We start from the raw sequence: 115,343 nt of genomic DNA, 5'->3' as shown, positions 1-115,343 counted from the left end.
TCGTTCCCGACGGTTTGGCCTGCGGCTGTGGCGCTCACGGTTGCCTCGAGCAGTACGGCTCCGGCCGGGCACTGCTGCGCATCGCCAATGATTTTGCGGATGCCGGCGGCATCGGCCTCGGTTTGGCTGCTGCCCGCGAGCGGCGCGGCAAACTTACCGGCAAAGAGGTCGGACGGCTAATTCAGGACGGCGACGGTGGAGCCCTCGCTGCGCTGCGCCAGCTCGGCGGCGCGCTCGGGCAAGGCTGTGCGAGTCTGGGCGCTGTGCTCGACCCGCAGGTCTTCGTGTTCGGCGGGGGAGTCGCCGCCGCCGGCGAGCTGCTCCTCGAGCCGATCCGGGCGGCCTACCTCGAACACCTTCCGGCCCGCGGGTATCACCCGGAGGCCGAGTTCGCCATCGCCCAGCTCGTCAACGACGCCGGCGTCGTCGGTGCGGCAGACCTAGCCCGACTGCACGCCGTGCGCTGAGTGGGCGTCGAGCGGGCGCTCAGCAGGCCTGGCGCGCGGGTGTGGAAGACCGCGGCGGTGACCGGTCTGGTCTGGCCGCGCGCGGCATCCGCTTGGATAGCGCAGGCGGACTAAGCTTTCCCAGCAGGATGAAGGAGTGCGAATGTTCTATTGGATCATGAAGAACATCGTCATCGGCCCGCTGCTGCTCTCGCTGTTTCGCCCCTGGATCATCGGTCTGGACCACATTCCGAAGACCGGCCCGGTCATTCTGGCCAGCAACCACCTGTCGTTTATCGACTCGGTTTTTCTGCCGCTCGTCGTGCCGCGCCGCGTGGCTTTCCTGGCCAAAAGCGACTATTTCACCGGCAAGGGGCTCAAGGGCTGGGCAACGCGGCAGTTTTTGACCGCGGCCGGGCAGCTGCCGATTGACCGCTCCGGCGGCAAGGCCTCCGAAGATTCGCTCAATACCGGCTTGCGTGTCCTGCGGGATGGCCGAATTCTCGGCATCTACCCAGAGGGCACCCGCAGCCCGGACGCCCGCCTGTATCGGGGACGCACCGGTGTGGCACGCATGGTGCTCGAGTCGGGCGTCACGGTCATTCCGGTCGCCATGATCGACACCGAGAAGGCCATGCCCACCGGAACTCGTATTCCCCGGGTGCGCCGAATCGGAATCGTGATCGGCAAACCGCTCGATTTTTCCCGGTTCGAGGGCATGGAGGGCGACCGGTTCGTGCTGCGCAGCGTCACCGATGAGCTCATGTACGAGCTGCGGCAGCTGAGCACGCAGGAGTACGTGGACGTCTACGCATCCTCCGTCAAAGAGAAGCGGGCCAGTCTTTCGCGATAGGCTGCCAGAAGTGCTGTCTGCGCCGTGCGCGTTGCAGCACCTCATCCATTTCGTAGCCGGCGCGCGTTACCGGTCCAGCAGAGAAAACAGGAACTATCCCGTGGTAGACCCCACCGAGCCCATTGTTGCCGCAGAAGCCTCTGTCATCACGGGTCTCGACCACTGGCGCACCCTACCGATCAAGCAGCAGCCGACGTGGCCGGACGCCGACAAGGTGGCCGCGGCATCCGCCGAATTGGCGACCCAACCGCCGCTGGTCTTTGCCGGTGAGGTCGACATTTTGCGTGACCGGCTCGCGCAGGCCGCCGGCGGGCAGGGATTTTTGCTGCAGGGCGGCGACTGTGCCGAAACGTTCAGCGGCGCCACCGCCGACCAGATCCGGAATCGGGTGAAGACCGTGCTGCAGATGGCGGTCGTACTCACCTACGGCGCATCGATGCCCGTGATCAAGATGGGGCGGATGGCTGGCCAGTTCGCCAAGCCGCGCTCGAGCGACTTCGAAACCCGCGGTGACGTGACCCTGCCCGCCTACCGCGGTGACATCGTCAACGGCTACCCGTTCACCCCCGAATCGCGCGAAGCCGACCCCGACCGGCTCGTCAAGGCGTACCACACGGCAGCATCCACTCTCAATCTCATTCGCGCATTCACCCAGGGTGGCTTCGCCGATCTGCGGCAGGTGCACAGCTGGAACCAGGGCTTCGCCAAGAACCCGGCCAACCAGCGCTACGAGGGCCTGGCCAAGGACATCGACCGCGCAATTAAATTCATGATCGCCTGTGGCGCCGACTTCGAAGCCATGCGGCGCACCGAGTTCTACACCAGCCACGAAGGCCTGTTGATGGACTACGAGCGCCCGATGACGCGCATCGACTCCCGCACCGGCACGCCATACAACACCTCGGCCCACTTCATCTGGATCGGGGAACGCACCCGCGATCTCGACGGCGCCCACGTCGACTTCCTCTCCCGGGTGCGCAACCCGATCGGGGTCAAGCTCGGCCCGACCACGTCGGCCGACGACATGCTGCGCCTGGTCGACAAGCTCGACCCGAACCGGGAGCCTGGCCGCCTCACCTTCATCACTCGCATGGGGGCCGGCAAGGTGCGCGATGCCCTACCGCCGCTGCTTGAGGCGATCAAGGCGAGCGAGGCGACGCCGCTCTGGGTGACCGACCCGATGCACGGCAACGGTGTCACCACCCCGACCGGCTACAAGACGCGTCGGTTCGACGATGTCGTCGACGAGGTCAAGGGCTTCTTCGAGGCCCACCGCGCCGTCGGAACCCACCCCGGTGGAATCCACGTCGAACTCACCGGCGACGACGTCACCGAGTGCCTCGGCGGCTCCGAGCACATCGATGAGGCCGCTCTGGCGACCCGCTACGAGTCGCTCTGCGACCCGCGCCTGAACCACATGCAGTCGCTCGAGCTTGCCTTCCTGGTGGCCGAGGAGCTAGCCGCTCGCTAGCCTCTTCTTATCGACCGGGCCCGGGCCCGGAAAGCGGGCCCATGATCAATCGTGGGCCCGCTTTCACAAGGTGGGCCCAGGATTAGCCGAACGGGTTCGTCGGCTTGAGCGATATCGTGCTGCCCTTGGGCAATGACGTGCCAGCCGTTGGATCTGTCGACGCTACCTGAATAAGCGACGAGTAGAGCGGTGCATCCGCACCGGGGTTGTAGGCAAGTTTGAAGCCGAGGGCGGTCAGGGCACCTTTGCCGTCACTCCAGGACATACCCACGACGTTGGGCACGATGACCGGCTCGGGGCCGCGTGAGATTACGAGGGTGAGCGTGGCGCCCTCGCGAATCGTGCCCTCGGGAACCTGCGCGGTGATGACGTCGCCCTCGGCCACGGTGTCGCTGTAGGTCTGCTCGCCCGAGACGACGAGCAAGTTCTTTCCGACCAGAATATCGGTGGCCTCGGCCACGGTCTTGCCGTCGACGTTTGGAATCGCCCCGAGCGACACGACGAGGTTCACGGTCAGGCCTTCGAAATACTCGCCACCGGCCGAGACATCGGCACCGTCGGTTTCCTTGCTCGCGGCCACGACGGTGCTCTCGGGCACGTCACCGTTGAAGACCGGGTCGATGCTGCCGACCACGGCATTCAAATCGGTGATCAGAGCGGATGCCGCCTCCTGCGTAACTCCGGCCAGCGTGGGCAGCGTGATCGGTTGCAGGCCCTGGGAGACGATGACCGTGACCGGACTGTCCTGGGGCACCCGGCTGCCGGCATCCGGATCGGTGCCGATAACGATCCCCTCGGCAACCGTGGCGCTGAAGGCACCACCGAGCTGGGGCTGGAGGCCGAGTTCAATTAATTCAGCCGAGGCTGTTTCGGGGGAGGCCGACGCGAAATCGGGCAGCATCACGTCGGAGCCCGGGCCAGAGCCAAAGTACCAGCCGGTGCCGCCGAGAGCCGCAGCGAGGAGAACGACCAGGGCGAACAACCAGAATCCGCGGCGTTTGCGCTTGTCGGCCTTCTTGCCCAGCAGTTCGCCGCTGTCGGGCGGTCCCACCGGGCCGGTGCCGACCGGGTGAATGCCGAGCAGGGTCGCGGCGGGCGGTTTGGTGGGAGCGAGCTTGGGACCGAAAACCTGGGTTTCGGCATCCGCCAGAGCGTTGGCGCCGGTGCGCAGGCTCGCGGGCAGCACCATGGTCGATTGCAGGGCCAGCTCCTGGGTGCCGCCACGCACGAGTGCGCTGACATCGTGCAGTTGGTCGAGCATTACCCGGGCGTCGCGGGGACGATCTTCTGGATCGCGGGCGGTGGCCCAGAGCACGAGTTCATCGAGTTCGCGGGGAATTGAGTCGACCTTGGTGCTCGGCATCGGCACGGTGTCATTGGCGTGCTGATAGGCGATCTGCATCGGGGCTTCACCCACGTAGGGCTGCTCACCGGTCAGCATCTCGAATGTCATGATGCCGAGGGCGTAGATGTCGCTGCGGGCATCGGCGACGCCGCGGGTGACAAGTTCGGGGGAGAGGTAGGCGATGGTGCCGAGCAGGGCCTGACCGGTGGCCGTGTTGTTGTTGACGGCGCGAGCCAGGCCGAAGTCGCTGATCTTAATGCGACCGTCGTCGGCCAGCAAGACATTCTCGGGTTTGACGTCGCGGTGCACGATGCCGGCCTTGTGGGCGGCGGCGAGCCCGCTGAGCACGGCTTCGAGAATGTCGAGGGTTTGTTCGGGGGTGAGCCGGCCGTAATCCTTGAGCAGGTCGCGCAGGGTGATGCCGGGCAGGTATTCCATGACCAGGTAGGCCATATCGGCGTCCTGGCCCTGGTCGAAGACGTTCACGACGTTCGGGTGTGCGAGCCGGGCAGCCGAGCGGGCTTCCTGAATGAAGCGGATTTTGAAGGCGCTGTCGTCGGCCAGATGGCCGTGCATGATCTTGATCGCGACGCGACGTTCCAGCCGCAAATCGGTGGCCAGGTAGACCGTGGCCATGCCGCCGCGCGCGATTCGCGAGCGCACCTGATACCGGCCGTCGATAAGACGGCCAATCATCGGGTCGGTCGAGGGAACGCTCACTCCTTGATTCTAGGTAATAGGGTGGCGACCCCGGCGCGCGGCGCGCAGGGTTCGCCGGGGAAACACCCGGTCGGGGCGCTGAATTCGGTCAACCGATTTCGACGAGCCAGGCCTGCGCCGATGTTTCCCACTTCGCGTAGTAGTCGGGATAGGCTGAAATCTGCACTGCCTGGGCGGCCTGGGTGACGGTCATCGACTCCCAGCCGGGGATGTCGAGCAGACCGCGCGTGATGTCGGGGTTGGGGTTGGACGCGCCGCCGAAGAAGGCCAGGCTGGCCCGTACCGGGTCTATGACCTGTTCCGGGGTGCCCCAGCCGGCGCTCGGGCGCTGTTGGAACAGCCCGAGGGAATCCCGGTCGCCATAGTCGACATTGCGCAGCCCCGACTCCTGGGCGGCGGCGGCCAGCGCGATCACCAGACCGGCATTGTTCACGCCCGCGCCGCGCCCCGTCGCCACGATGGTTCGGGCGTTCTGGCGCATTTCGGCGGTCATCGGCGTGACGATGCCAGCGGTGGCGCGAGTGATGGAGGCCGCCGGGGCCACGGTCACGGGCAGGGTCAGAACCTGCCCGGGGTAGATGATGCTCGACCAGCCGAGTCCGTTGGCGTCGAGCACGGCCTGCACGCTCACCCCGGCCGCATCAGCGACCGCGGTGATGGTCTCGCCCGAGGCAATCGTGTGGGTGGCGGCGGCAACCGCAACCGCCGGCGCGACGTACACGACGGCCTCCACCGCGCCAGCAGCGGCCAGCAGCACGACCTGGCCGGGGTAGATCACGCTGCTGCCGTTGAGGCCGTTGGCTCCAAGCAGGTCGGCGGTCCTTAGCCCGTGTGTGGCTGCAATGCCGCTGATCGTGTCGCCGCTCTGCACGACATAATTCGTTGAGACCGGTGCAGCGGATGCGGCCGGCGCCGCCGCCTGAGTCAGGGTCAAGACCTGGCCTGGAAAGATCAGGGCCCGGGAATCGAGACCGTTCAGTGCCAGCACGGCCGCCGTCGACAGACCGAACCGGCCAGCGATACTACTGATGGTGTCGCCGTCTACGACGGAGTACTGCGCCGGTGCGATCTGCACGGTGGCAGCGACCGACGTGGGAACGGCGGCGAGAACCGGTGTGGACTGGGCGAGCTTGGCTTTCAGTGGCTTCTTGGCGAGCGCCTGGGCTTCGGCGGGGGCTGCGAGGTTGAGGCTGATGGCCAGGGTGCCGACCAGCACAATGGGCACAGTGAGCAGGGCCTGGCGGGACCGCAGGTCTGCGGCCTTCTTCACCCGACGCTTCGTTCCGCTGGCAACAGGAGTGCTGGCACGATCAACAGCGCTCACCTCAGCAGTGCTCAGTTCAATACCGGCGTGTGCAGCGCCAGTCTGCGGAACGGTGGCGCGCGGTGCGGCCGGCGCCGCGGCATCTGTCTTAGTTTGTGTTTTCACCCTAGTCGACATGGTGCTCCATTTCATTGTGTGCATCACGCTCGATGTGGACATCAAGTTCGCAGCAACGGCTGCTGTGCAGCAATCCCCACCCTGAGGTTTTCATAAATATGAGAAGGAGTCAATTGACACGGAGCCGCGAATTGGCACTGATCACGATAAAAAGCTCCACAAGGTTTTGTACCGGCCCCAAAATCATGGGAAGCTACCAACGTGAGTGATCTGTCTTCAGAGCCCGAGTGGCTTACTATTCCTGCCCTTGTCAACCTCCTCGGAATGAGCCAGAGCCGCGTGCGGCACCTCATCGACGACAAATACCTGCTGGCTATCCGTCGGGACAACGTCGTGTCGGTTCCCTCCCTGTTTCTGCGTGACGGAGCTCCCGTTCCGGAACTGCGCGGCACGCTGTTCGTGCTGGCCGATGACGGCTTCACCGACATGCAGGCCATGACTTGGCTGCTCGAGGTCGACGACAGCCTCGGCGTTGCTCCGATCGAAGCCCTCCGCGCCGGACGCAAGGCCGAGGTGCGCCGCGTCGCCCAGGCGCTCGCCTAAGCGCCTTCGGTCCGGCCCGCCAGCGACCGGCGTGCGGCGCAAAATGACCTCACGATAAAACGGATGCGCCGATCACGACGGCTGCGCCGGTCAGTATGCCCGACGCGTCACGCGATCGGTCAGATCGAGCAGGGTCTGCCGGGCCGTGGCGGTGATCGGTGCGGTTTCCAGTGAGTTCAGCGCTTCTGCGACCTGGGCAGCGATCAAAGTTTCGACCCGCTCGACCGCGCCGCTGGCCGTGATGAGCTCCTGAAGGGCGCGAATCTGCGCCTGATCGAGCGTCGGGTCGCCGAGCTGGGCATCCAGTGCCTGTCGATCCCGGTCGTTTAGCCGCTCCCGAGCCAGCGCGATCAGCACGGTGCGCTTGCCCTCGGTCAGGTCGTCCCCGCTTGGTTTTCCGGTCACCGCGGCATCGCCGAACACCCCGAGCAGGTCATCGCGCAACTGATAAGCCATTCCGAGCGGCAGGCCGAAGGCCCGCAGTGAGCTGAGCTGGTCGGCCGACGCTCCGGCAAGCGCGGCCCCGATCACGAGCGGAGCCTGCACGCTGTACTTGGCTGACTTGTAGACGATGACCCGCAGGGCACGGTCGAGCAGCTGCGATTCGGGCTGAGCCAGCCAGGCGCGTTCCTCGAGAATGTCGAGGTATTGCCCGGCCGTGACCTCGGTGCGCATGTGATTGAACTCAAGCCGAGCGCGCCGGGCCGACGGTCGGTCGGCGACCGCATCGAGTCCTTCGTCGAGCAGCTCGTCACTCCATCCGAGGAGCAGGTCGCCGAGCAGAATCGCCGATGCCCGTCCGAACGTGACCGGACCGCCGGACCAGCCCGCATTCTTGTGCAAACTTTCGAACAGTTTGTGGGCGCTCGGCGCCCCGCGTCGGGTGTCCGAGTTGTCAATAATGTCGTCGTGCACGAGCGCGGCGGCATGAAAAATTTCCAGGGCGCTGGCCGCCGAGACGACCGCCTCGAGCGGTACCGGGGCAGTGGATGCCGCGCCTCGCCGGCCGGCTGCGGCCGCCGGTGTTTTCGCCCCCGACTGGCCCGCATCTGGGCCCGTATCGGCCGCACGGACGCTCTGCGCGCCCCAGTAACAAAACTGGGCTCGAAACCGCTTTCCACCGCTGAGAAACTGCCGTGAGAAGTCTGTTAGAGGCGTCAGATCGGAGCTGATCAGAGTCACAATTGTTTCACGGGACATGAGGAACTCGTCGATGCGCGATTGAACCAAGTCGATCAGGCGTTTGCTTTCAGGCACTCGTATAGCCTAACCACCATGGCGGGGTTAGAATTGAGTAGTTCGACCTTACCCGGTTCGAATTTTGCAGTTCAAATTTTTCAACCCACCCGCTCGATCCCGTAACTGGAAGGGAATGAGATGCCGCTTTCGGAACAGGAGCAGCGACTCCTTGAAGAGATGGAGCGCAGCCTCTATCACAACGATGCCGACTTCGTCGCCAGCGTTGGTGCTTCGCGACTCCGCCCGAACTATCGTTCCATCGCCATCGGTGTACTCCTCGCCGTCGCGGGCATTGTCGCGCTCATTCTGGGCGTAGCCATTGCACAGCTCTGGCTCGGCATTCTCGGCTTCATTGTGATGTTCGGTGGCGTTCTCGTCGCCGTCTCGCCCGGCAAAGCCATCCGTGGTGTTCCCGGACCGTCCGCACCCGGTCGTCGACCGGCGCAGGCCAAGTCCAACCAGGGGCTGATGGATCGCCTGAACGACCGCTGGGACCGCCGTCAAGACGGTCAGTAGCGCGAATGGACCATAACGCGAACGGCCAATAGTCACCTGAGCTGATTCCTCCACCGGGTTTCCAGAACTCAAGAATTTGCAGCCCCAAAGGGCCGATCATCCGATCGGCCCTTTTTTTGTGCCCAAAAACCAGCAATAGACATCCATTTTCAATGAGTGTGCTCCCTTTTCCTCCACAGCAAGTTACTAATGAATTCGGGGCAGTTTGCTGATTAAGTTCGGAAACAGGTCAGAATTCTTCGACAAGTGGTTGAAGGTGGAGTAAAGTGGAGGCAGACCTGAATCTGGCCGGAAGAAAGGGGTACGCGTGTTCCTTGGCACGTACGCCCCCCGGCTCGACGAAAAAGGTCGAATCATTCTTCCCGCGAAATTTCGGGAGGAACTCTCCACCGGCGTGGTGATGACGCGCGGGCAGGAACACTGCATCTACGTGTTCAGCACCCGCGAATTCGAAACGCTCCACGACAAGATTCGCCAGGCCCCGGTCACGAGCAAGCAAGCTCGCGACTACCTCCGGGTGTTCCTGTCCGGAGCGAGTTCCGAAACGCCGGACAAACAAAACCGCGTCACCATCCCCGGCAATCTCCGCAGCTATGCGGGGCTCGACCGGGAACTGACCGTCATCGGCGCTGGCAGCCGAGTCGAGATTTGGGACAGCGAAGCGTGGGCCACATACCTCGCCGAGCAGGAAACCTCGTACGCCAACACGACGGAGGAGGTGATTCCGGGACTCTTCTAGCCCCTGGCGCCTGACTCCTCGCCGTTTTTGCCCTGACACACTTCCCCGGTGCCAGGACGAAATGGAGGGGAATCAGGCCTCACGGACTTTCCCGGCATTATGGCCAGCAACGACATTCCCAGCAACAAAATCCACACCCCGGTACTGCTCGAACGCTGCGTCGAGCTGCTTGCCCCCGCGCTCGAACAACCCGGAGCCGTGCTCGTCGACGCGACGCTGGGAATGGGCGGTCACGCCGAAGCGATCCTGTCCCGTTTTCCGGGGCTCACGCTCGTCGGCCTCGACCGCGACACCGAGGCCCTCGCCATCGCCGAGGAACGACTCAAGGGATTCGGCGACCGGGTCCACCTCGTGCACACCGTCTATGACGGCATCGGCGAAGCCCTCGACGGGCTCGGCATCACCGAGGTCGCCGGCGTCTTGTTCGACCTCGGCGTCTCCAGCCTGCAGATCGACCGGGTCGAACGCGGCTTTTCCTACTCGAAGGATGCCCCGCTCGATATGCGCATGGACGGCACCGCCGGCCTGACAGCCGCGAGCATCCTCGCCGATTACAGCGAACGCGACCTCAAGCGCATCTTTCAGGACTACGGCGAAGAGAAACTGTCCGCCCGCTACGCCAAGGCCATCGTCGAAGCTCGCGAAACGACTCCCTTCGTGCGGTCGGCACAGCTCGTCGACGTGATCACGAAGGCGACCCCGGTCGTCGTTCAGCGGCAGGGCCACCCGGCCAAACGAGTTTTCCAGGCGCTCCGCATCGAGGTCAACCAGGAGCTCGCCGTGCTCGAGCGGGCCATTCCCGCAGCGCTCGAGCGCGTGCAGGTCGGTGGGCGCATCGTCGTTATGGCGTACCAGTCGCTCGAAGACCGCATCGTCAAACGGGCCCTCGCCGCGGCATCCGGTTCAACCGCCCCCGCCGGCCTGCCGGTGGAACTCCCCGAACACAAACCGCTCTTCACCCTGCTGCTGCGCGGAGCCGAACTGGCATCCGACGAGGAGAAGGCCATCAACCCCCGCGCGACGCCGGTTCGGCTGCGCGCTGCTGAACGACTGAGAAGGGCCGCCGCATGAGCGACAACCTTGCACGCGTATCGTTTGCGGTCGAACGTGAAAAGTTCGAGACGCCGGAGCGTCGCCCCTTTCGCATCGTCTCGTCGAACCCGAGACGCCGGGCGCGCCCGCGCATCTTCTATGCCCTCACCGCGGTGGCCGGCATGGCTGCGATCATCGTCGCCCAGCTGCTCCTGAGCGTGGGCATCTCCCAGGGAGCCTACGAGATCTCCAGCCTTCAGTCGAGCCAGTCCGAACTCGGCCGCACGGCCGCGGGCGTCAGCGAAGACCTCGTGCGGGTATCCTCGCCGCAAAGCCTCGCCGCCAACGCCGAGGGACTCGGCATGGTCACCAACTCCAACCCCGTCTACCTGCGCCTGTCCGACGGCGCTGTTTTGGGCGCTCCGGCCTCGGCGTCGGGTTCGCAGGCCGGGGCGGCCAGCCTCGTTCCGAATGCCCTGCTGACCGGCAGCGCCCTGCTGTCGCAGCTGCCCGACGACGCCGCGGCGACAACGGGCGCTGTCGCGATCACGAGTGCTCCGGTAGTTCCTGCAGGACTCGCGGCGCCCACTACCCGATAGTTTCTCCGTGTCGACCATGATGGGCAGATGAGCGTGCGCAACAGCAGTGCCCGAACCAACCCGACCAACACCCGGTCCAGTCGTCGACGCACCTTTTTCACCATCGTCGTGCTGTTCGCCGTCATCGGTGTGTTCGTGGTGCGGCTCGTCGATATTCAGGTGGTGCAGGCCGATTCGCTCACCAAGGACTCCGTGGGAAACCGTTCGGTCGGCCAGGTGATCTATGGCTCGCGCGGCGAGATCGTCGACGGGAACGGTGTGGTGCTTGCCGGAACGGTCATGCGCTACAACATCACCATGTCGCCGGTCAACGCCACCCCCTTCAAACGCACGGTCGACGGAAAAAAGGTCGAGGTCTCGGTGGCCGAGGCGGCCGCCGAAATCGGTGCCGCCACCGGGCAGACCGGTGACGCCATTCTGCTGACCATTTCCACCGCCCTCGAGGCCAACGCCAAGGCGAATTTCGCCTACATCGCCCAGAAGGTCGACGTCGACGTGCTACGCGCAGTGCAGGAGCTGCACATTCCGTGGACGTACTCCGAGAACAGCCCGAGCCGGGTCTACCCGAACGGAGCCGTCGCCGGCAATCTGCTCGGCTTTCTGTCGGGGGAGGGAGTGCCGCAAGCCGGCCTCGAATCCGGGCAGGACGCCTGCCTGGCCTCCACCAACGGTTCGGAAACCTATGAAAAGGGAGCCGACGGCGTGCGCATCCCGGGTAGCAGCGTCACGAGCACCGAGGCCGTTGACGGCGGCGACGTCGTCACCACCATCGACTCTGACCTGCAATGGTTCGTGCAGCAGACCCTTGCCGCTCGGGCGCAAGAGACCGGAGCCGCCTGGGCGAACGCGGTCGTGCAGGACGCCAAGACCGGCAAACTTCTCGCCGTCGCCGACTACCCCTCGGTCGACCCGAACAATGTGGGCGGTACCGAAAACCCCGATGATCGCGGATCCCGGGCCTTTACCCAGTCTTTCGAACCGGGGTCGACCTTCAAAGCGCTCACCGCGGCATCCGTTCTCGATGCCGGCGTTGCCACACTCGATACCGGCGTCGTCTCGCCCTACCGCTACCTGCCCTCCAACGGCGCCAATATCAATGACAGCCACTCGCACCCCGACCAGAACATGACCCTCACCGGGGTGCTGATCGACTCGAGCAACACCGGCATGTCCAAGTTCGGCGAGATGCTCACCGATCAGCAGCGCTACGACTATATGAAGGCCTTCGGAGTGGGCACCGCCACGGAGACCGGATTCCCGCGCGAAGACGGCGGCATTCTGCACCCCGCCGACGAATGGGACAACCAAACCAGCTACGCGACCATGTTCGGGCAGGGCCTGACCACGAGCGCCCTCCAGATCGCCAGCATCTACCAGACCATCGCCAACGACGGCGTGCGCATGCCGGTGCAACTGGTGGAGGGCTGCCGGCAGGCCGACGGCACGCTGACCAATGTGCCCGATGCCGCCGGCACCCGGGTGCTCTCCGAAAGCGCGGCGAACGACACGAGCGACGTGCTCGAGATGGTATATCAGAAGAGCTGGGTGAACAGTAAGTGGAACATTCCGGGCTATCGCGTCGCCGCTAAGACCGGCACCGCCCAGATGCCCGACGGGCACGGTGGGTACTCTAACGGGTACCTCGTTTCGGTTTCCGGGTTCGCCCCGGCCGACGATCCACAGTACGTAGTCTCGGTCAGCCTCGCCGATCCTGTTAAACTGAACACATCTGCCGCACCGGCTCCGGTCTTCCAGGAGATCATGAGCCAGGTTTTGAAAAAGTACCGGGCGGTTCCCTCCGGCGCGAGTGCGCCCGATCTTCCGTCCACCTGGTAAGAAAGCGAGCCCTGCGTGTCTGAATTGGCGCCGTCGGCTCTCCGTCCCGAGCATCCCGTTCCGCGGTCGTTGTCGGGATTGGTTGCCGAATTTGATCTAGAACTACGTGGAGACATCGACGGTCTTGAAGTCACCGGGGTGAGTCTGAGCTCCCGCACGGTGCAGCCCGGTGACCTTTACGTCGGCGTACCCGGAGCGCACCTGCACGGAGCCACCTTCGCCGCCGCCGCGGCAGAGGCCGGTGCCGTGGCTATCCTGACCGACCAGGCCGGGGCGCTGCTGGCCGCGGGCAGCGGGCTCCCCGTGCTCGTCACCCCGGACGCCCGCGCAGCGCTCGGCGCCGTCTCCGGGTGGATCTACCGCACCGCCGACAACCCGGCGACCCTGTTCGCGGTGACCGGCACGAACGGCAAGACCAGCGTGGTCTACCTGCTCTTCGGCATCCTGAACCAGCTCGGCATCGTCTCCGGGCTGACCTCCACCGCCGAGCGCCGCATCGGTGACCTCGCCGTGACCAGTGCGCTGACCACCCCGGAGGCGAGCGAACTGCACGCCCTGCTCGCCCGCATGAACGAGGCCGAGGTGCGCGCGGTCGGCATCGAGGTGTCGGCCCAGGCGCTCAGCCGCTACCGGGTCGACGGGCTGGTCTTCGACGTCGCCGCGTTCACCAACCTCAGCCACGACCACCTCGATGACTACGCGGCGATGGACGACTACTTTCAGGCCAAGCTCGAGCTGTTCCAGCCCGACCGCTCGCACCGCGGCGTCGTCACCGTTGACACCGACTGGGGCCGGCGCATCGCCGACGAATGCCGCATCCCGGTCACGACGATCACTAACCATACGGACATTGACGCCGACTGGCGCATGACCGTGGTCGGTGAAACCGCCAGCCACACCGATTTCGTGCTCGACGGGCCGGACGGCCGGCGCCTGCGCACCCGGGTTCCCCTGCTCGGCTGGTACATGGCTGCGAACGCCGCCCTCGCCATCGTCATGCTGGTCGAATCTGGCTTCGACCTCGAGGCGATTCAGCACACCCTCGACCGCGACGGCGGCATCGTCGCTTACATTCCCGGCCGGGCCGAGCGCATCTCCGGCGACCGGGGCCCGCTCGTCTACATCGACTACGGGCACAGTCCGGACGCCTTCCTCAATACCCTCGCGGCCCTGCGCAAATTCACCCCCGGCAAGCTGATCATGCTGTTCGGCGCTGACGGTGACCGTGACACCACGAAACGCGCCGATATGGGCGCGATCGCTGCCCGGGGCAGCGATATCGTGGTCGTGACCGACTTCCACCCGCGCTACGAAGACGCCGCGAGCATCCGTGCTGTCTTGCTTGACGCAGCGCGCGCGGCCGTTCCCGACGGCGAGTTCTACGAGGTGGCCAACCCTCGTGCGGCATTCCGCACGGCGTTGTCACTGGCACACGAAGGAGACACCATTCTGTATGCCGGCCCAGGCCATGAGGACTACCACGAGGTACAAGGCAAGAAACTGCCCTACTCCGCCCGAGAGGATGCTCGCGAAGCGCTGCGTTCGGCAGGGTGGCTGTAAATGATTGCCCTCTCCCTGACCGAGATCACCGAGGCCGTCAACGGTGCGCTGCACTTGGCCGGTCCGGCCGAAGCCGCTGACCAGATCAACGGCTCGGTCCAGACCGACTCCCGCCTGATCGAGCCAGGCTCCATCTTCGTTGCCAAGCCCGGCGCGGTGACCGACGGCCACCTGTTCGCGCCGGTCGCCGCCGAGCGCGGTGCCGCCCTATTGATCGTCGAGCGAACGCTCGACCTGCCGGTCACCCAGATCGTCGTCGCTGATGCCGTGGCCGCGCTCGGCGCCCTCGCCGCGGCCGTGGTCGCCCGGGTACGCGCGGCCGGAACGCTCAAGGTTGTCGCCGTCACCGGCTCGAACGGCAAGACCACCACCAAGAACCTGCTGCGCAGCATGCTCGAACGGGTCGGCCCGACCGTCGCCCCGCGTGGATCCTTCAATAACCAGGTCGGCGCGCCGATGACCATGCTCGAGGTCACGGCCGAGACTCGTTTTCTCGTGATCGAGATGGGCGCCAGCAGCGAAGGTGCGATCGCGCACCTGGTGCGCCTGGCCCGGCCCGACGTGGGGATCGTGCTTTCCGTCGGCCTCGCCCACGCCGGCGAGTTCGGCGATCTTGATGCCACCGTTCGCGCCAAATCCGAGATGGTCACCGACCTGCTCGAAACGGATGTCGCGGTGCTGAATGCAGACGATCCGCGCGTCGCGCAGATGGCCGCGCTCACCCCGGCCCGCATCGTGCGCTTCGGCGAGTACGGTCAGGTCGACGTGCGCGCGAGCGCCCTGCACGGAAGCCGCACCGGCACAACGTTCACCCTGCACCTCGCCGGCGGGCAGAGCGCTCCGGTCGTGTTCCGGGTGCTCGGCGAACACCACGTTATGAACGCCCTCGCCGCTGCCGCTGCCGCTGAAGTACTCGGGGTCTCGCTGCCCGACATCGTCGCCGCGCTCGAGGCCACGACCCGGGCCGAACGCTGGCGCATGGAGGTTCTCGGCGGCAAGGACGATGTCACCGTCATCAACGACGCCTACAACGCAAGCCCCGACTCGATGAGCGCCGCGCTCAAGACTCTCGCCCAGATCGGTACCCCCGGAAAGCGCACCATCGCCGTGCTCGGCGAAATGGCCGAACTGGGCGAACTGGCCGGTGAGGAGCACGATCGTATCGGCCTGCTCGCCGTGCGCCTCAATATCTCGCAGGTGATCGTGGTCGGGCGAGGTGCCCGCCGCATGCATATCAGCACCATCAACGAGGGGTCCTGGGACGGTGAGTCTGCCTATGTCGACACGCCGGATGAGGCCTTCGAACTGGTGCGCAGCTCAGTGAATCCGGGCGATACCGTGCTCGTCAAGTCATCCAACTCCGCGGGTCTGCGGTTCCTCGGCGATCGACTGGGAGACTTGTTCTCGTGAGAGTCCTGCTACTTTCCGGCGCGTTTTCACTCGCCTTCACCCTGTTTCTGACGCCGCTGTTCATTCGGCTGTTCAAGAAGTTCGGCTGGGGCCAGTTCATTCGCGACGATGGGCCGAAGAGCCACCACGCCAAGCGCGGCACCGCCACCATGGGCGGAATCATCATCATCCTGGGTGTGTTGATCAGCTATTTCACCGCCATGCTGATCGAGCAACGACCGTTCACCCCCTCGCCGCTGCTCGTGCTGTTCATGATGGTCGGCCTCGGACTGGTCGGGTTTCTCGACGACTTTCTGAAGACCCGCAACCAGCGCAGTCTCGGCCTCGGCGGCTGGTCCAAGGTGCTCGGGCAGGTCATCGTCGCCGGTGCCTTCGGCGTGCTGTCGCTGCAATTCGTCGACCGCAACGGTCAGACCCCCGCCTCGACGAGCGTTTCCTTCATTCGGGACCTGCCGCTTGACTTTATGAAACTGGGCACGTTCATCGGCATCACCGTGTTCCTGCTCTGGATCTGCCTGATCGTGGCCGCGACCTCGAACGGAGTGAACGTCACCGACGGTCTCGATGGCCTCGCCACCGGAGCATCCATTTTCGCCATTGGATCCTTCGTCGTGATCGGGTTCTGGCAGTCCAACCAGAGCTGCTTCGGAGGAGCGGATGCCGCCGACCAGTACAAGTGCTACCTCGGCCCCGACTCCTTCGACCTCGCCATCGTCGCCGCAACCATCGTCGGCGGCCTGATCGGGTTTCTCTGGTGGAACACCTCACCGGCCAAGATCTTTCTCGGCGACACCGGCTCGCTCGCCCTCGGCGGGGCGCTGGCCGCCCTCGCCATTCTCAGCCGTACCGAACTGCTCCTCGTGCTCATCGGTGGCCTGTTCGTGATGGAAGCCGGCTCGGTCATCGTGCAACGCGCGTACTTCAAGATCACCCACGGTAAACGCATCTTCCTGATGAGTCCGGTCCATCATCACTTTGAGCTCAAGGACTGGGCCGAAGTCACGGTTGTCGTGCGGTTCTGGATCATCGGCGGCCTGCTCGTCGCCGCCGGTGTCGGCTCGTTCTACCTCGAATGGCTGTCGCAATAGTGAACTCTAAAACCCCCGCTGCCGGCGACCGCCTGAACGGGCTGGTCAGCTGGCACGCCGACTGGCGAGGCCTGCGCGTCGCCGTGCTCGGTCTCGGCGTGACCGGCTTTGCCGCCGCCGATACCCTCGCGGAACTGGGTGCAGACGTGCTCGTGCTCGCCTCGCCGGGCGCCGACGAACGCTTCGACCTGCTCGGGGTGCTCGGGGTGCCGTTCGTGCAGGCTGACCTGCGTCAGGTGCCGGCTGAGCTGGCGGCGCAGCTACCGGAATTGATCATCGTCTCGCCGGGATTTCACCCAGATCATCCCCTGCTGCTCTGGGCGGTGGAGCACAACGTGCCGGTCTGGGGCGACATCGAGTTGGCCTGGCGGCTTCGCGACAAGGTCGGCACTCCGGCCGAGTGGTTGCTCGTCACCGGCACCAACGGCAAGACCACCACGGTGCAGCTGACCGCCACGATGCTTGGCGCGCACGGCAGCCGGGTCGCCCCCTGCGGCAATATTGGCGTGCCCGTACTTGACGCCATTCGTGACCCGCAGGGCTGGGACGTGCTCGTCGTCGAACTGTCGAGCTACCAACTGCACCACCTGCCCGCAAACGGCCCGGGCGCCCTACGTCCCTGGGCCAGCCTCTGCCTCAACATCGCCGATGATCACCTTGACTGGCACGGCTCCGCTGCGGCCTACCGCGCGGCCAAGGCGAAGGTGTACCTGAACACGGCGGTGGCCTGCGTCTACAACACAGCGGATGCCGCGACCCTCGCGATGGTGCAGGACGCCGACGTGCAGGACGGCGCCCGCGCGATCGGTTTCGGTCTCGGCGTGCCAGGACCGAGCGAATTAGGGATCGTCGACGGCATCGTCTGCGACCGGGCCTTTCTCGAGGACCGCTTCGAACGGGCCCTGGAACTGACCACCGTGCCGCACCTCGTCGCGGCCGGGCTCGGCGCCCCGCACGTGATCATGGACGTGCTCGCCGCGAGCTCCCTGGCCCGGTCGTTCGGGGTCGAGCCGGCGACCATCCACCGCGCGCTCGAAACCTTCCACCTCGACGCACACCGCATCGAAACGGTCGCGATCGCCGACGATGTGGAGTGGATCGACGATTCCAAAGCCACCAACCCGCACGCCGCCGATGCCTCGCTGGCGGCCTATGAGTCAGTCGTGTGGGTGGTCGGCGGGCTGCTCAAGGGCGTCGACATCGCCGAGCTCGTGCAGAAGCACATCGGCCGACTCCGCGGCGCCGTCATCATCGGCGTCGACCGGGTGGCAGTCCGCGAAGCATTCGCGCGACACGCCCCCGACCTGACCGTGTTTGAGATTGACGCGAACGACACTGTATCCAACGGAGGCGAACCGGTGATGACGGCTGCGGTGCGGCTGGCAGCCTCGATCGCGCAGGCCGGCGACACCGTTCTGCTCGCACCGGCCGCCGCATCGATGGATCAGTTCGAGAGCTATGCCGAACGCGGCCGGCTTTTCAATCAGGCAGTACACGACTTCTTGGGCAGGTGACGCGGATGGTACAGGTGCCTCGCAACCCCGCCTCTCGCCCGGCCGGGCAGAACCCGGACAGCACGGGTGCCGCACCCGGAAAACGCCCCAATCCGGGGGCGCGCCCCGGGCGCCCGGCGCGGATTCCCGAACAGGCGGCGGCGGGCGGCGCACAGGTCCGAATCAATCTCGGTCGGGTGTTCAAGGCCGAGGGCGGCAACTACTTTCTGCTGCTCGGCACCACCCTGTTCCTGGTGGTTTTCGGTCTCATCATGGTGCTGTCGTCGTCGTCGGTCGATTCCTTTCTGGCCGATATGGGCTTCTTCGGCGGGATCCTGCGCCAGGGTATGTTCGCTCTGATCGGCATTCCGCTCATGCTCGTCGTGAGCCGGCTGCCGCTCGCTTTTTGGCGTCGCGTGGCCTGGCCGGCGATGCTGATCACCTGCTTCTTTCAGTTTCTGGTCGTGGCCACCGGCCTTGGCGTCGGCACCGGCGGCAACACCAACTGGCTGAACATCTTCGGCATTCAGTTTCAGCCGTCCGAGGGCATCAAGGTTGCCCTGGTCATCTGGCTCGGCGTGATCCTCTCAAAGAAGCAGCACCAGCTGCACGACTGGAAGCACGTGTTCATTCCAGTCTTCGGGGTCGGCGGCGGCGCAGCATTTCTCGTCATGCTCGGCGGTGACCTCGGAACCACGATGATCATGGCCGGCATTCTGTTCGGTGCGCTGTTCTTCGCCGGCGTCAAACTGCGCTTGCTCGCGGTACCGCTGCTGGTCGGCGTCGGCGCAGCGGTTGTGCTGGCCATCGCGAGCCCCAACCGGTTGACTCGCATCACGAGCTTTCTCAACGAGGGCTGCACGGAGCTGGTCGGGGAGATCTCCTCGAGTTGCTGGCAGCCGCTGCACGGCACCTGGGCCCTCGCTAACGGCGGAATCTTGGGCGTCGGGCTCGGAAACTCCAAGGCCAAATGGTCCTGGCTGCCGGCCGCCGACAACGACTACATCTTCGCCATCATCGGCGAAGAACTCGGCCTGATCGGCTGCATCGTCGTCCTCGGCATGTTCATTCTGCTGGCCTTCGCCTTTTTGCGCATTATGCGCGCGGCCACGACCGTGCAGGCCAAGGTCTCCACCGCCGCCGCCATGGTTTGGATCATTGGACAGGCCTTCGTCAATATCGGCGTGGTTCTCGGCGTGTTCCCCGTGTTGGGTGTACCGCTGCCGCTCATCTCGGCCGGAGGTACCGCCCTGCTCACCACCCTCGTCGCGATCGGCATCGTGCTCTCCTTCGCCCGCGGCGACCGCTCGAGCGACGCCGAGAGCGCCTTTCACGACCCCAACCTTATCGAGGCTGACCGAGCATGACTACCTACCTTCTGGCGGGCGGCGGCACCGCCGGCCACGTCAACCCCCTGCTCGCCGTCGCAGACCGCATTCGCGCCAGCGAAGCGGATGCCACGGTGTTGGTTCTCGGCACCGCCGAAGGTCTCGAGGCGCGCCTGGTTCCGGCCCGCGGCTACGAACTCATCGTCGTTCCCCGGGTGCCGTTTCCGCGCCGGCCGAACTGGGCGGCCCTGGCCTTTCTGCCACGCTTCAGCGCGGCCGTGCGCGGAGTGGCCGCGGTCATTCGCTCTCGCAAGGTCGACGTGGTCGTGGGCTTCGGCGGGTATGTCTCCACGCCGGCCTACCTCGCGGCCCGGCGTGCGGGGGTGCCGATTGTCATCCACGAGGCCAACGCCAAGCCGGGCCTGGCCAACAAACTCGGCGCCCGCCTGACCGAGTACGTCGGTGTCGCTTTCGCCGGCACCCCGATTCGGCACGCTCGCTTCGTCGGAATGCCGCTCCGGCCCGAAATCGAACAGCTCGACCGATCGGCCGTTCGCGCCGAGGCCCTCGCGTTCTTCTCGCTCGAGGCCGATCGTCCCGTGCTGCTGGTCACCGGGGGATCGCTCGGCGCGCGCAAGCTCAACGCGACCATTCTGGCCTCGGCGCCCGCGCTCGTGGCCGCCGGATGGCAGGTGCTGCACATCACCGGGTCCAATTCCGAGATCGTCGACCCCGGCGTGCCGAACTACCACCTGGTCGCCTACTGCGATCGCATGGACCTGGCCCTCGCCACAGCCGATTGCGCCGTGACCCGGGCGGGAGCGGCGACGGTCAGCGAACTCTGCGCGCTCGGCATTCCGGCCGTATACGTGCCGTATCCGGTCGGCAACGGCGAGCAGCGCTTTAATGCCGCGCCGGTGCTGGCCGTCGGCGGCGGTGTGCTGATCGATGACGCGGACTTCGTGCCGGCCTGGGTTCGCAGCGAGCTGGTGACCCTGTTGGGTGACCGGCCGCAGCTGGCGAAGATGGGGCGGGGGGCGGCATCCGTCGGTGTGCTGGACGGCACTGCCCGCATGCTCGACCTGGTGCACGGGGCGCTCACGACCTGAGTGTCGGGCGGCACGCGTAACGTAGTGCCCGCACCAACTGTTTTATTTGCTTCGATCGAGAAGAGCGCACCACCGTGATCAAACCAGACCTCACCCTGACCATTCCCGAGAACCTCGGACGTGTGCACTTCGTGGGCATCGGAGGCTCCGGAATGAGCGGAATCGCCCGCCTGTTCCTGAACCAGGGCTATACGGTCACCGGCTCCGACGCCAAGGATTCGCCCAACGTGCAGGCGCTGCGGGAACTCGGTGCGAACGTGTTCATCGGTCACGATGCGGCCAATGTCGGCGCGGCCGACACCCTCGTCGTCACCGGCGCGCTCTGGCAGGACAACCCAGAATACGTGCTCGCCAATGAGCGCGGCCTGCCGGTGCTGCACCGCGCGCAGGCCCTCGCCTGGCTCATTCGCGAGCACCGCCTCGTTTCCGTCGCGGGCGCCCATGGCAAGACCACCTCAACCGGAATGATCGTCACCGCGCTGCTCGGCCTCGGCCAGGACCCGAGCTTCGTCAACGGCGGCGTGATCGAATCCCTCGGGGTGAGTTCCGCCAGCGGAGCCGACGACCTGTTCGTGGTCGAAGCCGACGAATCCGACGGCTCCTTCCTGCTGTACCACACGGCGGTAGCCCTGATCACAAACGTCGACCCCGACCACCTCGACCACTACGGCTCGCTCGAAGCGTTCGAGGCCGCGTTCGTCCAGTTCAGCACCAAGGCCAGCGAGCTCGTCGTCATCTCCTCCGACGATGTCGGCGCCGTGCGGGTCACCGCAACGATCACCGCCGGCCGGACCGAAGCGGATGCCGCCGCGCGCGTGATCACGTTCGGCGAGCACCCCGAGTCCACCGTTCGCGTGCACTCCATCACCACGACCGGTCCGGTGAGCTTCAGCGTCGCCTGGCAGGGTCAGGATTACAGCGCCACCCTGCGCATTCCCGGCAAGCACAACGCCATCAACGCCGCCGGCGCCTTCGCCGTGCTGGTCGGGCTCGGCTTCGAACCTGCGGCGAGCCTCGACGCGATCGCCGGCTTCGGCGGCACTCAACGCCGGTTCGAACTGCACGGCACCGTCGGCGGCGTCAGCGTCTACGATGATTACGCCCACCACCCGACCGAGGTCGCCGCAGCCCTCGCGGCCGCGCGCACCGTCGTGGGGGAGGGCCGCATCATCGCGGTGCACCAACCGCACCTGTACAGTCGCACCCGCCTGTTCGCCCAGGAATTCGCCGACGTGCTCGAGAACTTTGCCGATCAGACCATCGTGCTCGCGGTGTACGGCGCCCGCGAAGACCCGGAGCCCGGCGTGACCGGAGCGCTCGTGTCCGAGCGGTTCCGCGAACCGTCGCACGTCGCTTACGTGCCGGACTGGCAGGATGCCGCTGATTACCTCGCCAGCATCGCCCGCGAGGGCGACTTCGTGGTCACCCTTGGCTGTGGTGACGTGAACCGCATCGTTCCCCAGATGCTCGCCGCACTCGTACAGGCACGCGGATGAGGTGGCGGTGAGGCGGCCGGCCGGCTTCGAGCGCCCGGCCAAGGCGACCCCGACCCCAGCGGCGAAACCGACTCGGGTTCAGTCGGACGCTCCGTCGACCGCTCAGCCCACTCCAGCGGCGAAACCGGCTCGCTCAAAGTCGTCGGCTCAGGCGACTCCAGCGGCGAAGCACTCGCGTGCCCGGCCGCAGACGGAGCCGAACCAGAAAGCCGACGGCCCGACCGGCGCCGCCGCGGGTTCGGTGACGGCCCCGAAGGCGTTCCCCCGTGGAGGCACCGGCGGGAAGAGCGGGTCGCATGACCCCTCGACGGTGTCGTCGACACCGTTCGTAAAGCCGTCCTCGAAGCCGCTGCTCCAGAAGTCCTCGACACCGTCCGCAAGGTCGTTCGATGGCTCCGACACGACGACGGAGCCGATAGCCATCCCGGGGGCCGGGGCATCCGGTTCACCGGTTTCAGCAGATCTGAGCGAGCCTGTCACCGCGGCAGACCTGGCCGCACTCACGACCCCCAGGTCAACGACGGGCGCAGCAACCTCGGCGATGCCCGTGACCCGGCGGACGTCGACGACGGCCGCGCCAGCCGGGCTGCCGAGCGGCGGAACCGCGGGGGTCCGCGCAGCACGGTCGGTCTTGCGGGCAGCTCAACGCGCCCGCAAACGCTTCGAACGCGCGGAGGTGCGTCGGTTCACCGGGCGTACCCGGCGCCGTCGTATCGCCTGGATTGTCGGGGGCGGCAGCGTCGCTCTCGCCTTTGGTCTCATCATCGGCGCCGCCTACTCGCCGCTCATGGCGCTGCGCACGATCGAGGTCGTCGGCACCAGCCGGATTCCCGCTGGCGACGTCGCGGCCGCCCTCGCCGACCAGCTCGGCACTCCGTTGCCGCTCCTCGACGCGGACGAGGTCAAGACCGAACTCTCCCAGTTCAAGCTCATTCAAAGTTATGTCACCGAAAGCCGCCCGCCGGGCACGGTAGTGGTGCGGGTCATCGAACGGGTTCCGGTGGGCGTCCTCGCTGGTGCGACCGGCTTCGACCTCGTCGATGCCGCTGGCGTCGTTGTGGAAACAACGCCGGAGCGCGCCGTCGGCTACCCGCTCATCGAAGCTCCGGATGGCGTCGACAGCGCCGGATTCACCGCCGCTGCCGCCGTGCTCGCCGTGTTGCCCGAAAGTATCCGCACGCAATTGGATTCCGTCACCGCCGTCACCACGGATGACGTTACGCTCAGCCTGCTCGGCGGCGAACGGGTGGTCTGGGGCAGCGCGGAGAAGTCGGAGTACAAGGCCGTCGTGCTCGCCGCTCTGCTGGTCGGCCACCCGGCCGGCACGGTCAACGAGTACGACGTCTCCTCGCCCGACAGCGCCGTGCTGCGCTAGTTCGCCGTGAGCCCACCGCGACAGACTTGGGTGGCCGCTACGGTAACCGCAGCAACGGCCATCGTTGGCGCATGAGGCGCAAAATAGACGGCCAAGCGGCTCGCAAGGAGCCGTGCGGAGGGTCGCGGCAACGGATTCTGCGTGTACTTCGCGACACGCGGGCGTGCCTCCCCATTCGCGCGCCTCGCCCGCATACTTTCGTAATCAGGAATTGCATACTCAGCATAACTTTAAACCTCGACTAGAGGTTTAGGGTTCCACCCGGAGGCCGGACGTGTCAAACAATCAAAATTATCTAGCCGTCATCAAGGTTGTCGGCATCGGCGGTGGTGGCGTCAACGCCGTCAACCGCATGATCGAACTGGGCCTCCGCGGTGTCGAGTTCATCGCCATCAATACGGATGCCCAGGCTCTGCTCATGAGCGACGCCGACGTCAAGCTCGACGTCGGTCGTGACCTCACCCGCGGCCTCGGTGCCGGCGCGGACCCCGAGGTGGGTCGCCGCGCCGCCGAGGATCACGCCGAAGAGATCGAGGAAGCCCTCGCCGGGGCCGACATGGTCTTCGTCACCGCTGGCGAGGGTGGTGGCACCGGAACCGGTGGCGCCCCCGTCGTCGCCCGCATCGCCAAGTCGATTGGTGCCCTCACCATCGGTGTCGTCACCAAGCCGTTCGGCTTCGAGGGCAAGCGTCGTCAGGCTCAGGCCGAGACCGGCGTTGCCTCGCTCAAGAACGAGGTCGACACCCTTATCGTCGTGCCCAACGATCGCCTGCTCGAGATCAGCGACCGCGGCATCAGCATGCTCGAGGCCTTCGCGACCGCCGACCAGGTGCTCCTCGCCGGTGTGCAGGGCATCACCGACCTGATCACCACCCCCGGCCTGATCAACCTCGACTTCGCCGACGTCAAGTCGGTCATGCAGGGCGCAGGATCCGCACTCATGGGTATCGGCTCCGCTCGCGGCGCCGACCGTGCCATCAAGGCTGCCGAACTGGCCGTGGCCTCGCCGTTGCTTGAGGCCTCGATCGATGGCGCGCATGGCGTGCTGCTGTCGATCCAGGGTGGCTCCAACCTTGGAATCTTCGAGATCAATGATGCGGCCCGCCTCGTGCAGGAAGCAGTGCACCCCGAAGCGAACATCATCTTCGGTGCCGTCATCGATGACACCCTCGGCGACGAGGTACGAGTCACTGTTATCGCCGCCGGCTTTGATGGCGGCGAGCCCGGCGCCAAGGCGGTCGAGGTGCGGCGTGCCGACCTCGTTGCTGCCGGCATCGCGGCCGGTGCCGGTACGGCAGCCGGAGCGGCATTCGCTGGAGCAGCCGGCGCGCCGGCCACCGACTCGGGCAGCTACAGCGATGGCGAGCTTGCGGCCTCAGTCTGGGGTGGTTCCGACTCCGCGAACGGCGTCACCGTGGCCGACCCGGCCTTCGAAGAAGAAGCCGACGACCTGGACATCCCGGACTTCCTCAAGTAGGACGAGATCCCTCCCGGGGCCGACTCAGTCGGCCCCGGTATCGTGCCTTAATCGCCTGAAACGAAACGAAACGAACCGAACATCATGAGCATGGTATCTCCAGGCGCGGCACCGGTCGATCTGGCCACCCGTCTCGAAACCGTGCGCGCTGGTGTGACCGACGCCGCCCGCGAGGCCGGTCGCGATGCGGCCGAGGTCACGACGATCGTCGTCACCAAGTTTCATCCGGTGTCGCTGATCGAAGCGTTGTACGCCCTCGGGGTGCGCCACGTGGGGGAGAATCGACACCAGGAGGCGCAGTCCAAGGCCGCTGAGCTCGCCGAGCTCGACCTGACCTGGCATTTTGTCGGACAGGTGCAGGGCAAGAAGGCGCGCCAGGTGCGCGCCTACGCCGACGTCATCCACTCGGTTGATCGGGACTCGCTTGTGGCCGCACTCGCCTCGGGGGAATCGACCATCGATTGCTTCATTCAGGTCAATTTAACGGATGATGCGGCTCGCGGCGGCGTGGATCCCGCGAACCTGCCGGCCCTGGTCGACACTGTTCTCGCCGCGCCCGGCGTGCACCTGCTGGGGCTCATGGCCGTTGCGCCGCTGGCGGAGGAACCACGCCGCGCGTTTGCGCGCGTGCGCGAGCTCAGTGTGCAGATTTGCAGCCAGGCCCCCGCGGCCACGGCGCTGTCGATGGGTATGAGCCAGGACTACGCCGCCGCCGTGCTCGAAGGGGCGACACACCTAAGAATTGGCACCGCAATCACCGGTAATCGTCCGGCGTTCAGTTAATCTCGAAGAAGCAAACCAACACGGAGGTCGACATGTCCAACCCGCTCAAGAAAACCATGGTCTATCTGGGTCTGGCAGACGAAGAGCTGGAGTACCAGGCGCCCGCCGGCGCCCAAGGTGCTGCCAACACGAACCATGTGAGCGCTGTGCCGGCCCGTGGGCACGACAACACGCCCCACGGTACCGCCGCGCACTCCAGCGCAGCCCAGAACACCGCCGGTCGTGCACCGGTCACCCCCCTGCGCAAGACTTCGACCCCCCAGAATGTGGTTGCGTCCGAAATGAATGAAATTCTCACCGTTCACCCGCGCGCTTACAAGGACGCCCAGGTCATCGCCGAATCCTTCCGTGACGGCATCCCGGTCATTATCAACCTGTCGCAGATGAGCGACGGCGACGCTCGCCGCCTCATTGACTTCGCCAGCGGCCTATCTCAGGGACTGTACGGCAAGATCGAGCGGGTCACCGCCAAGGTCTTCCTGCTGTCGCCGTCCCACGTCGTCGTCTCCGGCGACAGCACGACCGAAGAGGGCGCTGAGGACGGCTCCTTCTTCGCGCAAGGCTAAACTGAACTGTGACTGGTATACCGATTCTCGGGAATCTCTTCTACTTCCTGTTCTTTATGTACTTCCTCGTGCTGTGGGGTCGATTCATCATCGACCTCGTGCGCGGCGTGAATCGTTCGTGGCGGCCGCAGGGCTTCTTGCTCGTGCTGGTGGAGCTCGTCTACACGCTGACCGATCCGCCGGTGCAGTTCTTTCGAAAACTGGTACCGCCGCTTCGGATCGGTCCCATCGCGTTGGATTTCGGTTTCACACTGACGATGCTGTGCTGCATCGTGGGCATGTCTCTGTCGGGCTTACTGTAAATAGCCCCACCGGGGCATGTATCCTTGTCCGATGATGGTTCGCCGTGAGCCCATACTCGCTCGTCGGCAGCTCGGGTTGTTCCTAGGACCCAGTCATTCAACTGCTCAAGTCATTCATATGCTCGAAGCAATCAATTGCTCGAGTAAGTCAAATGTTCGCAACAAATATTAGTTTTGAGGGTGAAAAGCCATGGCGCTAACTCCGGAAGATGTAGTCAATAAAAGGTTCCAGTCGACCAAGTTCCGCGAGGGATACGACCAGGATGAGGTCGATGACTTCCTCGATGAGGTCGTCGTCGAACTGCGTCGCCTGACCAAGGAAAACGAAGAACTGCGCGGCGGGGCCGGCTCCGAAGCTGCCCCCGCAGTCGAGTCCGCTCCGGTTGCCGCAGTGGTCGCCGAACCGGTTGCCGTCGCTGCCCCCGTGGCCGCGGCTGCGCCGATCGTACCGACGCCGATCGACGAGACCGCCGGCACGACCAACCTGCTGCAGCTGGCTCGCCGCCTGCACGAGGAACACGTCAAGGAAGGCGCCGAGAAGCGCGATGCCCTGATCGCTGAAGGTCACGCCACCGCCGCTCGCGTCATCGCCGAAGCCGAGACACAGCAGCGCGTTCAGCTGCAGAAGCTCGACCTGGAGCGCACGGCGCTCGAGGGCAAGATCGATGGCCTGCGCACGTTCGAGCGTGAGTACCGCCTCAAGCTCAAGAGCTACATCGAGGGTCAGCTGAACGACCTCGACGCGAGCTCGGTCGACTCGCCGTCGTCCGACTCGAGCTCGAAGCCCAGCTTCCAGGGCTTTGGAGCCTAGGGCCCGAACGAAGAAGCGTTCGCGAGCGCTTATCGTTCTAGCCCTCGTCGCGCTCGGCGTTTACGCGCTCGATCAAATCAGTAAGTACCTCGTCGTCGCGTCGATGACGGAGGGCTCCGTCATCCGGGTTCTGAACGATGTGCTGCAACTGCACTTCGTTCGGAACCCGGGTGCCGCGTTCTCCCTCGCGAGCGGATCCACCTGGATCTTTTCGATCATCGCCGCGGCCGTCGTGGTGTTCATTATCTGGTTCGCCCGGCGCATCCGCTCGCTCGCCTGGGGACTCGTCTTCGGCCTGCTGCTGGGCGGTGTGCTCGGCAACCTGACCGATCGCCTGCTGCGCGTGCCCGGTTTCGGGCTCGGCCACGTCATCGACTTCATCTCAACGCCCTGGATGCTGCCGGCGATCTACAACGTGGCCGACATGGCCATCGTGACCAGCATGGCCATGTTCATGATCCTGACCATCCGCGGCATCGGCCTCGATGGCAACAAGGTCGTGGCCGAAAGCAAGAAGACTGCGTCAACCTTGAAACAAACGGATGCTGTGACTCCAGAAACACCCACCACCGCACCAACCGCAGCTGCACCGGCCGAGACACCGACCACCGAGCCGCGCCCATGACCGGCAGCTCGGAGAGTCGCTCCCTGCCCCTGCCCGACGGGCTGGAGGGCGTGCGCGTTGACGCCGGTTTGGCCAAGCTGTTCGGATTCTCCCGCAGCTTCGCCGCCGAGGTCTCCGAAGCCGGCGGCGTCGTGGTCGACGGCACCGTCGTCGGCAAGTCCGACCGGCTGCGAGCCGGAGCCTGGATCGAAGTCACCTGGCAGCCCAAGCAGCCGCTGCGCATCATCCCCATCGCCGTACCCGACCTGACGATCGTGCACGACGACGAGAGCATCGTCGTCATTAACAAGCCCGCCGGGGTCGCCGCGCACGCGAGCGTCGGCTGGACCGGGCCGACCGTTCCGGGCGCCCTCGCGGCGGCTGGATTCCGCATCGCGACCTCCGGCGCGGCGGAACGCGCCGGCATCGTGCACCGCCTCGACGTCGGCACCAGCGGGCTCATGGTCGTGGCCAAGTCGGAGACGGCCTACACGGCGCTCAAGAAGGCCTTCCATGACCGCGAGGTGCAGAAGATCTACCACACCGTCGTGCAGGGTCATCCCGACCCGCTGACCGGAACGATCGACGCCCCGATCGGTCGCCACCCGCGGTCGGACTGGAAGTTCGCGGTCATGGCCGATGGCAAGCCATCGATCACCCACTATGAGACCCTCGAAGCTTTCCCCTACGGTTCCCTGCTCGAGGTGCACCTGGAGACGGGGCGCACCCACCAGATTCGGGTGCACATGACGGCCCAGCGGCATCCGTGTGTCGGCGACGCCATGTACGGCGCCGATCCATCGATCACCGCCCGGCTCGGCCTGAAACGGCAATGGCTGCACGCCAAGCAGCTGGCCTTCACCCACCCGGACAGTCACGAATGGGTCACCTACAACGCCGACTACCCGGCCGACCTCTCGCACGCCCTCGGCGTGCTGCGCGGAGATTAGCCGCAGCATCCGCTCGCCCAGAATCAAGCGAGGCGATCGACCCCATCGAACACCGTTCCATCAACTGCTCGGAGCAATCGTGAGTAACCCGGCCAGCGCGACCGACTCGTTCGTGCATCTGCACGTGCACAGTGAATATTCCATGCTCGACGGAGCGGCCCGGGTGAAACCCCTGATCAAGGCTGCCGTCGACGAGGGGATGCCGGCGGTCGCGATCACCGACCACGGCAACGTGTTCGGTGCATTCGACTTCTGGAAGAGCGCGACCGATGCCGGCATTAAGCCGATCATCGGCACCGAGGCGTACATCACGCCCGGCACCGATCGGCGGGACAAGACCCGGGTGCGCTGGGGCACGAGCGGCCAAAACCGGGACGACGTCGGTGGCGCTGGTTCGTACACCCACATGACGCTGCTCTCCGAAAACACCGAGGGCATGCACAACCTGTTCCGACTCTCTTCGAAGGCGAGCCTCGAGGGTTACTACTTCAAACCGCGCATGGACCGCGAGCTGCTCAGCCAGTTCTCCAAGGGACTGATCGGCACCACCGGCTGCGTCGGTGGCGAGGTTCAGACCCGGCTGCGCCTCGGTCAGTATGAGGAGGCAAAGAAGGCCGCCGGCGACTTTCAGGACATCTTCGGCAAAGAGAATTTCTTCTGCGAGATCATGGACCACGGCATCGACATCGAACGCCGCACTATGACCGACCTGCTCAAGCTGGCCAAGGAACTTGACCTTCCGCTGCTGGCCACCAACGACTTGCACTACACCCACGCGCACGATGCGACAGCCCACGCAGCGCTGCTCTGCGTACAGTCGGCATCCACTTTGGACGACCCGAACCGGTTCAAGTTCGACTCTAACGAGTTCTACCTGAAGACCGCGGCGCAGATGCGGCATATGTTTCGGGACCACCCCGAATCCTGCGACAACACGCTGCTCATCGCCGAGCGCTGCGAGGTGGAATTCAACACCAAAGCCAACTACATGCCCCGCTTTCCCTGCCCGGAGGGCGAGAACGAGGAAAGCTGGTTCATCAAGGAGAACGAGATCGGGTTGGCCAAACGCTACCCGAAGGGCATCCCCGATGACGTGCGCAAGCGCGCGGACTACGAAATCGGCATCATCGTGCAGATGGGCTTTCCCGGCTACTTTCTCGTCGTCGCCGACTTCATCATGTGGTCCAAGCAGCAGGGCATCCGCGTCGGTCCCGGTCGCGGCTCGGGCGCCGGCTCGATGGTCGCCTACGCGATGGGCATCACCGACCTCGACCCGCTCGTGCACGGACTCATCTTCGAACGGTTCCTCAACCCCGACCGCGTCTCCATGCCCGACTTCGACGTCGACTTCGACGAGCGTCGCCGCGGTGAGGTCATCAAGTACGTCACCGAGAAGTACGGCGAGGAACGCGTCGCCCAGATCGTCACCTACGGCACGATCAAGGCCAAGCAGGCCCTGAAAGACGCCTCGCGCGTGCTCGGCTTTCCGTTCGGAATGGGCGACAAACTCACCAAGGCCATGCCGCCGGCCATCATGGGCAAAGACGTGCCGCTGACTGGCATGTTCGATAAGGACCACCCGCGCTACCGCGAAGCGGCTGATTTTCGGGCCGTGATTGAAAGCGATCCAGAGGCCCGCACCGTCTTCGACACCGCGCTCGGCCTGGAAAACCTCAAACGCCAGTGGGGTGTGCACGCGGCCGGAGTGATCATGTCGAGCGACCCCCTGATCGACATTATTCCGATCATGAAGCGTGAAGCGGATGGCCAGGTCGTCACGCAGTTCGATTACCCGGCTTCCGAAGCCCTCGGACTGATCAAGATGGACTTTTTGGGGCTGCGCAACCTCACCATTATCGACGACACCCTCGACAATATCGCCGTGAACCGCGGCCACCGGCCCGTGCTCGAAGACCTCGGCCTCGAAGACCCCGCCGCCTACGAACTGCTCGCCCGCGGCGACACGCTCGGTGTGTTCCAGCTCGACGGCGGCCCGATGCGGGCCCTGTTGCGGCTCATGAAACCCGACAACTTCGAGGACATCTCGGCCGTCATCGCGCTGTACCGCCCAGGGCCCATGGGCGCCAACTCGCACACCAACTACGCGCTGCGCAAAACCGGCGTGCAGGAGATCATCCCGATTCACAAGGAGCTCGAAGAGCCCCTCAAGGACGTCATCGGCACCACCTACGGCCTGATCGTGTACCAGGAGCAGGTTATGTCGATCGCGCAGGTGCTCGCTGGCTTCACGCTCGGTGAAGCCGATCTGTTGCGCCGGGCCATGGGTAAGAAAAAGAAGTCCGAGCTGGACAAGCAGTTCGAGGGCTTCTCCAAGGGCATGCAAGACCGCGGCTATTCCATGGATGCCGTCACCACGGTCTGGAATATTCTGCTGCCGTTCTCCGACTATGCCTTCAACAAGGCGCACTCGGCCGCGTACGGCGTGCTCTCCTATTGGACCGCCTACCTCAAGGCCGTCTACCCGGCCGAGTACATGGCGGCCCTGCTCACGAGCGTCGGCGACTCCCGGGACAAGCTCGCGCTGTACCTCAACGAGTGCCGTCGCATGGGCATCCAGGTGCTAGCGCCCGACGTGAACGAGTCGATCGGATTCTTTGCGGCGGTGGGTACGGACATCCGTTTTGGTCTGGGTGCTGTGCGTAACGTCGGTTTCAACGTGGTGGAGGCCATTCGCGGCGCCCGCGAGGAGAAGGGGCGCTTCGAATCGTTCCACGACTTTCTGCGCAAGGTGCCGCTGCCGGTGGCCAATAAGCGCACGATTGAATCATTGGTCAAGGCCGGGGCGTTCGACTCGCTCGGCGCCACCCGTCGGGGCATGGTCGAGATTCACGAGTCGGCCGTCGAGTCGGCCGTCAAGATCAAGCGTGAAGAGAGCAACGGCAATATCGGGTTTGACTTTGACAGCCTGTTCGACGAGCCGCAGGACACCGAACAGGTGCCAGACCGGCCGGAGTGGAGCAAGAAAGAGAAACTCGCCTACGAACGTGACATGCTCGGACTGTACGTGTCCGACCATCCGCTCGCCGGGCTGGAGATACCGCTCGCCAAGCACGCCAGCACCACGATCGCCGACCTGATCGCGTCGGAGTCGACAGAGGACGGCGACACGGTGACCGTGGCTGGCCTGATTACGAGCGTGCAGCATCGCATCGCGAAGAAGTCGGGCAACCAGTACGGCATGATTCAGGTCGAGGACTTCGGCGGCGAGATCACCGCGATGTTCATGGGCAAGGCCTATCTGGAGTTCGCGCCGGAGCTGATCAGCGACTCGGTCGTCGTGGTGCGCGGTCGGGTAAGCCTGCGCGACGACGGCATGAACCTGCACGCCTTCAGCGTGTTCCAGCCCGAACTCGGCCAAGGTTCGGACCAGAGCATGGTCGCGATCACGGTGGGGGAGGCGCGGGCGACGACTGACACGGTGAGCGCGCTCGGCGAGATTCTCCAGCGCCATGCCGGCGACGCCGAGGTGCGCCTCAAACTGGTCAAGGGTGATGTGGCGCGGGTGTTCGAGTTGCCGCACCGGGTGAAGGTGAGCGCGGACCTGTTCGGCGAGCTGAAGAGCATCCTCGGGCCCAACTGCCTGACCTGACCCGGTTCACTGGGCTGCAGATGACTGACAGGATGCCCGCTTAGGCTGGATACATGCACAAGCGAGAGCCGATCTACTCGACCGCTATCAGCGCCGGACGCGCCCTGTTCGGCGTGCTCCGGGTACGCCAGAACGTGACCGGGCTGGAGCAACTGCCCGCCACCGGCGGCGCCGTGCTCGCGATCACCCACTTCGGCTACCTGGACTTCGCCCTGGTCGAGTGGGTCACCTGGCTGCACAATCGCCGACACATCCGCTTCATGGCCAAGAAGGGCGCCTTCGACCAGCCGCTGGTTGGGCGGCTGCTGCGTGGTATGAAGCACATCTCCGTCGATATGGAGAGCGGCGGCGAGGCTTATGGGCAGGCCGTGACCGCGCTCCGCGAGGGCGAATTGCTCGGCGTGTTTCCCGAGGGCGGCGTCAACGCCTCGTTCACGGTGCGCCAGCTGAAGACCGGCGCGGTGCGCATGGCCCAGGCCGCGAACGTACCGATCATCCCGGTGGCCGTGTGGGGTGGTCATCGCCTGATGACCAAGAACCACCGCTCGACGCTGCGGGAACGGGTCGGCGTTCCGGTCAGCATCCGCTTCGGCACGCCGTTTCAAACGGATGCTGCCGGCCAGGACGGTGACGCAGCGGTCGCCACCCTTCGGCTCCACGCGGCCCTGCAGTCCCTGGTCGATGCCGTGCAGTCGGAGTATGCGGTGCCGGGCTCTGGCCAGTGGTGGCAGCCCGCGCACCTCGGCGGAACCGCGCCGACCCCGGCCGAGGCTGCCATTGTCGAAGCCGAACGTCGTCGTCGCAAAGCCGCCGCAAAGTTAGCCGCCCAGAAGTAGCAGCGCGGCTCGACCAGGCCCGGACCAAGGGTGCCCGCGCTGGCGGGTACGGCCGCTACCCACAGGGCACCATGGCAGCTTTAGACGGCGGCGCCCGGTACTCGGTAGGTGCGCTCGTGGTAGAGCAGGGCCTCATCGTCGGTGCCCATGCCGCCGCCCTCGATCTGCACCACCACCACGGCGTTATTGTGCACCGATACCCGTTCGACAATTCGGCCGATCATCCAGCTGGTCACCCCGGTCAACACGGGAAGCCCATAGGGCCCCGGCTCCCAGTGGTCACCGACGAAGCGTTCGGTATTTGGGCCGGCCAGTTTCTCGGCAATCGCCCGGTTCTGGGCCCCGAGCATGTGGATGACCACGCGCTCGGCCACAGCAATCGCAGCCCAGGAGCTGGCCGACCGGGCCATATTGAAGGTCGCCAGCGGCGGAACGGCCGAGAGTGAGGCGAGGGAAGTGGCGGTGAAGCCGACCGGACTACCGTCGGGCGCGAGCGTCGTGACTGCGGCGACCCCGGCGGCATGACGGCGGAACGCGTGCTTGAATGCCGCCAGGTCATCGGGAGCATTCGGGTCAGCTGCAAGCGGCGGGCCGGCGGGCAGAGTAATAGCGGCTTCACTAATGACTTGGGGTTCAACGTTGCTTTGCATACTCAACCAACAATCTGTTTCACCTTCAGCCTATTCCCGGGCACGGAGTGTCACGGCGTGTTCGGCAGTCCGAGCTGCTGCGCCGGTCGGCGCGCAGCGTTCACGGATAGGCTGGGACACGATGATCCAGACTATTGACCTTCGCGGCACAGAGCCGACCCCCGCCGACCTCCTGGCGTCCGTACCCCGCGCGCTGACCAGTGTCGCCGTCGCCGCCGATATCGCTGCCGAGCTCATTGCCGACGTGCGCGAGCGCGGCGAGGCTGCCCTGCTCGACCAGGCTGAACGTCTCGACCGGGTGCGCCCCGAGCAGGTGCGCGTTCCGGCCAGCCACATTGCCGACGCCATCGCCGGGCTCGACCCGGCCGTGCGCACCGCCATCACCGAGACCATCCGCCGGGTTCGCCTGGCCAGCGCCGCCCAGGTGCCCCCGCACGTGACCACCACGATCGAGGCCGGCGCCACCGTCACTCAACGCTGGCAGCCGGTGAACCGGGTCGGCCTCTACGTTCCCGGCGGCAAGGCGGTCTATCCGTCCAGCGTCGTGATGAACGTCGTACCGGCGCAGGTCTCCGGCGTGCGCTCGATCGCGCTCGCATCGCCGCCGCAAAGCCACTTCGACGGCCGCGTGCACCCGACCATCCTCGCCGTCGCCTCGCTCCTTGGCGTCGATGAGATCTACGCCATGGGCGGCGCGGGCGCGATCGGCGCCCTCGCCTACGGCGTCGAAGACATCGGCCTCGACCCGGTGCAGATCGTCACCGGACCGGGCAACGTCTACGTTGCCGCCGCCAAACGCCTCATTCGCGGCCAGGCTGGGATCGATTCCGAAGCGGGCCCCACCGATATTCTCGTGATAGCGGATGCCGCCGCCGACCCGCTGCTCGTCGCCGCAGACCTGGTCAGCCAGGCCGAGCACGACGAGCTCGCCGCGGCGGTGCTCGTGACCGACTCGTTTGACCTCGCCGAGGCCGTGGCTGCGCGCCTCGCCGTGCTGGCAGCATCCACTACCCACAGCGAACGGGTTCGTGCTGCGCTCGGCGGCCGCCAGTCGGCGATCGTGCTCGTCGACAACCTGCAGATCGCGGCCGCGTTCAGCAACGCCTTCGGGCCGGAACACCTCGAAATTCAGACCGGCGACCCCGATGCCGTGCTGGCCGAGATTGAAAACGCCGGAGCAATCTTTCTTGGCCCGTATTCGCCGGTCAGCCTCGGCGACTACGTCGCCGGATCCAACCACGTGCTGCCCACCGGGGGACAGGCGCGGTTCTCATCCGCACTCGGCGCCTACACGTTTCTCCGGCCGCAGCAGGTCGTTCGCTACAGCCGCGAAGCCTTGCAGGGCGTCGCCGGTCACATTGCGGCGCTCTCCAACGCCGAGGCGCTCCCCGCGCACGGCGACGCCGTGACCGCGCGGTTCGCTCCCCAGTAGGCCCCGTCGCGCGAGAGCGGCCTGCTCTCGCGGAGCAGCGGGGGAGGCCGGGACCGGTAGACTGGCAGCACAATGTTTTGCCCGTTCTGTCGTCACCCCGATTCCCGAGTCATCGACTCGCGCACGAGCGACGACGGCCTTTCGATTCGTCGTCGTCGTCAGTGCCCCGAATGCGGTCGCCGCTTCAGTACCACCGAAACAGCGAGCCTGAACATTATCAAGCGCAGTGGCGTGGTCGAGCCGTTCAGCCGCGAGAAGATCGTCACCGGCGTGCGCAAGGCCTGCCAAGGCAGACCGGTCACCGACTCCGACCTGGCCATGCTGGCCCAGAAGGTTGAAGAGACGATTCGGCAGACCGGAGCGGCACAGATCGAGGCCAACGACATCGGCCTGGCCATCCTCCCGCCGCTACGCGACCTCGACGAGGTCGCGTACTTGCGCTTCGCGAGTGTGTATCAGAGCTTTGATTCTCTCGACGACTTCGAAAGCGCCATCGCGCAGCTGCGCACGGAGCACAAGGCCGCTCAGGCCAGCAAACGAGCGCAACCAGCGGATACTGACGCGGCCGCGGCCGCGGCCGCGTCAGCGGAGTCCACGTCCACCAGTTCCACTAAACCGTAGGCGTAAGGTCCAGGGCGCGATGTATCCACTTTTCTTCAAATTCGTGCTCACCAGGATGGACCCCGAGCGCGCCCACCACCTCGCGTTCATCGTCATCCGTCACCTGCCGAGCCTCGGAATCGGCCGCCTCGTGCACCGTTTCACCCGGCCGCGCACCGACCTCGGCGTCGACACCCTCGGCTTGCACTTCGACTCACCGTTCGGCGTCGCCGCCGGGTTCGACAAAGACGGCGAGGCCGTCATCGGACTCGGCCAGCTCGGATTCGGGCACGTCGAGGTCGGCACCCTCACCGCGCTCGCCCAGCCCGGCAACCCGACCCCGCGACTCTTTCGGTTGGTGGCCGACCGCGCCGTCATTAACCGCATGGGCTTCAACAACCACGGCGCCGCGGCCGCTGTCGATCGACTCGCTCGCGTGCGTGCCGTGCCGGGGCGCCCCGTGCTCGGCATCAACATCGGCAAGAGCCGTGTCACCGCCGTCGAGAATGCGACGGCCGACTACCTACAGAGCGCTAAAACCCTCGCCGCTCTCGCCGACTATCTCGTCGTCAACGTCAGCTCGCCCAACACTCCAGGCCTGCGCGGCCTGCAAGAGCTTGACCAGCTCGCCCCGCTTCTGACCGCGGTCAAACAGTCTGCCGGCGATACCCCGCTGCTCGTGAAGATCGCCCCCGATCTGGCGGATGCCGAGGTCGCCCGCATCGCCAGCCTCGCCGTCGAACTGGGCCTCGACGGAATCATCGCCACCAACACCACGATCTCCCGCACCGGCTTGAAAACGGATGCGGCGACCGTTGACGCAGGCGGAGCCGGCGGCCTGTCTGGCGCCCCGCTGGGGGCCCGCTCCCTCGCCATCCTGCACCAGATTCGCGCTGTCGTGCCGGCCGGGTTCTGTGTCATCTCGGTTGGCGGCGTCGACACGGCAGCCCAGGTCGCCGAGCGTCTCGCCGCCGGAGCCACCCTCGTGCAGGGCTACACCGCGTTCCTCTACCGCGGTCCGCTCTGGGCTCGCCAGATCAACCGCGGCCTCGACCGCCTGCTGGCGCCGACGGGCTGAGCGGCCGGGCCGGTGCGGCGTAGAACCGGGCTGGCGGAGGCAACCCTTCTTTTTTAGACATCCGTTCGAAACAAAGTCGAACTCGAATCGATATCTGCCCCGCCTAAACTGCGATTTCTGGTGCTGTTCTGCCCAGGAAATTCATGATCCACAGCGTCTGTACCACCGCAGCGCCCTTGCACCCTCGAGAGGAATCCCGCAATGACACCATCCAGAGGCTTTTCCACCCATAATCGAGCGGTTGTCCGGGTGGTCAAGGGCGTCGTCGCCGCCGCCGTGCTGGCCTTGGCACTGACGGCCTGCGCGGGCAGCGATACCCCGGATGCCGCGGGTACGGCCGTGGAGGGTGCCTCCTTCGGTGACGCGAGCATCCAGTTCAGCTGGATCAAGAACGCCGAGTTCATGGGCGAATACCTCGCCGATCAGAACGGTTACTTCGCCGAGGCCGGTTTCGATGCCGTGGACATGATCGAGGGTCCGTCGTCCATTGAAGCTGCCGTCATCTCGGGCAACGTCGACGTCGGCATCGGCAACGCCATCTCCACCGGAACGATCATCGCCAACGAGGGCGCTCCGCTGAAGATCATCGGCGCCACGTACCAGAAGAACCCGTTCACGATTCTTTCGCTCGCCGACAAGGGCAATATCGCCGGTCTCGACGACCTGAAGGGCAAGACCATCGGCGTACAGGCGAGCAACCTGAGCCTGTGGGAAGCCTTCCTCGAAATCAACGACATCGACGAGGATTCCCTGACCACCCTTCCGGTGCAGTACGACCCGACCCCGCTGTTCAACGGTGAGGTCGACGGTTGGTTCTCCTACCTGACCAACGAGTCCATCGACGCCGAGCTCCTCGGGCTCGACCCGGTCAACCTGCCGCTGGCCGACTTCGGCCTGCCGTTCGTCGCCGAAACCCTCACCGTGACCGACGACGCGATCAAGAACGACCGGGAGAAGCTCAAGGCCCTGCTGGTCGCCGAGATCCGTGGCTGGACCGACGCTATCAACGACCCGGCCGCCGCGGCGAAACTCACCGTCGACACCTACGGGCCGACCTTCGATCTCACCATCGAGAAGGAAACCCGCCAGGCCGAGATTCAGTCCACCGACCTCGTGGTGAGCGCAGACACCCTGACCAACGGGCTGTTCACGATCAGCTCTGAGCTGCAACAGCAGAGCATCGACACGCTCGAAGCGACCGGCCTGACGATCACGGCGAGCCAGTTGTTCGATCTCACCCTGCTCGCCGAGGTCTACGCCGAGAACCCCGACCTGCTCGCGTACAGCAAGTAGCAGCCCGGTCGGCTGGCTTGCGGGGCGCGTCAGTCTTCCGCAAGCCGGTCTGACCGGAACGTAAAATGGGCACCGGACGAGAACCAATCGCTGCAGCCGCTAAGGAGTAAGAAGACGTGAGTAGTACTGATGCCGGTGTTCGTGATTCAGCGGTCCGCGCCGAGGCGGAGGCGGCCGCTTCGGGAACCGGCCTGCATATCTCCCAGTTGCACAAGGTCTTCGCCGCCGGGCGCAAAAAGGTCGTCGCCCTCGACAATGCCAACCTGCACACCGACAAGGGCAGTTTTCTCTCCCTGCTCGGGCCGTCCGGGTGTGGAAAATCCACCATTCTGCGCATCCTCGCCGGGCTCGAGCAGCCAACGAGCGGCACGACCAGGGTAGACGGCAAGAGCCCGCAGGAGCTGCGTGGCGGGCACCAGCTCGGCATCGCCTTCCAGGATTCCGCCCTCCTGCCCTGGCGCAGCGTGCGCTCGAATATCCGTCTGCCGTTCGAAGTGGCGCGCATTCCCGTCGACGATGCCTACATCGACGAACTGATTGCCCTCGTCGGACTGCAGGGCTTTGAGAAGGCCAAGCCCGCGCAGCTCTCCGGCGGCATGAAGCAGCGCGTGTCCATCGCCCGGTCGCTTGTACTCAAACCCTCGGTGCTGCTACTCGACGAACCCTTCGGGGCCCTCGACGACATGACCAGGCAGCGTCTCAACCTTGAGCTGCTGCGCATCTGGACCCAGAAGCCGGCCACCACGCTCATGGTCACCCACGGCATCGCCGAGGCGATCTTCCTCTCCGACCACGTCGCGGTAATGAGCGCACGTCCCGGTCGGGTCAAGGAAGTCATCGACATCGACCTGCCCCGGCCCCGGTTGCCGGAGATGATGCGTTCGCCCGAGTTTCACTCCCTGCACGACCGTGCCTCCGACCTGCTGTTTAGCGATGCCGCCGTGCAGGGCGACGACCAGTGATTCGAAGTTCGCTACGCGCCCTGCCCGCCTGGGCGACTGGGCTGATCGGGGTCGCCGGCGTTGTCGCACTGTGGTGGATCAGCGCCGTCACTGTCTTGGCCGAGGTCGGCTCGATGCCGGGCGGCGCGGTGCCGACCCCGCTCGATGTGCTCCACCAACTGCTCAGCGATGGGCCGGCCTTCTACCTGCCGCACGTCAGCGTCACCGTGCTCGAAGCGCTCATCGGCTTCGCCTGGGGCAACGGGCTCGCCCTGGCCCTCGCCGGCCTCGTGCTGCTGCTGCCGCGTATCGAGAAGATCGCCGTGCAGATCGCCGTGATCACCTACTGCATCCCGATCGTCGCCATCGGCCCGATCGCCTACATCGTGATCGGCGCGCCGAGCGCCGGCGACCCGGCGGGAACGGCGGTTTTTCTCGCGTCCATATCCGTGTTCTTCACGACCGTGATCGGTTCCCTGGTCGGTCTCAAGGCAGCGGATGCCGCGAGCCTCGACCTCATCACCGTGTACGGCGGCAGCAGATTCACGCAGCTGCGCAAGGTGCGCCTGATCGCGGGGCTGCCCAGTGTGCTGACGGCGCTGCAGATCGCCGCGCCGGCCGCCTTCATCGGGGCGATCCTGGGGGAGTACCTCGGCGGGGTCAGCCGCGGCCTCGGCATCGCCATGCTCGTGGCCGGTTCAACGGCCAACGTCGACCGGGTGTGGAGCCTCGCGCTCGTCGCAGGAGTCACCGCGGGGCTCGGCTACGCGATTTTCGCCGTCATAGTGCGTTTCGCCACGCCGTGGACGACCGGACGGAGCAGTCGATGAGCTTCGCACGAGTCGCAGTCACGACCGTACTGCGCGGACTGCTGACCGGGCTCGTCACCCTCATTCTCGTGCTGCTCGCCTGGCAGGCACTGCTCCTCGTGCTGGACATTTCGCCCTTCCTCGCCAAGGGACCCCTCGACGTCTGGACCTGGCTCGTTACCGTTCCCGAGGCCGCCGATAATCGGGCCCTCATTCTGGGCAACCTCGTGGTGACCCTGAGCGACGCCTTTCTCGGGTTCGTCGCCGGGCTCACCTGTGCCCTGCTGCTCGCGGTCGTGTTCACCCTGTCGCGGGGTATCGAGCATGCCCTCATGCCCATCGCCCTGCTGCTGCGGTCGGTGCCGCTAGTGGCCCTCGTGCCGATCATCAGCCTCATCACCGGGCGCGGACTCACCACCGCGGTCGTGATGGGTGCCATCGTCGTTCTGTTCCCCGCCCTCGTGAACATCGCCTTCGGTCTGCGGTCCTCCTCACCACAGATCAGCGATGTGATCAAGGTCTACGGCGGCAGCGCCGTCACGACCCTGCGCAAGGTGGCATTGCCGAGCTCCCTGCCCTCGTTCTTCGCCGCGGTGAAGATCTCGGTGCCCGGCGCTATCACCGGGGCACTCTTGGCCGAGTGGTTGACCACCGGCCAGGGCCTCGGCAACTCGATCGTCGCCGCTGTCGCCAAGGTGCAGAATTCCGAGGTGTGGGCCTCGGTCGTGGTGATCACCATCGTCTCGCTCGCCCTCTACGGCCTGGCCCAGGTCGTCGAGAACCTGGTGCTGCGCCGCATGAGCATGGAGCAGAGCACCGCGGGGTAACCCAACGCGATCACAATCGCTGGTTGTGTCAAAGCCGCTCAGATCAGGCCGGGCTCAAATCAGGCCGTGCTCGGCCAACTGGCTGGACAGGCTGGACCCATCGGGGCCGTACACCCAGGGGGCCTCAGGGCCGCCCTCGATGAGCACGGCGTCGCGGGAACGGCCGCCGGCGAGCACGGCCTCGCTCGCAGAGAGCTGGCGAATGGCCACGGCGGCGACGCTTCCGGGGTAGTCGCGTTGAAAGTCGCTGTAGATGGCTTCGTCGTGCTGGCCGTCGTCACCGATCAGAATCCAGCGGATTTGCGGAAACTGTTCGGCGAGCCGCCGCAGGTTGTCGCGTTTGTGGGCACTCCCGCTGCGGAACCAGCGGTCGTGCGTCGGGCCCCAGTCTGTCAGGAGCAGTGCCCCAGCCGGGTACAGGTTGCGGGAGAGAAAACGGGACAGGGTCGGTGCCACGTTCCAGGCTCCGGTCGAGAGATAGATGACCGGAGCACCCGGGGTGAACGACGCGAGCCGTTCCAGAAAGACCGCCATCCCTGGGGTCGGCACCCGGGCATGCTCGTCGAGCACAAACGTGTTCCAGGCTGCCAGTAGGGGGCGGGGGAGGGTTGTGACCATGACGGTGTCGTCGACATCAGAAACGACACCGTAGCCGACCGTTGGGGCAACGATGAAGATGGGGGCGTGCTGAACGTCGGAGAATTCGGTGTGCAGTCGGGCGACGTGCCATCCCGGGGGCAATGACACGGGCACCACGGTGTCGACGACCCCGCCCCGGTCGGCCTGCACGTGATGGGTCTGGCCATCGATCTCGATCGTGACCGTGACGTCATTGACCGGAACGCTTGTGAAGCTGCGCCAGCCTCGAATTCCGGCGTCGCGGCCATCCGCTCTCGGACGTTTTTGCCGTTTTTCCGGCTTGTCCGGCTTGGCCAGCAGAACGCGGCAGAGAATGCGCACCCACCCGGTGGAGCCATAGCCGGAATACGGGATGACGGTCGGTCGGTAGCCGCGGCGACGGGCGGAGTGTTCCCGGCGATCGTGCAGCCAATCCTCGATCCGGGCGGCACGGTGCATGATTCGCACGGGACTGGTCGCGTTCGGCGTGTTGTCTCGGGACTCTGGCACTCCCTCATTCTGCCATGCTTGCTGTGCATCCCCCGATCAGAGATGTATAAATGGGGTTTTACCCCGTATGATGTTGACTTATCTTCAAGGGGGATAAATGCCGCTTAATGGCCTATTGGGTGAAGACGCTGGCGCCGCACCACAGCAGGTGCGCGCTGAGCCGATTCAGCAGCGCAGCGCAGCACGGTTGTCCGGTTTGCTCGATGCCGCAGCTGCGGTCGTGGACGAGGTCGGTTTCGACCGCATCACGACGGCGATGATCGCTGAGCGTGCCGGTGCGTCGATCGGTACGGTCTACCGCTATTACCCCGACCGGGTGGCTGTTCTGCACGCCCTGCACGAGCGTGCCGTCGTGCGTTTTCGGCAGCGCGTCGTCGACGAGCTCGGTGCAAGCACCCTTACCACCTGGTGGGACGCTGTCGACTGTGTCGTCACGGCCTTCGTCGGTCTGTACCGTTCAGAGCCCGGCTTTCGCATCGTCAACTTCGATGACCGAGACGGTGCTCCGGCAGCGGATGCCGCGGCCGACGTTGATTTCTTCGCCCGCCGCCTGGCTGATGTGCTCGTGAACGAGTTCAATCTGCCCGCCGGCCCGGAGCTCATCTTTCGCCTCGAAGTCGCCGTCGAAATGGCCGACGCACTATTGGCACGTGCTTTCCACAGCGAGCCGCTCGGTGAAGAACGGTTTATCGCCGAGTGTCGGCTGGTGCTGCGCGAGTACCTCGACCGCTATTACAGCCCGCGGGCGCTCAGCCTCCTCGCCGCTGCGTCGTAGCCTCTGCTCGTCATAGCTGCTCTGCGTCGATCTGCCGATGCATTGCTCGGTAGGGTGGTCGGAATTTGAGGCAGTGGGTTGCCTGTTCGCTCCGGGATGAATTCTTTTTGCGCAATCTGTTTTGCCTGTCGCGTAGAAAAGTGGTTGGGTTAGCATCTGGTTTGTCTGACCCGACTTGATGCGAGGAGCGAGCCACCACGATGATTGAATTCCACTCGGTGACCAAACGGTTCCCCGACGGCACGGTTGCCGTCGATGGCTTCAGCCTCGTGCTGCCCTCACGCAAAACCACCGTTCTGGTCGGAACCTCGGGGTCAGGAAAGACAACGCTGCTGCGCATGATCAACCGGATGGTCGACCCGACGAGCGGGTCTATCGAGATTGACGGGGCCGATATAGGCACACTCGAACCGGTCAAACTGCGGCGTGGGATCGGCTACGTCATGCAGAACTCGGGGCTGCTTCCCCATCGCAAGGTCATCGACAACGTCGCCACCGTGCCGATGCTATCGGGGATTCCCAAGAAGAGAGCCCGCACCGAGGCTCTGCAGTTACTCGACACGGTCGGTCTTGATCGATCGCTTGCCAACCGGTACCCGAGTCAGCTCTCCGGCGGCCAGCAGCAACGAGTCGGAGTGGCGCGCGGCCTCGCGGTCAATCCCAACATTCTGCTCATGGATGAGCCCTTCGGCGCCGTTGACCCGATTGTGCGGGCGGAACTGCAGCAGGAGTTGCTGCGCCTGCAGCGGGAACTCGGAAAAACGGTCGTGTTTGTGACGCATGACATTGACGAGGCCTTTTTGCTCGGCGACCAGGTGGTGATCCTGCGTACCGGCGGGCTGATCGCCCAGGTGGGGTCCCCGGCGGAGATCCTGGCCAATCCGGCAGACGATTTTGTGGCCACCTTTGTCGGTGCAGATCGCGGCAAACGCGTGCTGCACCTCGAGTCCCACTCGGACGGCGACGTGCTTGTCGACGCCGATGGACGGCTCGCCGGCGTACTCGCGGGTGGAACGTCCCCGAGTGCCGCCGCTGGAGCAAAGGCCGCGCCCGAAGAAAAGGCCGCCCCCGAAGTAAAGGCCGGCCCGTTCGCGGGATCGGGTGCCCCGGCGCAGGGTGGGGATCCCCGGTGACCTGGATATGGTCAAACCTGGACCTCATCTGGGATCGCACTCTCGATCACGTCGTGCTGAGCGTTCCGCCCATCATCCTCAGTTTTCTCCTGGCTGTTCCCCTCGGCTGGCTGGCATACCGCTTCCGCGTTGGGCGCGGCATCATTCTCTCGGGCGTAGGCCTGCTGTACGCCGTACCCTCGCTCCCACTCTTCATTGTGCTTCCTTTCATCGTGGGAACGACCGTTCGTTCGCCGCTCAATCTCATCATCGCCCTGACGCTCTACGGTGTGGCGCTCATGGTGCGAGTGGTGGCCGATGGTCTCGCCTCCGTCGACCGGAACGTTCGACAGTCCGCGATGGCGGTGGGCTTCTCCGAGTGGACCCAGTTCTGGCGGGTGGAGTTTCCACTCGCGGGTCCGGTCCTGCTGGCCGGGTTGCGGGTCGTCGCAGTGAGTACGGTCAGTCTCGCTACGGTGGGCGCTGTCATTGGTGCCCAGAGCCTGGGCAGTCTGTTCACCGACGGTTTTCAGCGTGGCATCCAGGCGGAAATCATTGCCGGGATTATCGCCACGGTCGTACTCGCCCTGGCACTGGATGGGGCTCTCGTTCTTCTCGGTCGCCTTCTCATGCCGTGGACGAGATCTGCGCCATCGGCGGCGCGCGCGCCGATGCGCTCTGACAAGGAGGCGGTGGCATGAACTTCTTTGCAGATGCAGTCGCGTGGCTGTTCGATCCGACCAACTATGTGGGATCGAATGCCATCGGCATCCGGGTATTGGAACACCTGGGCTTTACTTTGCTCACACTTGTCTTTGCGTCCGTCATCGCCATACCGCTGGGCTTCTTCATTGGACACACCGGACGCGGGCGTGGCTTGGCTGTCGGAACTGCAGGCGCTTTCCGTTCCATTCCGACCCTGGGGTTGCTCACGCTTGTCGCTCTGTCGGTGGGAATCGGTCTGACCGCACCCTACGCGGCCCTCACGGTGCTCGCGATCCCACCCATTCTCGCGGGGGCATACACCGGCTTTGAAGCGATTGATCGCGCGACCATCGATGCCGCCAGAGCCGTGGGGATGTCGGAGGGGCAGATTGTGCGCAAAGTGGAGCTTCCGCTCAGCGTTCCCCTCTTGATGGGTGGGTTGCGCTCGGCCACGCTGCAAATCGTGGCCACCGCCACACTCGCTGCCTACGTGGCCGACATCGGACTGGGCCGCTTCCTGTTTACGGGGTTGAAAAATCTCGATTATGCGCAGATGCTGGGCGGGTCCATTCTCGTTATTCTGCTCGCGCTGCTGCTTGAGGGCATCTTTACGGTGCTTCAGAAATTGGTTGTTCCCCGCGGAGTTGCGGCCGGACGCCCCACAGACATCTGGGCCGGTTTCACCAAGCTGGCCCGGTGATGGAATTCGCCATCATGAAAGGAAAACGCATGTTCACAGCAAAAAAAGGCCGACTCACGCTCATCAGTGTGGTCGCGGTTGGGGCCGCAGTAGCCCTCGCAGGGTGCGCGTCCGGTGATCCCCTGGGCAGTGGAAGTGGCGCCACAAGCGCTGCCGACACGCTCGTTGTGGGTTCCCAGGACTACTACTCCAATGAGATCATCGCCGAGATCTACTCGCAGGCATTAGAGGCCAACGGTTTCACCGTCGACCGCACGTTCCGGATAGGCCAGCGCGAGGTGTACCTGCCCGAGCTGGAAGCAGGCGGCGTCGATGTATTCCCCGAATACACCGGTAGCCTGCTGCAGGCACTCGAACCGAACGCTGTCGGTGGCACGAGCGACGCGATCTACACCGAGCTTCAAGCGGCGCTTCCCTCTACCCTGCGCGTGCTGGACAAAGCGGCGGCCTCAGACCAGAATTCCTGGACCGTAACCCAAGCCTTCGCGGAAAAATACAACCTAACGGACATTGCGTCACTGAAGAATGTCACCGAACCGCTCATGGTTGGTGGCACCTCTGTGCTGGAGACACGTCCGTATGGGCCGGCCGCCCTCAAGGCGAAGTACGGCATCGAAACCGCCGGTTTCACCCCGATTGAGGATGGTGGTGGCCCGCTGACCGTTAAGGCTCTTGTTGACAACGCTATTCAGCTGACCAATATTTATACGGCAAGCCCCAACATCAAGTCAGACAAGCTCGTGGCGTTGAGCGACCCAGATGGTCTCTTCTTCGCGGACAACGTCGTGCCTTTGGTTTCCGAAAAGGTCACCGACAAGGCCGCGTCGGTACTGAACAAGATCAGTGCTGCCCTCAGCGCTGAGGACCTGGTGAGCCTCAACTCCGAGAGCGTCAATGACCAGAAGTCCGCTGAGGCCATCGCGGCGGCCTGGCTCGAAAAGGCAAACCTCTTCTAGCCGTATCGTTTCACCCAAAACCCTCATAACGTCCCTTCTTGGGCGGTGTGAGGGTTTTGTGCGTCTATGCCCGCAACAGCACGATGGCTGGGGCGAGGGCGAGCGCGATCGCGGTCACGAAGACGGCCATGGTGGCGAGGCGGGACAGGGGAAGAGCCTGGTTCATGAGCCGGTACACCCGCGGAGCGACGAGAGCGCGCTCCGGCGACGAGATCCATGGCTCGTCCGACTCGCCATCCGACGCTGCGGCGAGGACCTCCGGTTGTTGCCCCAGCCCCACGAGCGCGATAGCGGTAGCGAGTGTGCGGTCGTCCACGTCGCGGCGTGCGCGATCGTCCGCGATCATTTCAACCAAGAGCGCCACGGCATTTTCAGCGCGATTGGCGATGGGAAACCAGGGTAGGGCGCTGTGCCAACTCTTGAAGGCCAGTAACACCAGGTGATGCTGCTGAACCAGATGGGCTCGTTCGTGGGCGATCACCGCACGCACCTGGTCGGCGTCGAGCAGGCGGAGCAATCCCTTAGACAGCACCGTCGCGGAATGACCAGCACCGGGAAGGCAATAGGCGACCGGGGCAGGATGGTCGATGACGCGCATTCCCGGTTGGCCGTTCAGAGGATCGCTGAGCAGGGCGATGAGAGTGTAGTGGCGGCGTCGCTGTCGCTCGGCGCGCACGAAAGTGGCGAACAAATTCAACAGCAGGTGAGTGCTGAGCAGAATAGCTGCCCCGAGCGCGAGCACGTGGGTGAAACGCGTATCGGCCGGAAGAGTACCGGACCGCAGGCTGTCGCCGAGGGCGATGACGCTCTGTGGCAGAGCATTACCGAACGGAACAAGACCGTAGAGCAGCAGGGAGCCGATCATCGACATGCCACCGGACAGGGCGATGGCCTGCCAGAGCACGAGGGCGACGTCCGGGGAGCGCGCGGGCCAATCCGACCGGGCCAGCACCAACGGAAAAGGCCAAGCGAGAATCACGGCAATGACGCCAAGCAGGGCGGCGCTGATGATCACGGGTATCGCAGTTAAGGTCTGGCGGAGTTAGAGGTTGTCGGTCGTCGCAACGCCGAGGAGTTGGCGCAGTGTGTCCGCCTCCTGAGGGGTGACGCCTCCAATGAACCGCACGAGGGCCGCTTGGCGGTCCGGCACCTGCCCGAGTACCTCATGCATGAGCTCGGCCGTGTGGGTCGCACGGGTCATAACAGCGGTGTACGTGTGTGGGCGCACGCTGCGGTCGCGGGTGACGAAACCCTTTGTCTCAAGTCGAGACAACACCGTCAGAACGGTTGTGGTCGCCAGTGGCTTCGTGGGCTTGGTCGCAAGACCCGGGCGCATCAAAGAATCCTTGAGATCGTTGGCGGTCAACGGTGTGGGGGAGTCCCACAGGACATCCATCAGAAGCCGCTCAAGCACGCCCAAATTTGCCATACGCAGTATCTTACGCGGTCGAACTGTAATTTCTACGTGTCGTAGAAAATTGCTGTCATACCCAGGTTTCTACACAGCGTAGAAGTGTAGTGTTCTACACAGCGTAGAAATTATGCGTGCTGCGAATAAATGCTGGAGGGCATATGAACGAGTGGTTGGATCCGTTACTCCTCTCACGGTGGCAGTTCGGTCTTACGACCGTCTACCATTTCCTCTTCGTGCCTCTCACCATTGGCATGGCCCTCACGGTCGCCATCTTCCAGACGGCGTGGGTGCGCACCGACAAGGCCAAGTACTTGCAGCTGACGCACTTCTTCGGCAAAATCTTTCTGATCAACTTCGCCATGGGCGTCGTGACGGGAATCGTGCAGGAGTTTCAGTTCGGTATGAACTGGTCGGATTACTCGCGCTTCGTCGGTGACGTGTTCGGGGCCCCGCTCGCGTTCGAGGGCATCCTTGCCTTCTTCCTCGAGGCGACGTTCATCGGCCTGTGGATCTTTGGCTGGGACAAACTGCCGAAGAAGGTGCATCTCGCCACCATCTGGCTCACCGTGATGGGCAGCATCACGTCGGCTTACTTCATCCTCGCGGCTAACGCCTTCATGCAGAACCCGATCGCGTATACCATCAACGCGGAGAAGGGCCGGGCCGAGCTGACTAGCATCGGGGAACTGCTCACCAACCCGATCGCACTGGCGGCGTTCCCGCACACCATCTTCGCGTGTTTCATGGTGTCGGCAGGCCTGATCATTTCGGTGGCGGCCTGGCACCTGGCACGTAACCAGCATTTTGAGACCATGCGCCCAGCTCTCAAATTCGGTCTGTGGATGATGGTCCTGGCCGGCATTGGTACAACTCTCGCCGGCGACCAGCTCAGCCTCGTGATGGGTGAGGTGCAGCCGATGAAAATGGCAGCCGCCGAGGCGCTTTACCACACGGCCACCGGAGCCAACGCGTCGTTTTCCCTCTTTACACTCGGCACGCCCGACGGTGTGCACGAACTCTTCTCGATCCGCATCCCTTACCTGCTTTCGTTCCTCTCGACCCACACCTTCGACGGCACCGTGCAGGGCATTAACAACTTGCAGGCCCAGTACGTTTCGACGTACGGCCCCGGCGACTACACGCCCACCATCTGGATCACTTATTGGGCGTTCCGCTGGATGATCGCTCTCGGTCTCGTACACATGCTCGTGGCCGTCGTTGGGCTGTTTCTCACCCGCAAGGGACGGATGCCGAAGCAGAATTGGGTATGGAAGCTCGCTATTTGGAGCTTCCCCGCTTCGCTACTCGCGATGACGGTCGGCTGGGTATTCACCGAAATGGGCCGCCAGCCGTGGCTCGTGTTTGGTCTGCTGAGAACGCAGGACGGCGTTTCACCCGGCGTGACCGGCGTGGAAATTCTCATCTCCCTGATCGCCTTCACGGTGCTCTACGGCATTCTCGTGGTGGTCGAGTTCAAACTCATCCTGAAAGCCGTTCAGAAGGGGCCGGACGATGCTCCGATTCTCGACGCCGAGTCCGGCGAAGTCAAGCACACCGCCACGGTCTATTAAGACGGGTCTAGGGGAATACAAAATGGATCTCACAATTCTTTGGTTCTGGATCATCGCTGTCATGTTCGTTGGGTACTTCGTGCTCGATGGATTCGATTTTGGGGTCGGCATGTCTCTTCCATTCCTGGGCCGGGACGACACCGATCGCCGCGTTCTCATCAACACCATCGGTCCGGTTTGGGACCTTAACGAGACCTGGGTGATCGTGGCTGGGGCGTCGTTGTTCGCGGCGTTCCCCGAATGGTACGCAACGATGTTCAGCGGTTTCTACCTCCCGCTCGTGCTTATTCTGGTCGCCCTGATCGTGCGCGGGGTGTCGTTTGAATACCGGCACCAACGCCCCGAATCTTCGTGGAAGAAATGGTTTGACGGCATGATTATCTTCGGATCGGCCGTTCCGGCATTGCTCTGGGGTGTGGCTTTCGCGAACATCGTGCGCGGCGTGAACCTCGACGTCAACCACAACTACACCGGTACCTTCTTTGACCTACTCAACCCGTATGCCCTGCTCGGTGGGGTCACCACTCTGCTGCTGTTCTTTGTGCACGGTGTGGTCTTCATCTCGCTCAAGACCGAGGGCGACATTAGCCTGCGGGCACGCAAGCTCGCCACCAAAGCCGGCATCCTGATGATCGTTGTCGCGGCTACCTTCCTGGTGTGGACAATCTTTGCCTACGGCACCGTGGCATCCGCTCTTCTGGCCGCCGTGGCGGCTGGTGCACTGATCGCATCGTTCCTCGCCAACCTGCGCGGGGCCGAGCGGCTCGCATTCGGCTTGATGGCCGGCGCTATCGGGTTGGTCGTGCTGAGCCTGTTCGCTTCGCTGTTTCCCGAGGTCATGCCGGCGAGTAACGACCCAGCCAACAGCCTGACCATCGCCAACGCCTCCTCGTCGGCGTACACGCTGGGTGTGATGAGCTGGACGGCACTGATCGGAATGCCCGTCATTCTGCTCTATCAGGGTTGGACCTACTGGGTGTTTCGCAAGCGCATTGGTCGGGCCCATATTGAGGTCTCTGTTCACTAGATCGCCCCTGACGAGTACCCCGTTGACCAGCACACCCGTGACACGGGCTGTGGGAGAATAAGGCAGTGCGCCCCCTGGATCCTCGCCTTCTTCGTTATGCCTCAGCGGCGCGCCGGTTTCTTCTCATTGGCGCGCTGCTCGGGTTCGCACAAACCCTCGTTGTCGTCGCCTTCGCGTGGTTTCTCACCCGAGCAATCACCCTCCTGGTGGCGGGGGAGCCCCTCACTGAGATCGTACCCACGCTGGTCGCCCTAGCCGCGGTCATTGTGCTCCGGTCTCTGCTGATCTGGTTGCTGGAAGTCGCGGCCAACCGCGGTGCGGCGCAGGTAAAGAGTCAACTGCGCGCCAAGGTCATGGCCAAGCTCGCCGAGCGCGGCCCAGACTGGGTCGCCTCGCAGCAGAGTGCACGCCTGGCGACCGTTGTCACGACCGGCCTCGACGCACTCGACAACTACTTCGCGCGGTATCTGCCGCAGCTGTTGCTGACCGCGATCGCTACGCCGATTCTGATCGCGGTAATGCTCTGGCAAGACCTGCCCAGCGGCCTCACCGTCATCATCGTGATTCCGCTCATCCCCGTGTTCATGATTCTCATCGGCCGGGTCACCCAGTCGGTACAGCAGGACCAGTGGCAGGCACTGCAACGCCTCTCCACCGGGTTTCTCGACGTGGTCGGCGGCCTCGGCACCCTCAAGATCTACGGCCGGGAACGCCGTCAGTTTGATCGCATCCGTTCCATCACCGAGCAGTACCGCACCCGAACAATTAAGGTACTGCGGGTATCCTTTCTGAGCGGCTTCGTGCTCGAACTGGCCGCAAGTCTCTCGGTCGCTCTCATCGCCGTGTCGATTGGCCTGCGGCTCATCGACGGCGAGCTGCTGCTCGGCGTCGGGCTGTTCGTCCTGCTGCTGGCCCCCGAGGCGTTTCTCCCGGTGCGCCAGGTCGGAGCGCAATTTCACGCCGCGGCCGACGGCCTGGCCGCTGCCGAAGAGCTGTTCGCGATTCTCGACGACGACTTCAATAAAGCGGATGCCCCGGCGCCGGTCGATCCTGCGGCTGCGCCGGTCGCGCTGGGAGGCCTCGGTGCCGGCGCGCTGCGCCTGGTCGACGTGTCTATTCGGCGCGGCGACACCGTCGTGATCGACCGGCTGGACGCCGAATTCGCCTCCGGGCAAATTAGCGTGCTGCGCGGCGTGAGCGGAGTCGGCAAGTCCACCCTCGTCGCCGCCCTGCTCGGCTTCGTACCCCTGACCGGCGCAGTGACGCTCGGCGGCGTTGCCGTGGCAGCCGGGCCGAGTCGGCCGTGGTTGGCCTGGGCCGGCCAGCGACCCGGCCTGGTCCGGGGAACGGTGGCCGAGAATGTGGCGCTGGGAGCGGCATCCGCTGGCCAGGGCACGCCCATCGGGACTCTGGTCGCTCAGGCCCTCGACTGGGCGGGGGCCGCTGAGGTTTCACCGGCCACGGTGCTCGGGGTCAACGGCGACGGGCTTTCGGGCGGGCAGGCGCAGCGCGTCGCCGCCGCGCGGGCGATCTACCGGGCCCTCGCGACCGAGTGCCAGGTCGTGATTCTGGACGAACCCAGCTCGGCGCTCGACGTCGACGCCGAGGCCGGCCTGCTCGCCGGGCTGCGCCGACTGGCCGATCAGGGCCGCGTCGTGATCGTGGTCAGCCACCGGCCGGGCGTCCTGGCCGCAGCTGACCATATGATTGAGCTGCAGGAGCTGATTCATGTCTGACCGGACGCCGACCCCGGCCGCGCGCGACGTACTGCGGCTCGCCCAGCCGCGCCCGCGCTGGTTCGCTCCAGGCCTGCTGGCCGGCGTGACGAGCGCCGTCATGGCGGTGGCGCTGCTGGCCTGCTCGGCCTGGCTCATTACCCGCGCCGCCGAAATGCCGTCCCTGGCCTATCTGGGCATGGCCGTCGTCGGCGTGCGTGCCTTCGCCATCTTTCGGTCCGTGTTTCGCTACCTGGAGCGCCTGACCAGCCACGATGCCGCATTCCGGCAACTCGCCGAACTACGCCTGGGCATCTTTCGTCGTATCGTTCCGGTCGCCCCGGCCGGCCTGGCCCAGACCGGGCGCGGCGATCTGCTCACCCGCCTCGTGCGCGACGTCGATGACCTGCAGGACCTGCCGCTGCGGGTTGTGCAACCGCTGCTGGTCGCGGGAATCACCGCCCTGCTCAGCGTGATCGGCATCTGGCTGATCGTGCCGGCCGCCGGCCTCACCCTGCTCGTCTGTCTGCTGTTGGCCGGAGTGCTCGGTACCCTCTTCTCCGGCAGCCTGGCCGCCCGGGCGGAGCGGGAGCTCGCACCGCTCCGCGGCACCCTCGCCGATGAGGTGCTCGAAATCGTGGAGAACCTCGACGTGCTCACCGCCTTCGACGCCCTCAGGCCGCGTCTTGCCGCGCTTGCCCGCACCGATGAGCGCCTGCGCCGGGCCACCCTGCGCCGCTCGGTCGGAGTGGGTGTGCAATCGGCCGTCGTTGCGCTGTTTGCCGGTGCGGCAACGCTGGGCGCGCTCTACTTCGGCATTCCCGCGCTCGATGGCGGCGGCGGACTCCTCAGCCCGGACCTGCTCGGCCCGACCCTCATCGTCGCCGTGCTCGTGCCGCTGGCCGTATTCGAGGTGTTTGGAATGATTCCGCTCGCCGCCTCGGCCTGGCGCCAGGTGCGGGTGAGCGCGCGGCGCGTCGCCGAGGTTGTTCCGGCTTCGCCACCGGCTGAGATTCCCGTCGATGTTCCGAACCCCCGGCCGTTGCGGGCAACCCCGGTCGTGCTCGAACTGACCGACCTGGGTGCCAGCTGGCCCGGCCAGACCGAACCGGGCGTCGCCGGTGTGACCCTTCGGCTCGCGCCGGGGGACCGGGTGCATCTGGCCGGACCGAGTGGTGCCGGCAAGACCACCCTCGCGCAGGCCCTGGTGCGGTTTCTTGACTACACCGGTTCGTACCGTCTGAACGGGGTCGAAGCCCGCCTGCTCGCTCAGACCGACGTGCGGCGGGTGGTCGGACTGTGCGAGCAGCGCCCGTGGTTATTTGACGACAGCATCCGTCAAAATCTGCTGTTTGCCCGCGATACTGCCACCGACGCCGAGTTGTTAGCCGTGCTGGCCCGCGTCGGACTGGCTGAATGGGTCGCAGCGCGCGGCGGCCTCGATGCCCGGGTCGGGGAGCGCGGCGCCCTGGTCTCCGGCGGACAGGCTCAGCGGATTGCCCTGGCCAGGGCCCTGCTGGCCGACTTTCCGGTGCTCATCGTCGACGAACCCACCGCGAACGTCGACAGTGCCCAGGCGGATGCCCTCGTGCGCGACCTGCTGAGAGCTGCGGCCGACGCCCACCGGGCCGTGCTGCTCATCTCCCACACGCCGGTGCCCGACGACCTGGTGACGGCCCGGGTGACCCTGCCAGCCCGGGCTCAGTCCATGTGACGCAGCTCGCGGCGGTGCAGCCATTTCTTGATCAGGAACACCGCGAGTACGAACAGTGCGATCACGCCGACGAACAGGTAGCCGGCGAAGTGCAAGCTGCCGCTGAGCTCGCGGTAGCCGCCGGCCGCCGCCGACCCGACGGTGACATAGGCGAGTGACCAGATAACGCAGGCGGGCACGGTCCAGGCCATGAAGGTGCGGTAGCGCATATGGCTCATTCCAACGGTGACCGGAATGAGGGAGTGCAGCACCGGCAGAAACCGGGAGATGAACACGGCCAAACCACCGCGCCGGTCGAGGTAGTTCTCGGCGCGAATCCAGTTGTGTTCGCCGATGCGGCGGCCCAGCCGGCTTGCACGGATGAACGGTCCGAAGTGGTGGCCGAGCGCGAAGCCGATGCTCTCCCCGCCCAGGGCGCCGACGATCACGGCGAGCACGAGCGTGACAAACTCGACCGGGCCGGAGACCGCCGTGCTGGCGACGATCACTATGGTGTCGCCGGGAACGACCAGGCCGACCAGCACTGAAGTTTCCAGCAGCATACCCAAAAAGGCCAGCAGTGTTCGAACGACCGGGTCGACGCTGGATACGGTGTCGAGGATCCACGTGAGGATGTCATTCATTTCGCTCAGCCTACGTGCTGCGCCTGAATCAACAAGGCCGGGCCCTCTGGCGGCCCGGGCGGCCAGCTGCGAAGGCTTCGTGCCTCGTGCGACCTTGGAGTCGCTGCGTCCTAGTAATCTAAAGGGGGGTACACCGGCGCTTTGTTGTGCGTGCACCTCGTATCAATCATGTCTAACCCCTGCAATGAATGAGAGTCACGTGGTTCACGAGCACGAAAGCGTACGCATCGATTCGAGCGTTGAGAGCGACGAAGAAGTGTATGACTTCGCCGCGATCCAGGCGAAGTGGCAACCCATCTGGGAGGAGCTCGCTCCGTTCAAGACGAGCGGTGAGGGCGACACCCGCCCGCGCAAGTACGTGCTCGATATGTTCCCGTACCCCTCCGGCGACCTGCACATGGGTCACGCCGAGGTCTATGCGCTCGGCGACGTCGTCGCCCGCTACTGGCGCCACCAGGGTTTCAACGTGCTGCACCCGATCGGCTGGGATTCCTTCGGCCTGCCCGCCGAGAACGCCGCCATCAAGCGGGGCATCGACCCGCGCGGCTGGACCTACGACAACATCGCTCAGCAGAAGAAGAGCATGAAGCTCTACGCGACCAGCTTTGACTGGGACCGCGAACTGCATACGAGCGACCCCGAATATTACAAGTGGACCCAGTGGCTGTTCCTGCAGCTGTACAAGAAGGGCCTGGCCTACCGCAAGGACAGCTGGGTCAACTGGGACCCGATCGACCAGACCGTACTCGCCAACGAGCAGGTGCTGGCCGACGGCACGAGCGACCGCAGCGGCGCCGTCGTCGTGAAGAAGAAACTCACCCAGTGGTACTTCAAGATCACCGACTACGCCGACCGTCTGCTGGATGACCTCAATCAGCTCGAGGGCACCTGGCCGGCCAAGGTGCTCAACATGCAGCGCAACTGGATCGGCCGCTCCATCGGAGCGGATGTCGACTTCCAGGTCGAGGGACGCGCCGAACGCGTCACCGTGTTCACCACCCGGCCGGACACGCTGTTCGGCGCGACGTTCATGGTCGTCGCCCCGGATTGCGACCTCGCCGCTGAACTCGTCGCCGAGGCGACGCCCGAGGTGCAGGAAGCCTTCCAGGATTACCTCGTACAGGTTCAGCGCAGCACCGAGATCGAGCGTCAGGCCACCGACCGGCCCAAGACCGGCGTGTTCATCGGCCGCTACGCGATCAACCCGGTCAACGGGGAACGCCTGCCGATCTGGGCGGCGGACTACGTGCTTGCCGACTACGGCACCGGCGCGATCATGGCCGTGCCGGCCCACGACCAGCGCGACCTCGATTTCGCCCGCGCCTTCGACCTGCCCGTGCGCGTCGTCGTCGACACCAACTCGCCGGCCACCGGCATGATCCCGGTGATCACCCAGGGCATGCTAGACGGCACCGAAGAGCTGCCGGCGCTCGACCCGCTCAGCACCGGCATCGCCCTGGCAGGCGAGGGCCGCCTCATTAACTCCGGTCCGCTCAACGGCCTGAGCAAGATCACCGCGATCAAGCGCATCGTCGAGCAACTCGCCGCCGACGGGCTCGGCCGGTCGGCTAAGAACTATCGTCTGCGCGACTGGCTGGTTTCCCGGCAGCGTTACTGGGGAGCTCCGATCCCGATTATCCACGGCGCCGATGGTGCAGAGATCCCGGTTCCCGACGACCAGCTGCCGGTGCTGCTGCCGCCGGCAGAGGGCCTCGATCTGAAGCCGCGGGGAACGTCGCCGCTCGGCGGTGCGACCGACTGGGTCAACGTGCCGAACCCGATCGACGGCACGCCGGCGACCCGCGACGCCGACACCCTGGACACCTTCGTCGACAGCTCCTGGTACTTTCTGCGGTTCCTGAACCCCACGGACGACACCAAGGCCTTCGACCCGAAAGAGGCCGAGAAGTGGGCGCCGGTCGACCAGTACGTTGGCGGCGTCGAGCACGCCATTCTGCACCTGCTGTACGCGCGGTTCATCACGAAGTTCCTCTTCGACGAGGGCTATGTGAGCTTCACCGAGCCGTTCACCGCCCTACTCAACCAGGGCATGGTGATTCTCGACGGCGCCAAGATGAGCAAGAGCAAGGGCAATTTGGTCTACTTCACCGAGGAGATCGAACGCCACGGCGTTGACGCCGTACGCCTCACGATGGCCTTCGCCGGCCCGCCCGAAGACGACATCGATTGGTCTGACGTTTCCCCGGTCGGCTCGGCCAAGTTCCTGGCCCGCGCCTGGCGCGTCGCCCGCGACGTCACGAGTGCGCCCGATGTGGAGTGGAAGACGGGCGACGTCACCCTGCGCCGGGTCACCCACCGGTTCTTGTCCGACGCACCCGGCCTGGTGGAGTCGTTCAAGTTCAACGTCGTCGTCGCCCGCCTGATGGAGCTCGTCAACGCGACCCGCAAAGTCATCGATACCGGTGCCGGGCCAGCGGATGCCGCCGTGCGCGAAGCCGCCGAAGCCACCGCCATGGCGCTGAACCTGTTCGCCCCCTACGCCGCGGAGGACATGTGGGAGCACCTCGGCTACGAGCCGTGCATCGCCCTCGTGCCGTGGCGCAAGGCCGAGCAGACCCTGCTCGTGCAGGAATCGGTCACCGCGGTCGTCCAGGTCGACGGCAAGATGCGCACCCTCCTCGAGGTATCGCCGAAAATCTCAAGCGAAGACCTGGAGAAGATGGCGCGGGAAGCCGCCGCGGTCATCCGTTCGATCGGTGATCGCGAGATCATCAAGGTGATTGTGCGCGTGCCGAAGCTCGTCTCCTTCGTCACCCGCCCATAGCGGAAGGCAAAATCGGGCCGCGGTCGATCCCTCGCAGGATCGGCCGGGGCCTTCTCCACAGGACCGTCCTGCTTTCTCTGTGCACAGATGGGGCATCCGACCAGAAACGGATGCTTCGCGCGGCCTAGCCTGCGAGCATGCAGCCCGACCGGTTCCCCCTCGATCTGGAGCGCCTCGCTCCGGCCGCGCCGGGACGTCCCCGACTGCGAGTCGGCGTGGGAGCGGCCGTCGTGCTCCTGCTGCTCGCCCTCGTGGTCGCCGTCATCGTGTCGGCGGTGGGCCAGCAGGCGGGGCAGCGCACGGTCAGCTCGGAAACGCTATCGATCCCCACGGGCGGCAGCCTCGAGCCGTTTGATGCCGGTGAGAGCACAGCGCCGAATGACTCTGCCACGGACGCGATCATCTTCGTGCACGTTCTGGGGGCGGTCGCCCGGCCCGGCCTGTTCGAGTTGCGGGACGGCGCCCGGGTCATGGATGCGATCGCCGCCGCCGGCGGGCTGAGCGCCGAGGCCGACCCTGCCGGGGTTAATCTTGCCCGGGTTGTGAGCGATGGCGAGCAATTCTACGTGCCGCGGCAGGGCGAGGTGCCGCCGGGCGTCCCAGCGGCGGCCGTCTCCGGGGGAGCTGGCGCGCCCGCCGCCAAGGTCAACCTCAACTCGGCGACGCTCGCAGATCTCGACTCCCTGCCCCGCATCGGCCCAACCATGGCACAGCGCATCATCGACTTTCGCACGGCTAACGGGCGATTCACCAGCGTGGACGGCCTGCGCGATGTCACGGGAATCGGCGATAAAACGTTCGAGGCGCTCAAAGACCTCATTACGGTATGAGCCTCGACCTGCGGCTGGCGCTTCCGGCCCTGGCCGCGTGGCTTACTGCAGGGCTGCTGATCGGAGCGCCAGAGGGCGCCTGGTCCATCGCCCTGGTGCTGTGGGCAGCGGCTGGGATGACGGCTGGCATCCTCGTGATGAAACGGATGCCGGCGCATTCCGTCGTGCTGGGGGCCGATGCGCCGCAGCCAGTTCGATCGGCAACCGATCGTGCGAGCGTTGTGCTGGCCAGCGGTCGTGCTGCTGGGCGGGCCGTGGAGCAGAATGCAGCGTCCCGTCGGCGGGGTCGTACTACCCCCGGAACGTCACCTCGGCCGGGTGACCGCTGGCAGACGCTGGGCGGCAGCATCGTGCTCTGCTGTGCGGCGGCGGCTCTTGTCGCCACTGCCGTCGGGGTATGGGCGCCGGTTCGCCTGCCGCCGGAGGTGCGCGCCGCCGCGGAGTCGCACGCGACGCTCACGGTCACGGTCACCGTCTGGTCGGTTCCGGTACCAGCCAAAGCTTTCATCGGCGGCGGTACGTCGGGGCGGGTGCGCTACCGGGCCACGCTCACGCAGTTGGACCTGCGCGGCGAATCGACGAGGGTGTCGACCCCGGTGGTGGTGTTCGCCGAGGCGGCCGGGGGAGGCGACGAACCCGAGATCGGCACCAGCCTGCGCCTGCGGGGCACCCTGCGCCCGACAGATCCGGGCGACGCGGCGGTCGCCTTGCTGTTTGCCACCGACCCCGCTCAGGTAGCCGAGTCTCCGCCCTGGTGGCTGCAGTGGGCGAACGAGCTCCGCGCTCGGTTCGCGGCGGCCGCGACGAGCCTCCCCGGTGACGGGGGAGACCTGCTCCCCGGCCTGGCGATCGGCGACACGAGCGCGGTCAGCCCCGACCTCGATCAAGCCATGAAAACCAGCTCCCTGAGCCACTTGACCGCCGTTTCCGGGGCCAATTGTGCCATCGTTATCGCCGCGATCATGCTGCTCGGCGGCTACCTGCGGCTCGGTCGGAGCTGGCGCATTCTGCTGTCACTGGCGACGCTGCTCGGCTTTACCGTGCTGGTCACACCCGAGCCGAGCGTGCTGCGCTCGGCGGTCATGGCCACCCTCACTCTCGCGTCGATCGGCGCCGGCCGGCCCGGGCGAGGCGTGCCCACCCTGCTCATCGTGGTGATCGGACTGCTCGCGAGCGACCCGTGGCTGGCCCGCAACTACGGCTTTGCGCTGTCCGTGCTCGCGACCGCGGGGCTCCTCATTCTGGCCGGTCCGCTCAGCCGGCTGCTCAGCCAGTGGATGCCGCTGGCCCTGGCCGCCGTCATCGCCATTCCCCTGGCCGCCCAACTAGCCTGCCAGCCCGTGCTCATTCTGTTGAGCCCCAGCCTGCCGCTGTACGGGGTGCCGGCCAACATTCTCGCTGGTCCCGCCGCGCCGGTCGCTACGGTGGTCGGGCTGATCGCCTGCCTGACCCTGCCGGTGCTCTCGGGCGTAGCGTCGGGCCTGCTCGCCCTGGCCTGGCTGCCATCGGCGTGGATCGCCGCCGTGGCCCAGACCACGTCGACGCTGCCGGGCACCCGCCTGCCGTGGCCCGGCGGAGTGCCCGGCGTATTGCTGCTCTCAGTCGTCACCTTGCTCACGCTCGTGGTCGTCCTGCGCGGCCCGGCAGCTCGCCCCGCCCGCTGGCCGGCGGCGGTCCTCGCCGTGCTGCTGGTCGGCTTCGGAGGTTACGCCGGGGCGCTGATCGGCACCGGAACCGGCCGGGCCGCCTCCTTGCCGGCGAACTGGCAGATTGCGGCCTGCGATATTGGGCAGGGCGACGCCGTCGTCGTGCGCGATGGTGATCGGTACGGTCTGGTTGACGTCGGTCCCGACCCGAAACTGCTCGCGAGCTGCCTGGCCACCCTTGGCATCAGTCGCATCAATTTGCTCGTACTTACCCACTACGACCTCGACCATATCGGCGGGGTGGATGCTGTCATCGGCAAGGTCGATACCGCCCTGGTCGGGCAGCCGGAGAACGCGCAGGACGAACGCCTGCACGAGCGTCTCGCCGCTGGTGGAGCCGTCGTGCGTCAGACGGCTCGGGGTGATGCCGGCACGCTGGGCGGACTGCGCTGGAACATACTCTGGCCCGTCCGTGGAGCCACGACGATGCAGGCGGGCAACCCGGGAAGCATCACCATTGTGTTCGAAGGGCGGGGCATCCGTTCGATTTTTCTCGGAGATCTCGGCGAGGAATCGCAGAATGCCTTGCGGCGGGTCTCGCCGCCCGGCCGGGTCGACGTCGTGAAGGTCGCCCACCATGGCTCGGCCGATCAGAGCCCCGAGCTGTACGCCGAGTTGCGGGCCCGGGTGGGGCTGATCTCGGTCGGCGCGACAAACACCTACGGGCATCCCACCGACGCGTTGCTCAACGTTCTCGCTTCGGTGAAAACCGTGTCCGTGCGCACCGACCGGGAGGGGATGGCGGTGGTTGCGCCAGGGGACAACGGCACCCTCGTGCTCTGGACGGAGAAGATTACCGACCGCGGGCCGCCCGTGCCGCCGACGGCTGCCCCGGATGCTGCCGGGAGGGTCAGTCGTGCGCGTTAGGCTTGATCGACCACCCGCATGACACCCAAGGAGAGCGCTTTGGCTGCACGACCCGCCACGACCGGCTCCCGCTCCGGCAAGGCAGCCCCCGCCCGCGCGGCCAAGGGCACCGTCATTCCCCAGCTCGGCTGGCACCAGGTGCGTCCGGCACCGATCGTGCTCGTCTCGGGGACCGAAACGTTTCTCGCGGAACGCGCCATCCGTCAGCTCCGCGACTTTCTCAAACTTGAAGATCCCAGCCTTGAAATCAGCGACGTGCAGGCCGACAGCTACGCCCCCGGTGAGCTGCTCACCCTGGCGAGCCCGTCCCTGTTCGGCGAGCCGCGGCTGATTCGGGTCAGCAACGTCGAGAAGTGCAGCGACACCTTTCTCGCCGAGGCGCTCGACTACCTCGAGAACCCGGCCGATGACACCTACGTGGTGCTGCGACACGGCGGGGGAGTACGGGGCAAGAAGCTGCTCGACACCATTCGCAGCGGACTCGGTGGCGCCATCGAGGTGGTCTGTACCGAGCTCAAGAAAGACACCGAGAAGTACGAATTCGCGTCGAACGAGTTCAAGGCGGCCGGCAAACGCGTCACCGCGAGTGCGCTGCGGCAGCTTGTCGCCGCGTTCTCCGACGATCTGGCCGAACTCTCCACCGCCTGCCAGCAGCTCATCGCAGACGCGACGAGCGAGGTCACCGAAACCACGGTCGATCGTTACTACGGCGGTCGGGTTGAAACCAACGCCTTCAAGGTCGCAGACTGGGCCATCGCCGGCCGCAATGGCGAGGCCCTCGTCACCCTGCGGCACGCTCTCACCTCCGGGGCCGATCCGGTGCCGATCGTCGCGGCCTTCGCTATGAAGATTCGCACCATGGCGAAGGTCTTCGGAGCCCGCGGCGGCTCTGCCCAGCTCGGTGCCCAGTTCGGTCTGGCACCCTGGCAGGTGGAGCGCGCCCAGAAGGACCTGCGCGGCTGGAGCGACGAGGGCCTTGCCCGTTGCATCCTCGTGCTCGCCGAAACGGATGCCGCGGTGAAGGGTGCGGGTCGCGACCCGGTCTACGCTCTCGAGCGCCTCATCGGCGTGATCGCGCGCCGCGGCGAGGGCTAGTGCCACCGGCAACGAGCGGGCCTCGGGGCTGCTGAGCCTGGTTCAACCTGCGCGGTTGACCGCAATACACGCCGAGTAATGGACCACTGCGTTACAGAGTTTGTGGTCAATTCGAGACGCAGGGACAGCGCCACTGCTGACCGGACGGGTTTCCAGGGACACAAAAAGTCCCCGCCGAGGGGCGGGGACTTATGTGCCACGAGGTGCAGCATCCGCTCTAACGAGCCGACGCAGACAGCAGGTGCGGGTGGATCCAGCGTCGATTAGACGAGTGCGCCGACAGCCTTCGCGATGGCGGACTTCTTGTTCGCAGCCTGGTTCTGGTGGATTACACCCTTGCTGACGGCCTTGTCGAGCTTCTTGGAAGCAAAGGCGAGACCGACGACGGCCTTGTCTTTGTCGCCAGCGGCAATTGCGGTACGAGTCGCGCGGATCGCGGACTTGAACTCGCTCTTGACGGCCTTGTTACGCTCCTGGGCCTTCTTGTTGGTGCCAATTCGCTTGATCTGCGACTTGATATTTGCCACGTTTTTTACGCTTTCGTTAGGTTCTAGTACGGACAGCCGCTCAGCGGTAGAGGGCGCTTCTGCGGCGAAAATCGTGCGGGGTGGGACCCAACACGCAAGCCAACCAGTAACGCTACCAGCAATTCGCCCCGCCCCAAAACTCGCCCGGTCGGGGAAACCCCTTTTCGCTCGCGCGAGCGGATGCCGCTGTACCCTCCGTGCGCATGACCGCGCCCGATATGGGTAACCGCTACGCCGGTTCGTTAGTTGCCGTAGCGCGCACCGGTCTCGGGCGCGCTCACGCGGGTGCGGTGTGCCATGAGTGCATTCGGGCACCCAGATCGGCCGCGGCAAGCGGATGCCGCGGCCTCAGTTCGCCAGCGACACCTGTCCGGCGACCCCCAACAGGATCGCCGTGAAGCGCTCCGGCTGGGCCAGGCTCGACAGATGCGTTGCTCCCGGCACCACGACGACCGTCCCGTTGCGGCAGGCGGAGAGAAAGCGCCGCTCGTTCAGCCGAAAGTGATCGAGGGCACCGTTGACCAGCCAGATCGGGCCGGGATACGCCGCGAGGCTGGCCAGGGGAGTCAGCGTCGAGGTCGCCTGCAGGCCGGAATCCATCACGTCGAGTGCGGCGCCGCCCGCGAGTACATCGCGCGCCCCGGCCGCAGGTAGAAGGAGGCGCGCCAGTCCCTCGTGCAGCCACAAGCCCCGATCGGGTAGGCGGTGAATCATTCGGGCCAGCAGCCGATAGCCCTCGAGCAAAGCGCCCCTGGGAACTGCGCTACAGCCAGCAGCGATCAGCCCGGCTACCCGATCGGGGTGCTCTGCGGCATAGGCGACGGCGTAGTAGCCGCCGAGCGAGAGCCCGACCAGCAGCACACTGCCACCGAGCGCCGCCACCCCGTCGTCGATGGCGGTGAGCGCGGCCGGCACCGTGAACGGCTCCGTCATCCGCTGCCCGTGGCCGGGCAGATCAATCGCGAGAACCCGGTGCCCGGCGGCACGCAGCTTCTTCTCCTGATACCGCCACATCGTGGCCGAGGCACGGATACCGTGAACGAGCAAAATTGGTACGCGTGACTCGGGAATCTCCATGCCCGCGAGCCTAGTCAGCCCCGATCACAGCGCATGCCGAGGCTGGAGCGATGACATCTGCACTCACGACCACGTTGACCGCCATCATCAATGCTCGCGTTGTGCCGGTAATCGGCGAAACGATCGCGAACGGCACCGTGCTGATCGAGAACGGTCGCATCAGCGCTGTCGGCGCCGACCTGACCGTTCCAATCGGCGCGCAGGTCATCGATGCGACCGGCAAGTAGGTGCTGCCCGGCTTCATCGAGGCGCACGGCCACGTGGGCATCCACGAAGCGGCGAATGGATGGGCAGGCAACGACACCAACGAAATGACCGGCCCGAACATGGCTGCTGTCCGTGCCATCGACGCCATCAACATCGATGACGAGGGCTTTCGCGACGCGCTCTCCGGCGGAGTCAGCACGATCGTGGTCAAGCCCGGCTCCGGCAATCCGATCGGCGGCCAGTCGGTTGCAATCAAGAGCTCGGGCGGTCGAACCATCGACGAGCAGGTGATCAGCGACTCGGTGAACATCAAGAGAGCCCGCGGAGAGAACCCGAAGCGGATCTACGGTGAGAAGAAGCAGACCCCGAGCACTCACCTCGGCGTCAGTCTGATCATCCGCCCGGCCGTCGTCGATGCCCGGAACTACGTGCAGGCGCGCGATGCCGCCGCCGAAAAGGGCGATCCCTTTACCCGGGACCTCGGCCAGGAGGCCCTGGCCCGGGTGCTCTCCGGGGAACTCGCCTGGGACCAGCACGTGCACCAGGCCTCCCTGGCCGTGAAGGACGGGCTGCCGGCGCAGACGGCGCTCGAGGCCCTCACGGTCAACCCGGCCGTGATTCTCGGGCTCGACTCCCGGGTCGGATTCCTCACCGTTGGCCTCGACGCCGACGCCGACGCCGTGATCTGGTCTGGCGACCCGCTCGACCTCACCTCCCGCGCCGAACTGGTGCTCATCGACGGCACCCCGGTCTACCGGCACAGCGACGGCTTCGGCCAGGTCGTCAAACGAGCCGACCGCGCCTCAGCCTGACCCGGGGCCAGGGTCAGTCGTTTCGGTAGATGTCGGATCGGTGACCGAGTCCGATCGCAACGATGACGAGCACGTCGTCGTGGAATTCGACGATCACTCGATAGTGTCCGATTCGATAACGCCAATAACCAGAGAGATTCGCGGTCAGCCCCCTGCCGCGGTCGCGCGGGTCGTCGAGTTCGAGAATATCGTCCAGGTAGTCCTTGATGCGTCGGAGCGACTGGCGGTCGATTTTACGTGCTGCGCGGTCAAACTCCGGCGTGGTCTCCAGCCGCCAGCGTTTCATGCGCGATGGCTCATAGGCCGAGTTCAGCCCAGAGCTCGGCTGCCGGACGCGTTTCTCTGCCCGACGCCTCCCATGTTCGAATCACCCCGTCGGCCCAGTAACGCTCCTCGAGGTCGTCCAAGTGCGCGTGGATGGCTTCGCGCACGTAAAAGGTCTTGGAGCGACCGGTCTTCGTGGCGAGGGCCTGCAACCGGGCTTCGTCTTCGGGTGAGAGTCTGATCGAAATGGCCATGAAAAAATCCTCCCTGCGATACATGTATTGTATGCGTCGGATATCTCTGATACCAGTGTGGAGACGGTACAACACGGCCGAGCATGGAAGAATAGACGCACTATGTCACCGAGAGCCCTTCACGCGCTGGAACCGGCCGCCACGGCCCCCGAGTTCATCCGCAACTTCTGCATCATTGCCCACATCGACCACGGCAAGTCGACCCTGGCCGACCGGATGCTGCAGATCACCGGCGTCGTCGACGAGCGTTCCATGCGTGCCCAGTACCTGGACCGCATGGACATCGAGCGGGAACGCGGCATCACCATCAAGAGCCAGGCCGTGCGTATGCCGTGGGAAATGGACGGCGTCACCTACGCCCTCAACATGATCGACACCCCCGGCCACGTCGACTTCACCTACGAGGTCTCCCGCAGCCTCGCCGCCTGCGAGGGCGCCATCTTGCTGGTCGACGCTGCCCAGGGCATCGAAGCCCAGACCCTCGCCAACCTCTACCTGGCCCTCGAAAACGACCTCACGATCATTCCGGTGCTCAACAAGATCGACCTGCCGGCCGCCGACCCGGAGAAGTACGCCCGCGAACTCGCGAGTCTCATCGGCGGACGCCCCGAAGACGTGCTGCGTGTCTCCGGCAAGACCGGCGCCGGTGTTGAAGAGCTGCTGAACCTCGCCACGACGATGATTCCGGCGCCGAAGGGTAACCCGGATGCCGCCGCTCGCGCCATGATTTTCGACTCGGTCTACGACAGCTACCGCGGCGTCGTCACCTACGTGCGCATGATCGACGGCCATCTGAAGGCGCACGAAAAAATTCAGATGATGTCGACCAAGGCGACGCACGAGATCCTCGAGATCGGCGTCATCTCGCCCGAACCGGTGGAGAGCAAGGGCCTCAAGGTCGGCGAGGTCGGCTACCTGATCACCGGTGTGAAAGACGTGCGCCAGTCCAAGGTCGGCGACACCATCACGACCGCAGTGCGCCCGGCGACCGACGCCCTGCCCGGCTACGACGAACCGCAGCCCATGGTGTTCTCCGGCCTGTACCCGATCGACGGCAGCGATTATCCGGCGCTGCGCGAAGCACTGGACAAACTCAAGCTGTCTGACGCCAGCCTCGGCTACGAGCCGGAGACATCCGTCGCCCTCGGTTTCGGATTTCGCTGCGGGTTTCTCGGCCTGCTGCACCTCGAGATCATCACCGAACGCCTCGAACGTGAATTCAACATCGACCTCATCACCACGGCGCCGAGCGTGCCCTACGAGGTCACCACCGACGACAAGCGCACCATCACGGTCACCAACCCGAGCGAATACCCCACCGGCAAAATCGCCAAGGTGCTCGAACCCATGGTCAAAGCCGCGATTCTCGCCCCGAAAGACTACGTCGGCGTCATTATGGAGCTCTGCCAGAGTCGCCGTGGCACCCTGCTCGGCATGGAATACCTCGGCGAAGACCGCGTCGAGATTCGCTATTCGATGCCGCTCGGTGAGATCGTGTTCGACTTCTTCGACATGCTCAAGGGCCGCACCGCCGGCTACGCCTCGCTCGACTACGAACCCTCCGGCGAGCAGGAAGCCGACCTGGTCAAGGTCGACATTTTGCTGCAGGGCGAGCAGGTCGACGCGTTTTCCGCCATCGTTCACCGCGACAAGGCCTACGCCTACGGCGCGCTAATGACCGGGCGCCTGCGCAAACTGATTCCGCGCCAGCAGTTCGAGGTGCCCATCCAGGCCGCGATCGGCGCGCACATCATCGCCCGCGAGAGCATCTCGGCGATGCGCAAAGACGTGCTGGCCAAATGCTACGGCGGTGACATCTCGCGCAAGCGCAAGCTGCTGGAGAAGCAGAAAGAGGGCAAGAAACGCATGAAGATGGTCGGCCGGGTCGAAGTTCCCCAGGAAGCCTTCATCGCCGCGCTCAGCGGCGACATCGAGACCAAAGACAAGAAGTAAAGCGGATGCGCAGGGCCACCTTCACCGATGCCGCCGTCAGCTACGCTGCCATCGGCGGTACGCTAGCGCCCGACCTGATGAGCTATCCGCCCAAGGGCTACCGGCCGATGGAGCAGAGCGTCAGGCTCGGCAGTTCGCCGGAACGCTTTGAAGCCGCGACCAAGTTGCTGATGACGTGGGGAATCCAGCGCGGCAGCGGCATGGAGGTGACCGACCTCGAAAACGGAACCGGCGTGCAGTACACCCCGGTGACCTTTCAACCCGACGGCACGCCGGCGGTCGGGCAGCAGCATCCGGTCAATGAAGCGACCTTCGCTGAGGATGGCACCCCGTATATTGCGAACGGTATGACGGCCACACTCAAGATGCGGGTTGGACCGATCGGCTTGACCGCGCCGGTGCGGGTCGTCTACGTGATCGACGAGGCCGCGCGCATCGGGTTCGCCTACGGCACCCTGGCCGGCCACCCGGAGAGTGGTGAGGAATCCTTCATCGTCGAGCACCGCGAGGACGACTCGGTTTGGTTGACGATCCGCTCCTTTTCGCGGCCGAGCACCTGGTATTACCGACTGGCCTGGCCGGTGCTGCGCTTTCAGCAGGCCAAATTCACCAAGTTGTATCTGCGGGCTTTGCACCCCGCGGGTGCGATCAAATAGAACGTACTGGAGCACCACCCATGGCCGGACCCCACCCCATCGGCGACCCGGCACCCGACGACGGCCTTTTGCCGGCCTCGGCAGCCGTCAACGCCGCTGAACGCGATTTCGGCGTCTACCTGCACGTGCCGTTCTGCCGGGTGCGCTGCGGCTACTGCGATTTCAACACCTATACCGCGACCGAACTGCGCGGCGTCAAGCAGAGCGACTACGCCAGCCAAGCGGTGCTCGAGGTTGAGGCCGCTGGGCGCATCCTCACTGCATCGGGCGTGCCCGAACGCCCGGTGGCAACGGTGTTCTTCGGGGGAGGCACACCCACGCTGCTGCCGGTCACCGACCTGGCGAAAATGCTCGGCGCCGTGCGCGACCAGTGGGGCTTGACCGACGACGCCGAAGTAACCACCGAGGCGAACCCCGACTCGGTCGATGCCGCCTACCTCGGCGCCCTCGCGGAGGCCGGATTCACCCGGGTTTCCTTCGGCATGCAGTCCGCCGTGCCGCACGTGCTGGCGACCCTGGAACGCACCCACGACCCGGAGCGGGTGCCCCTCGTGGTGGAATGGGCCCGCGCTGCCGGCCTCGACGTGAGCCTCGACCTCATCTACGGCACGCCGGGAGAGTCGCTCGCCGACTGGCGCACCAGCCTCGAACAGGCGCTCAGCCTGCACCCAGACCACCTCAGCGCCTATTCGCTTATCGTCGAAGACGGCACCAAACTCGCGCGGCAGATTCGCCGCGGCGAGATCGCCCCGACCGACGACGACCAACAGGCCGACTTCTATGAACTCGCCGACGAACTGCTTGCCGCCGCCGGCTATGACTGGTACGAGGTCAGCAACTGGGCTACGAGCGACGCGCACCGCTCCCGCCACAACCTCGCCTACTGGACCGGCCAGGACTGGTGGGGCATCGGCCCCGGCGCCCACAGCCACATCGGCGGGGTGCGCTGGTGGAACGTCAAACATCCCGCAGCCTATTCAGAGCGGATGCTCGGCGGCCTGTCCCCGGCCGCCGGTCGCGAAACGCTCGATGCGCCCACCCGCGAACTCGAGCGCATCCTGTTGCAGAGCCGCATCCGCACCGGTATCCCGGTCGCATCGCTGTCCGCGGACGGACGCCGAGAGGTGGCCGGCCTGATCGCCGATGAGCTCGTCAACGCCAAAGCTGCCCTCGCCGGGACCATTGAACTGACCCTGCGCGGACGGCTTCTGGCCGACGCCGTGGTGCGTCGGCTGAGCGACTAAGAGCGTGCGCTAGCTGAAAAATCTGATGGTCAGCGGGTAGGAATACCCTTGGCCGCGGTTGGCCGCGAGTGCGGCGAGGATCGAGAAGATGATGCCGAGCACCCAGGCCACCGGCACAATCAGGTAGCCGATCAGGATTGCCGTCAACGCGGTGCCCACCACATAAACGATCATCAGGGTGATCTGAAAGTTCAAAGCCGTCGCACTGTGGGCACGAATGAACGGCCCACGATCGCGCAGCACGAGATAGCCGATGAGTGCGGGAACAAAGGCGAAGAGGATACCGCCGACGTGAATCAGGGTCGCCCACATCTTCTCGTCGGCCGGACTCATCGGCGCCGGCGGGACGCTCTGCGCGTACGGGTTTTGCGGCGGGGTGGATTCATACGGATTTGTGCGTGAATCGTTCTCGGACATGCGGTCTCCTGTTCGAGCGTGGTCGGTTTGGTCGCGGTGGATCTGGCGATGGGTTGCCGACGACATCCAGGGAAGAACCACTGCGTGCAATAGCACTGTGTGGGGTCGGACAAGCCAGGCCAGACCCCTCCAGACTAACCGTCCGAGATGCGTATTGGACCGGGCCGCGCGCTACTTGATCAGGCGAATCGCGACCGGATACCGGTAGTTCTGGCCGTCCTTGGCCTTCAGAAACCCAATGATCGAAAAGATGACTCCGGCCACCCAGAGCAGCCAGGTCAGGCCGATGAGCAGGCCGCCGATTCCGAAGGTGACGATCGCCAGGATGGACGAGACGACATTTATCGCGACGTATCCGATCACGAGGGTGATCTGAAAGTTGAGCGCCTCCTTCGCTTCGGTATTGGTGAGGCGGCCGCGGTCCTTGAAGACCAGCCAAATGATCAGCGACGGAAGAAAGCTCAGGATGCCGCCGAGGTGCGCAAACGAGGCCCATTGTCGGTCGTCGGCCTCCGAGAGTGGGGCTGCGGCTGTAGGGGTGCCGTATGGGCTGCCCGTACCGGGCTGCTGGCCATACGGCGGCTGCCCAGCATTAGGGTCACGGTAGTTGGAATCACCGGGAGGTTGTGCCTGTGGATCGCTCATGATCGTGCCTTTCACTGAACTCCGGGGGGAGCGTATAGCGGTAATTAAACGCTCGGTTCGCGATACTGGCAATGGGTGCGCTCAGCCGGAACACGGCCGGTCGCGATAGTATTGGCAGTCAGTGGATGCGAGTGCCAACGACGTGCCGGCAAACCTGCGTTCCGGTGCGCTTGACGCGCGCCGACCCGGGGCATCCGCTTAATTGAAGCTGGACCGGAAAAAGAGGAAGGCGGGCGAAATGGTTTCCGACCGTGGGCTCGATGTGCTGCGCGTCATCGTGCAGGACTACGTCGCGTCCCGCGAACCCGTCGGCTCCAAATCCATCGTCGACCGGCATTCCTTCGGTGTTTCCGCCGCGACCATTCGCAACGACATGGCCCTGCTCGAAGAAGAAGAGCTCATCGCGGCGCCGCACACCTCCTCGGGGCGCATCCCGACGGATAAGGGGTACCGGGTCTTCGTCGACCACCTGGCCGACCTGCGTCCGCTGACCCCGGCCCAGCGTCAGGCCATTGAAACTTTCCTGGGTCACTCCGCCGACCTCGACGAGGTGCTCGTGCGCAGCGTGCGTTTGCTCTCGCAGCTCACCCACCAGGTCGCGCTCGTGCAATACCCCTCGCTGTCCCGCGCCAGGGTTCGGCACATCGAGTTAGTGCCGCTGACCGAGACGCGCATCCTGTCGGTGCTGATCACCGATTCCGGCGGGGTCGAGCAGCGAGTCATCGACCTGCCGCGAGCATTCGACGAGCAGACGCTCGGCGAACTGCGCGCCCGACTCAACGTCACGGTCGTTGGACTGGGCATGGCCGAGGCGAGCGTTGCCCTCGCCGTGAGCGTCTGGCCGGGATCGCCGGCGCTGCAGCCGATCGTCGACCTGATCACGCGCACCGTCGCCGACCAGGTCGGGGCCAACCGTCAGGAGAAGCTCGTCATGGCCGGGGCCGCAAACCTGGTGCGCACCGAAGACGACTTCTCCGGCAGCATCTATCCGGTACTCGAAGCCATCGAAGAACAGGTCGTGCTGCTGCGGCTGTTCGGCGAGATGGAGACCGACCAGCACGGCGTTTCGGTGAGTATCGGCCGGGAGAATGCGGCCTTCGGCCTACCGGAAGCGAGCGTGCTGACCAGCGGCTATACCGCAGGCGGCAACCTGGCCCGGCTGGGCGTGCTCGGGCCGACCCGCATGGACTATTCCAACAATATGGCGGCCGTACGCGCCGTCGCCCGGTACCTCTCCCGCCTGCTCGGCGAGACCTGAAATCTGTACCATTTAGGCTCTGTGCCATTTCGACTCTGTGCCATTTAGGCTCTGTGCCATTTCGAACAACCATCATAAAAAAATCAAGGAGAGCCACCTTTGGCTGACCATTACGAAGCGCTTGGCGTTGACCGCGACGCAACCACCGACCAAATCAAGAAGGCGTACCGTCGCCTCGCCCGCGAGCTGCACCCCGACGTGAACCCCGGCGCCGAAGCATCCGAACGGTTCAAGAGCATCACACACGCCTATGACGTGCTGAGCGACGCCAAGCAGCGCCAGAAGTATGACCAGGGCGGCGGCCAGAACGGCGGCTTCGACGGGCAGAACTTCGGCAACTTCGGCGACATCTTCGAGACCTTCTTCGGCGGCGGCGGGAGCAGCCGTGGTCCGCGCTCGCGCCGCGAACGCGGCCAGGACGCTCTGATTCGAGTCGACCTCGACCTCGACGAGGTCATCTTCGGCACGCACCGCGACCTGGAGGTCGACACGGCGATCGTCTGTGAGACCTGCAAGGGCTCCTGTTGCGCGCCCGGCACCGCGCCGATCACCTGCGACATCTGCCACGGCACGGGCAGCATCCAGCGCGCCGTGCGCTCCCTGCTCGGGAACGTGATGACGTCCAGCCCGTGCGGTTCCTGCCGCGGTTACGGCACCATCATCGCCACCCCGTGCATGACCTGCTCCGGTCAGGGCCGCATTCGCGCCCGCCGCACCGTTCCGGTCGATATTCCGGCCGGCGTCGACACCGGCCTGCGCCTGCAGATGCCCGGCAGCGGCGAAGCCGGCCCGGCTGCCGGTCCCAATGGGGACCTGTACCTGGAGATGAAGGTGCGCCATCACGACGTGTTCAGCCGTGACGGCGACGACCTAATGTGCTCGCTCGACGTGCCGATGACCAGTGCGATTCTCGGCACCACCGTGACCGTCAAGGCTCTCGACGGCGACATCGAGGTAGAGATTCGCCCCGGATCGCAGAGCTCCGAGGTACTCACGATCAAGGATCGAGGCATCACTAAGCTGCGCGGCAGTGGCCGCGGCGACCTCAAGGTCGGCATCCACGTGCTCACCCCGACCAAGCTCGACCACAAGGAACGCGACCTGATCGAACAGTTCGCAGCCCGCTACGCGGCTCCGGCGCCGACCCTGAGCCAGTACCAGCAGGGCTTGTTCGCGAAGCTGCGCGACCGGTTCCTCGGCTGACGTGGCACATTTCTACCTGCAAGAAACGCTCCGGGCGGCGCAGTGCCGCCCGGGGCAGGTGGTCACCGTGGACGGCGACGAGGCGCGGCACGCGGTCACGGTGAGCCGGGTGCGCCCCGGGGACCGGCTCCGCCTCGGTAATGGGGCCGGGTTGCTGCTGGAGGGAGCCGTGCTGACGGCGGACGCTTTGCAGTTGACCCTGCGCGTCGATGACGCGAGCGAGACTGCGGCGGCGACGCCGCGCATCCGCTTGGTGCAGGCCCTCGCCAAGGGTGACCGGGACGAACTGGCCATTCAGGCCGCCACCGAACTCGGCGTCGACGGCGTCATCCCGTGGTCCGCAGCCCGCTCCATCACCAAGTGGGAGGGCGCGAAGATCGCCAAAGGCCACGAACGCTGGAGCAGCATCCTGCGTGAGGCCAGCAAACAGTCGATCCGGGCTTGGCTGCCCGATGTCGCCCAGCTGACCAGCACCAAGCAGCTGGCCGTTTTGGCCGCCACGACACGGATGCTGCTGCTCGACCCGACCGCAACCGGTCGCCTCACCGAGGTGGCCGTCCCCACCGACGACCGCGACATTCTGCTCGTCGTCGGCCCCGAGGGCGGAATATCGCCGGCCGAACTGCTCCTGCTTGAGCAGACCGGCGCGAGCCAGGTACGCCTCGGCGACACCGTGCTGCGCACATCGACCGCGGGGCCAGCCGCCCTCGCAATCCTCAATGCAACTTTGGGTCGCTGGTAGAGCGTGCCGTTGGTAGTGCGTGCCGCTGATAGCGCCGCTTAAGATAGAGGTATGTCTTCTTCCGTCGCCCAACCGACCATTTTCAGCCGCATCATCGCGCGTGAGATTCCGGCGACGATCGTGGCCGAAACCGAGCGCATTATCGCTTTCCTCGACATTGCACCCAAAGCCCCGGTGCACGTTGTCGTCACCACGAAAGACCCTCAGTATCAAAACGTGGTCGAGCTCGCCGCCGGCAATCCCACCCTGCTCGCCGAACTCGTCGCCGTGGCCGAGCAGATCGCGGCCGAACGCACCAACGGACAGTTCCGTCTGGTGTTCAACACCGGGGCGGCTGCCGGCCAGACCGTCTTCCACGTGCACGCGCACGTGCTCGGCAGCCCCGAAGCGTCTGATCAGCTGGGGGAGGACTCGCTTGGCGCCCTCTGATTCTTCTAAAGCTGACTCCAACAGGGAGCTGCGCTTCACCGTTGACGGCGTCGCCATGGTGCGCTTGCTCGGCCCCGAAGACCGCTACCTGAACACCATCGAGGCCGCCTACCCGAAGGTCGACGTGCACGTGCGCGGCAACGACGTGACGCTCGGCGGCTCGGCCGACGACGTCGAGGCCGTGCGTCGCTTGATCGAGGAGCTGCAGCTGGCCCTGCGCACCGGCCACGACCTCGGCGAGACCGAGGTGGCCACCGCGTCACGGATGCTGGCTGCCGACAGTTCCGTGAGCCCATCCGCCCAGCTCGGCGCCCCAATTCTGACCGCCCGTGGCAAGAGTATTCGGGCCAAATCGATCGGCCAGAAAGAGTACATCGACGCGATCGACGACAACACGATCGTGTTCGGCATCGGACCGGCCGGAACCGGCAAGACCTACCTCGCCATGGCGAAGGCGGTGCGTGCCCTGCAGAACAAAGAGGTTGAGCGCATCATCCTGACCCGCCCGGCAGTGGAGGCCGGAGAACGGCTCGGCTTTCTGCCCGGCACGCTCACGGACAAGATCGATCCCTACCTGCGGCCGCTCTACGACGCGCTCGGCGAAATGCTTGACCCCGAACTGATCCCCAAATTGCTCGCGGCCGGCACTATCGAGGTCGCCCCGCTCGCCTACATGCGCGGTCGCACCCTGAACGCAAGCTTCGTCGTGCTCGACGAAGCCCAGAACACGACGCCCGAGCAGATGAAGATGTTCCTGACCCGCCTTGGCTTCGGCTCCAAGATGGTCATCACCGGCGATGTCACCCAGATCGACCTGCCGGCCGGCAGCAGCGGCTTGAAATTGGTGACCCGCGTCCTTGACGGTATCGACGACATCCACTTTTCCTATCTGACCAGTGCCGACGTTGTGCGGCACTCGCTGGTCGGGCGCATCGTCGACGCGTATACCGAGTACGACGCGCAGAAACAGGCCCTCCGCCAGGAGAGCGCCGAAGCGCGCGCATTTGCTACTCAAGGCCCGCAGCGCACCGGCAATGCACCCGGCCGCAACCCGAAACGGAGTTCCAGTTGAGCATCGAAATCAACAACGAGTCGACCATCCCGGTCGATGAGGCCGCCATTCAGCGCCTCGCTGCCTTCGCGCTCGACACCATGCACGTGCACGCCGACGCCGAACTCGCCATTGTGCTGGTCGACGAGGGTGCCATGGAGCAGCTGCACGTGCAGTGGATGGATGAGCCGGGCCCCACCGACGTTCTGAGCTTTCCGATGGACGAACTACGCCCCGGTACCGAGGAGCAGGAGACCCCGCCCGGATTGCTCGGCGATATCGTGCTCTGCCCGCAGGTCGCCAAGGAGCAGGCTGAAACCGCCGGACACAGCACCCTCGATGAGCTACTGCTACTGACCACGCACGGCGTGCTGCACTTGCTCGGCTTCGACCACGCCGAACCGGCCGAAGAGAAGGAAATGTTCGGCATTCAGCGCGACATTCTCATCGGTTTTGCCATGCAGGAACGACAACGCCCCTGATGCACATCGTGTGGTTTATTTACGCGGCCGTGGTTCTGGTCGTGTTTGCCGGTCTGATGGCCGCCGTCGACGCGGCGATCACGACCCAATCCCGGGCCGATATTGTCGGCCTGGTGCCGACGCGGCGGGCGAAACGGTCGCTCCGCGCGATCGCCGAGGACACCGGCGCGCACCTGAATGCGATTAACTTTATTCGCATTACAGCCGAGACCACGGCGGCGGTCTTGGTGACCCTCGTTTTTGCGACCACCATCGAGGCCCTGTGGCTCGCGCTGGTGCTGTCGGCGCTGATCATGACCTCGGTTTCGTTTGTGCTGGTCGGTGCCAGTCCGCGCAGTGTCGGGCGGGCGCATCCGGTCGCTCTGCTGACGGCCACCGCGTTGCTCGTGCATGTTGCGCGCGTTCTGCTCGGACCGATCGCGAACGCCCTGGTCGCCCTCGGAAACCGCGTCACCCCCGGCCGCACCAAGCTGGCGACCTTCACCTCCGAAGACCAGCTGCTCAGCATGGTCGACGAGGCCACCGAACTCGACGTAATCGAGGAGGACGACCGCGAGCTCATCCACTCAATTTTTGAGTTCAGCGACACTGTCGTGCGGGAGCTCATGATTCCCCGCACCGACATGATCACCATCGACGCCGACGCGAGCATTGACGCGGCCATGGGCCTGTTCCTGAGCAGCGGTACCTCGCGCGTGCCCGTTCGGGGCGGCGAGGTCGACGACGTCGCCGGCATCCTTTACCTGCGCGACGTTGCCCGGCTGGTCTTTGAACGCCCGATCAATGCCCTGCAGCTGACGGTCGCCGAACTCGCACGTCCGGCCGTGTTCGTGCCGGAATCCAAGAAAGCCGACGATATGCTGCGGCAGATGCAGCTTGAGTCCAACCACCTGGCCATGGTCGTTGACGAGTACGGCGGCATCGCCGGACTGGTCACCCTCGAGGATTTGATCGAGGAGCTCGTCGGCGATATCTCGGATGAGTACGACCGCGATGTGGTCGAGTTCGAAGACCTTGGCGATGGGCATTTTCGGGTCAGCGCCCGACTGCCGGTCGACGAGCTCGGGGAACTCTTCGGCCTCGAGCTCGACGACGATGATGTCGACTCGGTCGGTGGTCTTTTGGCCAAGGCGCTCGGGCGACTGCCCGTCGCCGGGTCGGTCGCCTCGGTGAGCGGGTTGAACCTCACCGCCGAACGCACCGAAGGTCGTCGTAAGCGCATCAGCACCGTGCTGGTGGAGCGCGACGACGCGCTGATTGATGCGCAGACCGCATTTCTCACGGGAACGAACCGTAGCACAGTGTCTGATGATGAAGGAGAACGGTCATGACCGCAGCAACACCGGCGCACCCCGCCGATTACCGAGCGGGATTCGTCTCCTTCGTGGGACGCCCCAACGTGGGAAAGTCCACCCTGACGAACGCACTCGTGGGGGAGAAGGTCGCGATCACCTCGTCGAAGCCGCAGACCACCCGCCGCGCCATTCGGGGCATCGTGCACCAGAAGAACGGCCAGCTCATTCTGGTCGACACCCCCGGAATCCACCGCCCGCGCACCCTCCTCGGTGAGCGCCTGAACAGCCTGGTCACGGCGACCCTGGCCGGCGTCGACGTGATCGGCCTGTGCATCCCGGCCAACGAGCCGATCGGCCCGGGAGATAAGTTCATCAACGAGCAACTGGATGCCTTCCCGCGGGCCAAAAAGGTCGCCATCGTCACCAAGATTGATGCATCCTCCAAGACCAACGTCGCCAATCAGCTGCTCGCCGTCTCCCAGCTGCGGGATTGGGAGGCCATTGTTCCGATCTCCTCGACCAGCCGAATCCAGCTCGACACCCTGGCGACCCAACTCCTGCGCCTGCTGCCGCATGCGGATGCCCCGCTCTACCCAGCCGACACCGTCACCGACGAGACCCTCGAGTCGCGCATCTCGGAGTTCATTCGCGAGGCAGCCCTCGAGGGCGTCACCGACGAGCTGCCGCACTCGATCGCCGTGACCATCGACGACATCATCGAGCGTGATGACCAGGAACTGGTTGAGATTTACGCCAACCTGTTCGTCGAACGAGACAGCCAGAAGGGCATCATCATCGGCAAGTCGGGCAGCCGGCTGAAGGATGTCGGTACCCGCGCGCGTAAACAGATCGAACCGCTCGTCGGCAAGCGCGTCTTTCTGTCGCTGCGGGTGAAGATCGCCAAGGAATGGCAGCGCGACCCGAAGCAGCTCGGGCGCCTCGGCTTCTAACGCATCGCGACCGGATCTCGATCGCTCGCAGGCTCGTGCCTCGATCAGCGAGTCTTTCTGGTCGAGGCGCGAGGAACGAGCGATGGAGGCCGAAACCTTATAACGCGCAGCTGGCGGCACCAGCCGCAGGAGACCAGCCAACGCGAAGGGTCAGTTTCGGTAGTCGTCATTTGGGTAGCCCGGTCGCGGGTAGTCCCCCGTGCGCGGGTCGAGCCCGTCGAGACCACCATCCCATAACTTGCCGCGATCTGCCCGACCAGCCGCGGGGGTAGCCGGCGTCGGAAGGTCAAGCTGTTCGGGTGCCTGCAGGAGCGGGTTCTGGCTGGGCAGGTAGATCAAAGTCTGTTCCGGGTCGATCTCGACCGGGGGTGCAGCCAGTACTCGCCACCCTGGAGATAGATCTTCCAATGTCGGTTGTGCAGCAACAGGTGATGGTGCGCACAGAGCATTATGGCGAAGTTGATGTTGGAAAGTCCTTGATCAGACCACATGTCGATGTGATGCGCCTCTGTCCACGACGGTGGTTGGTCGCAGCCGGGCCAGCGGCATCCGCCGTCACGCGCGGCGAGGGCCCGGCGTTGCTCGCGGTTGAAGAGACGTTCTTCTCGCCCGACGTTGAGTGGTTGCCCGGACTCACTGAACAAGATGCCGAGGTAGCCGGTGTCACAGAGGTGCCGGTCGATCGTCTCCGCCGACACCGGCGCGGGGTTTCCCTCGAGGTAGCCGAAAACGGGGTGGGAGCTAGCGCGTTCGGTAGAATTTGTGGTTTCAGCGCTCCGCCCGGGGGCCGCCATCCGGCCCGTTCCGCTGCCCGCCAATGTGCCACTCGGCGCCTTGTCGGCGCCCCGAGTGTTCGCAGGGTTTTCGGTGCTATCGCTGCTCCCTGTGCTCCCGGTCGCCTGGGCTTCTGGCGCGGTCGGCGCGGTCGGGGCGACCGGAGCGGGTGCTGTGCTAGTCGGCGCGCCCGACCCGGTTATCNTGCTGTGCTAGTCGGCGCGCCCGACCCGGTTATCGGGCGATCTGCGCGGACAGGGCCAGTGGCTGGTCCCGTTGTGCTTGCAGGGCCAGCGGCCGGGCGGGCTATTGGGTGGGGGATGGTGGTGGGGCGGTCGTGTTTGGTGACGATGATCTGCACGACCGGGCGGCGGCCGCCGAACATGGTGTTCGGGTCGGCGTCAGCGCCGAGTTTGAGCAGCTGGGTGAAGGAATCAGCGGCGATTTGGTCCAGGGTGCGCGGGTCGTCCTTGACGCGCTGACGAGTCCGAGTCGCGGCGGGGCACGGCCGCGGGTAGCGGCGGCAGATCCGGGTGCAACTTCGCCCGCGCCGCCGCCCGCGCCGCCGCCCGTGCAGCCTCCCGCTCGGCTTCCGCCACTGCTTCCGCCACTGCTTCCGCCACTGCTTCGGCGGCAACCTGCGCGGCCAGCTCAGCCTCCCGGGCAGCATCGGCCGCCCGCCGTTCAGCGGTTTCGGTGTCGCTCATCAGTACGCCCACGGCCAGCAGTCGGCCGGCCTCCATGCGGCTCAGCCCGGTAGCGTCTTGCACCATCAGGGTCGGGTTACCAAGCCCGTACCGCGCCGCCAACCCCGACTGACCCAACTCCGGCCTGGACCTGCGCGCGATCGTGCCTGCCAGCAACGCCGCGACCGTATTGCTCAGCCGCAACAGGTCGGCGATCGGACCACGCGCCGCGAGCACCGCCGCATCGGACAGGCCGCCGAACTCGGCACTGGAGCCACCGAGCGCGGCGACAGCGACCGCTACCCGGGTGAGCTCCAGCGCCAGGTCGTTCATAATTCAACCCAACACCCGACCACCGACATTCCCGAGGAAAAATCACGCATACAAGCACTGAATCGGCGAAAACTCGCAAAGAATACCCAAAGAAATGTTTTAAGGGCCGTTTGATCGCGGTTTTTTTTGCCTCACAGGCCGCTCCCGCGCGGCGCTCCCGTACCAGGCTCGCGCGCAGTCCGCCCATGCGGAAGGATTGAACCTACCGGGCAGCCCTGCGGTGGCCGCATCATTCAGGAACAGCGACTTGCGCTCAAAAGCAGCCAGCCTCGTGAACAGAATTTACGATCCGGCATCTCCGACGCCTAGCTGCGACGGATCCCGCAAACGGCCCCGTGCCACAAGTGATCTGTCAACGGTGGGAAATCTATGTATATTGTTTATCGATAGATTTACACCGATAAACGATAGGATTTTCATGCATGGCACGGCGATCATCACTTTGAAAACGCTCATTTTCGCACTGATCGCACTGCTTTTAGCGTGCCAGGTTTTCGTTATTCCAGCGGTCGCGCAGCAGATGGTCGAAAAATCCACCCAACTCGACTACCTCCAGGTGCCCGGGATCGTTGTCACCGTGGCGTTCCTGCTCTGCGTGCAGGTCGCGCTCGTCTGCGTGTGGCGGCTGCTGTCGCTGGTGCGGGCATCCATCATTTTCAGAGTAAACGCATTCAGGTATGTCAATTTCATCCTCGGCATAGTCGCCTTGGCCACCCTCCTCATCCTTGGATCGTTCATCACCCTTGCGGTCGCCGGTGTTGCCTCGCCGTCGGTCATCATGCTGTGCGCGCTCGGAATCGTCATCGGCTCGGGACTCGCTTTGATGATCGTGGTGATGCGCGGGCTCCTGCGTAAGGCATCCGAGCTGGAACAAGACCTGGCGGAAGTGGTCTGATGCCCATCGTCATCAACCTCGACGTCGAACTCGCCAGGAAGAAGATGTCGGTCGCCGACTTTGCCGCCGCAATCGACATCACACCGGCAAACGTTTCTGTGCTCAAAAACGGTCGGGCGAAAGCCGTGCGCTTCTCCACCTTGGATGCGATCTGCCGCGTGCTCGACTGCCAGCCCGGTGACATCTTCATGTGGGTGCCAGAGGATGCGGCCGCCACGACAGCACAAACGGGGGCATGACCGTGCCACGCGCTGTCAAGTCCTGGAATGACGTCGCGATTCGTCACCTACTCGACCGGACGTCGTGCCCCGTCTGCGGGATCGCACTGCCCGAAAGCCCGTGCCGCAAATGCGGCGCCGAACTGGTTGGCGCTGCGGCGGCCGAGCTCTGGTCCACCTCCGGGGCGGCTGCTGCGGCGCTCGTCAGGCGGCAGGAGGCACTCGTTCGCGTGGCGCATCCGTCCCGTGCGACCAAAACCGAAGACAGCGTCGTACCGACATCGGCACCGATTCCACAACGGATGCCCGCGCAATTTGGCAAGGGCGCTGCGACCCCGAATATTTCGCGGTCGAGCGCGACGGTGCAGTCAGTGCTCGCAGTCGCGGGCGCTGGATTGTTCGCGATTTCGGCGATCGTCTTCACCTTCTTCAACCCTGACCTCAGGGATCACGCCCTGCGCAGTGTGATCGTCGGCCTGGTCACGCTCCTCTTTCTCGGAGCCAGCTGGTTGCTGGCCCGTCGCCAGCTGCAATTCTCGGCGGAGGCCGTCGGTGGCCTTGGGATGGTCTTCGTCGCCCTCGACGTCTACGCGTTCTCGGAACTGGCGCCGACCGGAGTCAGCCCGTGGGTGTTCGCCGCCACCGGAACACTGGTCAGCGGAGGCGTCATGGTCGTCATGGCGACGCTCGCGCGAATTCGGGGCTGGCTCTGGATCTCGCTCGCCGCGCTCACGCTCGTTCCGGCGATGCTGGGCTACGCGGGCGCAACCACACTGTCGGCAACCCTGGGGCACCTCGGAGTAGCTTTTGTCGCGCTGGCCTTGATCGCGACCATACCCGGGCTTGCGCGGCGGATTGATGCACGCCTGGTATCTGAGCGAGTGACACTGGCGACCATTCAGATCCTCGCGACCGGCATCGTGCTGGCCCAGATAGGCTTCATCGAATTCACCAGCACGACCCAGTACTGGTTGACGATTACCGCCGTGCTGACCGCCGTCGCGGTTCTCGCCCTGCTCACGACCCGGCAGCTCGCCAAAATCTTCTGGAGCGCCGTCACCGGTGCCGCCGCGATGGCGGCCGCGGTCAGTTTGCCCTTCGCGCTCGACCTCGGCGCGCACGGCGCGGACGAGTGGTACCAGGCCGTCGCCCCCGGAGCAGGGGCCGCCGCACTGCTCGTGCTCCAGGCGCTGGCTCCGAGAGCCCACGCCCTCGACCGTCGAGCATTCCTGGGCGGCGTGCTCGCGGTTGCGGGTGTGAGTGTCCTCGTGCCCGTTCTCTCCGCGGTGTTGATCGGGGCCGTCACGGTGCTCACGTCACTGACCGGCTCAGACGGCGGCGCGACCGGATTCATGCCCCCGCACGGCTTTCTCGCCGTTGTGCTCGGCCTGTGCGCCATGGCGGCCGGACTCGGAGCGTTCTCGATTATAAGCAGGCACCGTGATGGCGCCAGAATGGATGCTTCCCCCAAGCTGGCCGCGTGGACCGGCTCGATTGCGATCTGGCTCGCCGCCCTCGCCGGGCTGGCGTTTGCCTGTCAGCCCGTTATGCCCCTGTGGTCGCGCATCGCGATCGCCCTGGGCCTGGCCGTGGCGGCGAGCGTCGCGCTCGTCGCTGTTCCGCGCATCGGTAACGCCGCCCTGAAGATGCGGCTACCCCTCGTGCTGGGCACCCATTTCGCGGTGTTGCTGGCCACGGTCTGCTCCCTGGTCGATGACGTTGTCACGGTCTGGGCGGGCATCGCGATCGTCGCGACCCTCGCCGCCATCGCGCGAACCGTGCCGACCCGGGCACGATTTCTGCACGTCGGTGCAGGTTATGCCTACGCACTGTTCGTCTTCGGCGTGGCGCTCGACCTGCTGGGCATCGGCACGATCGCGTTGCTCTGCCTCACCACATCGCTCGGCTCGATCGGCGCCATCGCCGCGACGTTCCTCCGCCGGGTGGCGGCACCAGCGTGGTACGCGATTCTGGTCGTGACGTCGGTGCCGTTCCTGATCGGGGTTGCGCAGGTGCTTTTCGAGCGCAGCGGCTGGACAGCTCTCTCGACCGCCCTCATCTTTCTTCTGGCACTCACCCTCTTCAACACGCGGCGTGCCGGCCTGGGCCTCGTGCTCCGTGCGATCGCCGCCGGACTCCTCGTTCCGTCACTTGCTGTTGTGGTGATCTGCCTCGGCGCGCAGGTGCTGCTTGGCAGCGCGTCACCGGTGACCTTGCCGATTGTCGCCGTAATTGTCGCCGTCGTGCTTCCGAGCACCGGCCTGATCCGGTCGATGCTGGGCAAGCAGGGAATTGGTACGCGGGATGCGGCAGCTGCCCGGATCGCGATTGAAGCCTCCACACTGCTCACCGCGGCGATCGCGGTCGCTCTGGCGCTCGTGCGCGTCGCTGCCGGGCTGCCGACCACCTTCATCGTGCTGCTCGTTCTCGGGCTCGGTGCCGCGGCCACATCGTTGTGGGCACAGCGCCGCTACGGGTGGTGGGTCGCCGCTGCCTCATTCACGGGTGCGCTCTGGTGTCTGTGGGCCATCGCCGGAATCGGCGTGCTCGAACCCTACCTGCTGCCACCGAGCCTGGCCGCCGCGACTGTCGGCCTGATCCTCACGGCACGCGGTTCCCGCGCCGTGTCGCTGTACGCGGCGGGTCTGGTCGTGGCCGTCGCACCCATCCTGGTGATTGTGACAGTATCCGGCTCGGGAACGGCCGCGCTGGCGCCGTGGCGTGGTTACGGCCTGATCGCGGGGTCCTGGCTTCTGCTCGGCCTCGGCATGCTGCTCGGCCGGGGCGCTTCCGCGCGCGCCGAATACCTTCGAGTCCTGCAACGGCCGACTTTGGGGGTCGCGATCGCTGCCGGGGCGGCCGGTGCCATTCAGGGGGCGAGATTCGGTCTCGGTGCCGACCCGATCCTGGCCGGTGGAGTGCCGCTCGTTCTGCTCAGCCTCGCAATCGGCCTCGCCGGTGCACTGCCTGCAGCCCTCGGCGCTCGAGCCATCCTCAGGATCGCCCCGCAGGGGTCGCGGTTATCCCGCACCCGCTGGTTGTACGCGCCCACGGCGGTCTACGTCGCAGTCGCCACCTGGCCCTCGATCGAGCGCGATTGGTTCACGATCTGGATGATGTGGTCCCTCACGCTCGCCTACCTCCTAGCCGTCGTCGTCATCGCTTGGCGGCTGCGTAACCGGCCGAGCAGCCTTCCACCCGTGTGGTTCGTCTTCGCGATCGCGTTCCTCACCGCGATCGTGGCGTGGAGTCCGCGCGAGCTGCGGGTCGAGTGGTTCTCCCTGCCGCTGGGGTTCTTCTTGATTGCGGCCGGCGCCGTAGTCCTGACTGGTGCGCGAGCGGATGCTGCCCGCCAGCAGCCAGACAGCGGCAGCAGGCAAGACGGCACGGTGACCGGCTGGCCAGCCGGCTGGTACGGCTCGTGGCCGCTGCTCGCCCCCGGCGTCGTGACCCTGCTCGTGGCATCGGTAGCGGCCACTTTCACCGACCCACAGACCTGGCGGGCGATCCTCGTGATCGTCATTGCGCTCGTCGCCATCCTGAGCGGCTCGAGTCTCAAGCTCGCAGCGCCGTTCCTGATCGGAATCGTCGTGCTTCCGCTCGAGAACGTTCTGGTCTTTCTCGTGCAGATCGGTCGGGGGATCGAGTCGATGCCGTGGTGGATCACCCTGGCCGTTGTCGGCGCCGTGCTCCTCATCATCGCCGTCACCTATGAGCGCAGGTCGGGGGAAGAGAACAGCATCACTGACCGCCTGCGCGACCTGCGCTAGGAGCCTGCTGGGGAGCGTCAGTAGAGAGACGGCGGGGAAGCATCCGCCCGCGGGCTGGGTGTGAGCCGAGCGCCAGCCGTGGTTTCGCCGAACACGGGCTGATAACTCAGCACGACCCGCGCAGGAATGTGCCGGTGGTGCCAGAGTGAGAGTGGAGGATCTGAATGAACTCGCTGCTCTCGGGCGTCAACCCGCTCGATCTGGACCTCGTCGGCCTTCCCCTCCTCACCATCCTCTACGCGGCAACCGGCCTTGCGCTGCTGCTCGTGCTGCTCGGCCCGACCGGCGTTCGCCGGGCCATCGTCACCGTCATCGGTGCCGTCGTGGGCGCGGCTGTCGGCTGGGCGCTGGCCTGGTTCATCAGCGATGTCTGGGACCCGTGGGGAGTGTCTCTTTCTACCGGAACCCGGCTGTGGACCGCCGCCCTGGGGGCCAGTCTTGCCGTGGTAGTGCTGAACCTGCGCGGCCAGGTGCGTTGGCGCCGCGTCGTGGCGGTGTGCGCTATCGGACTCTGTCTGCTCAGCGCCGCAGCGGGAATCAACGCTGACGTCGGCCAGTTTCCGACGCTGCGTGTCGCCCTCGGGCTCGCGAGCTACCCGCCGCTCGACGAGGCCCTCGCAGCTGCACAGGCCCCGGACGCACAGACCAGAGCGGCACATCCCGACTCAGCGAATGCCACCGGCCTCGCAGCCGAGGGTACCGGTGTCGTGGGCACGGTCAGCATTCCAGCCACGGAATCCGGTTTCGCCGCCCGGGACGCGCTGGTCTATCTGCCGCCAGCGGCGCAGCTCCCGTACCCACCGGCCCTGCCCGTGGTCGAGATGCTCTCCGGTCAGCCCGGAAGCCCCAGCGACGTGTTCACGGCCGGTCATCTGGCGAGCATTCTCGACACCTACTCTCGGGCGCATTCCGGTCTCGCCCCGATCCTTGTTGTTCCCGATCAACTCGGCGCGCCGGGCAACAACCCGATGTGCGTCGACTCCGCGCTCGGCAACTCGGCCAGTTACCTCACCATCGACGTTCCAGCCTGGATCAAGTCTCACCTGCACGTTCCCGCCCAGCCGGCCGGATGGACCATCGCCGGGTTTTCCCAGGGAGGCACCTGCTCCATACAACTCGGCGCGGCACACCCCCAAGTATTCAGTACGATTTTGGACATCTCGGGAGAGCTCGTTCCCAGCAACGGAAGCGAGGCGCACACCGTGCAATCCGGTTTCGGCGGCAGCGTTTCCCGCTATGCGACCGCTGCGCCGACCGCCATCCTCGCCGCCCACGCGCCCTACGCCGGGCTCGGTGCGATCTTCGTGGTCGGTGACGACGATATTCGCTTTCTCCCCGGCATACGCGCGGTAGCGGATGCCGCCCAGCGCGCCGGCGTCGACACTCACCTCTTCGAGTCACCCGGTACCGCCCACGACTGGCATACCGTCGACTACGCCTGGACCACCGCGCTGCCGATCATCGCCGCGCGCACCGCACTGCTCGCGCCCGCCATGATTGCGATGACCCAGTGACCACCGGCAGTCTCAAATCCGACGCCACCACGAGCGACCCAGGCAGGCCCGGCTCGGGTTCCGCACTGCGCTCGTCGATCCGATGGGCGCGGCAGCGACCGTTCGCCGTCGGCTACGCCGCCGCACTCCTCGCGGTGGGCCTCGCGACCGGAGTGATCTCGGGACCGGCGCGCAGCATCCGCTTATTGCTCGGTACCGGCTACGAATCGGTCATCGACCACGGCCACTGGTGGTCACCGCTGACCTCGGTGTTCTTCGTCGACAACGGCGCCGAACTACTGCTCGCGCTGGCCGGAACGCTGATCGTGCTCGGCTTCGCCGAACGGCTGATGGGAACGTGCCGCACCGCGATCGCCTTTCTCGTCACCGCCATTCTCGGCGCGACGATCGGCATCGGTGCGCAATTCCTCGGCGTTGCCGGCGGGGAGATGTGGTCGCGCGGAGTCAGCGAACTCTGGGCGATGGACCCGTTCACTCCGATCTTCGGAAGCGCGCTGGCGGCCAGTTTCTTCGCCGGGCCGCTCTGGCGTCGTCGTATTCGTGTGCTCGGGGTGTCGACCGTGCTGGTGCTGGTGTTGTACTCCGGCCAACCGTCCGACCTGTACCGTCTGCTCGCCGTGCTGGTCGGGCTCGGCGTTGGCTGGTTCGGGGTTGGCTGGCGGAGTCGACCGATTCGGCCGTTGAGCGCCTGGCGACGCAGCTCCGATCACGAATCCCGCACCCTGCTCGCGGCGATCGTGGGCATGGTCGCCGTCGGGCCGGTCATCACCATCTTCTCCGGCGCCCGGTACGGCCCGCTCGCACCGCTCGGCCTGCTGCTCACCCAAGACGTACCGACGGCTGGCGAAGTCGTCGACCGCTGCCTGCTGGGCGACATCACCCGGCAGTGTGTGCAGGAGCTCAGCCTCGAACGCATCGGCGGGGCCGGCCCGGTGCTGGTGAGCCTGCTTCCCCTGCTCACCCTCGTCGTTGCCGCCTTCGGGCTGGCTCGCGGCCGCCGGTTCGCCGCCTGGCTCGCCATCACCCTCAACGCCGGGCTCGCGCTGCTTGCCGCCTGGTATTACGGGCTGCTGCCGATCTCCGGGCAACCCTACGTCTGGCAGTGGCAGTCCGGTCGCTATTGGGAGGTCACCCTTATTCTCGGAGTGTCGGTGCTCGTTCCGCTCCTGGTCGCAGTGGTCATCCTGGCCAATCTGCGTCACTTTCCGGTCGCTACCCGCACCGGCCAGTGGCACCGGTTTCTGCTCGTTACCGTCGGAAGTTTCACCGGCCTCGCCGCAGCCTACGTGGGCCTGGGCTGGTTGCTCCGGACCCATTTTCGGCCCGGCGTCACATTGTTCGATTTAATAGCGGATGTCCCTGAGCGGTTCATCCCGGTCGGCTTTCTCCGGCTCGAACGGGTGTCCTTTCTGCCCAATGACGCCCTGGCCACCACGCTCTATGACAGCGTCGGTGCCGTGTTCTGGATCATCGTCTTCGTCGGCGCGATCGTGGCCCTGCGCAGCGTAGCGGTCGGTCCCAGCGTCGACGCTTCGGCACGCTTGCGCACGCTGCTCAGCACCTTCGGCGACGGGTCGCTCGGGTTTATGGCCACCTGGAGAGGGAACTCGCTCTGGTTCAGCGCGAGCGGACGAACGGCCATCGCCTACCGCGTGGTCAATGGCATCGCCATCACAACGTCCGAACCGATCGGGCCGCGCTCGGAAGCCGCCGAAGCGGTCGCGTTTTTCGCCCGGATGTGCGACGACCACGGCTGGGTTCCGGTGTTCTACAGCCTGCACGACAGCTGGAAAAGTGTTTTCGTCGCTATGGGCTGGCCCACCATGCAGGTGGGGGAGGAGACGCTCCTGCGGCCGAGTACCTGGAGCACGACCGGAAGGAAGTGGCAGGACATTCGCTCGTCAATCAATCGCGCCGATCGAGCCGGGGTGCGAGCAGAGTGGACCACCTACCGGTCGCTGTCCTTCACCGCGGCGGCCCAAATCGCAGAAATCTCCGAGCAGTGGGTGCAGGAGAAAGAACTCCCCGAACTCGGGTTCACCCTCGGCGGGCTCGATGAACTGCACGACCCGGAGGTGCGCCTCATGCTCGCCGTCGACAGTGCGGAGCGGGTGCACGCCGTGACCAGTTGGTTGCCCACCCGCCGAGACGGCGAGATCATCGGTTGGACCCTTGATTTCATGCGGCGGCGACCGGACAGCATCAACGGAGTGATGGAATTTCTGATCGCGCAAACCGCGGAGCGCATGCAGGAGCGCCCCGAGGTCGAGTTTCTAAGCCTGTCGGTGGCGCCGCTCGCGCCGGTATCCGGCCCGCGGCAGGGCGGTATTGCCGCCGGCCTGCTCGACTATCTCGGTCGCACGCTCGAGCCGGTGTACGGGTTTCGGTCATTGCTCTTGTTCAAGAACAAGTTCCAGCCGGAGTTCGCGCCGGTCTTCATGTCGTTCCCGGATCCGGTCGCGCTGCCCGAGATCGGCCTCGCGCTCGCTCGTGCCTACCTTCCCAGCCTGTCGGTGCGGGAAGTGGTGACGTTGGCGCGGGGACTGAGCCAGTAGCATCCGCTGGCAGTGGCCCTCTGACACGACGTGGTCGAAACCAGGCCAAACGGTGCTAGCCTGAAAATGTGTTGAACGGTGCGCTCCTCCTTAGCTGCCGCGACGGGTCCTAATCTAAAGGCCTCCCTCGTCGCGGCGTTCGTCGTTGGCTGTGCGACACCCACGAGGAAACAGGATCATGAAGAACAATCAGACCGCGTCCACCCTGCCGATTCACCGCTACCGCCCGTACCACGAGCAGTTCGCCGTCGAGCTGCCCGACCGTACCTGGCCGAGTAAACGCATCACGGTTGCACCGCGTTGGTGCGCGGTCGACCTGCGGGATGGCAACCAGTCGCTCATCGACCCGATGAGCCCCGAGCGCAAGCGCATCATGTTCGACCTGCTCGTGCGCATGGGCTACAAGGAGATCGAGGTGGGCTTTCCCTCGGCGAGCCAGACCGACTTCGACTTCGTGCGCAGCCTCATCGACGAGAACGCCATCCCCGACGACGTTACGATCCAGGTTCTGACCCAGGCTCGCGAACATTTGATCAAGCGCACCTACGAGTCGATCACCGGCGCCAAACAGGCCATCGTGCACTTCTATAACTCCACCAGTATTTTGCAGCGCGAGGTGGTGTTTCGCGAGCAGAAGCAGGGCATCGTCGATCTGGCCCTGTTCGGGGCCCGCCTGTGCAAGCAGATGGAAGCGACCATTCCCGGCACGACCATCTACTACGAGTACTCGCCCGAGAGCTTCACCGGCACCGAACTCGACTTCGCCGTTGACATCTCCAACCAGGTCATCGAGATTTTGCAGCCGACCCCGGAGCGCAAAGTCATTCTCAACTTGCCGGCGACCGTCGAAATGGCCACGCCCAATGTGTACGCCGATTCCATTGAGTGGATGAGCCGTCACCTGACCCAGCGCGAGAACGTGTTGATCTCACTGCACCCACACAATGACCGCGGCACCGCGATTGCCGCCGCCGAACTGGGCTACCTGGCCGGTGCCGACCGCATCGAAGGCTGCCTGTTCGGCAACGGTGAGCGCACCGGAAACGTCGACCTCGTCGCCCTCGGCGTGAACCTGTTCACGCAGGGAATCGACCCACAGATCGACTTCAGCAACATCGACGAGATCAAGCGCACCGCGGAATACTGCAACCAGCTGCCCGTGCCCGAGCGCAACCCGTGGGCTGGCGACCTCGTCTTCACCGCGTTCAGCGGTTCGCACCAGGACGCCATCAAAAAGGGCTTCGAAGCGATGGATGCCGATGCCGCCAAACAGGGCTGCACGGTCAACGACCTGGTCTGGGCCGTTCCGTATTTGCCGATCGACCCCAAGGACCTCGGCCGCAGCTATGAGGCTGTGATTCGGGTCAACTCGCAGTCCGGCAAGGGCGGCGTCGCTTACCTGCTCAAAACCGACCACGCCCTCGACCTGCCACGCAAGCTGCAGATCGAGTTCTCTGGCGTCGTGCAGGCCAAAACGGATGCCGAGGGTGGCGAGGTCACCAGCGAGCAGATCTGGGACATCTTCAACGACGAGTACCTGCCGGCTACGGTCAAGAACCCGGAAGCCCAGTGGGGCCGGTTTGAACTGCACTCCACGCGCACCTCAAGCGACCTGTCCGGCACCGTCGACCTCGCGGTCGAACTTCGTGACGGCGACACCGTGGCGCAGGCCACCGGCCCCGGCAACGGCCCGATCAACGCGTTCCTCGGCGTCATGGCCGAGCGCGGCATCGCGATCACGCTCTACGACTACGTCGAGCACGCGCTGTCGGCCGGGGGCGACGCCCAGGCTGCCGCCTATGTCGAGCTCGACGTGAACGGCAAGCGTTACTGGGGCGTCGGCATCGACGCGGACATTTCCACCGCTTCGCTCAAGTCGGTTGTCTCCGCCGTCAACCGCGGCATTCGCGCCGAGGTCGGCGACCGGGAGCTGTCCGCCGTCTAAGCTGACAGCATCCGCTCAAACGCAACACACGAAAGCCCAGACTCTGCAGTCTGGGCTTTCGTTGCACCATCCGGGTGCGGTCGGGGGCCTGGCTGTGTGCTGGGTACTAAGCCAGGGCTGGCAGTTGCGCCGTTCGGTCTGGTGTACGGGTGCCGAGGAGGACGCGACAATCGTTGATTGCATGGTCCAGCAGGACATACAGCCGGGCGTCCGGGTCGGAAATACACGCCTCGCTGATGCCCTGCACGGCGACGCGAATGATCGTGTCGGCGGTGCGCGGCGTGAACTTGGTGTGCGACCAGGAATGCACGCTGCCAAGGAAGTCACGCGCCCACCGTTCGGCGTCTGGCGCTTTTTGCAGAGCAGTCCGAATGAGCGGGCCGACCCGCTCGGCGAACTGCGGGTCAAGAACGGATGCGTTCCGCTCGCAGGTCAGCACGCCCCCGGCGAGCGCGCGCTGGCGTTCCAGGCTCGCTGTCGGAAGGGCTTCGCAGCCAGCGCGCAGGGCGACCACGATTTCGATTCGCTTGTCGACGCGCTGATCGGAACTGGTCAGGCCGATGACCGACGGAATCAGCAGGGCGAGTCGTGACCTGGCATCGTCGGAAGTGCAATCGTTGACCATCCGGGCGAGCGAGGCCAGCACCGGGTGGGTGCAGGCCGGGTGGTCGCTCCAGGACTCGCCGGCGAGGTAGGAGGCGAACTCCATGAAGCAGCCGCCACTTTTCGGAGTGCGGTGCTTGCCTGTCGACAGCACGGGCATAATGTCGGGCAGACTGCCCTGGACTGGTTTCATGAAAAACCTCCATACCACGGGGACTACGTGCTCTAAGTTTCCCCCCATCTGCCCGGAAAGACCAGAGCCTGATGCGACTCGTGACACATTTTCAGCGACCGGAGGCATCCGTTTGACAGGTACTCGAGCCGTGACCGAAGTCTGCGCGACAGAGTGGGATAATTACCTGTGCCTGTCTACCGAGATGAAGCCGTTGTGCTGCGCACCCACAAGCTGGGTGAAGCCGACCGCATCGTCACCATGCTCACTCGCGCGCACGGCAAGGTGCGCGCCGTGGCCAAGGGCGTGCGCCGCACCGGCTCCAAGTTCGGCGCCCGGCTGGAGCCGTTCATGGTCGCCGATGTGCAGCTGTACGAGGGCCGCAGCCTCGACATCATCACGCAGGCCGAGTCCCTCGGCTCCTACGGCGCCCTGATCACGGCCGACTACGGCAGCTACACCGCGGCGAGCGTCATGGTCGAAACGGCCGACAAACTCACCGAATCCGAGGGGTCGCTGCAGCAATACCTGCTGCTCGTCGGTGCGCTGCGGTCGCTGTCCCGGCAGGAGCACGGCTCCCACCTCACCCTCAACTCCTATTTATTACGTGCCGTATCGATGGCCGGCTGGGCGCCGAGCTTTCAGGACTGCGCCCGCTGCGGCGCCACGCAGTCAAGTGATGGCGGGCAACACTCGGCCATGGTCGTGCAGCTCGGTGGCATCGTCTGCGACTCTTGCGCCCCACCCGGGTCGCCGCGGCTCGACGCAGCGACGATCGGCCTACTCAGCGCCCTGCTCACCGGCGACTGGGAGCACGCCGCGGCGAGCCCAGATCGCACGCAAAACCAGGCCGCCGGAGTCGTCGCCGCCTACACCCAGTGGCACCTGGGCCGCGGGCTTCGCTCGCTGGAACACGTCGCCCGATGATGGCCGGCCTGTTCGGCCATAAACCGTTCACCCACAAGGACGCCGTCGCGTTCAAACCGCTCGACTGGACCGGCCTGTACCCGCCCGATCTGCCCCGAAAGGTCGTGCCGGAGCATGTCGCCGTAGTCATGGACGGCAACGGCCGCTGGGCCAACGGCCGGGGCCTCACCCGGATCGAAGGGCACAAGGCCGGCGAGGCAGCCCTGCTCGACGTCGTCGCCGGAGCCATCCAGATCGGCGTCAAACAGCTCAGCGTGTATGCCTTCTCTACCGAAAACTGGAAGCGTTCGCCCGATGAGGTGCGTTTTCTGATGGGCTTCAACCGGGACGTGCTGCACCGCCGCCGCGATCAGCTCAACGAGTGGGGCGTGCGGGTCAGGTGGGCCGGGCGCAAGCCGAAGCTGTGGGCATCCGTTGTTAACGAGCTGCAGTTTGCCGAGAAACTCACCGCGGGCAATGACGTACTCACCCTCACGATGTGCGTGAACTATGGCGGGCGCACCGAGATCGCGGATGCCGTGCGCGCGCTGGCCGAGGATGTCGCCGCCGGCAGGCTGAAGCCGTCGGGAATCACCGAGAAAACCATCGCCAAGCAGCTGTACGTGCCCGAGCTGCCCGACGTCGACCTGTTCGTGCGCAGCTCGGGGGAGCAGCGCACCAGCAACTTCATGCTCTGGCAGAGCACCTATGCCGAGATGGTTTTTCTCGATACCCTGTGGCCGGACTTCACCCGAGTCGACCTGTGGCACGCGGTCGAGCTGTATGCCGCCCGCAACCGTCGTTATGGCGGAGCGGTCGACACCCCGACGGCCTGAATATTTCGGTTGGGGAATACCGGGGCCCTGTGCCCCGTTGGCCCGAGTGTGACTGATACAACTGGTACCGAAGCGTCCGCATCCGTGAGCACCGACACCATCAAGGTGGACATCTGGTCCGATGTGCAATGCCCCTGGTGCTACATCGGTAAACGTAAGTTTGAGGCCGGTGTCGCCCAGTTCGACGGGACCGTCGAGGTCGAGTATCACAGCTTTGAACTTTCACCCGATACCCCGGTCGATTACGCCGGAACGCCTGTGCAGTACCTCAGTGAGAAGAAGGGTATGCCCCTCGCCGAGGTGGAGCAGATGCTCGAGCGTGTCACCGGCATCGCCGAGAGCGTTGGCCTGCACTACGACTACGACTCCGTGCACCAGACCAACACGGTCATTTCGCACGAACTACTGCACTACGCCAAGGCGCACGGCCGTCAGCTCGAGATGAAGGAACGCCTACTCAAGGCCTACTTCATCGATGGCCGCCACGTTGGCCGGATCGAAGACCTCGCCGACCTCGCCGCCGAGATCGGACTCGACCGAGCCGACGTCGTGCGGTCACTCACCGCCCACGAGCACCTCGCCGCGGTCAAGGCCGACGTGGCACAGGCCGGCGCCTACGGCATCCAGGGCGTTCCGTTCTTCGTGATCGACGGCCGCTACGGCATTTCCGGCGCGCAGGATCCGACGGCGTTCACTCAGGCGCTCGACCAGGCCCGCGCCGACCGCTCGGCCAAGACCGGGGACGGGATCGACGACGTCCCCGCGTAACCCGATACCCAGCGAACTCGCGTAGCCTGACGGGTAAGCAACCAGCTGTACCCGCAGACTTCACCGTTTCACCCAATTGATTCAAGGAGATAACTCATGACTGACACCATCACTACCCCGCCCGTCTTCACCGACGCTGCCGGTCGTCCCACCATCGAGCTCCTGGGTGCTGCGACCGCGACCGACGAAGCCGCTGGCTCCTGCTGCGGTGGCGGCTGCTGCAGCTGATCTGAGCCCATTTCGTCAACAGCGCAGCTGCCGTACGCCCCTTTCCGGGCGCGGCAGCTGCGTTTTTGTGTGCGCCCGGCATCCGCGATGCAGAGGATTCGGAGCACCACGCGCTTTCTGGGAGAATTGACCCACCATGACTTCACCTACTTCCGCCTACGACCAGCGGGCGCCGATCGACCAATTGGCCGTTGGTCCGCTCAGTATCGGCCCGCTCACGCTTGACGTGCCCGTGGTGCTCGCGCCGATGGCCGGCATCACCAATACCGCATATCGCCGGCTGTGCCGCGAATACGGCGCTGGACTGTTTGTGAGCGAGATGATCACTTCGCGCGCGCTCGTCGAACGCAACACCGAGACCATGCGGTTGATCACCCATCATGAGAGCGAAACCACCCGCTCCATTCAGCTCTACGGTGTTGACCCGAAAACGGTGTCCGAGGCCGTGACCATGCTCGTCGCTGAGGACCGTGCCGATCACATCGACCTCAACTTCGGCTGCCCGGTTCCCAAGGTCACCCGCAAGGGCGGGGGAGCTGCCCTGCCGTGGAAGATCGGCCTGTTCCGTCAGATCGTGGAGGCCGCAGTGACTGCGGCCGGGCCGATTCCGCTGACCGTCAAGATGCGCAAGGGCATCGACGCCGACCACCTCACCTACATTGAGGCTGGCAAGGCCGCCGCCGGAGCCGGCGTCGCCTCCATCGCCCTGCACGGCCGAACGGCCGCCGAGTTCTACTCCGGCCACGCCGACTGGTCGGCAATTGAGAAGCTCAAGAACGCCATCAGTGACGTGCCGGTGCTCGGCAACGGCGACATCTGGTCGGCCGACGACGCCCTGCGCATGGTCAGTGAAACCGGATGCGACGGCGTCGTCGTCGGGCGCGGCTGCCTCGGCCGTCCGTGGCTGTTCGGCGACCTCGCCGCTGCATTTCGCGGTCAGGAACTCAAAGCCGAACCGGGGCTCGGCCAGGTCATCAACGCCTTCCGCCGCCACGCCGAACTGCTCACCGAATACTTCGACAGCGAAGACCGGGCCTGCCGCGACATTCGCAAGCACGTCGCCTGGTACTTCAAGGGCTACCCGGTCGGCGGTGATCTGCGCGCGAGCCTGGCGATGGTGCAGTCTCTCGCGCAGCTCGACGACCTGCTCGGCACCCTCGACGCCTCGCTGCCTTACCCGGGCTCAGACGTTGAGGGCCCGCGCGGGCGCGCGGGAACACCGAAGAAACCGTCGCTGCCCGAGCACTGGCTCGAGTCTCAGGATCTTTTCGGGGCGGAGCGACTGAATTTGACCGAGGGCGAAGGGGATACCAGCGGTGGCTAACAAAACCGGATACAGCGAGACCGACGAGGCCCGCTGGTTTCCCGAAGAGCACTACTCGCGGCGCAGTGACTTTGCCCGCGACCGCGCCCGACTGCTGCACTCGAGCGCTCTGCGGCGCCTCGCGGCCAAGACGCAGGTCCTCAGTCCCACGGCGGGGCTCGACTTTGCCCGCAACCGACTGACCCACTCGCTCGAGGTCGCCCAGGTCGGGCGGGAGATCGCCTCCCGCCTCAACGTCGACCCCGACATCGTCGATACCGCCTGCCTCGCGCACGACATCGGGCATCCTCCCTTTGGACACAACGGCGAGAAGGCGCTCAGCCTGTGGTCGGAAGACATCGGCGGCTTCGAGGGGAACGCGCAGACCCTGCGATTGCTCACCCGGCTCGAGCCGAAGGTGTTTGGACCCGACGGGCGAAGCTACGGACTCAACCTGACCCGGGCGAGCCTCGACGCAAGCTGCAAGTATCCCTGGCCAGAAGGATCCTCGGTCTATGACCCGAGCGGGCGGGCCAAGTTCGGGTTCTACCAGGACGACCTGGCCGCGTTTGAGTGGCTGCGCGAGGGAGCGCCCGACCGACAACTCTGCATCGAAGCCCAGGTGATGGACCTCTCCGACGACATCGCGTACAGCGTGCACGACTTCGAAGACGCCATCGTCAACGGCTACGTCGACGTGGCAGCCCTGAGCAGCCGCGCAGATCACGACGAACTCCTCGCCACCATGTCGGAGTGGATCGGCGACCAGACCAGCGCGGAGGACTTGGCGACCGCGTTCAACCGGCTCGACTCCCTCGATGTCTGGATGGACTCCTGGACCGCCGGGCGACGCGACCAGGGCCACCTCAAGAACCTCACCAGCCAGCTCATCGGCCGGTTCAGCAGTGCTGCCGTACACGCCACCAAAGAAGCACACCCCGGTGCGAACATGCTGCGGTTCGGGGCGAATGTGATCGTGCCGCGGGAGATCCAGGCCGAAATCTCGGTGCTCAAGGGCATTGTCGCGGCCTTCGTCATGACCCGCAATACCCGCAAGCCCATCTACGTGCAGCAGCGCCAGGTGCTCACCCTGCTCGCCGAAACCCTGCACCAGTCCGGCGACGAACACCTCGACCCCGGCTTTCGCGAAGACTGGCAGGCCGCCGCCGACGATGCCGCCCGCAAGCGCGTCATCGTCGACCAGGTCGCGAGCCTCACCGACCAGTCCGCCCTGGCCTGGTACGAGCGCCTGGTGCAGGGCTAGCGCTCTGCCCGGTTTGAAGGCTCGACGCGCCGAGCGGCTCCTTCAAGCTCGATAAGCTGAAGGGATGGCTACCCGTATTAATCCGAGCATCCTCGCCGCCGATTTCGCCAACTTTGAGAGCGAGCTTTCCCGCATCCGCTCCGCCGACCTCGTGCACGTGGACATCATGGACAACCACTTCGTGCCGAACCTCACCTTCGGGCTCGGCATGGTCGAGCGGCTGCAGCAGGTGTCGCCGCTGCCGCTGGACATCCACTTGATGATCGACGACCCGGAACGGTGGGCGCCCGGCTACGCCGAGGCCGGAGCCTACTCGGTCACCTTTCACGCCGAGGCGACGACCGAGCCGGTGGCGCTGGCCCGGCGGCTGCGGCAGATCGGCGCCCGCGCCGGCATCGCGCTCAAGCCCGGTACCGACGTCACGGCGTACCTCGACCTGCTCGACGAGTTCGACCAGGTGCTCGTGATGACCGTCGAGCCCGGTTTTGGCGGCCAGAGCTTCATGGAAGAGACCATGCCGAAGCTTTCCCAGCTGCGATCACAGGTGGAGAAGACCGGACTCGACGTCTGGCTGCAGGTCGACGGCGGCATCACCGCGCAGACCATCGAGATCGCAGCCCGAGCCGGTGCCGACACCTTCGTGGCCGGGTCCAGTGTGTTCGGGGCCGAGAATCCGGCCGCTCAGATCGGCCTGCTGCGCGAACGCGCGGCGAGTCACCGTCACGGGCGGGTAACCTAGAGTCGTGAAAACTTTCGATGACCTGTTCGTAGAACTCAGCGACAAGGCCCGCACCCGCCCGGAAGGCTCCGGCACCGTTCGTGAACTCGACGCCGGCGTGCACGCCATTGGCAAGAAGATCGTCGAAGAAGCGGCCGAAGTGTGGATGGCCGCCGAGTTTCAGAGCGATGATGAAACATCTGCCGAAATCTCCCAGCTGCTTTATCACCTGCAGGTCATGATGATCGCGAAGGGCCTCTCTCCGGCGGACATCTACCGACATCTGTGACCCGCGCCAGCTCATCCGCTGGTATCCGTCATAAATTTGTCTGGCACGAAAAACCGAGAGAGTACCCCCCCATGCTGAGAATTGCCGTGCCCAACAAGGGCTCGTTGTCTGAAACCGCCGCGCAGATGCTCGCCGAGGCCGGCTACACCGGTCGTCGCGACCCGCGCGACCTCGTCACCGCCGATCCGCGCAACGGGGTGGAATTCTTCTACCTGCGTCCGCGCGACATCGCCACCTATGTCGGCTCCGGCGCCCTCGACGTCGGAATCACCGGGCGCGACCTGCTGCTGGACTCCCACTCCAAGGCGCAGGAAATCGCCAGCCTCGACTTCGGCGACTCTACCTTTCGCTTCGCCGGACCGGCCGGGCGCTTCACCGAGCTGAAGGACCTTGACGGCCTGCGCGTCGCCACGAGCTATCCCGGCCTGGTCGAACGCTTTCTCGCCACCCACTCGGTGACCGTCGACCTGGTCGAACTCGACGGGGCCGTTGAATCGGCGGTTCAGCTCGGGGTAGCGGATGCCGTCGCCGACGTTGTCTCCACCGGCACCACACTGCGCAAGGCCGGCCTCGAAATCTTCGGACCGGTCATCCTCGAATCCACCGCCGTGCTGATCAGCTCCACCAACGACAAGGCCGGAATCGCGACGCTGCTGCGCCGCCTGCAGGGCGTGCTCGTGGCCCGCCAATACGTGCTGCTCGACTATGACATTCCGGTCGCGCTGCTCGACACGGCCGCCGCGCTTGCCCCCGGAATCGAATCGCCGACCGTGTCCTCGCTGCACGACCCCGAGTGGGCCGCCGTGCGCGTTATGATCGCCCGACTGGACATGAACAACGTGATGGACGAGCTCTACGCCATCGGGGCCAGAGCCATCCTGGTCACCACCATTCACAACGCCCGCCTCTAAGCACACGAAAGAGGACAACCAGCCATGAGCCTGAGTGTGCGCGTCATTCCCTGCCTCGACGTGGCCAACGGTCGTGTCGTCAAGGGCGTTAATTTTCAGAACCTGCGCGACGCCGGCGATCCGGTCGAACTCGCCCGCCGCTACTACGAGCAGGGCGCTGACGAGCTGACCTTTCTCGACGTGACGGCGACCGTCGATAACCGTTCGACGACCTACGACGTCGTGAGCGCGACCGCCGAGCAGGTCTTCATTCCGCTCACCGTCGGCGGTGGGATCCGCAGTGTCGAAGACGTCTCCCGGCTGCAGGCGAGCGGCGCCGACAAGGTCGGATTGAACAGCGCGGCCATCGCCCGTCCGGCGCTGATCGCCGAGATCGCGGATCGCTTCGGCGCCCAGGTGATTGTCCTCAGCCTCGATGTGAAGCGATCCGCTCGCACGGAGAGCGGCTTCGTCGTCACGACCCACGGCGGTCGCACCGAAACCGACCTGGATGCTGTGGCCTGGGCCCGGCAGGCGATCGAACTCGGCGCGGGGGAACTCCTGGTCAACTCGATCGACGCCGACGGGACCAAGGCGGGCTTCGATACCGATCTCATCGCGCTCATGCGCGCCAACAGTCGGGTTCCGGTGATCGCTTCCGGCGGGGCCGGGCGCGTGGAGGACTTTCCCCCGGCGATCCGGGCCGGCGCGGATGCCGTGCTGGCGGCATCCGTTTTTCACAACGGACAATTGACCATCGATGATGTCAAGCGGGAGCTCGCCGCCGAGGGAATGCTGGTGCGCTAATGGCTGATGAACTGAGCGCCAAACTCACCAATCAGCTCGACGCCGCGGTGTTCAACGACGCTGGGCTGCTGCCCGCGGTCATCCAGCAGTGGGACACCCACGAGGTGCTCATGCTCGGCTGGATGAACCGGGAAGCGCTGCGCCGCACCCTGACGGAGGGGCGCGTCACGTTCTGGTCGCGCAGCCGCCAGGAATTCTGGCGCAAGGGCGACACCTCCGGCCACGCCCAGTACGTGCACTCCGCTGCCTTCGACTGCGACAACGACACCCTGCTGGTGCAGGTCGACCAGGTCGGAGCCGCCTGCCACACCGGCAGCCACACCTGCTTCGACGGGCGCGACCTCGGCGTGACTACCATGGAAAGGCCCACGGAATGACCGGTAACCCTGCAGGATCCCGCACGGCCGGCTCGACCACCCGCATCCAGTTCGATGCCCTGATCGGCGAGCACCGGGTCATTCCGGTTATCCGTGAACTCTTCGCCGACGGCGAGACCCCGGTGGGCATCTACCGCAAGCTTGCCAACGGTCTGCCCGGCAGCTTTCTGCTCGAGTCCGCCGAGCAGGGCGGCATCTGGTCGCGATTCTCCTTCATCGGTGTTTCCTCCTTTGGAGTGCTCACCCAACAGGGCGACGAAACCCGCTGGATCGACTACGGGCTCTCCGCCGAGCGTGCGCTCGGGTCTGCGGCCTCCCTCGGCCCACTCGCGGCGCTGGCGTACCTGTTCGACCGGTGGCAGACGCCGCGGCTGCCCGAACATCCGCCGCTGACCGGCGGGCTGGTCGGTTTCATCGGCTGGGAAGCGATTCGCCAGATCGAACGCCTGCCGCACCAGCCGCCGGCCGACTATGACGTTCCGGGCCAGTCCTTCAGCTTTGTCGCCGACTTGGTCGTGCTCGACCACAAATACGGCACCGTGCAGCTGATCGCCAACGTGCTAAACGATGGTACCGACACGCCCGACGAGCTCTGGGCTGCCGCGAGCGAGCGCCTCGATTCGCTGCAGGGCCGACTCGCCGCGCCCAGCGAAGCGTGGCTGGCCGAGGTCGACCTGCAAGTACCGAGCTCGCCGCGCAATCGCACCACCCGCGACGACTTTCTCACCGCCGTCAACATCGGCAAGCAGCACATCGTCGACGGCGATGTGTTTCAGGTGGTCATCTCGCAGCGCTTCGACCAGGTCTGCACCGCGCACCCCATCGACGTCTACCGGGTGTTGCGCAGCCTAAACCCCAGCCCGTACATGTACCTGCTCAGCCTCGAAACGCACGAAGGCGACCCATACTGGATCGTCGGATCGTCGCCGGAAGCTCTGGTCAAGGTGCAAGACCAACGCGTCTTCACCCACCCGATCGCCGGTTCCAAACCGCGGGGAACGACACCGGATGCCGACGCCGACTTCGCGATCGAGCTCGCCGAAGATCCCAAGGAACGGGCCGAACACCTCATGCTCGTCGACCTCGCCCGCAACGACCTGCTCAAGGTGTGCACGGCCGGCTCGGTCGAGGTGACCGAGTTCATGCGTATCGAACGATTCAGCCACATCATGCACCTCGTCTCCTCGGTCGAGGGCAACCTTGTTCCCGGCAAGACCGCGATCGACGTCTTCCGCGCCACCTTCCCGGCCGGTACGCTCTCTGGCGCGCCGAAACCGCGGGCGCTCGAGATCATCGACGCCCTCGAACCGGCCCAGCGCGGCGTGTACGGGGGAGTGGTCGGCTACTTCGGTTTCGCCGGCGACGCCGACCTCGCCATTGCCATCCGCACCGCCACGATCAAGGACGGTATCGCGCGAGTGCAGGCCGGCGGCGGCGTCGTGACTGATTCCGACCCCGCGTCCGAGTACCAGGAGTCGCAGAACAAGGCGGCAGCCCCGCTGCGAGCCGTCGCCGTCGCCAACGCCATGCGGAGGGTGCACTAATGGCAGAACGGATGTCAGCGCGTCGCCTGAAACTCGTTTTCATTCTCTCCGTTTTGGCGGCGAGTTCGCTCGCCATGCTGGCCTGGACCCAGGTCTGGGTGCAGGCCGAAGTCGGACTCCCCGATGCCGGCACCCAGGTCTTGGAGATCGACGGAGCCATTGCCGCGCCGGCGTTGACCGCCCTCGCGCTCTCCGGCTTCGCCCTCGCCGCGGCGCTCACCATCGCCGGGCGGCTGATTCGCATCGTGCTCGGTGCCCTCGAGGTGCTCCTCGGCTTTTCGGTGTTCCTCGCCGCGTTCCTGGCCGTGCGAGACCCCGCCGATGCCAGCGCCGCAGCGGTGACCGCCGCCACGGGAATAGCCGGTCACGAGTCGATTCAGTTGAGCGTGCTCGGCACGGTCATCACACCCTGGCCGTTCGTGGCGATGGGTGCTGCGATCGTCATGGTGGGTGTTGGTGTGGCCATTATCGTCACGAGCGGTCGGTGGCCGGGTCCGACCCGTAAGTATCAGGCCGTTCGGTTTGAACAAGTGGCTTCGCCCCACGGTGCACAACCACTGGCAACCCCGACTGAGCCCGCAGCGAGCGACTCCGCAGCGAGCGACTCCGTCGGCGACTGGGACGACCTCAGCCGCGGCGATGACCCGACCGTACGCTGAAGCGCGCGCATGCGCTCCGCTAGACTTAACGTGCTTGTCAACGTACACAGCAGAATGTATTTACGAGGAGAACCATGAGCATCGATACGTCAGATCCCGGACACGGCCACTCCCCGGCGGCCTGGACCGCTGTCATCATCATGCTGGTGGCATTCACCATCGGCACGACCGCATTCTTCTTCGAGCTGCCCTGGCTGGTCTGGGCCTCCTTCGGCCTGCTGCTCGCCGGTCTCGTTGTTGGCTACGTGATGAGCAAGGTTGGCTATGGCGTAAACACCATGACCGCCACGCCGCACGGTCACTGACCCGCTGCGCGGCCACCTGGTGCTCCAAGAACTTCTCGCCGGCGCGGTTTCCGACGCCGAAGAACGCCTACTCACCCGCCCGTTCGCGAGCGTGGAAGCCGCTGCGCGCGTCCGCCCGCCTGCACTCGATGCCCTGCACGCCCTTGCTCCCACCGAACGGGTCAAGATTCTCGCCGAGATCAAACGAGCGAGCCCGAGCCGCGGCTCCCTCGCTGCCATCACCGACCCGGCAGCGCTGGCTGTCTCCTATGAGTCCGGCGGGGCAAGCGCCATCAGCGTGCTCACCGAGGGACGACGCTTTCACGGCTCGCTGACCGACCTCGAGCAGGTGCGCGCTGCGGTAAGCATTCCGATTCTGCGCAAGGACTTCATTGGAACGCCGTACCAGGTGTTCGAGGCCCGCGCGGCCGGAGCCGATCTGGTGCTGCTCATCGTCGCCGCTCTCGACCAGTCCACCCTGCTGTCTCTGCACGACCTCATCCGTGAGCTAGGCATGACGGCCTTGGTTGAAACGCACAGCGGGGATGAGGTCAGTCGCGCCCTCGACATCGGCGCCAGCCTGGTCGGGGTCAACGCGCGCGACCTGTCAACCTTTGAACTTGACCAGAACCTGTTCGGCGCCCTCGCCGACAAAATTCCCTCCGGCGTTATTCGCGTCGCCGAGTCCGCCGTCAAGACAGCAGCCGATGTTGCGCACTACCGCGCAGCCGGAGCCGATGTTGTCCTGGTCGGCGAAGCGCTTGTTACGAGTGATCCCATCCGAACCCTCTCTGAGTTTTTGGCGGTATAAATGTCTTTACGAGAAGAATCCTTACGTGCAGAATCCGGCCCATATTTCGGGGAATTCGGCGGCAGGTTCGTGCCCGAGTCCCTCGTTTCAGCGCTTGATGAACTCACCGCAGAATACGAACTCGCCAAGAAGGATCCAGCCTTCGCCGCGGCGCTGATGGACCTGCACATCAATTACACCGGTCGTCCGTCGATCATTACTGAGGTGCCGCGCTTCGCCGAGCACGCCGGTGGTGCCCGCATTATTCTCAAGCGCGAAGATCTCAACCACACCGGTTCGCACAAGATCAACAACGCTCTCGGCCAGGCTCTACTCACCAAGCGCATCGGTAAAACCCGAGTCATCGCCGAAACCGGAGCTGGCCAGCACGGAGTTGCCACCGCCACTGTCGCCGCCCTGTTCGGGCTCGAATGCGTCGTCTATATGGGCGAGGTCGACACAGAGCGGCAAGCGCTGAACGTGGCCCGCATGCGCCTGCTGGGTGCCGAGGTCGTTCCGGTCAAGACCGGCTCCCGCACCCTGAAGGACGCGATCAACGACGCCATGCGCGACTGGGTCACCAACGTCGAGACGACCAATTATATTTTCGGAACCGTGGCCGGGCCGCATCCGTTCCCCGCCATGGTCCGCGACTTTCAAAAGATCATCGGCGAGGAGGCTCGCCAACAGGTTCTCGACCTGACCGGCAGCCTGCCGGATGCCGTCACGGCGTGTGTCGGCGGCGGCTCAAACGCCATGGGCATCTTCCACGCTTTTCTGGACGATGCCGATGTCGCGTTGTACGGCTACGAAGCGGCCGGAGACGGCGTCGATACACCGCGCCACGCAGCGACCATTACCAAGGGACGCCCCGGTGTGCTGCACGGCGCCCGCAGTATGCTGCTGCAGGACGAAGACGGCCAGACCGTTGAATCGCACTCGATCTCAGCGGGCCTTGACTATCCCGGCGTCGGCCCGGAGCACGCCTGGCTCTCCAGCATCGGCCGGGCCACGTACCTGCCGATCACCGACGACGACGCGATGAGCGCCCTGCGGCTGCTCAGCCGTACGGAAGGAATCATCCCGGCGATCGAGTCCTCGCACGCCCTGGCCGGCACGCTCGAGCTCGGCCGGAAGCTCGGCCCGGACGCGACCATTCTGATCAACCTCAGCGGGCGCGGCGACAAAGACATGGAAACAGCCGGCCGGTACTTCGACCTGCTCGACGAAGGCGCGGAACAATCATGACGGTCACAGCACCCAACGACACCGTGAGCACGGTCGAACAGACCATCGCACGGCGACGCACCGAGGGCGGCGGCGCTCTCATCGGCTACCTGCCGGTCGGTTTCCCGACCCTGACTGAGAGCATTGACGCCGCCGTGGCGCTCGTCGCCAACGGCGTCGACATCATTGAACTCGGTCTGCCCTATTCCGACCCCGTCATGGACGGCCCGGTCATTCAGGCTGCCACGCAGCAGGCCCTGGCGAACGGCTTCAAGCTGCGCCACGGATTCGAAGCCGTCAAGGCGATCACCGCACAGGTCGACGCCCCCATTCTCGTGATGACCTACTGGAACCCGGTGGTGCAGTACGGCGTCGAGCGTTTCGCCGACGACCTGCGTGCCGCGGGTGGTGCCGGCCTGATCACCCCCGACCTTATTCCCGACGAGGCCGCAGACTGGATGACCGCGAGCGTACGCACCGGACTGGACCGGGTCTTCCTCGCCGCGCCGTCCTCCTCGGACGCCCGATTGGTGCAGGCGATTGAAGCGAGCCGCGGCTTTGTTTACACCGTTTCGACGATGGGCACGACCGGCGCCCGCGCCGGGGTCGATTCTGCTGCTCGTATCCTGGTGGAACGCCTCCGCTCTGTCGGCTGCACGAGCGCCTGTGTCGGGCTGGGCATCTCGACTCCCGAGCAGGTACGGGAAATTCTCGGCTATGCCGACGGCGCCATCGTTGGGTCTGCCCTCGTGAAGGCGCTCACCGAAGGGGGAGTCACCGCCGTAGCGCGGCTGGCCCTCGAACTCGCCGCCGGCGCGAGCGATATTCGCCCGGCCTCCGCGCCCCGGTAATCGCAGGCGCGCTCTACACTAAATTGTTCGAGGCGATCGATTATTTTCGCCCCAAGTGACGCGAGTCACGATGAAAGGTAGTACCTAGGTGTTGTTGAGTCTCCTGAGCACGAGTATTCCGAGCCCCGAGTGGCAGTTCTTCGACCTCGGCCCGTTCCGCATCCACGCCTATGCGCTGTGTATTCTCGCCGGCATCGTCCTCGCCACCATCATCACCTCGCGCCGCCTGACCAGGCGCGGTGCCGAGCCGGGCGTTGTACTCGACATCATCCTCTGGGCCGTTCCCCTCGGCATTGTCGGAGCCCGCATTTATCATGTTCTGACGCACCCGGGAGACTACTTCTTTGATGGAGCGGACCTGCTCCGCACCCTCTACATTTGGGAAGGCGGAAACGCCATCTTTGGGTCGCTGATCGGCGGCGCCGTCGGCGCTTATATCGGCTGCCGGATGGCCGGCATCCGTTTCTGGAGCTTCGCGGATGCTGTTGCTCCCGCTTTGTTGGTCGCCCAGGCCACCGGTCGGCTCGGCAACTGGTTCAACCACGAGCTGTTCGGGCTGCCGACGACCCTGCCGTGGGGGCTGGAAATCGAGTCCGGCAATGCCGCCTTCCCGGTCGGACTGCCGGCCGACACACTGTTCCACCCGACTTTTCTCTACGAAATCATCTGGAATCTGTTCGGCGTCGCCGTCATTCTCTACCTCGAGCGTAAATTCCGTCTGCGTTTCGGTCAGACGCTCGGCGTATATCTCATCTGGTATGGACTGGGTCGCAGCTTTTTTGAGTCGATTCGCATTGACCCGAGCGAGATCTACTTCGGAATCCGCACCAACGTCTGGGCCGCTCTGGCCGCCGTCGTGCTCGGCTTGGTGATCATCCTCGTGCAACGTCACCGTCACCCCGGACTAGAGCTCAGCGCCTATGTTCCTGGTCGGGAATGGAATGGCCCGGACGCTGGGGTAGAATTAGATGACAGCGATTCGGATGATCTTGATCAAAGCTCCGCGGATCAGAGCGATGATGCCGATGAACACACCGAATCACCCGAGGCCGCAGCCACAAGCACGAGCGCGTCGCGTCTGTAGACTCACGTCGGTTGAATCCCAACCGACGCACTCGTAGCGCTGCCCGGTCAGGGCAAACTCGAACAGGGCTGAACCCGATCAGGGTTCCCGCTACAACTCCCTGCACACATATCCTTCGGGCCAGCGTCGTCCCTTACTGCTAGTCATTTCGTGAGGACGGTCTCAATGCCGCAGAAACCTCTCTATTCCCGCTTCAGCAGCATGCCCGAAGCGGCCGGTTTGTACGACCCCGCCGCCGAACGCGATGCGTGCGGCCTTGCCATGGTGGCGACCCTGCGGGGCACCGCCGGGCACGACATTATCACCCAGGCCCTCGACGCGCTGCGCAATCTTGAACACCGCGGTGCGGTCGGTTCCGACGCTGGAACCGGTGACGGTGCCGGCATTATCACCCAGATACCGGACGCCTTCCTGCGCGCCGTGACGGATTTCGCGCTTCCCCCCGTTGGCCAGTACGCCGTCGGTAACGTCTTTCTGCCGACCGACCCGACCGCGCGCACGGCAATCAAGCGGGCCATCAGCCTGATCGCCGACGAGGAAAGCCTCACCATCCTCGGCTGGCGGGAGGTTCCGGTGCATCCGGAAGACCTCGGCAGCCAGGCGCGTGCGAACATGCCGGCTATCCAACAGCTGTTCGTGCAGAGCACCCGAACGACCGAGTCCGGCGACCTGCTCGGCGACATCGCGCTCGACCGACAGACCTTTCGGCTGCGGAAGCGCGCCGAGCGTGAGCTCGAGATCTATTTCGTCTCGCTGTCCTGCCGCACCCTGGTCTACAAGGGCATGGTCACCACCTTGCAGCTCGAACCGTTCTACCCCGACCTGTCGGACAAACGATTCGTATCGACGCTCGCCCTGGTGCACTCGCGTTACTCCACCAACACTTTCCCGTCCTGGCCGCTCGCCCAGCCGTTCCGCATGATCGCCCACAACGGCGAGATCAACACGGTGCAGGGAAACCGCAACTGGATGCGCGCCCGCCAGTCCCAGCTTGAGTCCGAGCTGCTCGGTGACCTCGCACCCCTGCTGCCGATCGTCACGCCCGGCGCGAGCGACTCGGCCTCCTTCGATGAGGTCGTCGAACTGCTCAGCCTGTCTGGTCGGTCCCTGCCGCACGCCATTATGATGATGGTGCCCGAGGCCTGGGAGAACCAGACCGACCTCGACGATGAACGTCGTGACTTCTACGAATACCACTCCATGCTCATGGAACCGTGGGACGGACCAGCTGCGATCGTATTCACCGACGGCTCTCTCGTCGGCGCCACCCTCGACCGCAACGGCCTGCGTCCCGGTCGCTACCTCATCACCGATGACGGCCTCGTCGTGCTCGCGAGTGAGATCGGCGTGCTCGGAATCGACCCGGCGCGGGTGGTGCGTAAGGGCCGCCTGCGCCCCGGCCAGATGTTCCTGGTCGATACCGTCGCCGGCCGCATCATCGACGACCGGGAGATCAAGGCCGAACTGTCGGCCAGTGAACCCTGGGGCGACTGGCTGCAGAAGGGGCGTATTAACCTCAAGGACCTGCCGGAGCGGGAGCACATCGTGCACCCGCCGGCATCCGTTGTACGTCGTCAGCGCACCTTCGGCTACACCGAAGAAGAGGTGCGCATTCTGCTCACCCCGATGGCACGCACCGGAGCCGAACCACTCGGTGCCATGGGCAGCGACACCCCCATCGCGGTTCTGAGCGACCGCCCGCGCCTCATGTTCGACTACTTCACCCAGCAGTTCGCGCAGGTCACCAACCCGCCACTCGACTCGATTCGCGAAGAAGTCGTCACGAGCCTCAAGCTCGGCCTCGGCCCTGAGCGCAACCTGCTCACGGCCGGTCCGGAACATGCCCGTCAGGTCATTCTCGATTTTCCAGTCATCGACAACGACGAACTGGCCAAGATCCAGCACATCGACCCCGCCGTCGGCAGCCGGACCACCACGACCATTCGCGGCCTGTACCGCTTCGAAGAGGGCTCAGACGCCCTGGCTAAGCGCCTCGCCGCGATCTGCGTCGAGGTCGACGAGGCGATCGAAGCCGGCGCGCTGTTCATCGTGTTGAGTGACCGCGACTCCAACCAGGACCTCGCCCCGATCCCGTCGCTGCTCATGATCGCCGCCGTGCACCACCACCTGATCCGCACCGAAAACCGCATGAAGGTCGGCATCGTGGTCGAGGCCGGCGACGTGCGCGAGGTGCATCACGTGGCCCTGCTCATGGGTTACGGCGCCTCAGCCGTCAATCCGTACCTCGCCATGGAAACTTGCGAAGACCTCGTGCGCAGCGGCATCATCACCAACGTCACGCCCGAAAAGGCCGTGCGCAACGTGATCAAGGCTCTCGGCAAGGGCGTGCTCAAAATCATGTCCAAGATGGGCATCTCCACCGTGTCGTCCTACGCTGGCGCGCAGACCTTCGAGGCCGTCGGCCTCGCTCAGTCCTTCGTCGACCAGTACTTCACCGGCACTACGAGCAAGCTCGGCGGCGTCGGCATCGACGTGATCGGTGTCGAAAACCTGGCCAGGCACGCATCCGCTTACCCAATGGATGCCGCGGTGACCGCCCACGAGCGCCTCGCGACCGGCGGGGAATACCAGTGGCGCCGGGACGGTGCCCCGCACCTGTTCAACCCGGAGACCATCTTCCGGCTGCAGCACGCCACCCGCACCAAGCGCTATGACATCTTCCGCGAGTACACGAAGATGGTCGACGACCAGGCTGAATCGCTCATGACGCTGCGCGGTATGTTCACCCTCAGCGCCGGCCAGCGCACGCCCGTGCCGCTCGACGAGGTCGAATCGGTGTCGCAGATCGTGAAGCGGTTCTCTACCGGAGCGATGAGCTATGGTTCGATCTCGCAGGAAGCGCACGAAACCCTCGCCATCGCGATGAACCGCCTCGGCGGCAAGTCGAACACCGGCGAGGGCGGCGAAGACCTGGACCGTCTGCTCGACCCGACTCGGCGCAGCGCGGTGAAGCAGGTCGCCTCGGGGCGGTTTGGCGTGACCAGCATGTACCTGACCCACGCCGACGATATCCAGATCAAGCTCGCGCAGGGCGCCAAGCCCGGTGAGGGCGGGCAGCTGCCGCCCACCAAGGTGTACCCGTGGATCGCCCGTACCCGGAACGCCACGGCCGGCGTCGGCCTCATCTCGCCGCCGCCGCACCATGACATCTACTCCATCGAAGACCTCAAGCAGCTCATCTTCGACCTGAAGCGGGCCAACCCGAAGGCGCGCATCCACACCAAACTGGTCAGCCAGTCCGGTATCGGCGCCGTCGCGGCGGGGGTTGCCAAGGCGCTCTCCGACGTGATTTTGATCAGCGGGCACGACGGCGGAACGGGCGCGAGCCCGGTCAACTCGCTCAAGCACGCCGGCACGCCGTGGGAACTCGGCCTCGCCGAGACACAGCAGACGCTCATGCTCAACGGCATGCGCGACCGCGTTGTGGTGCAGGTCGACGGCCAGCTGAAAACCGGACGCGACGTTTTGATCGGTGCCTTGCTCGGCGCCGAAGAATTCGGTTTCGCCTCAGCCCCGCTCGTGGTCGCCGGCTGCATCATGATGCGCGTCTGCCACCTTGACACCTGCCCGGTCGGTGTCGCTACCCAGAACCCGGACCTACGCAAGCGTTTCAATGGTCAGGCCGACCACGTCGTGAACTTCTTCGAGTTCATCGCCCAGGAAGTACGCGAGTACCTCGCCGAACTCGGATTCCGCAGCCTTGACGAGGCCATCGGACACAGTGAAGTCCTGAACGTGAACCGTGCGCTCACCCATTGGAAGGCACAGGGGCTGGACCTCTCGCCCATTCTGAGCGGACCGGATTTCTCCGAGAGCGAACCGCGCAAGTGGGCCAGGGCCCAGGAGCACGAACTCGAGAAGCACTTCGACAATGAGCTGATTCGCCGAAGCCGGAGCGTGCTCGAACACGGCGGCACGGTGCAGATCGATCTGCCGATTCGCAATACCGAACGCGCCGTTGGCACCATGCTCGGCCACGAGGTCACCCTGCGGCACGGCGAAAATGGCCTGCCCGCTGGGTCGATCGAGGTCAGGCTGACCGGTTCCGCCGGACAGTCCTTCGGGGCGTTCCTGCCGAGCGGGATCACTCTGCGGCTCGAGGGCGAATCCAACGACTACGTCGGCAAGGGCCTGTCGGGCGGGCAGATCATTGTGCGCCCCGACCGAACCAGCCAGTTTCCTGCCGAGGACAACGTCATCGCCGGCAACGTCATCGGTTACGGAGCCACGCAGGGCAGCATGTTCATTCGCGGCATCGTCGGCGAACGGTTCCTGGTGCGAAACTCCGGTGCCGTCGCCGTCGTCGAGGGCGTGGGGGACCACGCGCTCGAGTACATGACCGGCGGAGTCGCCCTCATCCTCGGCGAGACCGGGCGCAACCTCGGTGCCGGCATGAGTGGTGGCACGGCCTACGTCTACGGACTCACCGCCGAACGGGTCAACCGCGACGCGCTCACCTCGGGGGAGCTGAGGCTGCTTGCCCTCGACAGCGTCGACCGTGAAATCGTGCGCGACCTGCTCGAACAACACCGGGACCAGACTGACTCGGCACTTGCCAAGCGGATGCTGGAAAACCTGCAAGAAACCATGAACGCTTTTGTCAAGGTGCTGCCGCGCGACTACGCGGCCGTGCTGGAGACCAGGCAGACGGCCGTCGACGAGGGACTCGATCCCGACGGTCTCGTTGTTTGGAATCGAATTCTGGAGGTAACCAATGGCTGATCCGAAGGGATTTCTAAAGGACACGGAACGTGAGCTTCCCGCTCGACGGCCTGTGGCCATCCGCTTGATGGACTGGAAAGAGGTCTACGAGCAGGGTGACGCGGCCGTACTCAAACGGCAGGCCGGCCGCTGCATGGACTGCGGCGTACCGTTCTGTCACCAGGGCTGCCCGCTCGGTAACCTCATTCCCGAGTGGAACGACCTGGTCTGGCGCGACGAGGGCCGAGCGGCCATCGAACGCCTGCACTCGACCAACAACTTTCCCGAGTTCACTGGACGGCTCTGCCCGGCGCCCTGTGAATCGTCGTGCGTGCTCGGCATCAATCAGCCTGCCGTCACCATCAAGCAGGTCGAGGTGTCGATTATTGACCAGGCCTTCGCCAAGGGCTGGGTGCAGCCGCAACCGCCCGGACGCCTGACCGGCAAGACTGTCGCCGTCGTGGGCTCCGGCCCCGCCGGCCTGGCCGCAGCCCAGCAGCTGACCCGCGCCGGCCACACGGTCGCCGTGTTCGAACGCGACGACCGTATCGGCGGGCTGCTGCGCTATGGCATTCCCGACTTCAAGATGGAGAAGAAACACCTCGAACTGCGCCTCGCGCAGATGACGGCGGAGGGAACCCGGTTCCGCGCCAACGTCAACATCGGTGTGGACATCACCTGGGACGACCTGCGCGCCCGGTATGACGCCGTCGTGGTCGCGACCGGAGCCATGGTTCCCCGGGACTTGCCGATTCCCGGGCGCGACCTGCCCGGTGTGCACTTCGCCATGGAATACCTCGTGCAGCAGAACAAGTTAGGTGCCGGCGGAAGCCTCCAAGCGCAGATCACGGCTGAGGGCAAGCACGTCGTGGTGCTCGGTGGTGGTGACACCGGAGCTGACTGCATCGGCACAGCGCACCGCCAGCTGGCAGCATCCGTCACCAACCTGGCGATCGGCAAGCAGCCGGGCACGACTCGCCCGGACAGCCAGCCGTGGCCGATGTCGCCGACCCTGTTCGAGGTGTCGAGCGCACACGAAGAGGGCGGCACCCGCCAATACCTCGCGTCGACGGTCGAATTTCTGGCCAACGACTTCGGTGAGGTGCGTGCCATTCGCATTGCCGAAACCGAATACCTCGACGGACGTCGCGTTCCTAAGGTCGGCACGGAGAAGGAAGTTCCTGCTGACCTCGTGCTGCTCGCGATGGGGTTCACCGGGCCGGAATCGAACGAACTCAGCCACCAGCTGAAGCTTCCCTTCGACAACCGCGGCAACGTGGAACGCGACGGCAACTATCAGACCAGCCACGAGGGTGTCTTCGTCGCCGGGGACGCCGGTCGCGGCCAGTCCCTGATCGTCTGGTCCATCGCCGAAGGACGAGCCGCAGCGGCCGCGGTTGACCAGTTCCTGGAAGGCAAGACGCAATTGCCCTCTCCCGTGAAGCCGACCGACCGGTCCTTCGCTCTCTAACCCTGAGTTTTCCCTCACTACGCTGTAATTGCGCCCTCCGGGCGCGGAAATTGGAGATTCACCAGTATGAGACGCGCAAAAATCGTTGCCACCCTCGGGCCGGCAGCGTCCAGCTACGAGCAGATCAGGGCGCTCATTGACGCGGGCGTTGACGTCTGTCGCATGAACCTGAGCCACGGCAACTATCAGGTACACGAAAGCGTGTACGCCAACGTGCGCAAGGCCGCGAACGATTCTGGCCGCGCCGTCGCCGTCATGGTCGACCTGCAGGGCCCGAAGATTCGTCTCGGCAAGTTCGAGGGCGGCCCGTACGACCTCGCCGTCGGCGATATCTTCAAGATCACCACCGAAGATGTGCTCGGTACCAAGGAACTGTCCGGCACGACCTTCAAGGGTCTGCCGCACGATGTGCACCCGGGCGACTTTTTGCTCATCGACGACGGCAAGGTCAAGGTGCAGGTCGTTGAAACGGATGGCGTCGTCGTCACCACCAAGGTCATCGTCGCCGGGCCCGTCTCCAACAACAAGGGCATCAACCTGCCCGGCGTGGCCGTCAACGTGCCCGCCCTGTCAGAGAAGGACGAAGCGGACCTGCGCTGGGGCCTCCGCCTCGGCACCGACCTCATCGCGCTCTCCTTCGTGCGCAGCGCCGAGGACATAACCCGGGTGCACGAGATCATGGCCGAAGAAGGTCGTCGCGTTCCGGTGATCGCCAAGATCGAAAAGCCGCAGGCCGTTGACAACCTCGAAGAGATCGTCGACGCCTTCGACGCCATCATGGTCGCCCGTGGCGACCTCGGAGTGGAGCTCCCGCTCGAAGCCGTGCCGATCGTGCAGAAGCAGGCTGTTGAGATCGCCCGCCGCATGGCCAAGCCGGTCATCGTCGCCACGCAGATGCTCGAATCAATGATTCTGAGCCCCGTGCCCACCCGCGCCGAAACCAGCGACGTCGCCAACGCCGTCCTCGACGGTGCGGATGCCGTCATGCTCAGCGGTGAGACCAGCGTCGGAGAGTACCCCGTCGTCACGGTGCAGACCATGGCTCGCATTGTGGAATCCACCGAGATTCACGGCCTGGAGCGCATCGGCAAGCTCACCAATCGTCCGCGCACCCAGGGTGGCGCCATCACGCTGGCCGCCATCGAGGTCGCCGAATTCGTTGAAGCCAAATTCCTGTGCATTTTCACCGAGTCCGGAGACTCAGCGCGACGTATGTCGCGTCTGCGGTCCAAGATTCCGATGCTGGCGTTCACGCCGGAGCCGGGCATCCGTCGTCGTCTGGCCCTCACCTGGGGCATCCAGACTTACCTCGTGGAGCCGGTGACCCACACCGACGCCATGTTCGGTCAGGTCGATGACATTCTCATCGGTCAGGGCCTCGCTGAAATCGGTGACAAGGTCGTCGTCATCTCCGGTTCCCCTCCCGGAATTGTCGGCTCGACGAACGACATTCGCGTGCACCGCGTGGGCGACGCCCACAACGAGGTCGCACCGGCGTACGTCAAGAAGTAAGCCTTCAAGCGAAAAGCCCCGCCCGATCATCTCGGCGGGGCTTTTTTTGCGTGTGGTTGCGTGTGGTTTAGAGAACGGGCGGCTTCTGCGCCCGCGCGTCGAGCCATTCCTGGTGCTGCCGCAGCCCCGAGCGGATGGCGTTTCGAATCACGAAATAGGCCGCCCAAAACCCCAGTGCGATCAGCGCCGGATAGATCAGTAAAGACAGGTAGCCCCAATACGCCATGTTATTCATCATCGGTCCAGCCTGACAGGTGCGGGCGTGTCAACACAAACTTGCCGTGATTTCTGGTACCGGTGGTGGGACTCGAACCCACACGTCCTTGCGAACAAAGCATTTTGAGTGCTCCGCGTCTGCCATTCCGCCACACCGGCTTACAACTACTCGTTCAGAATACCGTAGGCTTTCCTCGTGACCGACCAAGACAGCACCCCCACCCCTCCGCGCCGCGTTGTCGTCGCTGAGGATGAATCCCTCATTCGCCTCGACATCGTCGAGATTCTGCGCGACAACGGCTTTGAAGTCGTCGGCGAAGCCGGTGACGGAGAAACTGCGGTCGCCTTGGCGCGGGAGCTCCGCCCCGACCTGGTCATCATGGACGTCAAGATGCCCCAGCTCGACGGCATCAGCGCGGCTGAACGCCTCTCCAAGGAGCACATCGCTCCGGTGGTTCTGCTGACCGCATTCAGCCAGAAGGAACTGGTGGAGCGCGCCACGGAAGCCGGCGCCCTCGCTTACGTCGTCAAGCCGTTCACCCCCAACGACCTGCTGCCGGCCATCGAGATCGCCCTCTCGCGCTACAGCCAGATCATCACCCTTGAGGCCGAGGTCGCCGACCTGGTCGAACGGTTCGAGACCCGTAAGCTCGTCGACCGGGCCAAGGGCCTGCTGAACGAGAAGATGGGCTTGACAGAGCCGGAGGCCTTTCGCTGGATTCAGAAAGCCTCGATGGACCGTCGCCTCACCATGCACGACGTGTCGCAGGCGATCATCGAGCAGCTCAGCGCCAAGAAGTAGCGGCACTCATCAGATAGAACGGCCCGGCAGATTCTGCCGGGCCGTTGTGCGTTGTGGCCGGGGCGTGTGGCCGGCTGGCGGTTCGGACTGTATGTCGGTGGTGTCCGATACGCTCGAAAAAAGCAAGGGTGGGCGCATGTTTTTACTGGACGGCAGCGTGGTGACGAGTGCAAGTGACCTGAGTGCTGCATCCGTTTGCGAATTTGCCTTCCTGCGCCGCATCGACGCGCGGCTCGGCCGCATCGACGTCGTGCCCGACCCGGTCGACGCCATGCTCGAACGCACGTCCCGGCTCGGTGACGAGCACGAACAACGGGTACTTGAGCGGTACCGGCTCGGCCAATCTGTGGTCGAAATTGCCCGTCCAGAGCGGATGGACCGCCGCGCTCTCGAGACAGCCGCCGACGACACGCGGCTCGCTTTCAGCACTGGCGCTGAAGTCCTCTTCCAGGCCACGTTCTTTGACCCCGACTTCGGCTCGCCCACCGCAGATATCGCCTTCCTCGGGTTCGCCGACTTCATCGTGCGCCAGAGCGACGGTTGCTGGCTGCTGCAGGACACCAAACTCGCCCGGCATGCCCGGGTTACAGCGCTACTGCAGCTCGCCGCCTACGCCGGGCAACTGGAGCGATTCGGAGTTGCCACGGCTCGTTCGGTCGAACTGCTGCTCGGCGACGGTTCCGTGAGCGTGCACCGGCTCGCCGACATTCGGCCGGTCTATCGCAAACGCCGGCAGCGCCTGGTGCAGATCATTGCCGAGCGTCTCGCCGACACCGTCGCCGTCGCCTGGGGAGACCCGCGGTACACCGTCTGCGGGCGTTGTGCCAGCTGTGAGACCGAGGTGCAGGAGCAGCGCGATCCGCTGCTGGTTGCCGGGCTGCGGCTTTCGCAGCGTGCCCGGCTGGCGGCCGGCGGCATCCGCACCATTGACGA

At 65.2% G+C, this 115,343-nt stretch carries 105 protein-coding genes, 1 tRNA gene and 1 pseudogene (2 of these 107 cut by a window edge); 87 read left to right on the top strand and 20 right to left on the bottom strand.

The annotated features are described in order from the left end of the window. The 3 genes from CXY80_RS14120 to CXY80_RS14110 form a co-directional block, all read left to right on the top strand. A protein-coding gene (locus CXY80_RS14120) for an ROK family glucokinase (RefSeq protein ID WP_092450567.1) crosses the window boundary here: on the top strand, positions 1 to 467 show its 3' end. 478 nt of this gene lie to the left of the window's left edge; 467 of the gene's 945 nt are visible here — the last part of the coding sequence; its start codon lies off the left edge, out of view; it ends in the stop codon at positions 465 to 467. Positions 468 to 609: 142 nt separating this feature from the next. Beyond that, positions 610 to 1,299 (top strand): 1-acyl-sn-glycerol-3-phosphate acyltransferase, encoded by a 690-nt coding sequence (locus CXY80_RS14115; RefSeq protein WP_092450565.1) that lies wholly within the window; start codon positions 610 to 612, stop codon positions 1,297 to 1,299. Between the two features lie 100 nt (positions 1,300 to 1,399). After that, complete coding sequence (locus CXY80_RS14110) at positions 1,400 to 2,770, top strand: class II 3-deoxy-7-phosphoheptulonate synthase (RefSeq protein ID WP_092450563.1); 1,371 nt, start codon at positions 1,400 to 1,402, stop codon at positions 2,768 to 2,770. An 82-nt stretch (positions 2,771 to 2,852) separates the two neighbouring features. Here CXY80_RS14110 and pknB read toward each other — a convergent pair whose 3' ends face one another. Beyond that, positions 2,853 to 4,835 (bottom strand): Stk1 family PASTA domain-containing Ser/Thr kinase, encoded by a 1,983-nt coding sequence (pknB, locus tag CXY80_RS14105; RefSeq protein ID WP_104132865.1) that lies wholly within the window; start codon positions 4,833 to 4,835, stop codon positions 2,853 to 2,855. A gap of 88 nt (positions 4,836 to 4,923) precedes the next feature. Next, a complete protein-coding gene (locus tag CXY80_RS14100) occupies positions 4,924 to 6,264 on the bottom strand; it encodes a LysM peptidoglycan-binding domain-containing protein (RefSeq protein ID WP_233195387.1) in 1,341 nt (446 codons plus the stop codon). Between the two features lie 213 nt (positions 6,265 to 6,477). On the opposite strand from CXY80_RS14100, the gene CXY80_RS14095 reads away from it, so the two are divergent. Then, positions 6,478 to 6,819 (top strand): Rv2175c family DNA-binding protein, encoded by a 342-nt coding sequence (locus CXY80_RS14095; protein WP_092450557.1) that lies wholly within the window; start codon positions 6,478 to 6,480, stop codon positions 6,817 to 6,819. A gap of 90 nt (positions 6,820 to 6,909) precedes the next feature. On the opposite strand, the gene CXY80_RS14090 is transcribed toward CXY80_RS14095, so the two are convergent. Further along, a complete protein-coding gene (locus tag CXY80_RS14090) occupies positions 6,910 to 8,076 on the bottom strand; it encodes a polyprenyl synthetase family protein (RefSeq protein ID WP_104132863.1) in 1,167 nt (388 codons plus the stop codon). Between the two features lie 120 nt (positions 8,077 to 8,196). Between CXY80_RS14090 and CXY80_RS14085 the strand changes: the two genes are divergently transcribed. The 12 genes from CXY80_RS14085 (at position 8,197) to murC (ending at position 22,264) form a co-directional block, all read left to right on the top strand. Continuing rightward, positions 8,197 to 8,574 (top strand): DUF3040 domain-containing protein, encoded by a 378-nt coding sequence (locus CXY80_RS14085; RefSeq protein WP_092450553.1) that lies wholly within the window; start codon positions 8,197 to 8,199, stop codon positions 8,572 to 8,574. 307 nt (positions 8,575 to 8,881) lie between these two features. Then, the gene (gene mraZ, locus CXY80_RS14080; RefSeq protein ID WP_092339873.1) at positions 8,882 to 9,313 is read left to right on the top strand and encodes a division/cell wall cluster transcriptional repressor MraZ; all 432 of its coding nucleotides are present in this window, start codon (positions 8,882 to 8,884) and stop codon (positions 9,311 to 9,313) included. A 99-nt stretch (positions 9,314 to 9,412) separates the two neighbouring features. Beyond that, positions 9,413 to 10,384: a 16S rRNA (cytosine(1402)-N(4))-methyltransferase RsmH gene (rsmH, locus tag CXY80_RS14075; RefSeq protein ID WP_092450552.1), complete on the top strand. Its 972-nt coding sequence runs from the start codon at positions 9,413 to 9,415 to the stop codon at positions 10,382 to 10,384. After that, positions 10,381 to 10,944 (top strand): hypothetical protein, encoded by a 564-nt coding sequence (locus tag CXY80_RS14070; protein WP_092450550.1) that lies wholly within the window; start codon positions 10,381 to 10,383, stop codon positions 10,942 to 10,944. Before rsmH ends, CXY80_RS14070 begins: the two co-directional genes overlap by 4 nt. A 27-nt stretch (positions 10,945 to 10,971) precedes the next feature. Further along, positions 10,972 to 12,780, top strand: coding sequence for a penicillin-binding protein 2 (locus tag CXY80_RS14065; protein WP_104132862.1), 1,809 nt, complete (start codon positions 10,972 to 10,974; stop codon positions 12,778 to 12,780). Between the two features lie 15 nt (positions 12,781 to 12,795). Then, positions 12,796 to 14,340 (top strand): Mur ligase family protein, encoded by a 1,545-nt coding sequence (locus tag CXY80_RS14060; RefSeq protein WP_104132861.1) that lies wholly within the window; start codon positions 12,796 to 12,798, stop codon positions 14,338 to 14,340. Beyond that, positions 14,341 to 15,750: a UDP-N-acetylmuramoyl-tripeptide--D-alanyl-D-alanine ligase gene (murF, locus tag CXY80_RS14055; protein ID WP_104132860.1), complete on the top strand. Its 1,410-nt coding sequence runs from the start codon at positions 14,341 to 14,343 to the stop codon at positions 15,748 to 15,750. Next, entirely contained in the window at positions 15,747 to 16,838 is a 1,092-nt protein-coding gene (mraY, locus tag CXY80_RS14050) for a phospho-N-acetylmuramoyl-pentapeptide-transferase (protein ID WP_104132859.1), read from the top strand. Before murF ends, mraY begins: the two co-directional genes overlap by 4 nt. Further along, positions 16,838 to 18,352, top strand: a complete 1,515-nt coding sequence (murD, locus tag CXY80_RS14045) for a UDP-N-acetylmuramoyl-L-alanine--D-glutamate ligase (protein WP_233195386.1) — start codon at positions 16,838 to 16,840, stop codon at positions 18,350 to 18,352. The genes mraY and murD overlap by 1 nt, the downstream gene beginning before the upstream one ends. A gap of 5 nt (positions 18,353 to 18,357) precedes the next feature. Next, on the top strand, positions 18,358 to 19,698 hold the full coding sequence (ftsW, locus tag CXY80_RS14040) for a putative lipid II flippase FtsW (RefSeq protein ID WP_104132910.1): 1,341 nt from the start codon (positions 18,358 to 18,360) through the stop codon (positions 19,696 to 19,698). Further along, a complete protein-coding gene (locus CXY80_RS14035) occupies positions 19,695 to 20,768 on the top strand; it encodes a glycosyltransferase (protein WP_104132857.1) in 1,074 nt (357 codons plus the stop codon). The genes ftsW and CXY80_RS14035 overlap by 4 nt, the downstream gene beginning before the upstream one ends. A 74-nt stretch (positions 20,769 to 20,842) precedes the next feature. Beyond that, positions 20,843 to 22,264, top strand: coding sequence for a UDP-N-acetylmuramate--L-alanine ligase (gene murC, locus CXY80_RS14030; protein ID WP_104132856.1), 1,422 nt, complete (start codon positions 20,843 to 20,845; stop codon positions 22,262 to 22,264). A 147-nt stretch (positions 22,265 to 22,411) separates the two neighbouring features. On the opposite strand, the gene CXY80_RS14025 is transcribed toward murC, so the two are convergent. Further along, complete coding sequence (locus tag CXY80_RS14025; protein WP_146070743.1) at positions 22,412 to 22,768, bottom strand: hypothetical protein; 357 nt, start codon at positions 22,766 to 22,768, stop codon at positions 22,412 to 22,414. Positions 22,769 to 22,805: 37 nt separating this feature from the next. Between CXY80_RS14025 and CXY80_RS14020 the strand changes: the two genes are divergently transcribed. The 10 genes from CXY80_RS14020 to CXY80_RS13975 all read left to right on the top strand — a co-directional run bounded on the left by CXY80_RS14020 (position 22,806) and on the right by CXY80_RS13975 (position 33,578). Further along, positions 22,806 to 23,639: an FtsQ-type POTRA domain-containing protein gene (locus CXY80_RS14020; protein ID WP_092450530.1), complete on the top strand. Its 834-nt coding sequence runs from the start codon at positions 22,806 to 22,808 to the stop codon at positions 23,637 to 23,639. A 274-nt stretch (positions 23,640 to 23,913) separates the two neighbouring features. Beyond that, positions 23,914 to 25,116 (top strand): cell division protein FtsZ, encoded by a 1,203-nt coding sequence (gene ftsZ, locus CXY80_RS14015; RefSeq protein ID WP_092450528.1) that lies wholly within the window; start codon positions 23,914 to 23,916, stop codon positions 25,114 to 25,116. Positions 25,117 to 25,200: 84 nt separating this feature from the next. Then, positions 25,201 to 25,899 (top strand): YggS family pyridoxal phosphate-dependent enzyme, encoded by a 699-nt coding sequence (locus CXY80_RS14010; RefSeq protein WP_092450526.1) that lies wholly within the window; start codon positions 25,201 to 25,203, stop codon positions 25,897 to 25,899. 32 nt (positions 25,900 to 25,931) lie between these two features. Next, on the top strand, positions 25,932 to 26,465 hold the full coding sequence (locus CXY80_RS14005) for a cell division protein SepF (protein WP_092450524.1): 534 nt from the start codon (positions 25,932 to 25,934) through the stop codon (positions 26,463 to 26,465). A gap of 8 nt (positions 26,466 to 26,473) precedes the next feature. Then, positions 26,474 to 26,767, top strand: a complete 294-nt coding sequence (locus tag CXY80_RS14000) for a YggT family protein (RefSeq protein ID WP_241977903.1) — start codon at positions 26,474 to 26,476, stop codon at positions 26,765 to 26,767. A 190-nt stretch (positions 26,768 to 26,957) separates the two neighbouring features. After that, positions 26,958 to 27,578 carry a DivIVA domain-containing protein gene (locus tag CXY80_RS13995; RefSeq protein ID WP_092450522.1) on the top strand — a complete coding sequence of 207 codons (621 nt, stop codon included), beginning with the start codon at positions 26,958 to 26,960 and terminating at the stop codon, positions 27,576 to 27,578. Next, positions 27,568 to 28,203 (top strand): signal peptidase II, encoded by a 636-nt coding sequence (gene lspA / locus CXY80_RS13990; RefSeq protein ID WP_104132854.1) that lies wholly within the window; start codon positions 27,568 to 27,570, stop codon positions 28,201 to 28,203. Before CXY80_RS13995 ends, lspA begins: the two co-directional genes overlap by 11 nt. Beyond that, complete coding sequence (locus tag CXY80_RS13985; RefSeq protein ID WP_092450518.1) at positions 28,200 to 29,132, top strand: RluA family pseudouridine synthase; 933 nt, start codon at positions 28,200 to 28,202, stop codon at positions 29,130 to 29,132. Before lspA ends, CXY80_RS13985 begins: the two co-directional genes overlap by 4 nt. Before the next feature lie 142 nt (positions 29,133 to 29,274). Then, positions 29,275 to 32,742, top strand: coding sequence for a DNA polymerase III subunit alpha (gene dnaE, locus CXY80_RS13980; protein WP_233195394.1), 3,468 nt, complete (start codon positions 29,275 to 29,277; stop codon positions 32,740 to 32,742). A gap of 53 nt (positions 32,743 to 32,795) precedes the next feature. Next, on the top strand, positions 32,796 to 33,578 hold the full coding sequence (locus CXY80_RS13975) for a 1-acyl-sn-glycerol-3-phosphate acyltransferase (protein WP_104132853.1): 783 nt from the start codon (positions 32,796 to 32,798) through the stop codon (positions 33,576 to 33,578). Between the two features lie 80 nt (positions 33,579 to 33,658). On the opposite strand, the gene CXY80_RS13970 is transcribed toward CXY80_RS13975, so the two are convergent. Beyond that, a complete protein-coding gene (locus CXY80_RS13970) occupies positions 33,659 to 34,228 on the bottom strand; it encodes a flavin reductase family protein (RefSeq protein WP_092450511.1) in 570 nt (189 codons plus the stop codon). Positions 34,229 to 34,349: 121 nt separating this feature from the next. On the opposite strand from CXY80_RS13970, the gene hisD reads away from it, so the two are divergent. The 7 genes from hisD to CXY80_RS13935 all read left to right on the top strand — a co-directional run bounded on the left by hisD (position 34,350) and on the right by CXY80_RS13935 (position 41,208). Then, positions 34,350 to 35,660 (top strand): histidinol dehydrogenase, encoded by a 1,311-nt coding sequence (gene hisD, locus CXY80_RS13965; protein WP_092450509.1) that lies wholly within the window; start codon positions 34,350 to 34,352, stop codon positions 35,658 to 35,660. Between the two features lie 72 nt (positions 35,661 to 35,732). After that, entirely contained in the window at positions 35,733 to 36,281 is a 549-nt protein-coding gene (nrdR, locus tag CXY80_RS13960; RefSeq protein WP_104132852.1) for a transcriptional regulator NrdR, read from the top strand. 19 nt (positions 36,282 to 36,300) lie between these two features. Further along, on the top strand, positions 36,301 to 37,338 hold the full coding sequence (locus CXY80_RS13955; protein WP_104132851.1) for a quinone-dependent dihydroorotate dehydrogenase: 1,038 nt from the start codon (positions 36,301 to 36,303) through the stop codon (positions 37,336 to 37,338). Between the two features lie 201 nt (positions 37,339 to 37,539). After that, on the top strand, positions 37,540 to 38,631 hold the full coding sequence (locus CXY80_RS13950; protein WP_104132850.1) for an ABC transporter substrate-binding protein: 1,092 nt from the start codon (positions 37,540 to 37,542) through the stop codon (positions 38,629 to 38,631). A 116-nt stretch (positions 38,632 to 38,747) separates the two neighbouring features. Next, positions 38,748 to 39,593 carry an ABC transporter ATP-binding protein gene (locus CXY80_RS13945; RefSeq protein ID WP_104132849.1) on the top strand — a complete coding sequence of 282 codons (846 nt, stop codon included), beginning with the start codon at positions 38,748 to 38,750 and terminating at the stop codon, positions 39,591 to 39,593. Next, complete coding sequence (locus CXY80_RS13940; protein WP_233195385.1) at positions 39,590 to 40,402, top strand: ABC transporter permease; 813 nt, start codon at positions 39,590 to 39,592, stop codon at positions 40,400 to 40,402. The genes CXY80_RS13945 and CXY80_RS13940 overlap by 4 nt, the downstream gene beginning before the upstream one ends. Next, entirely contained in the window at positions 40,399 to 41,208 is an 810-nt protein-coding gene (locus tag CXY80_RS13935) for an ABC transporter permease (RefSeq protein WP_104132848.1), read from the top strand. The genes CXY80_RS13940 and CXY80_RS13935 overlap by 4 nt, the downstream gene beginning before the upstream one ends. A gap of 54 nt (positions 41,209 to 41,262) precedes the next feature. Here CXY80_RS13935 and CXY80_RS13930 read toward each other — a convergent pair whose 3' ends face one another. Continuing rightward, positions 41,263 to 42,285: an App1 family protein gene (locus CXY80_RS13930; RefSeq protein WP_092450735.1), complete on the bottom strand. Its 1,023-nt coding sequence runs from the start codon at positions 42,283 to 42,285 to the stop codon at positions 41,263 to 41,265. 148 nt (positions 42,286 to 42,433) lie between these two features. Here CXY80_RS13930 and CXY80_RS13925 point away from each other — a divergent pair, with 148 nt between their 5' ends. From CXY80_RS13925 to CXY80_RS13905, 5 genes are all read left to right on the top strand, one after another. Next, complete coding sequence (locus CXY80_RS13925) at positions 42,434 to 43,111, top strand: TetR/AcrR family transcriptional regulator (protein ID WP_092450497.1); 678 nt, start codon at positions 42,434 to 42,436, stop codon at positions 43,109 to 43,111. Between the two features lie 200 nt (positions 43,112 to 43,311). Next, on the top strand, positions 43,312 to 44,244 hold the full coding sequence (locus tag CXY80_RS13920) for an ABC transporter ATP-binding protein (RefSeq protein ID WP_092450495.1): 933 nt from the start codon (positions 43,312 to 43,314) through the stop codon (positions 44,242 to 44,244). Then, positions 44,241 to 44,924: an ABC transporter permease gene (locus CXY80_RS13915; RefSeq protein WP_092450492.1), complete on the top strand. Its 684-nt coding sequence runs from the start codon at positions 44,241 to 44,243 to the stop codon at positions 44,922 to 44,924. The genes CXY80_RS13920 and CXY80_RS13915 overlap by 4 nt, the downstream gene beginning before the upstream one ends. After that, positions 44,921 to 45,628 (top strand): ABC transporter permease, encoded by a 708-nt coding sequence (locus CXY80_RS13910; protein ID WP_104132847.1) that lies wholly within the window; start codon positions 44,921 to 44,923, stop codon positions 45,626 to 45,628. Before CXY80_RS13915 ends, CXY80_RS13910 begins: the two co-directional genes overlap by 4 nt. A gap of 29 nt (positions 45,629 to 45,657) precedes the next feature. Beyond that, a complete protein-coding gene (locus tag CXY80_RS13905) occupies positions 45,658 to 46,584 on the top strand; it encodes an ABC transporter substrate-binding protein (protein ID WP_092450733.1) in 927 nt (308 codons plus the stop codon). A gap of 64 nt (positions 46,585 to 46,648) precedes the next feature. Here CXY80_RS13905 and CXY80_RS13900 read toward each other — a convergent pair whose 3' ends face one another. Then, on the bottom strand, positions 46,649 to 47,599 hold the full coding sequence (locus tag CXY80_RS13900; RefSeq protein WP_233195384.1) for a M56 family metallopeptidase: 951 nt from the start codon (positions 47,597 to 47,599) through the stop codon (positions 46,649 to 46,651). Positions 47,600 to 47,626: 27 nt separating this feature from the next. Then, the gene (locus tag CXY80_RS13895; protein ID WP_104132845.1) at positions 47,627 to 48,013 is read right to left on the bottom strand and encodes a BlaI/MecI/CopY family transcriptional regulator; all 387 of its coding nucleotides are present in this window, start codon (positions 48,011 to 48,013) and stop codon (positions 47,627 to 47,629) included. Positions 48,014 to 48,156: 143 nt separating this feature from the next. On the opposite strand from CXY80_RS13895, the gene CXY80_RS13890 reads away from it, so the two are divergent. From CXY80_RS13890 to cydC, 4 genes are all read left to right on the top strand, one after another. Further along, on the top strand, positions 48,157 to 49,569 hold the full coding sequence (locus CXY80_RS13890; protein WP_104132844.1) for a cytochrome ubiquinol oxidase subunit I: 1,413 nt from the start codon (positions 48,157 to 48,159) through the stop codon (positions 49,567 to 49,569). 22 nt (positions 49,570 to 49,591) lie between these two features. After that, positions 49,592 to 50,596, top strand: coding sequence for a cytochrome d ubiquinol oxidase subunit II (cydB, locus tag CXY80_RS13885; RefSeq protein ID WP_104132843.1), 1,005 nt, complete (start codon positions 49,592 to 49,594; stop codon positions 50,594 to 50,596). Between the two features lie 65 nt (positions 50,597 to 50,661). Next, positions 50,662 to 52,332, top strand: a complete 1,671-nt coding sequence (cydD, locus tag CXY80_RS13880) for a thiol reductant ABC exporter subunit CydD (protein ID WP_104132842.1) — start codon at positions 50,662 to 50,664, stop codon at positions 52,330 to 52,332. Continuing rightward, positions 52,325 to 54,025 carry a thiol reductant ABC exporter subunit CydC gene (cydC, locus tag CXY80_RS13875; protein WP_104132841.1) on the top strand — a complete coding sequence of 567 codons (1,701 nt, stop codon included), beginning with the start codon at positions 52,325 to 52,327 and terminating at the stop codon, positions 54,023 to 54,025. Before cydD ends, cydC begins: the two co-directional genes overlap by 8 nt. Here cydC and CXY80_RS13870 read toward each other — a convergent pair. After that, complete coding sequence (locus CXY80_RS13870) at positions 54,013 to 54,648, bottom strand: DedA family protein (RefSeq protein WP_092450475.1); 636 nt, start codon at positions 54,646 to 54,648, stop codon at positions 54,013 to 54,015. The two genes, cydC and CXY80_RS13870, sit on opposite strands and share 13 nt — an antisense overlap. Positions 54,649 to 54,847: 199 nt before the next feature. Here CXY80_RS13870 and leuS point away from each other — a divergent pair, with 199 nt between their 5' ends. From leuS to holA, 4 genes are all read left to right on the top strand, one after another. Further along, positions 54,848 to 57,433 carry a leucine--tRNA ligase gene (leuS, locus tag CXY80_RS13865; protein ID WP_369828698.1) on the top strand — a complete coding sequence of 862 codons (2,586 nt, stop codon included), beginning with the start codon at positions 54,848 to 54,850 and terminating at the stop codon, positions 57,431 to 57,433. 137 nt (positions 57,434 to 57,570) lie between these two features. Then, positions 57,571 to 58,263: a helix-hairpin-helix domain-containing protein gene (locus CXY80_RS13860; RefSeq protein WP_104132839.1), complete on the top strand. Its 693-nt coding sequence runs from the start codon at positions 57,571 to 57,573 to the stop codon at positions 58,261 to 58,263. Further along, positions 58,260 to 60,836: a ComEC/Rec2 family competence protein gene (locus CXY80_RS13855; RefSeq protein WP_104132838.1), complete on the top strand. Its 2,577-nt coding sequence runs from the start codon at positions 58,260 to 58,262 to the stop codon at positions 60,834 to 60,836. The genes CXY80_RS13860 and CXY80_RS13855 overlap by 4 nt, the downstream gene beginning before the upstream one ends. A 39-nt stretch (positions 60,837 to 60,875) precedes the next feature. Further along, positions 60,876 to 61,931: a DNA polymerase III subunit delta gene (gene holA / locus CXY80_RS13850; protein WP_233195383.1), complete on the top strand. Its 1,056-nt coding sequence runs from the start codon at positions 60,876 to 60,878 to the stop codon at positions 61,929 to 61,931. Positions 61,932 to 62,194: 263 nt separating this feature from the next. Here holA and rpsT read toward each other — a convergent pair whose 3' ends face one another. Then, positions 62,195 to 62,458 (bottom strand): 30S ribosomal protein S20, encoded by a 264-nt coding sequence (gene rpsT / locus CXY80_RS13845; RefSeq protein ID WP_092448491.1) that lies wholly within the window; start codon positions 62,456 to 62,458, stop codon positions 62,195 to 62,197. A gap of 348 nt (positions 62,459 to 62,806) precedes the next feature. After that, the gene (locus CXY80_RS13840; protein WP_092448492.1) at positions 62,807 to 63,535 is read right to left on the bottom strand and encodes an alpha/beta fold hydrolase; all 729 of its coding nucleotides are present in this window, start codon (positions 63,533 to 63,535) and stop codon (positions 62,807 to 62,809) included. 50 nt (positions 63,536 to 63,585) lie between these two features. Here CXY80_RS13840 and CXY80_RS13835 point away from each other — a divergent pair. After that, positions 63,586 to 64,554: pseudogene (locus CXY80_RS13835) on the top strand (amidohydrolase family protein). Between the two features lie 13 nt (positions 64,555 to 64,567). Here the strand turns inward: CXY80_RS13835 and CXY80_RS13830 are convergent. After that, a complete protein-coding gene (locus CXY80_RS13830; RefSeq protein WP_092448493.1) occupies positions 64,568 to 64,840 on the bottom strand; it encodes a type II toxin-antitoxin system RelE/ParE family toxin in 273 nt (90 codons plus the stop codon). A 10-nt stretch (positions 64,841 to 64,850) separates the two neighbouring features. Continuing rightward, the gene (locus CXY80_RS13825) at positions 64,851 to 65,072 is read right to left on the bottom strand and encodes a TraY domain-containing protein (RefSeq protein ID WP_092448494.1); all 222 of its coding nucleotides are present in this window, start codon (positions 65,070 to 65,072) and stop codon (positions 64,851 to 64,853) included. 102 nt (positions 65,073 to 65,174) lie between these two features. Between CXY80_RS13825 and lepA the strand changes: the two genes are divergently transcribed. Genes lepA through hemW form a run of 3 tightly spaced genes read left to right on the top strand, consistent with a single transcriptional unit; the run spans position 65,175 to position 68,925 of the window. After that, a complete protein-coding gene (lepA, locus tag CXY80_RS13820) occupies positions 65,175 to 67,025 on the top strand; it encodes a translation elongation factor 4 (RefSeq protein ID WP_092448495.1) in 1,851 nt (616 codons plus the stop codon). Positions 67,026 to 67,030: 5 nt separating this feature from the next. Further along, positions 67,031 to 67,681, top strand: coding sequence for a DUF1990 family protein (locus CXY80_RS13815; protein ID WP_092448496.1), 651 nt, complete (start codon positions 67,031 to 67,033; stop codon positions 67,679 to 67,681). Positions 67,682 to 67,701: 20 nt separating this feature from the next. After that, a complete protein-coding gene (gene hemW, locus CXY80_RS13810) occupies positions 67,702 to 68,925 on the top strand; it encodes a radical SAM family heme chaperone HemW (RefSeq protein WP_092448497.1) in 1,224 nt (407 codons plus the stop codon). A 9-nt stretch (positions 68,926 to 68,934) separates the two neighbouring features. Here hemW and CXY80_RS13805 read toward each other — a convergent pair whose 3' ends face one another. Further along, positions 68,935 to 69,342, bottom strand: a complete 408-nt coding sequence (locus CXY80_RS13805; protein WP_233195382.1) for a DUF4870 domain-containing protein — start codon at positions 69,340 to 69,342, stop codon at positions 68,935 to 68,937. A 171-nt stretch (positions 69,343 to 69,513) separates the two neighbouring features. Continuing rightward, positions 69,514 to 69,987 (bottom strand): DUF4870 domain-containing protein, encoded by a 474-nt coding sequence (locus CXY80_RS13800; RefSeq protein WP_104132836.1) that lies wholly within the window; start codon positions 69,985 to 69,987, stop codon positions 69,514 to 69,516. A 238-nt stretch (positions 69,988 to 70,225) separates the two neighbouring features. On the opposite strand from CXY80_RS13800, the gene hrcA reads away from it, so the two are divergent. From hrcA to era, 8 genes are all read left to right on the top strand, one after another. Next, positions 70,226 to 71,245, top strand: coding sequence for a heat-inducible transcriptional repressor HrcA (gene hrcA, locus CXY80_RS13795; RefSeq protein WP_092448499.1), 1,020 nt, complete (start codon positions 70,226 to 70,228; stop codon positions 71,243 to 71,245). A gap of 99 nt (positions 71,246 to 71,344) precedes the next feature. Continuing rightward, positions 71,345 to 72,448 carry a molecular chaperone DnaJ gene (dnaJ, locus tag CXY80_RS13790; RefSeq protein ID WP_092448500.1) on the top strand — a complete coding sequence of 368 codons (1,104 nt, stop codon included), beginning with the start codon at positions 71,345 to 71,347 and terminating at the stop codon, positions 72,446 to 72,448. 1 nt (position 72,449) lies between these two features. Continuing rightward, positions 72,450 to 73,190, top strand: a complete 741-nt coding sequence (locus tag CXY80_RS13785) for a 16S rRNA (uracil(1498)-N(3))-methyltransferase (RefSeq protein ID WP_104132835.1) — start codon at positions 72,450 to 72,452, stop codon at positions 73,188 to 73,190. Between the two features lie 51 nt (positions 73,191 to 73,241). After that, positions 73,242 to 73,619 (top strand): HIT domain-containing protein, encoded by a 378-nt coding sequence (locus tag CXY80_RS13780; protein WP_092448502.1) that lies wholly within the window; start codon positions 73,242 to 73,244, stop codon positions 73,617 to 73,619. Positions 73,620 to 73,674: 55 nt separating this feature from the next. Further along, a complete protein-coding gene (locus tag CXY80_RS13775; RefSeq protein WP_092448503.1) occupies positions 73,675 to 74,691 on the top strand; it encodes a PhoH family protein in 1,017 nt (338 codons plus the stop codon). Further along, positions 74,688 to 75,152: an rRNA maturation RNase YbeY gene (gene ybeY, locus CXY80_RS13770; protein WP_092448504.1), complete on the top strand. Its 465-nt coding sequence runs from the start codon at positions 74,688 to 74,690 to the stop codon at positions 75,150 to 75,152. Before CXY80_RS13775 ends, ybeY begins: the two co-directional genes overlap by 4 nt. Further along, positions 75,152 to 76,483 carry a hemolysin family protein gene (locus tag CXY80_RS13765; RefSeq protein ID WP_170851536.1) on the top strand — a complete coding sequence of 444 codons (1,332 nt, stop codon included), beginning with the start codon at positions 75,152 to 75,154 and terminating at the stop codon, positions 76,481 to 76,483. Before ybeY ends, CXY80_RS13765 begins: the two co-directional genes overlap by 1 nt. Continuing rightward, entirely contained in the window at positions 76,480 to 77,397 is a 918-nt protein-coding gene (gene era / locus CXY80_RS13760) for a GTPase Era (protein WP_092448506.1), read from the top strand. The genes CXY80_RS13765 and era overlap by 4 nt, the downstream gene beginning before the upstream one ends. Before the next feature lie 150 nt (positions 77,398 to 77,547). Here the strand turns inward: era and CXY80_RS19760 are convergent, their stop codons facing one another. Then, positions 77,548 to 77,805 (bottom strand): hypothetical protein, encoded by a 258-nt coding sequence (locus tag CXY80_RS19760; protein ID WP_199182278.1) that lies wholly within the window; start codon positions 77,803 to 77,805, stop codon positions 77,548 to 77,550. 800 nt (positions 77,806 to 78,605) lie between these two features. Further along, a complete protein-coding gene (locus CXY80_RS19170; protein WP_146070742.1) occupies positions 78,606 to 79,190 on the bottom strand; it encodes a hypothetical protein in 585 nt (194 codons plus the stop codon). Positions 79,191 to 79,566: 376 nt separating this feature from the next. On the opposite strand from CXY80_RS19170, the gene CXY80_RS13745 reads away from it, so the two are divergent. The 6 genes from CXY80_RS13745 to leuA all read left to right on the top strand — a co-directional run bounded on the left by CXY80_RS13745 (position 79,567) and on the right by leuA (position 90,087). Beyond that, the gene (locus CXY80_RS13745; RefSeq protein WP_146070741.1) at positions 79,567 to 80,085 is read left to right on the top strand and encodes a DUF2975 domain-containing protein; all 519 of its coding nucleotides are present in this window, start codon (positions 79,567 to 79,569) and stop codon (positions 80,083 to 80,085) included. Next, the gene (locus CXY80_RS13740; RefSeq protein ID WP_092448510.1) at positions 80,085 to 80,324 is read left to right on the top strand and encodes a helix-turn-helix transcriptional regulator; all 240 of its coding nucleotides are present in this window, start codon (positions 80,085 to 80,087) and stop codon (positions 80,322 to 80,324) included. The genes CXY80_RS13745 and CXY80_RS13740 overlap by 1 nt, the downstream gene beginning before the upstream one ends. After that, positions 80,321 to 84,073, top strand: coding sequence for an SCO7613 C-terminal domain-containing membrane protein (locus CXY80_RS13735; protein ID WP_104132833.1), 3,753 nt, complete (start codon positions 80,321 to 80,323; stop codon positions 84,071 to 84,073). The genes CXY80_RS13740 and CXY80_RS13735 overlap by 4 nt, the downstream gene beginning before the upstream one ends. Positions 84,074 to 84,237: 164 nt before the next feature. Further along, positions 84,238 to 85,587 (top strand): esterase family protein, encoded by a 1,350-nt coding sequence (locus CXY80_RS13730; protein ID WP_104132832.1) that lies wholly within the window; start codon positions 84,238 to 84,240, stop codon positions 85,585 to 85,587. After that, complete coding sequence (locus CXY80_RS13725; protein ID WP_233195381.1) at positions 85,584 to 88,142, top strand: DUF2156 domain-containing protein; 2,559 nt, start codon at positions 85,584 to 85,586, stop codon at positions 88,140 to 88,142. The genes CXY80_RS13730 and CXY80_RS13725 overlap by 4 nt, the downstream gene beginning before the upstream one ends. 178 nt (positions 88,143 to 88,320) lie before the next feature. Further along, a complete protein-coding gene (gene leuA, locus CXY80_RS13720) occupies positions 88,321 to 90,087 on the top strand; it encodes a 2-isopropylmalate synthase (protein ID WP_104132831.1) in 1,767 nt (588 codons plus the stop codon). Positions 90,088 to 90,193: 106 nt separating this feature from the next. Here leuA and CXY80_RS13715 read toward each other — a convergent pair whose 3' ends face one another. Further along, positions 90,194 to 90,883: a hypothetical protein gene (locus tag CXY80_RS13715; protein WP_199182273.1), complete on the bottom strand. Its 690-nt coding sequence runs from the start codon at positions 90,881 to 90,883 to the stop codon at positions 90,194 to 90,196. 168 nt (positions 90,884 to 91,051) lie between these two features. Between CXY80_RS13715 and recO the strand changes: the two genes are divergently transcribed. The 21 genes from recO (at position 91,052) to pyk (ending at position 113,392) form a co-directional block, all read left to right on the top strand. Beyond that, on the top strand, positions 91,052 to 91,789 hold the full coding sequence (gene recO / locus CXY80_RS13710; RefSeq protein WP_092448515.1) for a DNA repair protein RecO: 738 nt from the start codon (positions 91,052 to 91,054) through the stop codon (positions 91,787 to 91,789). Continuing rightward, positions 91,786 to 92,604, top strand: coding sequence for an isoprenyl transferase (locus CXY80_RS13705; protein WP_233195380.1), 819 nt, complete (start codon positions 91,786 to 91,788; stop codon positions 92,602 to 92,604). The genes recO and CXY80_RS13705 overlap by 4 nt, the downstream gene beginning before the upstream one ends. A 48-nt stretch (positions 92,605 to 92,652) precedes the next feature. Further along, positions 92,653 to 93,372: a DsbA family protein gene (locus CXY80_RS13700; RefSeq protein WP_233195379.1), complete on the top strand. Its 720-nt coding sequence runs from the start codon at positions 92,653 to 92,655 to the stop codon at positions 93,370 to 93,372. 96 nt (positions 93,373 to 93,468) lie between these two features. Beyond that, positions 93,469 to 93,600 carry a hypothetical protein gene (locus CXY80_RS20475; protein WP_255411856.1) on the top strand — a complete coding sequence of 44 codons (132 nt, stop codon included), beginning with the start codon at positions 93,469 to 93,471 and terminating at the stop codon, positions 93,598 to 93,600. 136 nt (positions 93,601 to 93,736) lie between these two features. Next, positions 93,737 to 94,924 (top strand): tRNA dihydrouridine synthase DusB, encoded by a 1,188-nt coding sequence (dusB, locus tag CXY80_RS13695; protein WP_092448517.1) that lies wholly within the window; start codon positions 93,737 to 93,739, stop codon positions 94,922 to 94,924. Beyond that, the gene (locus tag CXY80_RS13690) at positions 94,917 to 96,167 is read left to right on the top strand and encodes a deoxyguanosinetriphosphate triphosphohydrolase (protein ID WP_104132827.1); all 1,251 of its coding nucleotides are present in this window, start codon (positions 94,917 to 94,919) and stop codon (positions 96,165 to 96,167) included. Before dusB ends, CXY80_RS13690 begins: the two co-directional genes overlap by 8 nt. Before the next feature lie 64 nt (positions 96,168 to 96,231). Beyond that, positions 96,232 to 96,906 (top strand): ribulose-phosphate 3-epimerase, encoded by a 675-nt coding sequence (rpe, locus tag CXY80_RS13685; RefSeq protein WP_104132826.1) that lies wholly within the window; start codon positions 96,232 to 96,234, stop codon positions 96,904 to 96,906. Positions 96,907 to 96,910: 4 nt separating this feature from the next. Then, positions 96,911 to 97,174, top strand: a complete 264-nt coding sequence (locus tag CXY80_RS13680) for a phosphoribosyl-ATP diphosphatase (protein ID WP_092107778.1) — start codon at positions 96,911 to 96,913, stop codon at positions 97,172 to 97,174. 71 nt (positions 97,175 to 97,245) lie between these two features. Beyond that, positions 97,246 to 98,085, top strand: a complete 840-nt coding sequence (gene hisG, locus CXY80_RS13675) for an ATP phosphoribosyltransferase (protein WP_092448520.1) — start codon at positions 97,246 to 97,248, stop codon at positions 98,083 to 98,085. A 24-nt stretch (positions 98,086 to 98,109) separates the two neighbouring features. Then, on the top strand, positions 98,110 to 98,871 hold the full coding sequence (gene hisF, locus CXY80_RS13670) for an imidazole glycerol phosphate synthase subunit HisF (RefSeq protein WP_092448521.1): 762 nt from the start codon (positions 98,110 to 98,112) through the stop codon (positions 98,869 to 98,871). Beyond that, complete coding sequence (gene hisI / locus CXY80_RS13665; RefSeq protein ID WP_104132825.1) at positions 98,871 to 99,248, top strand: phosphoribosyl-AMP cyclohydrolase; 378 nt, start codon at positions 98,871 to 98,873, stop codon at positions 99,246 to 99,248. Before hisF ends, hisI begins: the two co-directional genes overlap by 1 nt. Further along, the gene (locus CXY80_RS13660; protein ID WP_104132824.1) at positions 99,245 to 100,792 is read left to right on the top strand and encodes an anthranilate synthase component I; all 1,548 of its coding nucleotides are present in this window, start codon (positions 99,245 to 99,247) and stop codon (positions 100,790 to 100,792) included. Before hisI ends, CXY80_RS13660 begins: the two co-directional genes overlap by 4 nt. Beyond that, positions 100,792 to 101,451, top strand: a complete 660-nt coding sequence (locus tag CXY80_RS13655) for a Trp biosynthesis-associated membrane protein (protein WP_104132823.1) — start codon at positions 100,792 to 100,794, stop codon at positions 101,449 to 101,451. Before CXY80_RS13660 ends, CXY80_RS13655 begins: the two co-directional genes overlap by 1 nt. 74 nt (positions 101,452 to 101,525) lie before the next feature. Next, a complete protein-coding gene (locus CXY80_RS13650) occupies positions 101,526 to 101,756 on the top strand; it encodes a DUF6704 family protein (RefSeq protein ID WP_092448525.1) in 231 nt (76 codons plus the stop codon). Between the two features lie 19 nt (positions 101,757 to 101,775). Then, a complete protein-coding gene (gene trpC, locus CXY80_RS13645; RefSeq protein WP_104132822.1) occupies positions 101,776 to 102,546 on the top strand; it encodes an indole-3-glycerol phosphate synthase TrpC in 771 nt (256 codons plus the stop codon). Then, the gene (gene trpB / locus CXY80_RS13640) at positions 102,547 to 103,773 is read left to right on the top strand and encodes a tryptophan synthase subunit beta (RefSeq protein ID WP_092448527.1); all 1,227 of its coding nucleotides are present in this window, start codon (positions 102,547 to 102,549) and stop codon (positions 103,771 to 103,773) included. Further along, positions 103,770 to 104,603, top strand: a complete 834-nt coding sequence (gene trpA / locus CXY80_RS13635) for a tryptophan synthase subunit alpha (RefSeq protein ID WP_092448528.1) — start codon at positions 103,770 to 103,772, stop codon at positions 104,601 to 104,603. Before trpB ends, trpA begins: the two co-directional genes overlap by 4 nt. Positions 104,604 to 104,697: 94 nt before the next feature. Continuing rightward, positions 104,698 to 105,687: a prolipoprotein diacylglyceryl transferase gene (gene lgt / locus CXY80_RS13630; protein WP_233195391.1), complete on the top strand. Its 990-nt coding sequence runs from the start codon at positions 104,698 to 104,700 to the stop codon at positions 105,685 to 105,687. Between the two features lie 165 nt (positions 105,688 to 105,852). Further along, the gene (gltB, locus tag CXY80_RS13625; protein ID WP_092448529.1) at positions 105,853 to 110,430 is read left to right on the top strand and encodes a glutamate synthase large subunit; all 4,578 of its coding nucleotides are present in this window, start codon (positions 105,853 to 105,855) and stop codon (positions 110,428 to 110,430) included. After that, on the top strand, positions 110,423 to 111,880 hold the full coding sequence (locus tag CXY80_RS13620) for a glutamate synthase subunit beta (RefSeq protein ID WP_104132821.1): 1,458 nt from the start codon (positions 110,423 to 110,425) through the stop codon (positions 111,878 to 111,880). The genes gltB and CXY80_RS13620 overlap by 8 nt, the downstream gene beginning before the upstream one ends. A gap of 66 nt (positions 111,881 to 111,946) precedes the next feature. Beyond that, entirely contained in the window at positions 111,947 to 113,392 is a 1,446-nt protein-coding gene (pyk, locus tag CXY80_RS13615; RefSeq protein WP_092448531.1) for a pyruvate kinase, read from the top strand. A 67-nt stretch (positions 113,393 to 113,459) separates the two neighbouring features. Here pyk and CXY80_RS19550 read toward each other — a convergent pair whose 3' ends face one another. Both CXY80_RS19550 and CXY80_RS13610 read right to left on the bottom strand, forming a co-directional pair. Continuing rightward, the gene (locus CXY80_RS19550; RefSeq protein WP_158251657.1) at positions 113,460 to 113,630 is read right to left on the bottom strand and encodes a hypothetical protein; all 171 of its coding nucleotides are present in this window, start codon (positions 113,628 to 113,630) and stop codon (positions 113,460 to 113,462) included. A 51-nt stretch (positions 113,631 to 113,681) separates the two neighbouring features. Continuing rightward, positions 113,682 to 113,767: transfer RNA gene (locus tag CXY80_RS13610), tRNA-Leu, on the bottom strand. 37 nt (positions 113,768 to 113,804) lie between these two features. Here CXY80_RS13610 and CXY80_RS13605 point away from each other — a divergent pair. Together CXY80_RS13605 and CXY80_RS13600 are read left to right on the top strand one after the other, a co-directional pair. Then, entirely contained in the window at positions 113,805 to 114,410 is a 606-nt protein-coding gene (locus CXY80_RS13605) for an ANTAR domain-containing response regulator (RefSeq protein WP_035879545.1), read from the top strand. A gap of 136 nt (positions 114,411 to 114,546) precedes the next feature. Beyond that, positions 114,547 to 115,343: the start of a bifunctional RecB family nuclease/DEAD/DEAH box helicase gene (locus CXY80_RS13600; protein ID WP_104132907.1), read on the top strand. The gene runs 2,884 nt beyond the window's last position; 797 of the gene's 3,681 nt are visible here — the first part of the coding sequence; it begins with the start codon at positions 114,547 to 114,549; the stop codon falls past the right edge of the window.

It is taken from the genome of Cryobacterium sp. M91 (genome assembly GCF_002929615.1).
In the GTDB taxonomy this organism is placed as follows: domain Bacteria; phylum Actinomycetota; class Actinomycetes; order Actinomycetales; family Microbacteriaceae; genus Cryobacterium; species Cryobacterium levicorallinum.
This window is presented reverse-complemented; position numbering and strand designations above follow the sequence as displayed.

Coding starts and splice junctions, on each gene's coding strand:
- CXY80_RS14115 (WP_092450565.1), top strand. CDS start 610: ATGTTCTATTGGATCATGAAGAACATCGTCATCGGCCCGCTGCTGCTC.
- CXY80_RS14085 (WP_092450553.1), top strand. CDS start 8,197: ATGCCGCTTTCGGAACAGGAGCAGCGACTCCTTGAAGAGATGGAGCGC.
- rsmH (WP_092450552.1), top strand. CDS start 9,413: ATGGCCAGCAACGACATTCCCAGCAACAAAATCCACACCCCGGTACTG.
- CXY80_RS14070 (WP_092450550.1), top strand. CDS start 10,381: ATGAGCGACAACCTTGCACGCGTATCGTTTGCGGTCGAACGTGAAAAG.
- CXY80_RS14065 (WP_104132862.1), top strand. CDS start 10,972: ATGAGCGTGCGCAACAGCAGTGCCCGAACCAACCCGACCAACACCCGG.
- murF (WP_104132860.1), top strand. CDS start 14,341: ATGATTGCCCTCTCCCTGACCGAGATCACCGAGGCCGTCAACGGTGCG.
- ftsW (WP_104132910.1), top strand. CDS start 18,358: ATGGTACAGGTGCCTCGCAACCCCGCCTCTCGCCCGGCCGGGCAGAAC.
- CXY80_RS14035 (WP_104132857.1), top strand. CDS start 19,695: ATGACTACCTACCTTCTGGCGGGCGGCGGCACCGCCGGCCACGTCAAC.
- CXY80_RS14020 (WP_092450530.1), top strand. CDS start 22,806: ATGCCCGTGACCCGGCGGACGTCGACGACGGCCGCGCCAGCCGGGCTG.
- CXY80_RS14010 (WP_092450526.1), top strand. CDS start 25,201: ATGAGCATGGTATCTCCAGGCGCGGCACCGGTCGATCTGGCCACCCGT.
- CXY80_RS14005 (WP_092450524.1), top strand. CDS start 25,932: ATGTCCAACCCGCTCAAGAAAACCATGGTCTATCTGGGTCTGGCAGAC.
- CXY80_RS13995 (WP_092450522.1), top strand. CDS start 26,958: ATGGCGCTAACTCCGGAAGATGTAGTCAATAAAAGGTTCCAGTCGACC.
- CXY80_RS13985 (WP_092450518.1), top strand. CDS start 28,200: ATGACCGGCAGCTCGGAGAGTCGCTCCCTGCCCCTGCCCGACGGGCTG.
- dnaE (WP_233195394.1), top strand. CDS start 29,275: ATGCTCGACGGAGCGGCCCGGGTGAAACCCCTGATCAAGGCTGCCGTC.
- CXY80_RS13975 (WP_104132853.1), top strand. CDS start 32,796: ATGCACAAGCGAGAGCCGATCTACTCGACCGCTATCAGCGCCGGACGC.
- CXY80_RS13970 (WP_092450511.1), bottom strand. CDS start 34,228: ATGCAAAGCAACGTTGAACCCCAAGTCATTAGTGAAGCCGCTATTACT.
- hisD (WP_092450509.1), top strand. CDS start 34,350: ATGATCCAGACTATTGACCTTCGCGGCACAGAGCCGACCCCCGCCGAC.
- nrdR (WP_104132852.1), top strand. CDS start 35,733: ATGTTTTGCCCGTTCTGTCGTCACCCCGATTCCCGAGTCATCGACTCG.
- CXY80_RS13955 (WP_104132851.1), top strand. CDS start 36,301: ATGTATCCACTTTTCTTCAAATTCGTGCTCACCAGGATGGACCCCGAG.
- CXY80_RS13950 (WP_104132850.1), top strand. CDS start 37,540: ATGACACCATCCAGAGGCTTTTCCACCCATAATCGAGCGGTTGTCCGG.
- CXY80_RS13935 (WP_104132848.1), top strand. CDS start 40,399: ATGAGCTTCGCACGAGTCGCAGTCACGACCGTACTGCGCGGACTGCTG.
- CXY80_RS13930 (WP_092450735.1), bottom strand. CDS start 42,285: ATGCACCGTGCCGCCCGGATCGAGGATTGGCTGCACGATCGCCGGGAA.
- CXY80_RS13925 (WP_092450497.1), top strand. CDS start 42,434: ATGCCGCTTAATGGCCTATTGGGTGAAGACGCTGGCGCCGCACCACAG.
- CXY80_RS13920 (WP_092450495.1), top strand. CDS start 43,312: ATGATTGAATTCCACTCGGTGACCAAACGGTTCCCCGACGGCACGGTT.
- CXY80_RS13910 (WP_104132847.1), top strand. CDS start 44,921: ATGAACTTCTTTGCAGATGCAGTCGCGTGGCTGTTCGATCCGACCAAC.
- CXY80_RS13905 (WP_092450733.1), top strand. CDS start 45,658: ATGTTCACAGCAAAAAAAGGCCGACTCACGCTCATCAGTGTGGTCGCG.
- CXY80_RS13895 (WP_104132845.1), bottom strand. CDS start 48,013: ATGGCAAATTTGGGCGTGCTTGAGCGGCTTCTGATGGATGTCCTGTGG.
- CXY80_RS13890 (WP_104132844.1), top strand. CDS start 48,157: ATGAACGAGTGGTTGGATCCGTTACTCCTCTCACGGTGGCAGTTCGGT.
- cydB (WP_104132843.1), top strand. CDS start 49,592: ATGGATCTCACAATTCTTTGGTTCTGGATCATCGCTGTCATGTTCGTT.
- cydC (WP_104132841.1), top strand. CDS start 52,325: ATGTCTGACCGGACGCCGACCCCGGCCGCGCGCGACGTACTGCGGCTC.
- CXY80_RS13870 (WP_092450475.1), bottom strand. CDS start 54,648: ATGAATGACATCCTCACGTGGATCCTCGACACCGTATCCAGCGTCGAC.
- CXY80_RS13860 (WP_104132839.1), top strand. CDS start 57,571: ATGCAGCCCGACCGGTTCCCCCTCGATCTGGAGCGCCTCGCTCCGGCC.
- CXY80_RS13855 (WP_104132838.1), top strand. CDS start 58,260: ATGAGCCTCGACCTGCGGCTGGCGCTTCCGGCCCTGGCCGCGTGGCTT.
- CXY80_RS13840 (WP_092448492.1), bottom strand. CDS start 63,535: ATGGAGATTCCCGAGTCACGCGTACCAATTTTGCTCGTTCACGGTATC.
- CXY80_RS13830 (WP_092448493.1), bottom strand. CDS start 64,840: ATGAAACGCTGGCGGCTGGAGACCACGCCGGAGTTTGACCGCGCAGCA.
- CXY80_RS13825 (WP_092448494.1), bottom strand. CDS start 65,072: ATGGCCATTTCGATCAGACTCTCACCCGAAGACGAAGCCCGGTTGCAG.
- lepA (WP_092448495.1), top strand. CDS start 65,175: ATGTCACCGAGAGCCCTTCACGCGCTGGAACCGGCCGCCACGGCCCCC.
- CXY80_RS13815 (WP_092448496.1), top strand. CDS start 67,031: ATGCGCAGGGCCACCTTCACCGATGCCGCCGTCAGCTACGCTGCCATC.
- hemW (WP_092448497.1), top strand. CDS start 67,702: ATGGCCGGACCCCACCCCATCGGCGACCCGGCACCCGACGACGGCCTT.
- CXY80_RS13805 (WP_233195382.1), bottom strand. CDS start 69,342: ATGTCCGAGAACGATTCACGCACAAATCCGTATGAATCCACCCCGCCG.
- CXY80_RS13800 (WP_104132836.1), bottom strand. CDS start 69,987: ATGAGCGATCCACAGGCACAACCTCCCGGTGATTCCAACTACCGTGAC.
- hrcA (WP_092448499.1), top strand. CDS start 70,226: ATGGTTTCCGACCGTGGGCTCGATGTGCTGCGCGTCATCGTGCAGGAC.
- CXY80_RS13780 (WP_092448502.1), top strand. CDS start 73,242: ATGTCTTCTTCCGTCGCCCAACCGACCATTTTCAGCCGCATCATCGCG.
- CXY80_RS13775 (WP_092448503.1), top strand. CDS start 73,675: ATGGTGCGCTTGCTCGGCCCCGAAGACCGCTACCTGAACACCATCGAG.
- CXY80_RS13765 (WP_170851536.1), top strand. CDS start 75,152: ATGCACATCGTGTGGTTTATTTACGCGGCCGTGGTTCTGGTCGTGTTT.
- era (WP_092448506.1), top strand. CDS start 76,480: ATGACCGCAGCAACACCGGCGCACCCCGCCGATTACCGAGCGGGATTC.
- CXY80_RS19170 (WP_146070742.1), bottom strand. CDS start 79,190: ATGAACGACCTGGCGCTGGAGCTCACCCGGGTAGCGGTCGCTGTCGCC.
- CXY80_RS13740 (WP_092448510.1), top strand. CDS start 80,085: ATGCCCATCGTCATCAACCTCGACGTCGAACTCGCCAGGAAGAAGATG.
- CXY80_RS13735 (WP_104132833.1), top strand. CDS start 80,321: ATGACCGTGCCACGCGCTGTCAAGTCCTGGAATGACGTCGCGATTCGT.
- CXY80_RS13730 (WP_104132832.1), top strand. CDS start 84,238: ATGAACTCGCTGCTCTCGGGCGTCAACCCGCTCGATCTGGACCTCGTC.
- leuA (WP_104132831.1), top strand. CDS start 88,321: ATGAAGAACAATCAGACCGCGTCCACCCTGCCGATTCACCGCTACCGC.
- CXY80_RS13715 (WP_199182273.1), bottom strand. CDS start 90,883: ATGAAACCAGTCCAGGGCAGTCTGCCCGACATTATGCCCGTGCTGTCG.
- CXY80_RS13705 (WP_233195380.1), top strand. CDS start 91,786: ATGATGGCCGGCCTGTTCGGCCATAAACCGTTCACCCACAAGGACGCC.
- CXY80_RS20475 (WP_255411856.1), top strand. CDS start 93,469: ATGACTGACACCATCACTACCCCGCCCGTCTTCACCGACGCTGCCGGT.
- dusB (WP_092448517.1), top strand. CDS start 93,737: ATGACTTCACCTACTTCCGCCTACGACCAGCGGGCGCCGATCGACCAA.
- rpe (WP_104132826.1), top strand. CDS start 96,232: ATGGCTACCCGTATTAATCCGAGCATCCTCGCCGCCGATTTCGCCAAC.
- hisG (WP_092448520.1), top strand. CDS start 97,246: ATGCTGAGAATTGCCGTGCCCAACAAGGGCTCGTTGTCTGAAACCGCC.
- hisF (WP_092448521.1), top strand. CDS start 98,110: ATGAGCCTGAGTGTGCGCGTCATTCCCTGCCTCGACGTGGCCAACGGT.
- hisI (WP_104132825.1), top strand. CDS start 98,871: ATGGCTGATGAACTGAGCGCCAAACTCACCAATCAGCTCGACGCCGCG.
- CXY80_RS13660 (WP_104132824.1), top strand. CDS start 99,245: ATGACCGGTAACCCTGCAGGATCCCGCACGGCCGGCTCGACCACCCGC.
- CXY80_RS13655 (WP_104132823.1), top strand. CDS start 100,792: ATGGCAGAACGGATGTCAGCGCGTCGCCTGAAACTCGTTTTCATTCTC.
- CXY80_RS13650 (WP_092448525.1), top strand. CDS start 101,526: ATGAGCATCGATACGTCAGATCCCGGACACGGCCACTCCCCGGCGGCC.
- trpB (WP_092448527.1), top strand. CDS start 102,547: ATGTCTTTACGAGAAGAATCCTTACGTGCAGAATCCGGCCCATATTTC.
- trpA (WP_092448528.1), top strand. CDS start 103,770: ATGACGGTCACAGCACCCAACGACACCGTGAGCACGGTCGAACAGACC.
- gltB (WP_092448529.1), top strand. CDS start 105,853: ATGCCGCAGAAACCTCTCTATTCCCGCTTCAGCAGCATGCCCGAAGCG.
- CXY80_RS13620 (WP_104132821.1), top strand. CDS start 110,423: ATGGCTGATCCGAAGGGATTTCTAAAGGACACGGAACGTGAGCTTCCC.
- pyk (WP_092448531.1), top strand. CDS start 111,947: ATGAGACGCGCAAAAATCGTTGCCACCCTCGGGCCGGCAGCGTCCAGC.
- CXY80_RS19550 (WP_158251657.1), bottom strand. CDS start 113,630: ATGATGAATAACATGGCGTATTGGGGCTACCTGTCTTTACTGATCTAT.